General features: G+C 46.0%; 99 protein-coding genes, 2 tRNA genes and 2 pseudogenes (1 of these 103 running past the window's edge). 60 read left to right on the top strand and 43 right to left on the bottom strand.

What is annotated here, in order from left to right; genetic code table 11:
* The 5 genes from QUB30_RS07355 to QUB30_RS07335 form a co-directional block, all read left to right on the top strand.
* Positions 1 to 474 carry the 3' end of a sulfate ABC transporter substrate-binding protein gene (locus tag QUB30_RS07355; protein WP_333331251.1) on the top strand. The gene continues 675 nt to the left of window position 1, outside the view, so the window shows 474 of its 1149 coding nt (coding positions 676-1149); its start codon lies beyond the left edge, outside the window; its stop codon occupies positions 472 to 474.
* 89 nt (positions 475 to 563) lie between these two features.
* Complete coding sequence (cysT, locus tag QUB30_RS07350; protein ID WP_333331248.1) at positions 564 to 1424, top strand: sulfate ABC transporter permease subunit CysT; 861 nt, start codon at positions 564 to 566, stop codon at positions 1422 to 1424.
* The gene (gene cysW, locus QUB30_RS07345; protein ID WP_333331245.1) at positions 1414 to 2289 is read left to right on the top strand and encodes a sulfate ABC transporter permease subunit CysW; all 876 of its coding nucleotides are present in this window, start codon (positions 1414 to 1416) and stop codon (positions 2287 to 2289) included. Before cysT ends, cysW begins: the two co-directional genes overlap by 11 nt.
* Positions 2290 to 2372: 83 nt before the next feature.
* Positions 2373 to 2732, top strand: coding sequence for an NIL domain-containing protein (locus QUB30_RS07340; protein ID WP_333331242.1), 360 nt, complete (start codon positions 2373 to 2375; stop codon positions 2730 to 2732).
* A 772-nt stretch (positions 2733 to 3504) separates the two neighbouring features.
* Positions 3505 to 8919, top strand: a complete 5415-nt coding sequence (locus QUB30_RS07335) for a DUF4347 domain-containing protein (protein WP_333331239.1) — start codon at positions 3505 to 3507, stop codon at positions 8917 to 8919.
* Between the two features lie 145 nt (positions 8920 to 9064).
* Here the strand turns inward: QUB30_RS07335 and QUB30_RS07330 are convergent, their stop codons facing one another.
* Positions 9065 to 9445: a c-type cytochrome gene (locus QUB30_RS07330; protein ID WP_333331236.1), complete on the bottom strand. Its 381-nt coding sequence runs from the start codon at positions 9443 to 9445 to the stop codon at positions 9065 to 9067.
* A gap of 180 nt (positions 9446 to 9625) precedes the next feature.
* Here QUB30_RS07330 and petG point away from each other — a divergent pair, with 180 nt between their 5' ends.
* Positions 9626 to 9745 (top strand): cytochrome b6-f complex subunit V, encoded by a 120-nt coding sequence (petG, locus tag QUB30_RS07325; RefSeq protein ID WP_015174208.1) that lies wholly within the window; start codon positions 9626 to 9628, stop codon positions 9743 to 9745.
* A gap of 144 nt (positions 9746 to 9889) precedes the next feature.
* On the opposite strand, the gene QUB30_RS07320 is transcribed toward petG, so the two are convergent.
* From QUB30_RS07320 to QUB30_RS07280, 9 genes are all read right to left on the bottom strand, one after another.
* On the bottom strand, positions 9890 to 10972 hold the full coding sequence (locus QUB30_RS07320; RefSeq protein WP_333331233.1) for a glycosyltransferase family 1 protein: 1083 nt from the start codon (positions 10970 to 10972) through the stop codon (positions 9890 to 9892).
* Between the two features lie 211 nt (positions 10973 to 11183).
* On the bottom strand, positions 11184 to 12254 hold the full coding sequence (locus tag QUB30_RS07315; protein WP_333331229.1) for a glycosyltransferase family 1 protein: 1071 nt from the start codon (positions 12252 to 12254) through the stop codon (positions 11184 to 11186).
* A 164-nt stretch (positions 12255 to 12418) separates the two neighbouring features.
* Positions 12419 to 14548, bottom strand: coding sequence for a glycosyltransferase (locus QUB30_RS07310; protein ID WP_333331226.1), 2130 nt, complete (start codon positions 14546 to 14548; stop codon positions 12419 to 12421).
* Between the two features lie 251 nt (positions 14549 to 14799).
* A complete protein-coding gene (locus tag QUB30_RS07305) occupies positions 14800 to 15333 on the bottom strand; it encodes a hypothetical protein (RefSeq protein ID WP_333331223.1) in 534 nt (177 codons plus the stop codon).
* A gap of 179 nt (positions 15334 to 15512) precedes the next feature.
* Positions 15513 to 16586 carry a glucose-1-phosphate thymidylyltransferase gene (locus tag QUB30_RS07300; protein WP_333331220.1) on the bottom strand — a complete coding sequence of 358 codons (1074 nt, stop codon included), beginning with the start codon at positions 16584 to 16586 and terminating at the stop codon, positions 15513 to 15515.
* 285 nt (positions 16587 to 16871) lie between these two features.
* On the bottom strand, positions 16872 to 17582 hold the full coding sequence (locus QUB30_RS07295; RefSeq protein ID WP_333331217.1) for a M15 family metallopeptidase: 711 nt from the start codon (positions 17580 to 17582) through the stop codon (positions 16872 to 16874).
* Between the two features lie 190 nt (positions 17583 to 17772).
* Positions 17773 to 17958 (bottom strand): DUF5615 family PIN-like protein, encoded by a 186-nt coding sequence (locus tag QUB30_RS07290; RefSeq protein WP_333331213.1) that lies wholly within the window; start codon positions 17956 to 17958, stop codon positions 17773 to 17775.
* Positions 17958 to 18194, bottom strand: coding sequence for a DUF433 domain-containing protein (locus QUB30_RS07285; protein WP_333331210.1), 237 nt, complete (start codon positions 18192 to 18194; stop codon positions 17958 to 17960). The genes QUB30_RS07290 and QUB30_RS07285 overlap by 1 nt, the downstream gene beginning before the upstream one ends.
* Positions 18195 to 18318: 124 nt before the next feature.
* Positions 18319 to 18981: a class I SAM-dependent methyltransferase gene (locus tag QUB30_RS07280; protein ID WP_333331206.1), complete on the bottom strand. Its 663-nt coding sequence runs from the start codon at positions 18979 to 18981 to the stop codon at positions 18319 to 18321.
* A 304-nt stretch (positions 18982 to 19285) separates the two neighbouring features.
* On the opposite strand from QUB30_RS07280, the gene QUB30_RS07275 reads away from it, so the two are divergent.
* From QUB30_RS07275 to QUB30_RS07220, 12 genes are all read left to right on the top strand, one after another.
* The gene (locus tag QUB30_RS07275; RefSeq protein ID WP_333331203.1) at positions 19286 to 19756 is read left to right on the top strand and encodes a MarR family transcriptional regulator; all 471 of its coding nucleotides are present in this window, start codon (positions 19286 to 19288) and stop codon (positions 19754 to 19756) included.
* Between the two features lie 163 nt (positions 19757 to 19919).
* Positions 19920 to 21596, top strand: a complete 1677-nt coding sequence (locus QUB30_RS07270; protein ID WP_333331200.1) for an HlyD family efflux transporter periplasmic adaptor subunit — start codon at positions 19920 to 19922, stop codon at positions 21594 to 21596.
* A 342-nt stretch (positions 21597 to 21938) separates the two neighbouring features.
* Positions 21939 to 22076: a 50S ribosomal protein L34 gene (rpmH, locus tag QUB30_RS07265; protein ID WP_332943895.1), complete on the top strand. Its 138-nt coding sequence runs from the start codon at positions 21939 to 21941 to the stop codon at positions 22074 to 22076.
* Between the two features lie 42 nt (positions 22077 to 22118).
* The gene (gene rnpA / locus QUB30_RS07260; RefSeq protein WP_333331195.1) at positions 22119 to 22523 is read left to right on the top strand and encodes a ribonuclease P protein component; all 405 of its coding nucleotides are present in this window, start codon (positions 22119 to 22121) and stop codon (positions 22521 to 22523) included.
* The gene (locus tag QUB30_RS07255; RefSeq protein WP_333331192.1) at positions 22495 to 22887 is read left to right on the top strand and encodes a PH domain-containing protein; all 393 of its coding nucleotides are present in this window, start codon (positions 22495 to 22497) and stop codon (positions 22885 to 22887) included. Before rnpA ends, QUB30_RS07255 begins: the two co-directional genes overlap by 29 nt.
* Positions 22888 to 23091: 204 nt before the next feature.
* Entirely contained in the window at positions 23092 to 24240 is a 1149-nt protein-coding gene (yidC, locus tag QUB30_RS07250) for a membrane protein insertase YidC (protein ID WP_333331188.1), read from the top strand.
* A gap of 11 nt (positions 24241 to 24251) precedes the next feature.
* Positions 24252 to 24725: a R3H domain-containing nucleic acid-binding protein gene (locus QUB30_RS07245; protein WP_333331185.1), complete on the top strand. Its 474-nt coding sequence runs from the start codon at positions 24252 to 24254 to the stop codon at positions 24723 to 24725.
* 107 nt (positions 24726 to 24832) lie between these two features.
* Entirely contained in the window at positions 24833 to 25357 is a 525-nt protein-coding gene (locus QUB30_RS07240) for a YceD family protein (protein ID WP_333331182.1), read from the top strand.
* 6 nt (positions 25358 to 25363) lie between these two features.
* Complete coding sequence (locus QUB30_RS07235; protein WP_333331179.1) at positions 25364 to 26872, top strand: AAA family ATPase; 1509 nt, start codon at positions 25364 to 25366, stop codon at positions 26870 to 26872.
* A 197-nt stretch (positions 26873 to 27069) separates the two neighbouring features.
* A complete protein-coding gene (locus tag QUB30_RS07230) occupies positions 27070 to 27531 on the top strand; it encodes an SH3 domain-containing protein (protein WP_333331176.1) in 462 nt (153 codons plus the stop codon).
* A gap of 445 nt (positions 27532 to 27976) precedes the next feature.
* Positions 27977 to 28153, top strand: a complete 177-nt coding sequence (locus tag QUB30_RS07225; protein WP_333331173.1) for a hypothetical protein — start codon at positions 27977 to 27979, stop codon at positions 28151 to 28153.
* A 634-nt stretch (positions 28154 to 28787) separates the two neighbouring features.
* Entirely contained in the window at positions 28788 to 30227 is a 1440-nt protein-coding gene (locus tag QUB30_RS07220) for a peptidoglycan-binding protein (RefSeq protein ID WP_333331170.1), read from the top strand.
* Here the strand turns inward: QUB30_RS07220 and QUB30_RS07215 are convergent.
* The 4 genes from QUB30_RS07215 to lipA form a co-directional block, all read right to left on the bottom strand.
* Positions 30199 to 30561 carry a hypothetical protein gene (locus QUB30_RS07215; protein WP_333331167.1) on the bottom strand — a complete coding sequence of 121 codons (363 nt, stop codon included), beginning with the start codon at positions 30559 to 30561 and terminating at the stop codon, positions 30199 to 30201. The genes QUB30_RS07220 and QUB30_RS07215 overlap by 29 nt on opposite strands.
* Positions 30548 to 31075, bottom strand: a complete 528-nt coding sequence (locus tag QUB30_RS07210; RefSeq protein WP_333331164.1) for a transcriptional repressor — start codon at positions 31073 to 31075, stop codon at positions 30548 to 30550. The genes QUB30_RS07215 and QUB30_RS07210 overlap by 14 nt, the downstream gene beginning before the upstream one ends.
* Before the next feature lie 369 nt (positions 31076 to 31444).
* Positions 31445 to 32710 (bottom strand): RNA polymerase sigma factor SigC, encoded by a 1266-nt coding sequence (gene sigC / locus QUB30_RS07205; protein ID WP_333331160.1) that lies wholly within the window; start codon positions 32708 to 32710, stop codon positions 31445 to 31447.
* 910 nt (positions 32711 to 33620) lie between these two features.
* Complete coding sequence (gene lipA / locus QUB30_RS07200) at positions 33621 to 34496, bottom strand: lipoyl synthase (protein WP_333331399.1); 876 nt, start codon at positions 34494 to 34496, stop codon at positions 33621 to 33623.
* Positions 34497 to 34587: 91 nt separating this feature from the next.
* Here lipA and QUB30_RS07195 point away from each other — a divergent pair.
* Positions 34588 to 34661, top strand: a tRNA-Pro gene (locus QUB30_RS07195).
* A 452-nt stretch (positions 34662 to 35113) separates the two neighbouring features.
* Positions 35114 to 36238 carry an EAL domain-containing protein gene (locus tag QUB30_RS07190; RefSeq protein WP_333331156.1) on the top strand — a complete coding sequence of 375 codons (1125 nt, stop codon included), beginning with the start codon at positions 35114 to 35116 and terminating at the stop codon, positions 36236 to 36238.
* 47 nt (positions 36239 to 36285) lie between these two features.
* On the opposite strand, the gene QUB30_RS07185 is transcribed toward QUB30_RS07190, so the two are convergent.
* The 3 genes from QUB30_RS07185 to QUB30_RS07175 all read right to left on the bottom strand — a co-directional run bounded on the left by QUB30_RS07185 (position 36286) and on the right by QUB30_RS07175 (position 39590).
* A complete protein-coding gene (locus QUB30_RS07185) occupies positions 36286 to 37161 on the bottom strand; it encodes an SDR family oxidoreductase (protein WP_333331153.1) in 876 nt (291 codons plus the stop codon).
* A 171-nt stretch (positions 37162 to 37332) separates the two neighbouring features.
* A complete protein-coding gene (gene xth / locus QUB30_RS07180) occupies positions 37333 to 38118 on the bottom strand; it encodes an exodeoxyribonuclease III (RefSeq protein WP_333331150.1) in 786 nt (261 codons plus the stop codon).
* Entirely contained in the window at positions 38115 to 39590 is a 1476-nt protein-coding gene (locus QUB30_RS07175; protein WP_333331147.1) for an ATP-binding protein, read from the bottom strand. The genes xth and QUB30_RS07175 overlap by 4 nt, the downstream gene beginning before the upstream one ends.
* A gap of 217 nt (positions 39591 to 39807) precedes the next feature.
* On the opposite strand from QUB30_RS07175, the gene QUB30_RS07170 reads away from it, so the two are divergent.
* The 9 genes and pseudogenes from QUB30_RS07170 (at position 39808) to QUB30_RS07135 (ending at position 48539) form a co-directional block, all read left to right on the top strand.
* Positions 39808 to 41259 (top strand): hypothetical protein, encoded by a 1452-nt coding sequence (locus QUB30_RS07170; RefSeq protein WP_333331144.1) that lies wholly within the window; start codon positions 39808 to 39810, stop codon positions 41257 to 41259.
* Between the two features lie 97 nt (positions 41260 to 41356).
* Positions 41357 to 43318, top strand: a complete 1962-nt coding sequence (locus QUB30_RS07165; RefSeq protein WP_333331141.1) for a tetratricopeptide repeat protein — start codon at positions 41357 to 41359, stop codon at positions 43316 to 43318.
* A gap of 258 nt (positions 43319 to 43576) precedes the next feature.
* Entirely contained in the window at positions 43577 to 43789 is a 213-nt protein-coding gene (locus QUB30_RS07160) for a type II toxin-antitoxin system HicB family antitoxin (protein WP_333148509.1), read from the top strand.
* Positions 43782 to 44009, top strand: a complete 228-nt coding sequence (locus QUB30_RS07155; RefSeq protein WP_333331138.1) for a type II toxin-antitoxin system HicA family toxin — start codon at positions 43782 to 43784, stop codon at positions 44007 to 44009. The genes QUB30_RS07160 and QUB30_RS07155 overlap by 8 nt, the downstream gene beginning before the upstream one ends.
* A gap of 997 nt (positions 44010 to 45006) precedes the next feature.
* Positions 45007 to 45354: pseudogene (locus tag QUB30_RS33780) on the top strand (transposase); the annotation flags it as partial.
* Entirely contained in the window at positions 45351 to 45557 is a 207-nt protein-coding gene (locus tag QUB30_RS07150) for a transposase (protein ID WP_333331135.1), read from the top strand. The pseudogene QUB30_RS33780 and the gene QUB30_RS07150, both read left to right, overlap by 4 nt.
* 480 nt (positions 45558 to 46037) lie before the next feature.
* Positions 46038 to 46967 (top strand): energy-coupling factor ABC transporter permease, encoded by a 930-nt coding sequence (locus QUB30_RS07145; protein WP_333236281.1) that lies wholly within the window; start codon positions 46038 to 46040, stop codon positions 46965 to 46967.
* Positions 46960 to 47637, top strand: coding sequence for an energy-coupling factor transporter transmembrane protein EcfT (locus tag QUB30_RS07140; RefSeq protein WP_333331130.1), 678 nt, complete (start codon positions 46960 to 46962; stop codon positions 47635 to 47637). The genes QUB30_RS07145 and QUB30_RS07140 overlap by 8 nt, the downstream gene beginning before the upstream one ends.
* 167 nt (positions 47638 to 47804) lie before the next feature.
* Entirely contained in the window at positions 47805 to 48539 is a 735-nt protein-coding gene (locus QUB30_RS07135) for an ABC transporter ATP-binding protein (RefSeq protein WP_333331127.1), read from the top strand.
* Between the two features lie 97 nt (positions 48540 to 48636).
* Here QUB30_RS07135 and QUB30_RS07130 read toward each other — a convergent pair whose 3' ends face one another.
* Positions 48637 to 49641 carry an ion transporter gene (locus QUB30_RS07130; protein ID WP_333331123.1) on the bottom strand — a complete coding sequence of 335 codons (1005 nt, stop codon included), beginning with the start codon at positions 49639 to 49641 and terminating at the stop codon, positions 48637 to 48639.
* 241 nt (positions 49642 to 49882) lie between these two features.
* Between QUB30_RS07130 and QUB30_RS07125 the strand changes: the two genes are divergently transcribed.
* Entirely contained in the window at positions 49883 to 50890 is a 1008-nt protein-coding gene (locus QUB30_RS07125; RefSeq protein ID WP_333331120.1) for a 2-hydroxyacid dehydrogenase, read from the top strand.
* A gap of 196 nt (positions 50891 to 51086) precedes the next feature.
* Positions 51087 to 51524 carry a CAAD domain-containing protein gene (locus tag QUB30_RS07120; RefSeq protein WP_333331117.1) on the top strand — a complete coding sequence of 146 codons (438 nt, stop codon included), beginning with the start codon at positions 51087 to 51089 and terminating at the stop codon, positions 51522 to 51524.
* A gap of 160 nt (positions 51525 to 51684) precedes the next feature.
* On the opposite strand, the gene aroA is transcribed toward QUB30_RS07120, so the two are convergent.
* A complete protein-coding gene (gene aroA, locus QUB30_RS07115; protein ID WP_333331113.1) occupies positions 51685 to 53040 on the bottom strand; it encodes a 3-phosphoshikimate 1-carboxyvinyltransferase in 1356 nt (451 codons plus the stop codon).
* 427 nt (positions 53041 to 53467) lie between these two features.
* Here aroA and QUB30_RS07110 point away from each other — a divergent pair, with 427 nt between their 5' ends.
* Positions 53468 to 53971 carry a hypothetical protein gene (locus QUB30_RS07110; RefSeq protein ID WP_333034823.1) on the top strand — a complete coding sequence of 168 codons (504 nt, stop codon included), beginning with the start codon at positions 53468 to 53470 and terminating at the stop codon, positions 53969 to 53971.
* 118 nt (positions 53972 to 54089) lie between these two features.
* On the opposite strand, the gene QUB30_RS07105 is transcribed toward QUB30_RS07110, so the two are convergent.
* Complete coding sequence (locus tag QUB30_RS07105; RefSeq protein WP_333331110.1) at positions 54090 to 54569, bottom strand: hypothetical protein; 480 nt, start codon at positions 54567 to 54569, stop codon at positions 54090 to 54092.
* 280 nt (positions 54570 to 54849) lie between these two features.
* Between QUB30_RS07105 and QUB30_RS07100 the strand changes: the two genes are divergently transcribed.
* The 3 genes from QUB30_RS07100 (at position 54850) to QUB30_RS07090 (ending at position 57129) form a co-directional block, all read left to right on the top strand.
* Positions 54850 to 55527 (top strand): hypothetical protein, encoded by a 678-nt coding sequence (locus QUB30_RS07100; RefSeq protein ID WP_333331107.1) that lies wholly within the window; start codon positions 54850 to 54852, stop codon positions 55525 to 55527.
* 380 nt (positions 55528 to 55907) lie between these two features.
* Positions 55908 to 56207 carry a putative quinol monooxygenase gene (locus QUB30_RS07095; RefSeq protein ID WP_190656699.1) on the top strand — a complete coding sequence of 100 codons (300 nt, stop codon included), beginning with the start codon at positions 55908 to 55910 and terminating at the stop codon, positions 56205 to 56207.
* Between the two features lie 115 nt (positions 56208 to 56322).
* Entirely contained in the window at positions 56323 to 57129 is an 807-nt protein-coding gene (locus tag QUB30_RS07090) for an MOSC domain-containing protein (protein WP_333331103.1), read from the top strand.
* A 12-nt stretch (positions 57130 to 57141) separates the two neighbouring features.
* On the opposite strand, the gene QUB30_RS07085 is transcribed toward QUB30_RS07090, so the two are convergent.
* From QUB30_RS07085 to QUB30_RS07075, 3 genes are all read right to left on the bottom strand, one after another.
* A complete protein-coding gene (locus tag QUB30_RS07085) occupies positions 57142 to 57969 on the bottom strand; it encodes a Uma2 family endonuclease (RefSeq protein ID WP_333331100.1) in 828 nt (275 codons plus the stop codon).
* A gap of 40 nt (positions 57970 to 58009) precedes the next feature.
* Entirely contained in the window at positions 58010 to 58879 is an 870-nt protein-coding gene (locus QUB30_RS07080) for a calcium-binding protein (RefSeq protein ID WP_333331097.1), read from the bottom strand.
* A gap of 75 nt (positions 58880 to 58954) precedes the next feature.
* The gene (locus tag QUB30_RS07075; RefSeq protein WP_333331093.1) at positions 58955 to 60628 is read right to left on the bottom strand and encodes a methyltransferase domain-containing protein; all 1674 of its coding nucleotides are present in this window, start codon (positions 60626 to 60628) and stop codon (positions 58955 to 58957) included.
* Between the two features lie 50 nt (positions 60629 to 60678).
* Here QUB30_RS07075 and QUB30_RS07070 point away from each other — a divergent pair, with 50 nt between their 5' ends.
* The 8 genes from QUB30_RS07070 (at position 60679) to QUB30_RS07035 (ending at position 74866) form a co-directional block, all read left to right on the top strand.
* Complete coding sequence (locus tag QUB30_RS07070) at positions 60679 to 60831, top strand: hypothetical protein (protein ID WP_333331090.1); 153 nt, start codon at positions 60679 to 60681, stop codon at positions 60829 to 60831.
* Between the two features lie 165 nt (positions 60832 to 60996).
* Entirely contained in the window at positions 60997 to 64848 is a 3852-nt protein-coding gene (locus tag QUB30_RS07065; RefSeq protein ID WP_333331087.1) for a glycosyltransferase, read from the top strand.
* Between the two features lie 305 nt (positions 64849 to 65153).
* On the top strand, positions 65154 to 65903 hold the full coding sequence (locus QUB30_RS07060; protein ID WP_333331084.1) for a peptidylprolyl isomerase: 750 nt from the start codon (positions 65154 to 65156) through the stop codon (positions 65901 to 65903).
* A complete protein-coding gene (locus tag QUB30_RS07055) occupies positions 65900 to 68908 on the top strand; it encodes a peptidase domain-containing ABC transporter (RefSeq protein WP_333331080.1) in 3009 nt (1002 codons plus the stop codon). Before QUB30_RS07060 ends, QUB30_RS07055 begins: the two co-directional genes overlap by 4 nt.
* A gap of 41 nt (positions 68909 to 68949) precedes the next feature.
* Positions 68950 to 70956, top strand: coding sequence for a chromosome partitioning protein ParA (locus QUB30_RS07050; RefSeq protein ID WP_445300471.1), 2007 nt, complete (start codon positions 68950 to 68952; stop codon positions 70954 to 70956).
* A 222-nt stretch (positions 70957 to 71178) separates the two neighbouring features.
* Complete coding sequence (locus tag QUB30_RS07045; RefSeq protein WP_333331073.1) at positions 71179 to 73044, top strand: hypothetical protein; 1866 nt, start codon at positions 71179 to 71181, stop codon at positions 73042 to 73044.
* Between the two features lie 3 nt (positions 73045 to 73047).
* Positions 73048 to 73809 carry a glycosyltransferase family 2 protein gene (locus tag QUB30_RS07040; RefSeq protein ID WP_333331071.1) on the top strand — a complete coding sequence of 254 codons (762 nt, stop codon included), beginning with the start codon at positions 73048 to 73050 and terminating at the stop codon, positions 73807 to 73809.
* On the top strand, positions 73802 to 74866 hold the full coding sequence (locus tag QUB30_RS07035) for an NAD-dependent epimerase/dehydratase family protein (RefSeq protein WP_333331068.1): 1065 nt from the start codon (positions 73802 to 73804) through the stop codon (positions 74864 to 74866). Before QUB30_RS07040 ends, QUB30_RS07035 begins: the two co-directional genes overlap by 8 nt.
* A gap of 74 nt (positions 74867 to 74940) precedes the next feature.
* Here the strand turns inward: QUB30_RS07035 and QUB30_RS07030 are convergent, their stop codons facing one another.
* Positions 74941 to 75630 (bottom strand): methyltransferase domain-containing protein, encoded by a 690-nt coding sequence (locus QUB30_RS07030; protein ID WP_333331065.1) that lies wholly within the window; start codon positions 75628 to 75630, stop codon positions 74941 to 74943.
* A 49-nt stretch (positions 75631 to 75679) separates the two neighbouring features.
* On the opposite strand from QUB30_RS07030, the gene rfbC reads away from it, so the two are divergent.
* From rfbC to QUB30_RS07010, 4 genes are all read left to right on the top strand, one after another.
* Complete coding sequence (rfbC, locus tag QUB30_RS07025; protein WP_333331396.1) at positions 75680 to 76225, top strand: dTDP-4-dehydrorhamnose 3,5-epimerase; 546 nt, start codon at positions 75680 to 75682, stop codon at positions 76223 to 76225.
* Positions 76226 to 76227: 2 nt separating this feature from the next.
* A complete protein-coding gene (gene rfbD, locus QUB30_RS07020) occupies positions 76228 to 77100 on the top strand; it encodes a dTDP-4-dehydrorhamnose reductase (RefSeq protein ID WP_333331061.1) in 873 nt (290 codons plus the stop codon).
* 193 nt (positions 77101 to 77293) lie between these two features.
* Positions 77294 to 79102: a hypothetical protein gene (locus tag QUB30_RS07015; protein ID WP_333331058.1), complete on the top strand. Its 1809-nt coding sequence runs from the start codon at positions 77294 to 77296 to the stop codon at positions 79100 to 79102.
* 92 nt (positions 79103 to 79194) lie between these two features.
* Positions 79195 to 80169, top strand: coding sequence for a glycosyltransferase family 2 protein (locus tag QUB30_RS07010; RefSeq protein WP_333331055.1), 975 nt, complete (start codon positions 79195 to 79197; stop codon positions 80167 to 80169).
* A 126-nt stretch (positions 80170 to 80295) separates the two neighbouring features.
* On the opposite strand, the gene QUB30_RS07005 is transcribed toward QUB30_RS07010, so the two are convergent.
* The 5 genes from QUB30_RS07005 to smc all read right to left on the bottom strand — a co-directional run bounded on the left by QUB30_RS07005 (position 80296) and on the right by smc (position 90722).
* A complete protein-coding gene (locus QUB30_RS07005) occupies positions 80296 to 82128 on the bottom strand; it encodes a DUF6798 domain-containing protein (RefSeq protein WP_333331052.1) in 1833 nt (610 codons plus the stop codon).
* A gap of 12 nt (positions 82129 to 82140) precedes the next feature.
* Positions 82141 to 84321 carry a hypothetical protein gene (locus QUB30_RS07000; RefSeq protein WP_333331049.1) on the bottom strand — a complete coding sequence of 727 codons (2181 nt, stop codon included), beginning with the start codon at positions 84319 to 84321 and terminating at the stop codon, positions 82141 to 82143.
* A gap of 81 nt (positions 84322 to 84402) precedes the next feature.
* Positions 84403 to 85434, bottom strand: a complete 1032-nt coding sequence (locus QUB30_RS06995; RefSeq protein WP_333331046.1) for an SGNH/GDSL hydrolase family protein — start codon at positions 85432 to 85434, stop codon at positions 84403 to 84405.
* Positions 85435 to 85740: 306 nt separating this feature from the next.
* Entirely contained in the window at positions 85741 to 86763 is a 1023-nt protein-coding gene (locus tag QUB30_RS06990; RefSeq protein WP_333331043.1) for a PRC-barrel domain-containing protein, read from the bottom strand.
* A gap of 68 nt (positions 86764 to 86831) precedes the next feature.
* Positions 86832 to 90722 carry a chromosome segregation protein SMC gene (gene smc / locus QUB30_RS06985; RefSeq protein ID WP_333331040.1) on the bottom strand — a complete coding sequence of 1297 codons (3891 nt, stop codon included), beginning with the start codon at positions 90720 to 90722 and terminating at the stop codon, positions 86832 to 86834.
* Between the two features lie 365 nt (positions 90723 to 91087).
* On the opposite strand from smc, the gene murA reads away from it, so the two are divergent.
* From murA to QUB30_RS06960, 5 genes are all read left to right on the top strand, one after another.
* Positions 91088 to 92506: a UDP-N-acetylglucosamine 1-carboxyvinyltransferase gene (murA, locus tag QUB30_RS06980; protein WP_333331037.1), complete on the top strand. Its 1419-nt coding sequence runs from the start codon at positions 91088 to 91090 to the stop codon at positions 92504 to 92506.
* 136 nt (positions 92507 to 92642) lie between these two features.
* The gene (locus QUB30_RS06975; protein ID WP_333331393.1) at positions 92643 to 93512 is read left to right on the top strand and encodes a M48 family metallopeptidase; all 870 of its coding nucleotides are present in this window, start codon (positions 92643 to 92645) and stop codon (positions 93510 to 93512) included.
* A tRNA-Leu gene (locus QUB30_RS06970) sits at positions 93491 to 93572 on the top strand. Before QUB30_RS06975 ends, QUB30_RS06970 begins: the two co-directional genes overlap by 22 nt.
* A 142-nt stretch (positions 93573 to 93714) precedes the next feature.
* Positions 93715 to 94590 (top strand): DMT family transporter, encoded by an 876-nt coding sequence (locus QUB30_RS06965; protein ID WP_333331390.1) that lies wholly within the window; start codon positions 93715 to 93717, stop codon positions 94588 to 94590.
* 139 nt (positions 94591 to 94729) lie between these two features.
* The gene (locus QUB30_RS06960) at positions 94730 to 95653 is read left to right on the top strand and encodes a fused MFS/spermidine synthase (RefSeq protein ID WP_333331032.1); all 924 of its coding nucleotides are present in this window, start codon (positions 94730 to 94732) and stop codon (positions 95651 to 95653) included.
* 406 nt (positions 95654 to 96059) lie between these two features.
* On the opposite strand, the gene QUB30_RS06955 is transcribed toward QUB30_RS06960, so the two are convergent.
* The 3 genes from QUB30_RS06955 to QUB30_RS06945 form a co-directional block, all read right to left on the bottom strand.
* Positions 96060 to 96488, bottom strand: coding sequence for a heavy metal-responsive transcriptional regulator (locus QUB30_RS06955; protein WP_333331028.1), 429 nt, complete (start codon positions 96486 to 96488; stop codon positions 96060 to 96062).
* A 110-nt stretch (positions 96489 to 96598) separates the two neighbouring features.
* Positions 96599 to 96892 (bottom strand): hypothetical protein, encoded by a 294-nt coding sequence (locus QUB30_RS06950; protein ID WP_333331025.1) that lies wholly within the window; start codon positions 96890 to 96892, stop codon positions 96599 to 96601.
* 351 nt (positions 96893 to 97243) lie between these two features.
* The gene (locus QUB30_RS06945; protein ID WP_333331022.1) at positions 97244 to 97414 is read right to left on the bottom strand and encodes a hypothetical protein; all 171 of its coding nucleotides are present in this window, start codon (positions 97412 to 97414) and stop codon (positions 97244 to 97246) included.
* 165 nt (positions 97415 to 97579) lie between these two features.
* Between QUB30_RS06945 and QUB30_RS06940 the strand changes: the two genes are divergently transcribed.
* The 3 genes from QUB30_RS06940 (at position 97580) to speA (ending at position 102182) form a co-directional block, all read left to right on the top strand.
* Positions 97580 to 98170: a DUF3611 family protein gene (locus QUB30_RS06940; protein ID WP_333331019.1), complete on the top strand. Its 591-nt coding sequence runs from the start codon at positions 97580 to 97582 to the stop codon at positions 98168 to 98170.
* A gap of 179 nt (positions 98171 to 98349) precedes the next feature.
* On the top strand, positions 98350 to 99501 hold the full coding sequence (locus QUB30_RS06935; protein WP_333331015.1) for a helix-turn-helix domain-containing protein: 1152 nt from the start codon (positions 98350 to 98352) through the stop codon (positions 99499 to 99501).
* A gap of 671 nt (positions 99502 to 100172) precedes the next feature.
* On the top strand, positions 100173 to 102182 hold the full coding sequence (gene speA / locus QUB30_RS06930) for a biosynthetic arginine decarboxylase (RefSeq protein WP_333331012.1): 2010 nt from the start codon (positions 100173 to 100175) through the stop codon (positions 102180 to 102182).
* A gap of 44 nt (positions 102183 to 102226) precedes the next feature.
* Here speA and QUB30_RS06925 read toward each other — a convergent pair whose 3' ends face one another.
* From QUB30_RS06925 to QUB30_RS06890, 8 genes are all read right to left on the bottom strand, one after another.
* Positions 102227 to 103390, bottom strand: coding sequence for an NDP-sugar synthase (locus tag QUB30_RS06925; protein ID WP_333331009.1), 1164 nt, complete (start codon positions 103388 to 103390; stop codon positions 102227 to 102229).
* Between the two features lie 313 nt (positions 103391 to 103703).
* Entirely contained in the window at positions 103704 to 104519 is an 816-nt protein-coding gene (locus QUB30_RS06920) for a segregation/condensation protein A (RefSeq protein WP_333331006.1), read from the bottom strand.
* A gap of 73 nt (positions 104520 to 104592) precedes the next feature.
* Positions 104593 to 104982 carry a LapA family protein gene (locus QUB30_RS06915; protein ID WP_333331003.1) on the bottom strand — a complete coding sequence of 130 codons (390 nt, stop codon included), beginning with the start codon at positions 104980 to 104982 and terminating at the stop codon, positions 104593 to 104595.
* Positions 104983 to 105181: 199 nt separating this feature from the next.
* Complete coding sequence (locus tag QUB30_RS06910) at positions 105182 to 106006, bottom strand: DUF3153 domain-containing protein (RefSeq protein ID WP_333331000.1); 825 nt, start codon at positions 106004 to 106006, stop codon at positions 105182 to 105184.
* A 242-nt stretch (positions 106007 to 106248) separates the two neighbouring features.
* Positions 106249 to 107553, bottom strand: coding sequence for a TldD/PmbA family protein (locus QUB30_RS06905; RefSeq protein ID WP_333330996.1), 1305 nt, complete (start codon positions 107551 to 107553; stop codon positions 106249 to 106251).
* Positions 107554 to 107623: 70 nt separating this feature from the next.
* Positions 107624 to 108295: a hypothetical protein gene (locus QUB30_RS06900; protein ID WP_333330993.1), complete on the bottom strand. Its 672-nt coding sequence runs from the start codon at positions 108293 to 108295 to the stop codon at positions 107624 to 107626.
* A 76-nt stretch (positions 108296 to 108371) separates the two neighbouring features.
* A complete protein-coding gene (locus QUB30_RS06895; RefSeq protein WP_333330990.1) occupies positions 108372 to 108893 on the bottom strand; it encodes a tetratricopeptide repeat protein in 522 nt (173 codons plus the stop codon).
* 47 nt (positions 108894 to 108940) lie between these two features.
* Positions 108941 to 109300 (bottom strand): single-stranded DNA-binding protein, encoded by a 360-nt coding sequence (locus tag QUB30_RS06890; protein WP_333330987.1) that lies wholly within the window; start codon positions 109298 to 109300, stop codon positions 108941 to 108943.
* A gap of 331 nt (positions 109301 to 109631) precedes the next feature.
* Between QUB30_RS06890 and QUB30_RS06885 the strand changes: the two genes are divergently transcribed.
* The 3 genes from QUB30_RS06885 (at position 109632) to mreD (ending at position 112096) form a co-directional block, all read left to right on the top strand.
* Positions 109632 to 110639 carry a rod shape-determining protein gene (locus QUB30_RS06885; RefSeq protein ID WP_333331387.1) on the top strand — a complete coding sequence of 336 codons (1008 nt, stop codon included), beginning with the start codon at positions 109632 to 109634 and terminating at the stop codon, positions 110637 to 110639.
* Between the two features lie 87 nt (positions 110640 to 110726).
* Positions 110727 to 111530, top strand: a complete 804-nt coding sequence (mreC, locus tag QUB30_RS06880; protein WP_333330984.1) for a rod shape-determining protein MreC — start codon at positions 110727 to 110729, stop codon at positions 111528 to 111530.
* Entirely contained in the window at positions 111530 to 112096 is a 567-nt protein-coding gene (mreD, locus tag QUB30_RS06875) for a rod shape-determining protein MreD (protein WP_333330981.1), read from the top strand. The genes mreC and mreD overlap by 1 nt, the downstream gene beginning before the upstream one ends.
* A gap of 70 nt (positions 112097 to 112166) precedes the next feature.
* Here mreD and QUB30_RS06870 read toward each other — a convergent pair whose 3' ends face one another.
* Positions 112167 to 112958: an HAD family hydrolase gene (locus QUB30_RS06870; protein WP_333330978.1), complete on the bottom strand. Its 792-nt coding sequence runs from the start codon at positions 112956 to 112958 to the stop codon at positions 112167 to 112169.
* A gap of 246 nt (positions 112959 to 113204) precedes the next feature.
* Here QUB30_RS06870 and argB point away from each other — a divergent pair, with 246 nt between their 5' ends.
* Positions 113205 to 114116, top strand: coding sequence for an acetylglutamate kinase (gene argB / locus QUB30_RS06865; RefSeq protein ID WP_333330975.1), 912 nt, complete (start codon positions 113205 to 113207; stop codon positions 114114 to 114116).
* A 165-nt stretch (positions 114117 to 114281) separates the two neighbouring features.
* Complete coding sequence (locus QUB30_RS06860; protein ID WP_333330972.1) at positions 114282 to 114545, top strand: DUF4926 domain-containing protein; 264 nt, start codon at positions 114282 to 114284, stop codon at positions 114543 to 114545.
* Between the two features lie 118 nt (positions 114546 to 114663).
* On the opposite strand, the gene QUB30_RS06855 is transcribed toward QUB30_RS06860, so the two are convergent.
* Entirely contained in the window at positions 114664 to 114960 is a 297-nt protein-coding gene (locus QUB30_RS06855) for a hypothetical protein (RefSeq protein ID WP_333122947.1), read from the bottom strand.
* Positions 114947 to 115183, bottom strand: a pseudogene (locus QUB30_RS06850) (BrnT family toxin); the annotation flags it as partial. The gene QUB30_RS06855 and the pseudogene QUB30_RS06850, both read right to left, overlap by 14 nt.
* Positions 115184 to 115343 lie beyond the last annotated feature (160 nt).

Below are 115343 nucleotides of genomic sequence, written 5' to 3'. Positions count from 1 at the left end.
GACTTGACTACTAAAGTCTACAAAAACGTCCCGATTCTGACTAAAGATGCCCGCGAAGCCACTGATGTATTTTTCAAACAAGGGCAAGGCGACGCCTTAATTAACTACGAAAACGAGATTCTTCTGGCAGGTGAGAAAGGCGAAAAACCGACTTATAGTATTCCCGAAGTCAATGTTTCGATCGACAATCCGATTGCCATCGTCGATAAAAACGTTGATAAACACGGTACTCGCGAAGTCGCCGAAGCATTTGTCAAGTTTCTCTACACCCCAGAAGCTCAGCGAGAATTTGCCAAAGTAGGCTTCCGCCCAGTAGATGCGACAGTAGCGGCGGAACCAGAATTTGTCAAAAAATATGCCCCCATCAAAACCCTATTTACAGCTCAAGACTTAGGAGGTTGGGGAGATATTCAGCAGAAATTCTTCGATGACGGAGCTGTTTTTGACAAAATCCAAGGTTCAATTAAACAGTAAAAAAACAGAATGCCCAGAGCCCCGACTTCCCGGAAGTTGTCGGGGCTCTAAAAGATTCACTATTCTTGACAACTCAAAACTATTCACTTATGGCTGTATCATCTCCAACCAGCAACCCTGAGTCTCCGATCGCAAATATCAAAAAGGCGATCGGCAAAATCACATTACCTTGGGGCATCACCCTAGGCTACCTCAGCTTAATGCTATTGCTCCCAGTTGCAGCAATGCTGCTGAAAGCCAGCACAGCAAACCCCGCCGAATTTTGGGCAATTGCCACAAGTCCGATCGCCCTTTCCGCCTACGATGTCACCTTCTTTACCGCATTAATGGCGGCATTAATTAACGGAGTATTCGGCACATTAATTGCCTGGGTATTAGTCCGCTACGACTTTCCCTTAAAACGGGTTGTCGATGCAGCAGTCGATTTACCTTTTGCACTGCCCACCTCCGTCGCCGGTTTAACACTCGCCACAGTTTACAGCGATAACGGCTGGATCGGCGGGCTGTTTGCACCCTTGGGAATCAAGATCTCATTTACTCGCTTGGGCGTAGGAATAGCCATGATATTTATTTCCTTGCCCTTTATCGTGCGGACTGTACAGCCAGTTTTAAACGAAATGGAAAAAGACATCGAAGAAGCAGCTTGGTGCTTGGGTGCTTCTCAATTTCAAACTTTCTGGCGAGTAGTTTTACCCCCGTTATTTCCGTCTATTTTAACCGGAGTTGCCCTCGGATTTTCGCGAGCGGTTGGCGAGTATGGCTCTACTGTAATTGTAGCTTCTAACATACCTTTCAAAGATTTAATCGCGCCAGTATTAATTTTTCAAAGATTGGAACAGTACGACTATGCAGGAGCAACAGTTATCGGCACTATCCTGTTAGCTATTTCCCTGGCAATGCTGTTCGCAATTAATCTATTACAAGCATGGAGAAGACGCTATGACGGCTAATATCAATTCACCCGCTGATTACAAATTTCCGCCTGCGGGTTCTAGTCGCAGTCAGGAGAAAGCCTGGGTAAAACCAACTTTAATCGGAATTGCGAGCGGCTATCTTGCTCTCGTCTTATTCATCCCCATGCTCAACGTTTTTTACCAAGCTTTCCGAAAAGGATTTGAGCCATTTATTTCTAACTTAACCTCGCCCGATTTTCTGCATGCAGCCCAACTTACCCTGATAATTTCTCTGATAGTTGTGCCTGTAAATACAGTCTTCGGTTTGTGTGCAGCCTGGGTAATTGGCCGCAATAAATTTCGGGGGCGCACGCTATTAATTAGCATTTTAGACGTGCCGTTTGCCATATCTCCCGTAGTTGCAGGTTTAATGATTGTACTGCTTTACGGTCGGGTGGGATGGTTCGGGCCGTGGCTGGAGGCGGCCAATATCAAGGTTATTTTTGCATTCCCTGGAATGGTACTGGCTACTGCTTTTGTTACCTTGCCTTTTGTGGCCCGCGAAGTGATTCCTGTTTTGGAAGAAGTGGGAACAGATCAAGAAGAAGCGGCGAAAACTTTGGGAGCAAATGACTGGCAAATTTTCTGGAATGTCACGCTTCCCAGTATTCGCTGGGGATTGCTTTACGGGGTAATTTTGACCAATGCTAGAGCAATGGGAGAATTTGGAGCCGTCTCTGTGGTATCGGGAAATATTGCTAAAAAAACGCAAACTTTGCCTTTGTTTGTAGAGGATGCTTACAAGCAGTATGCGACACAAGCCGCATTTTCAGCGGCGGTAATTCTAGGTTTTTTAGGAGTTATTACCCTTGTACTTAAGGAGATTTTAGAACGAAAAACTAGCATTAAAGAAGTTGAATAACAGTCATTTGTCATTTGTCATTAAGGCTGTAATTATGCAGTGTACACCTCTTCCCTGAAACCAGTAAATATTAGGAGGCCCAAATGTTAGCTCACAACACTAGCGAATCTAAATTTGAGGGTATAGGCGATTTTCACAAAACCCAAGAATCAGATATTCCCAAATCTGAGAATGGCGACACCAGACAAACTCAAACCCGAATTCGGATTCGTATTCCTAAAGAATACCATCAGGAACCAGTCATTTCTCACCTGATTTCTGAATACGGTTTGACGGTTAATTTTAATGCAGCGTTTTTGGGTGTCAAAACTTTAGATGACGGTTGGTTTGATTTGGAACTTAACGGTACAAGTAAACAGATTGAAACTGCTCTGATTTATCTCAATGATTTAGATGTGGAAATCTGGAGCAATTCCAATAATCCCGATGAAGAAACTTGGTAATTAGTCACTCTAGGACGCAGAAACCGGGAATAGGAAATAAACTTCTGCGTTTTCCAGAAGTTTATTTCCTATTCCCGGTTTATTGAGTCTAATAGTCTCCAGGAATGTTGCTCATGAGTCAGCATTCCTCCGTCATATCTATTCCTGTCAAATAACCGTTATCACGTTTGTAGTTAGGACTTTAGTCCTCTGAGTTTTATGAGGACTTGCATTCCTCACTACAAACCAATTTGATTGCGGTTGTTCGATCGCACATACATATCATTCAGCAGCTAACCACTACCAAATAATATCAGTTTACAGCTACAGTCAGGGACGCAAAAACCCGGTTTCTTGGCGTAACTTGGTCATATACCCTCGAACGTGACAAGGAGAAACGGGGTTTTTTTGAGAAGCGTGCGTTCAAGACTGAGCTAATACAAGACTGAGCTAATAACGGTGACTGAGGACTATTGACTAATAGAACTTTCGCAAGGAATCATTTTTTACACTATCTGTAGTGGTAAGATGCGCTCTTTGCACCCTACAGGTAGATTCTGTGCGTAAGTCCTGACTAACAAAGATCGATCGCCATCCGTTTATTTGATTGACAATTTTTATAAAATCTGGTATATTTTCCATCTCTGGAATATCAAAAAACAGCGCGCCAGTCTTCTCCAACATTATTTGTAACAGCCGGAACAATACCTCCCTTTAAAACTTCTCAACAATCAAACTAACTCAGTTAGGCGAAGGGAGCATAAAAAAAGATTTTTGTCAATATTCGATTGAGGTGAAAGTTAGGGGCGATCGACTCTCCTCCGCACCGGAAAAAGATCGATCGCTGCTGCGGTTGGTTTGTGCTATGAATTTGATGTGTGTGTACCAGGAGAATTTGATCGTGGAACTTTATAAAGAACCGAAACACCAGATAGTTTTTGCAGATTCACAAGTTACAGATTGCGAAAGTTTAACAGAAACGGCGAATCCCGATACAGAAATTGTTATTCTGAAAGCCGATCGCGACGGCATCGAGCAAATCGCCGAAACACTTAAACAGCGGAAAAACATTGCAGCCGTCCACATTTTATCTCACGGCGCAGCAGCCAGCTTGCAACTGGGGCGCACAGAACTCAATCTCAGCAACATTGAAAGCTACCGCAATTATTTAGAAACATGGTTTGCTTTGCCAGCAGCCGAAGCAAACTCGAACTCTCCAATTACAGCTAAACCCGAAATTCTGCTTTACGGTTGCAACGTCGCCGCCACAGAAGCAGGTGTGGCTTTCGTCCAAAGGCTGAGCCAGCTCACGGGGGCAAATATTGCAGCTTCAGACAACTTGACCGGGAGTGCCGCCTTGGGTGGAGACTGGGAACTCGAAGTAACTACTGGCAACATAGAAACACCATTGGCATTTTCTGCTGAGGCGAGGGAAGCTTATAGCGGCGTGTTAGCAACCTTTAGCGCTACCGACTTTACCAGTCTCAACAACGCCATCCTTTTTGCTAATGTCCTGCCGGATGCTGATGATATCAACATCACTGCTGCTATCACCTTCAGTCCCGGACAAGTTCTGCCTGTAATTACTAACCCTGTTAACTTTGTTGGCAGCGCTACAACTGGGATTACCATCAACGGCGGTGGTAATAGCCGACTATTTTTCGTGGACACCACTGCTACAGTCACCTTATCTAACCTCACACTTCAAAATGGAGTAGCAATTGGCAAACCGGGAACTCTTGGTGGTGGTGGCGGCGCTGGCTTAGGAGGCGCACTTTTTGTCAACAAGGGCACTGTCAAAATTGACAGCGTTACCTTTGCTAGCAATACAGCAACAGGTGGTGCAGGTGCAGCCGGGAACGGTGGTGCAGGTGGCAACAGCGACTTAAGCACCGGTAGCGTAGGCGGTACCCCTGGTGCGGCCGGGGCTGGTGGCGCAGGTGGTACTCCTGATGGCACTGGTGGTATTGGTGGTACTGCTCTTGCTGGTGGTACTGGCTTCCCTGGTGGTACTGGTGGTACTGGTGGCATTGGTGGTACTGGTGGAGCCACCAACGGCGCTGGAGGCAATGGTAGTGCTGGTGGTACTGGCGGTACTGGAGTCTTCGGTGGTGGTGGTGGTGCTGGTGGCACTGGTGGCGCTGGTCAGAATGGGACTGGCACTGGTAACGGTGGTAACGGTGGTGCTGGTGGCACTGGTGGTGCTGGTGGTGTCGGTGGCGGTGGCGGCCCCGGTGGCCTTGGTGGTGCTGGTGGTACTGGTACTGTTGCTGGTACCGCTGGTACTGTTGGTGTTGGTGGTGCTGGTGGCTTTGGTGGTGGCGGCGGTGCTGGAAGCACTGGTGGTGCTAGTGGCGGTGGCGGTGCTGGTGCCGGCGGTACTACTGGCGGTGGCGGTGGATCGGGTCTAGGTGGTGCTATTTTCCTCAATACAGGCAGCATCTTAAATGTGAGCAACAGCACCTTTAGCGCGAATACAGCGACAGGTGGTGCCGCTGGAGGTAACGGTACTGCCGGTCAGGGCTTAGGTGGCGCGATTTTTGTCAACACAGGTGCTACAGCTAACCTAGCTAATACGACCATTACCCTCAACACTGCCAGCACCAATAGCGGCGGTGTTTCCTACGCTGGGACTGTCAACGCCAACAACACAATCATCTCAGGCAATACTGGCGGTGCTAATCCTGACATTACAGGTAACGTCGTATCAACAGGTGCCAACAACTTAATTGGCGGTGCGGCCTTACTTGGCCCCCTGCAAAATAATGGCGGTGTTGTTTCAACCCACGCCTTACTTATTGGCAGCCCCGCGATCAATACTGGCAACGCAGCCACCGCCCTCAACGCAATAACTGGTGCGGCTCTTACTACTGACCAACGCGGCACTCAGTTCGGTCAGCCCTATGCACGCACGGTCAACGGCGCTGCTGACATCGGTGCTTACGAATACGGCCCCACTGTCACGGGTCAGAAATTTAACGACAGCAACGGCAATGGCACTAAAGACGGGACTGATGCCACCGCCACAACTCCAGCGCAAAACTTTGTTATTTATGTAGACAACAACAACAACAACGCGCCGGACGCCACTGAGAAGCAGGCTACCGTCGCCATAGGCGGTACATACACCCTCGTCGACACCAAGACTAACAGCCCGATTAAGGAAGTGGCAGTAACAGGTTGGCAGCAAACTCTCCCCGCTACAGGTGCAACTCCCTACAGCACAGGTGTTGCTGACGCTGCTACGGGCCGAGACTTTGGCAACTTCAAACTGACATCGATCGCAGGCAAAACCTACACCGATATTGCCGGGAACGGCTTCACTCTCGACGACACTACACGAAACGGTGTCACCGTCAACTTATACAAAGACACCAACGGCAATGGCACGCTGGAAGTCGGCACAGATACTGTTGTCGGCACGGCCCAAACGACTGCCGGAGCCGGAGATTACACATTCTCCGATATCGGCCCCGGCAATTACCTGATACAAGCCACTCCTCCAGCCAACTCCAGCATCTCTTTCCCCGCTGCCGCAATTCTCGTTAGCGCCCAAAGCGGTACTGCTGTCACCGCTCAAAACTTCGGCGTTTTCCAAAACATCACTGTCAGCGGCACCAAATTCACCGACCTCACCGGCAACGGCTTCACTGCTGACGACACGCCCCTCAACGGTACTACCGTTCGCTTGTTCAAGGATACTAACAATAGCAGCACTTTAGATACCGGCGACTCCGAAGTCGCCAAAGAAGTTACCGGAACAGCGCCTGCGCCTCCCGGTACTTATACGTTTGCCAACGTCGGTAGCGGTCGTCACTTTGTGAGAGAAGACGTGCCGACAGATTCCTCACAAACCGCCGGTTCGGCTTTTTATACAATTAACCCGGTCAGCGGCACAAATATTACAGCTCAAAACTTCGGCAACTTCCAGCTAGGCAAAATCAGGGGGCTCAAATTTAATGACCTCAACAAAAATGGCATCCAAGATGCGCCAGCAGAACAACCGCTAGGAGGCTGGACAATCTACGTGGATGCCAACAATAACGGCACCTTCGATCCTGATGAAGAAAGCGAAATCACCGATGCTACGGGTCAGTATGAGATCGACGACCTTAAAGCTGGCACTTATACAGTGCGGGAAGTGCCACAAACTGGCTGGACGCAAACTGCGCCTCCCGTCAACCCAGCCACGCCTACTCTTTCAGGCGCGTTTACGATCGCCGTCACCAGCGGCACAGACTCCCAAAACAACAATTTCGGCAACTTCAAGCCCAACTCGATTAGTGGTCTGAAGTTCAATGACATCAACAACAACCGGGTACAAGATACCGGGGAACTAGGGCTTGCCAACTGGCAATTCTTCCTCGATACCAACGATAACGCCACTCTCGACACCGGGGAACCGAACACCCTCACCGATGCCGCAGGCAACTACAAATTCCTCGATTTGTCAGCCGGAACCTATAAGGTGCGGGAAGTCTTGCAGCCTACTTGGACGCAAACTACCCCCAACCCCGCCGACATCACTGTCACCAGCGGTCAAGACATCGTTAACATCAACTTCGGCAACTTCCAGTCGAGCACCATCAGCGGTCAAAAATTCAATGACCTCAACAACAACGGCGTTAAGGATGCCGGAGAAGTGGGGCTAGCTAACTGGCAAATATTCCTCGACAGTATCACTCCGGATGGATTGTTTCAGCAGGGCGAACCCACTACCATCACCGATGCTGCGGGCAACTACACTCTTAAGGACATACCCGCAGGTACTTTCCAGGTAAGGGAAGTTCAGCAAAACGGCTGGACGCAGACGACCCCCAACCCCGCCCCCGTTACGGTTAATCCCCCAAATAACATCACGGGCATTGACTTCGGCAACTTCCTGCCCCAACCGGGGGCGATCCGAGGTCTGAAGTTCCAAGACAGCAACAACAATGGCACTCAGGATGCTGGAGAACCGGGTTTACCCAATTTCCAAATTCAGTTAACCAATGTCGTAGCTGGAACTGCTCCTGCTCCTGTTACTACTACCACAGACAACACCGGCAATTACCTGTTCGCGAACCTAACGCCGGGAACCTACCGCGTCCGGGAAGTCAACCAAACTGGGTTTACCCAAAGCACCGCCGACCCCGCCGACATCCCCCTGGCTTCGGGCGCTATTGTCAGCGGCATCAACTTCGGGAACTTCCCGACGCCTGTACCGACTCCGACGCCGACACCGCCTGAACCGACGCCGACACCGCCTGGAACGACACCGACGCCGACACCGCCTGAACCGACACCGACACCGACGCCTGAACCGACACCGACGCCTGAACCGACACCGACACCGACGCCTGCACCTGTACCGACGCCTGCACCGACGCCTGAACCGACACCGACGCCTGCACCTGTACCGACGCCGACACCTGCACCTGTACCTACAGATTTGGTTTGCCCTCAGGACTTCCCCAGGATTGTCGCTCCCAATCTGCCCCCCGGTCGGACTGGGGGTAATGCGATCGACGGCCCTAACGGCGACGAGACGATCGTTGGTAGTGCCGGCAGTGACTCTATCTTCGGATTGGGCGGCAACGATTTGATCTTTGGCTTACAGGGTGGCGACTATATCAATGGCAATACGGCCAACGATACTATCTACGGAGGCATCGATAACGATACTCTCTTCGGCGGCAAAGGCTTTGACCTGATTTTTGGCGATCTCGCTAACGATACGATTTATGGCAATCTTGGCAACGACTCGATCTCTGGCGACCAAGGCAATGACCTGTTGTACGGTGGCAAAGCCGATGACGTAATGTTGGGAGGCGCTGGGGATGACGTGCTAATTGGCGATCGAGGCAATGACACTCTCTGCGGCAACGACGGTAACAATACCTTAATTGGCGGCAGCGGCGATGATGTGCTCTTTGGTGGCCCCGGCGATGACTTGCTCTTTGGCGGCATTGGCAGCGATACTCTGATCGGCGGCAGCAGCAATGGCTTTGTCTTGGCAGCGGGCGGGGGAATTGACACCATTATCAACTTCACGGAAGGAGTTGATGAGATCGTCTTGGTGGGAGGCTTGGACTTCAATCAACTGTCATTTACCGAAACTAATGGCTCCACGGCGATCGGAATCGCGGGCAGCAACCAGATTTTGGCTGTAGTGACGGGCGTGCTGCCGAGCCAGTTATCGGCTCAGAGTTTTAGCTTGCTGGTTTAGTCGGCAGATAAAACTCGGCAGTTAAAACCGATCCTACAGTTGCCTGTAGTCCCTGCTGAGAGAGACTACCGAGAAGCAGAGCCTCGAAGCACGGGTTTCGAGGCTCTGCCAAAGAAGGGGAACGAATTCCGTTCCCCTTCTTTGGTCAAATTTGTTCGAGATACTTCAGCAAGTCGGCCATTTCTTGCGGACTCGGCTGAAACTGGGGCATTGGTGGGGTTTGCCCGCTGGTGACTTGGCGGATCAGATCGAATTCGGATTTGCGCTCGGACACTCCGTGCAAGTTGGGCCCGACTTGACTGTCTGAAACGGATATGTGACACCCCGCACAGTTCATTTGAAAGATGGCGGAACCCTGAAACGGGTTGCCCGTGAGGGACAGTACGCTTTTGACGTAAGGATCGGCGACTTGAAACTGACGAATTGCGATCGTCGCCAAGATGATGGCAAGCAACACCGCTACCGCAAATATGGCAAGTCGCTCGATCGGGTTTTTAATTTCATTCCTGGCAAATTGGTTATTCAAAGGAGTTCAATTAAAAATAGTATCTACAAGAAAATTTATTTCTCATAACATAGCTTAATCGTTCGCAGCGGGGAGAGCAAGGTCTGATACTTCCGGAAGGGCCTTTTTGGGAAAATTCATCTGTGTAACTGCTGGTAATATTAAAAATAGGTTGTTAAATCTTAACTTTAAGGAGATCTCATGGTAGAACCGCTGCTTTCAGGTATTGTTCTGGGTCTAATCTTTGTTACTCTGTCGGGGCTGTTTTTTGCTGCTTATCAGCAGTACAAGCGTGGCGATCAGTTGGGTATCAATAAGTAAAAGGGGCTACAGTCCCTAACTTAGGCTGGCAGGAGGAGTGGGAATTGGGAATTGGGCAGAGCGAAGCGGAGGGATGGGGCATGGGGCATTAATCTACCTACTGACTTCTTTCTTCTTCCCTCTTCCCTCTTCCTTATTCCTTGGTTAAAGATATCGATCGAGAATAGCAGCAGTTTGCAGCCCTGTTTTTTCCCAGCTAAATTGTTTTGCTCTGGCTAAACCGAGATCCCGCAAGTGCGATCGAACTTTGGCATCCACTGCAAGCTCTTGCATAGCAGAGGCAATTTCCTCGACGCTGTAGGGATTGACTAATACTGCTGCACCCCCCGCGACTTCTGGCATTGAAGACAGGTTAGAGGTGATGACAGGAGTGCCGCAGGCCATTGCTTCGAGCACGGGGAGCCCGAATCCTTCCCAAAGACTGGGGAAAACCAGCGCGATCGCCCGGTTGATGATTTTGGGCAAGTCGGCCGCGGGGAGGTAATCTAGAAATTTTACTCGATCGACCAATCCCAATTCTTGAACCTGCGCCTTCAGCAGCGGCGTATAGCGTTTGTCTTCCGAACCTCCTATCCACAATTCGTATTCGGAATTATGAGGCAAAGCAGCAAACGCTGCTACAACTCGCTGCACGTTTTTATAGGGGTTGTGGCGGCCGATATAAAGAAAATAATTGCTTGTTGGCAAGTCTAAAAAACGGAAAAAACTGGTGTCGTATCCGGGGCAAATTGGCGTAATTAAATTAGTAGGAATCTTGCAAAAATTAGCAATATCTTTGGCAGTTGATTCAGAGTCGCAGATGACGTGTTGAGCCTGCCGCAGCACTTGGGGAATGTAATAGCGGTGGTAAGGTGTCAGAGGATCGAAGCGGCGGGGAAATCGCAGCGCTATCAAGTCATGTACCGTAATTATATAGCGGCAACCTGCAAATAGAGGAGCTTCGGGAATTGGGGAAAATAACAGGTTAGATTTTAGCTGTTTGTAAATTTTTGGGAGTTGGGTTTGTGTCCACAGCAATCGGTTGATGTGTCCTTTGATTCCTTGTTCTGGTGTTAGGTTTCGGGGGATTTGGTAGCAGTTGTTATTGGGGAATTTTTCGGCTGTTAGTAATGTTGGATTGAGGGATTTTAGGTGGGGAAATAAGTTTTTGGCGTAGATGGCTAAGCCGGTTGGTTTGGAAATTAGGAAGGAGAGATTGATGAGCAGGTTAGATTGGGGATTGGGCATGAGATAATATGTAGATTGCGGTTTTTGGGTGGGATTTTTTTTATTTAATCTGAGATATTACACCATTTTCAATTAGGACTTTAGGAACAGGCAAGATGCCTGTTCCACAAGAAAGTTTATCTTTTGTGGAACAGGCATCTTGCCTGTTGCTGACAAGGGTGTAAGATGTGAGTTTAACCGCAGATGGTGCGGAAAGAAAGAGAGGGAAGATTTAAAGATATTGCTGTAAGATGTTGGCGGTTGCTGTTCCGGTTTTGTGCCAGCTAAATTGAGACGATCTGGCTAAACTAGCTTTTTTTAAGTTCGATCGCACTTTTGAATCTGTGGCTACTGTTTGCATGGCTTCGGCTATTTCTCCGACGCTGTAAGGATTGACTAATAATGCGGCATCTCCGGCTACTTCTGGCATCGATGACAGGTTGGATGTGATGACTGGTGTGCCGCAAGCCATTGCTTCTAAAATTGGTAAGCCGAATCCTTCCCAAAGTGTAGGAAAAACTAGGGCGATCGCCTGATTCATCAGTACGGGCAATTGAGAATAGGGAACGTAACCGAGAAACTTTACCAAAGATTGTAAACCTAATTGTTCAACTTGTGCTGTCAACTGTGGCGTGTAGGCATTGGGAGGCCCAGCTAGCCACAATTCGCAATTTGCGCGATCGGGCAAACTCGCAAATGCCGCAATTAATCTTTCTATGTTTTTATAAGGATCGTGTCTGCCAGTATAAAGAAAATAATTTTTGGTTGGCAAGTTGAGATATCTAAAATTAATATTATCGCAAGCTAGGGGAATTGCGGTCATCTTTTTAGGCTGAATTTGGAAAAAGTTAGCAACATCTGCCGCAGTTGCTTGAGAATCGCAAATAATGTGTTCTGCTTGTCGCAAAACCTGCGGTATGTAGTATCGAAAATAAGCTGTTAATCGAGAAAACCGTTGGGGAAACCGCAAAGGAATTAAATCGTGAACAGTGACGATGTAGCGGCAGCCGGAATACAAAGGTGCTTCGGGAAGTGGGGAAAATATCAGGCTTGACTGCAATTTTTTGTAAATTTTTGGCAAGTTGAATTGAGTCCACAGCAGCCTGTTAATTTGTCCTTTCGGCCCTCGATCCGGAGTCAGAGTTTCTGGGATTTGATAGCAAGTATAATTATCAATTTGCTGGGAAGCAAGTAATGTGGGTTCTAGCTGTTGCAGTTGCGGGAAAAGATTAGCTGCATAAGTTCCGATTCCCGTTGGTTCGGGTGTTAAAAAGGACAAATTGATTAACAGTGAATTAGACATGATTTTAGATATCCGGCGACTGAAAGTCGCAACTACACATACAAAGTCCGCCTGCGCGGACTGAAGAAAACGGTAATAAAATCGACTTTGATATTAGTCCTATGCAAGAGGAGTTTAGCTTTTGGTTAGGGGTTTTAAGCCCTGGTGGACTATTTAATTAGCTTTTAAGTTCGATCGAGCATTTGAGCTATATCCGCAGGATTTGGCAGCCGAATTGTAGCATATTCTTGGTGAATAATCTCAAAAAAACTATTGACTTTTTTCTCAAAACGTGCAAGTCTAAAGTTCTGACTGCGCTGCTGTGCACCAGCTTGAAGTTCTGCTAGCAAATCGGGATTAACAATTAGTTGATGTGAATGCTGGCAAAGTTCCTCCACGGAATTGAACAAAAAGCCCGATCGCCCATGTTCGACTATTTCCGGTTGACCGCCGCCGTTGAAAACAATCGGAGCACAACTATTTTGCATTGCTTCGACAGTCGCCATCCCGAAATGTTCAAATCTTTGAGGATTGACTTCACCCAAACCGCAGCCATGCCAAAATATGCTCGCTCTAGCATAAAGCGATTTTACCTCATCGAAGTCAGCATTCACTTTTAACTCGATCGCTCTTGAATCTTGCTTCAATAAATTCTGAACAGTCTTTAAATAAGGATTTTTCGGAATGCTGCTGCCGGCTAAAATTAGCCGCCATCCTTGAAGTTCTTCGGGATAATCTGCTAGCAAACTGCGGAAAGCTTTAATTAGTTCAATTTGCTTTTTTGTTCCCCCAGCTTCAAACTGTCCCACAGCCAAAATTATGTTTTCTTTCGGCACTTTAACTGTTGCCATTTCCACGGGCGGATAAAGCAAAAAAGTTGGCTGTCGGTTCCAGCGTTTCTCCAACCATTTAACAGTAAATTGACTGTTGGCAATAATAAAAGTGTAATCATCGACAGCAAAGTGACGGTTGCGGAAGGTATTGGGAAAGTGGCAGAAAAATACTGATATGGGCGACAGTGGTTTAACTTTTTCCAGTTGGTTTGCGTTGATAAAAATATCGTAGTTTTTGCTTTCTCTGGCAATTTCATCAAAGGGATTTTCCATATCTTCCACGATGATGCTAGAATCGATGCACTGCATTCCGCGTTTCTCGTAAAACGCCAAGGGCATAATTTTAATTTTGCATCCTGAAAGATTGAGTCCGTACCACGATTCTAAGTCGGAAACAGCAACTGGTTTGTTAGCGATAAAAGTAATGTCAAATTCATTTTGTAGAAGCGAGGCGAGAGTAGCGACGTATTTTTGACCGCCACCAATAAAATGCAGTCCGTGATCGTAAATGGCGATCGACATTTTGCGATCGCCCCGAACCACCTGTAACCGAGATAAAATGCGATCGACCTTCATGCGACTGTAAATCACTGCCAACTTTTCCGACAACTGCGGGATTACAGTTTCGATGATTTCTGGTTTCTGATAATCTAGAAGTTTTTTAATCGCTACAAATATACTCTCGAACAGCAACTCGTACTGCTTATGAGTAAAAAAATCCGAAGTATGAATTGAAGATACTAATTGCAACGGTTCATGTTTTGCCAAATACAAAAACCGATTGCGATTGCAGAAATACTCGGTAAGTTTGCTTCCTTTACTCGAACCCCGATATTCGTGATGGGCGATGGCGGCATGAGTATAAAGCATTTTCCAACCGCGTTTGTGACAGCGTTTGGCAAACTCTACATCCTCAAAATACATCACAAAATCTTCATCTATCGGCCCCACATCTTCCAGACATTCTCTCCGAAAAAGCACCGCCGCCCAACAAAGCCCTTCGACTTCCCGTTCTATATCGTACTGTCCAGAATCTTTTTCGCCAAAGCCGACATCTTGCCAATAAAAATTAGGTAATTGCTGAATGCCAGCGCTGTTAATCCGCCCGTCTTTAAACAGCAATTTGCCGCTAGTCCCACCTACTTTCTTATTAGTTTCTAGGATTTGGACAAGTATCTCTAACCAGTGACTGTCAAGGGTAGCATCGTTATTTAGAAAGCCGATATATTGCCCTTTTGCTTCGCTGATGCCGAGGTTGAGGGCTTTGGCAAAGTTGTTGGCGGAGTTGACAAAAATCCGTACTTTCGGAAATAGTTCGTGTAGCGAATTAACGGAATCGTCTTGAGAACAATTATCAATTACAATTAAATCGAGTTGCGATTCGGGATACGCAAGTTTTTGTAGAGATTTTAAGCAATCCTTCGTGTGGCGCAGACCGTTATAGTTGACTATAATTAACGAGCATATGGGCAGTGCAGTCATTCGATTTTAGATTTTAGATTTTAGATTTTAGATTGAGTAATTGAAGGATTGAAGAATTTTAGATTTTCGATTTAGGATTGAAGAATTGAAAATTTTTAGATTGAAAAATTGAAGGATTGAGGATTTTTCGATTTGGAATTTAGGATTTTAGATTGAGGAATTGAATAATTTTAGATTTTTGATTGAAGCATTGCTCTCGCGAATAAATCTGGGGCCTTGTGACAAAATTATTTTGGGTCATCTTGGATGCTTTATTGTTGTCGATCGAGCAATTGAGCGGTAATCTTCTCTAAAATAGCAGTATGTTGCTGCTGCACTGCTTTAATTTGCTCTATTTCCGACTGAAAAGCTGCGATCGCATTTTGTTGAGTCTCAAGCTGTGCTGTAACTTCGGGAGATCCGCTGCTGAATTCGGCTTGTATTTTTTTCTCTAGGCTTTGTTGATTTTCTTGCAATTTTTGCAATTGAATGCTCAATGTTTGAACGACGCGGGTATTAGCGAAATTGTAAATTACTTGTCGTTCGAGTACGGGTCTGAGTAATTTTCGGACTATTTTTCTAACTGCAATTACTGCGGAACCCAGCCGTCTTTGGTAAGAGGTAATGGGGATGTTATAAATGTCGAAACCAGCCTTTAAAAGGGCGATGTCTTCGTCATCTTCATCTCTGGCGAGCGCACTATTTTCAGTTCCCAACAGCGGCAGATCGGCAATACCAATTCGCGGCTCCAAAGTTTGTCGCAATCTATCTATGATTTGTTGAGTTGGTATTTCTTCGTACTGCAAACTTTTCTCTCTTTTAGATAACTTACTATGGAACAGGCATCTTGGCTGCTTGAATAATTGTAACTAATTGTGGAACAGGCATCTTGGCTATTCAAGGGCGGGCAGGATGCCCACCCCACAAGAAAATTCATCTCTTGTTAAATCAGGATTATTGCTTCCGATATTGGCAATATCTCAATTTAAGCTAACTCAATTTGACTGTCATCACCAATCAGAAACCGCAAAGCTTTTGGACGAGCTGGCGCATTTGTTAGTTGAGCTCGCTGCCCGATCACGCTGTCAACAATTCGCTGGTGAATGCCAACTATTTTCGCCCCTTGCAATATTACACTGTGTTCGATATCAGCATCAATCATCGTCACGCGATCGGCAATACTGCTGTAAGGGCCGATAAAGCAATTTTCAATGCGGCAATTTTCCCCAATTACCACTGGCCCCCGAACTGTAGAATTAATTACCTCCGTTCCTTCCCCTATTTGCACTCGCCCAATAATTTGACTTTTTGCGTCTACTTTTAATTCAGTTGAAGCTACGATACGGCTATCTAAAATGATTTGGTTTGCACTCAGCAAATCGTCTTTTTTACCCGTATCCAGCCACCAACCTTCTAAATTGCAGGCTTCTACGTTTTTTTCCTGATTGATGAGCTGTTGGATGGCATCGGTAATTTCGAGTTCGCCCCGGGGCGAAGGTTGAATTTGATCGATCGCCTCGTGGATAGTAGGAGCAAAAAAGTAAATTCCCACCAGTGCTAAATTTGACGGCGGAACTTTGGGTTTTTCTACTAACTGCAAAACTCGCCCGTTATCATCAACTTTTGCAACACCGAAAGCAGAGGGATTGGGAACTGGACGCAGCAAAATCAGGGCGTCTAGTTTTTGCTTGTTAAAAATCTCTAAGAACGGATCTAACTGATTCTGAATTAAGTTATCTCCCAAATACATAATAAACGGAGAATCTCCCAAAAACGGTCTGGCAATTTTCACCGCGTGAGCGAGTCCCGCCGGCTCTGCTTGCAAGATATAAGTAATTTTTGCACCGAAGCGAGATCCATCTCCTGTTTTCGTCTTCACCTCTTCGCCGGTTTCGGGACTAATAATAATCCCAATATCCGTAATCCCAGCCGCCACAATTCCTTCAATTCCGTACCACAGTATCGGCTTATTTGCTACAGGAACCAATTGCTTAGCACCCGTATAGGTGAGGGGACGCAAGCGTGTTCCTTTGCCGCCAGAGAGGATGAGTGCTTTCATGGGGTGAACTCTGAGTTATCCTTTAGGGTTTGCGGTGCTGGCTTGATTTGCCTGCACTTGTTCGCTCTTGTTGATTTTAAAGCACTGCTACCCCGCTGGCAAGAGTTGTCGTGTCTGATGATACAAATTATTTATGGCGATCGAGCTTTTATAGTCCTGGACGCATAGAGTGTCAGAAACCTGGTTTCTTCCCGAAGAAAGCACCTAAAAGCTGAGGTTTTTTGTCAAGAAACCCGGTTTCTCCAGGTTGCGAGTGCGGCAGTACAGATTTAATTGGGTACCCTTTTAATAGCGGCCGTATCGGGCAATCAATTGACTACCACTATTGTTTTGATTTGTCAACCAAGCCCACATCTGATCGCCAAGACAAAAATGCCACCATTCGTTAGGATGCTGCTGAAAACCCGCATTTATCATCACATTTTTTAAAATTTGCCTGAAACGGTGATATTGCTGTTCTTGTGGGTGATTGCTGTTAGCAAAATAATCGGGATAAGAACGTTCTGATATTTCATCAATCGGAGAACCCATATCAATTGGTCGATTATTTTGATCCGCTAAAGTTACATCTAAAGCAGCACCTGTACTGTGAGGGGGAGGCGTCGCGCGATCGAGGCTCGGTACTGCCCAAAATTGATATACGTGTTCTATAATTACTTGGCGTTTGTCTTCGGAAACCGGAAATTCGCAGCCTTGAGCTAAAGCAATTTGATTAAAAGTATAATCCACCATAAATTGCTGGACTTCGACCGGTCGATAAGCGTCAAATATCAGAATTTTCCAATTTTGATAATTTTGCTGTAGCTCAGTTTGAGCTGCGATTAAACTATCTACAACTCCTTGCCGCAAATAGTAAGGTGAATCTGCTTTACTGTTGTCATAGGGTGCACCCAACTTTTGATAGGGGTGCGGAATTTCAAAGGCAAAATGTTCTGGTGGAATCGGGACTAAAGGTTCGCCGCATTCGTCGATCGCTATTTGCTGATATGGTTTCATATCAAGGTTTTACTCTACTTTATTACTGATGAAGTACAATTGTATCGCAATTCATTTATATCAATGAATGTTCCTGAAATAGTTCAGCCAACTGTGGCAAATTCTTCATAAATAAGTCTATAAGTTGGTTATTATTTATGTTGCCTGTCGTCAATATCAACAGCTTGTAAGGTTGCTGCTCGATCATAAATTAGTCGAGAAAATCTCTATCTTTGGTGATAACAATTCTGCTTTCTTGGATTGAAAGCAAGTTAATTTCTGAATCGGGAGTTGCGTTTCGTCGAGGTAAATCCTTAGTATGAATAGTATCGCAACCAGCAGATTGCAGCACACGCGCCAGACGTACTGGTAATTGTGCATCTACCCAAATCTTCATTACACTAATACTCGGTATATGCTTTTCACTTGAGTCAGCCGCGCTGCAAATAGCAAAGCAGCTAGAATATCCTCATGTTCTAAATCGTCATAGTCTTCTATAATTTCTTTAGCATTCATGCCAGAACTGAGTAATTCAAGAATCAACTCTACTGGATATCGGAGACCGCGAATACAGGGTTTTACGTGACAGATATTGGGATCGAGTGTGATGCGCTGCAAAAGTTGGTTTTCCATATTTTAGGAGCAAATATTAAATAGATCCTAACCTAAAAAGCGTAGCTTTCGATCGGTTTGTAGTAAGGACTTTAGTGCTTTCAATCTCCACCTAAAGTCCTAAAGTCCTTACTGCCCAAAAATCCTAACTTTGGCGGTAAGCAACTACCGCATAAAACGGATCGCCGCTTCCTATGCGCAGCATTTGCATAAAACTCGGCAAGTTAGCCTTGCGAACTATTACTTCCGGCTTGCTAAATCCGGGTATGTTCGCTCCTTTGACATAATCAAAGTAACTCTTGACTAATTCTACGCGATCGCCCTCCGAACCTTCCCGCCAAGCCGCGATCGCCTTTTGATAAAACATCCGGTTGGAAAAGCTCACAATTGCTACGCCACCTGGCTTCAAAATTCGGTGAATCTCGGCAAAAATCGCATCCGGGTGTTGCAAATACTGTACAGAAACGCAGTTGACAACCGCGTCAAACTCTGAATCCGGCAGCGGCAATTTGGGATTTGCGTTCAAATTCTGCACAAAATAATGATTCAGTCTGCGATTTTTTGCCAACTCCTCTTCATTCATGCCGTGCCCTTCGACATGGGCAAATTGCATCTCGTCGGGGAAGTGAGAAACCCAACTGCTCATCATATCAAAAATCCGAGTATTCGGCTTCAGCCGTTCCCGATACAAATCGGTTAGTTGCTGAATGAATCCATCGTCTACGTGCGTCACAAACCGGGGATAGGAGTAGAACAAATTGTCGTCGGTATCGTCTAACTTGGTGCGTTTGTCGGCTGGAAGCAACATAAATTCTGATGGGAAAGTAGATTTATCCTTTCTAGTTTAAGAAAAATTAAGAATTGTAAACACACCTCCCAGGGCGGACATCCGGCACTCGGGTGATGCTCGATCGTGCGATCGATAATCCTATGGAAAGCTACATATCCTCCGCACCGCCACAGTCTGCGAGTGTACCTGCGAGTCCGCCTGGGACTTAAGCGGATTCCCGGTTTTAGCATAGCTGTCGGCCTCAAAAAATCTGCTTGCGCCCCCTTGACAAAACCCCAAAAAATATCATACACTAATATTACGAACGCTAACTAATAAACCTATGGTTATTACATCCACTGTCGATCGCACAAATCTAGCTCAGTGGCACGACGTTCTCGCCCCGCAAAGCCTGGGCTACCGGCTCAAACTGCTGGCACAGTTAGGCAGCCGCAGGCTGCAAGAGGTACTTGAACCCTATGGATTGACACCTTTTCACTGGCTGGTACTGTGCTGCTTGTGGCAAGAAGACGGTTTGCCGACTTCCAGCATTGGCGACAAACTGCAACAGGTAGGCGGGACGCTGACAGGCGTGCTCGATCGCATGGAAGAAAGAGGCCTAGTCCGCCGGGAGAGAGACACCCGCGATCGCCGTATATGGCGTATATGGCTGACAGACTCCGGCACGGAACTGCAAGAGATATTGCCCCCGCTAGTAGCTGAAATCCGAGATCGAGCTGTCGAGGGCATTTCAGAGGCCGATCGAGAACTTTTTTCCCAACTGATCGATATCGCGATCGTCAATCTCTCGTAAACCGACAAATCGCTCTTTTGAGTGAAGCCTAGCAGCATCTACCTCCACTAAATTAAAAATAATCGTAAAATACTACGCACTCTTAAAAAAAGCCGTCTTACTAAATAAAAACTACGCACCCTAAACAAACGACATCTTACTAAAGTATCAGGAATCAAATACCATGAAAGGCACAAACGAAACCAACCCAGCAGAATTCAACGGCAACGGCAAAGCAGTCGCCGTATTAGAAAAGCCGATCGACGACACCATCGCTAAAAGCCTACCCGTAACGCCCGCCCCAGAAACAGAAATCAGCGCCCCCGCCGAGGTCAAAACAGGCGCAGAAACAGAACTCCAAGCACCCCTGCCGACGGCTGCAACACCCAAGAAAAAAGCCCCGAAAGCGTTGATATTAGCAGTGCTGGGCATAGGGGCGATCGCCGCAGGCAGCTTCGGCTACCGCTACTGGCAATACGCCTCCATCCACCAAGAAACCGAAAACGCCACAGTAGCCGGACACATCCACCAAATCAGCAGCCGCGTCAACGGTACTGTCAGCGAAGTCTTAGTACAAGACAACCAACAAGTAAAACCCGGACAACTGCTGATCGAACTCGACCCCCGCGACTACCAAGTTAAAGTCCAACAAGCCCAAGCAGCCTTAGAAAACGCCCGCCGCCAAGCCGAAGCAGCCGAAGCCAATATTTCCCTAGCCTCTCAAACCAGCCAAGGCAAAACAGCCCAAGCCCAAGGAGATATCGGCAGCGCCAACGCTGCCATTTCCACCGCCCAAGCAGCAATTAGAGAAGCGCAACAAGGCGTACCCGCAGCCGTTGCCGCAGTCGCTGAAGCCGAAGCCGGCGTACCCGCAGCGCAAGCTAAAGTCGCCCAAGCCGAAGCCGGAATTCCCCAAGCCCAAGCCAAAGTGACGGAAGCCGAAGCCGGCATTGCCGCAGCGCAAGCTCAGCTAGTACAAGCGCAAGCCAATCTCGTCAAGACGCAAGCTGATTATAAACGGTACGAAAGCTTGCAGGAAGAAGGTGCGATCGCCCGCCAGCAGCTAGACTCCGCCAAAGCCGCCTACGAAGTAGCCCAAGGCCAAACCAGCGCAGCCCAACAAGGAATTGCCCAAGCCAGAGCGCGCTTAGCTCAAGCCAAAGAAGGCGTAACCGCAGCCCAAGCAGCAGTAGCCCAAGCTCAAGAAGGGGTAAAACAAGCTCAATCCCAAGTAGCGCGCGCCCAAGTCGGCGTCGCCAGCGCTCAAGCTAAAGTCGCCCTAGCGCAAGAAGGCATCAGCACCGCCGAAGCCAAACTTGCTGCATCAAAGGGCGGATTGCAACAGGCGCAAGCTACGGGAGAACAAACTAAAGTCAGTCGATCGCAGTATGATGCTGCTAAAGCTGCGATCGGGCAGTCGGAAGCGGCGGTTAAAGACGCTCAACTGCAACTTTCCTACACGAATATTACTGCTCCCGCCGCCGGACAAATCGGCCGCAAATCCGTTGAAGTCGGGCAGCGGGTGCAGCCGGGAACTCCGTTAATGGCGATCGTCAGTAACGATTTGTGGGTAGTTGCTAACTTCAAAGAAACGCAACTGGCAAACATGAAACCAGGCCAAAAAGTAGAAATCAAATTAGATGCTTTTGGTGGTCGCAAATTTGAAGGTCATCTCGATAGTTTCTCCCCTGCTTCTGGCGCTCAATTCTCCTTATTGCCTCCCGATAATGCTACGGGAAATTTCACCAAAGTTGTGCAGCGAATTCCGGTAAAAGTTGTGTTTGATGCCGAAAGCATTAAAGGCTACGAATCGCGGATTGCACCGGGGATGTCTGCTACGGTAAATGTGGAACTGAAATAAGGGAAGAACACGGATGAATTTAGAAGTCTGGGATTTGATTTTTGGTGAATAGAAGAGGAAATCCCCGACTTCTGGGAGGTTGAGAAGTTTGAAAAGTCTGGGATTTAATTTTTTTCGGTTAAGGGCGATCGCCCTTGCAATATCATTTTGGAAAGTTAGGGATAGGGTAGTGAAAAGGAAACCGAAATCTGGTTCGCCAGCTCGAACACGGGTTGTTGCTTTGTGATGAGTGGCCATCGATTACAATCGGAAAAATATTATTGCAAATAAAACCACTCTATGGTATACTAGAAGATTGTGAATATTAATCAAAAGTAAAGTAACAAGCCCGGAGAAATCAAAATGACACAGCAAACCCTGCACGGAACCAGCCGCAAAAGAAAAAGAACATCCGGTTTTCGCGCCAGAATGCGCACCGCAACTGGTCGATTGGTAATCAAATCCCGCCGCAGCAAAGGTCGCCACCGCCTCGCAGTCTAGCACTGCATCAAGGTGGAGAGACCTCAAAGATCGCCCTACGCCATGTTGCCCGAGACAAACCGACTCAAGCACCGAAAAGACTTCAGCGCCGTCTACCGCAAGGGAATCCGCCGCAACTCCGCTCATTTCAGCTTAAGAGCTCTGCGCAAACCCAAAAGCGTCGAATTAAGCAAACCGACAGCCGAGAAATCCTTGCAGCCCACTCGCACAGGCATTTCTATCAGCCTGAAAGTCAGCAAGCGCGCTGTAGTCCGCAACCGGATTAAGCGCCAGATTCGGGCAGCTTTGCGACAGCTATTGCCCAGATTAAAATTCGGGTGGGATTTAGTAATTGTCGTGCGTCCGATCGCACAAGAGTGCAATTATGCAGAAATTCTGCAAGAATTAGAGCAGTTGTTGGTAGAAGCCGAGGTACTAGATGGGAATTCGAGAGGAAGTATATTATGAAGGCGGCCCCGCGCCGGGAGACTTGATCATCAACTTACTCCTAGGGCTGACTGTGGTGGGAATCCCCCTCGCAGTAGGAGCAATTGTCCGGGCTCTGTGGCTGCGGTATCGGATCACGAGCCGCCGAGTGTCCGTAACCAGCGGTTGGATGGGGGGCGATCGCACCGACGTTATCTACTCAGATATAGTCAAAATGGTCACAGTACCTCGCGGTTTCGGGAGTTACGGAGACATGGTGCTCACCATGAAAAATGGCAGTCGCTTGGAACTCAGAGCTATTCCGAAATTTCGAGCAATGTATGACTACATTAACGAAAAACTGCCGGCAGCAGCTCAAAAAGCAAACGCGGCCCAAGCTAAATAACCGAACGCCTTCACCCTCAAATCAGGGTAAAGTCAGTGCGAGTATTGGCCAAATCATTACCACAAACCCGCAGACCGGGCGGTCGATCGACGGGCAATGTCCTAAGATAGAGACAAAACCCGAAAAATTGAGGCGGCTCGCGTTCAGCGGGTAAAAATAGTTCTCAACAGTAAACATAGAGCACCTAAATTAACGAACAAGCGAATGGATTTTGGTATCTCGTTTCTCTCCAACAACCTCATGCTCCCGATCCTAGATTTTTTCTACGGGATCGTGCCAAGCTACGGTTTAGCGATCGTAGCACTGACGCTCGTGATTCGCTTTGCTCTTTATCCTCTCAACGCAGGCTCTCTTCGCAATATGCGGCGCATGAAAGTAGCGCAGCCGTTGATGAAAGAGCGAGTAGATCAAATTCAAAAACTCTATAAAGAAAATCCTGCAAAACAGCAGGAGGAAATGAGCAAAGTATACAAAGAATTTGGCAATCCTCTAGCAGGATGCTTCCCGTTGGTGCTGCAAATGCCAGTGCTGTTTGCACTGTTTGCAACGCTCCGGGGTTCGCCGTTTTCTGACATAAATTACAGCGTTAACGTTCAAGTTTTGCCCAAAGAACAAATCGAAACTGTTCAACCGCAAGCTTTTGCTACACCGCCCCAAAATATTTACGTCACAGGTACTTTTCATGCTCCAGTTGTAGGCGTAATTCCAGGCGGCGACAAACTCGCAGTCGGCGACACAACCAAGATTAATTTTCAAACCCCAGAGGGCAAACCTCTCAAAGTTTTAGCTGCAGAAAATAAGAGCGAAATCGACTTTGAACCAGGCTGGAAAGTCATTAAAGGCGAAGATCTGATCAAGGTAGACGAACAGGGAAACATCACGGCCTTAGCGCCCGGTGAAGCCACAGTTCAAGGCACAATCCCCGGATTGGCTAGTAACAAAGGATTCCTGTTTATTGAAGCTCTAGGCCGCGTTGGCGCGATCGACTCAGACGGTACAATCCACTGGGATATTTTGGTGATGATTTTGGGCTTCGGCATAAGTTTATATATCAACCAAACCCTTTCGGGACAAGCACAAGGGCCAAACGACAACCCCCAACAGGCTACAGTAAACAAACTGACGCCAGTCATATTTTCAGGGATGTTTTTGTTCTTCCCACTGCCCGCCGGCGTGTTGATGTATATGCTGATTGCTAACATCTTCCAGACTGTTCAGTCGTTTATTTTGTCGCGAGAACCGCTGCCCGAAAACCTCCAAAAAATAGTGGACGAAGCAGAGGCGAAAACCCAAAAAGAACAAGGATTAGATGCACTTCCCTTTGAGCCCAAGCGTTCTAAGAAAAAGGCTTGATTTTAACAACAATGAAAGATTCTCAAATGCAGCGCGGACAGCAATGGTTAGAAGAATTGCTAAAACTGTCCGCAATTCCTTCAAAAGTGGTATGCGAACAACAAGAAGATTGCTACTGGATGACAATAGATGAAAGCAATCTGACTCGAGAACAAGTTGCAATCTTAGTCGGGACAAACGGTAATGTAATAGATGCCATTCAGTACCTCTGCAACACGGTTCAGAATATAGGTCAGGAAGTAGAGGAGTCAATTCCTTATACAGTTGAACTCAATGGCTATCGCATCCGCCGTCAAGAGGAATTGCGCTCGATGGCAGAGTACGCAGCAGATCAAGCGAGATCGACGGGAGTCGAATTTGAACTAAAATCGCTGTCTTCGGCAGAACGCCGTCAAGTCCACAGCTTTTTGAGCGAATGTGAGGATATAGAAACTTACAGTCAAGGACAAGAACCCGACCGGCGTTTGGTAGTGCGGCTGCGCTGACAATAAAAAGAGAAAAAAGGAAAAAGGAAAAAGCGAAAAATTAGCTATTCCTTTTGACTTTTGACTTGTGCGTTGAGACAAACATAATAAAACGGCGAGAGATTATTATGGAGACAATTTATATCCCTCATCTCCTCACAAAAACTGAGCGAAAAGAGGTCATAGATTTTGAAGAATTTATCCCTGATTTAGAAACTCTTACTCCGGTGCGGGGGCGACTGCAAGTGACTCACCAAGGGAATTATCTTGAGGTGAAGGCGAAAGCAGAAACAATTGTTACTCTCACCTGCCACAGATGCTTGAAACAATACAATCACCGTTTGGCACTCAACTCATCTGAACTAATCTGGCTCGAAGAAACAGCAAATCAGACAGATTCAAGTTCAGCAGAAATAGAAGTGGCTTTAGAAGATTTGGTGGAAAATTTGTCGCCTGGCGGCTATTTCTCTCCGGGCGATTGGGTGTACGAGCAAATGTGTTTGGAACTGCCGCACAAACAGCTATGCGATGCTCAATGTCCGGGAATAAGTTTAAATGATGCAGAAGAGGCAGAAAGCTCAGAAGCTTCATCGGACATTCGCTGGGCCTCTCTGGCAGCACTTAAACGGCAATTGCCTTCGTCGGTTGACTAATAACTAATGAGTATTTTTAGCGACGAGTTTGAACTGCTGCTGCGATCGCGCTACCCCCTAATTTACATTCCCACACGGGAAGAAGAGCGCGTAGAAGTGGCGATCGCCCAATGCGCGAAAAAACAGGGTTCTCGCGCTGTCTACATCTGGGATTTTGTTGACGGCTACCAAGGCAATCCCAACGATGCCGGTTTTGGCAAGCGCAACCCCCTGCAAGCTTTGGAATTTCTCGAAAAATTGCCCGCCTCCGCACCCGCAATTTTTATTCTGCGCGACTTTCAGCGGTTTTTAGAAGATGTCTCGATTTCCCGCAAGCTGCGCAATTTGGCAAGAGTCCTAAAATCTGTGCCCAAAAATATTGTCATCGTATCTCCGATAATTTCGATCCCGGAAGACCTCAGCGAAGTGATGACTGTTTTGGAGTTTCCCCTGCCTGCGGCGGCGGAAATCAAAATTGAGGTGGAAAGGCTGTTAGGGGCTACCGGACAAGCCATTGAAGGGCGTTTGCTGGACGAAATGGTGCGCTGCTGTCAAGGGTTGTCGATCGAACGAATTCGCCGAGTTTTGGCAAAGGCGATCGCCACCAGAGGCGAACTCCATCCCGACGACGCGGAATTGATTTTAGAAGAAAAGCGCCAAACAATTCGCCAAACTCAAATTCTGGATTTTTACCCAGCCCGCGAAAATATCTCCGATATCGGCGGTTTGGACAATCTCAAAGAATGGCTGCTGCGGCGCGGCGGTGCTTTTTCCGATCGAGCGCGCCAATACGGTTTGCCACATCCCAGAGGTTTGTTGTTAGTCGGAATTCAAGGAACCGGAAAATCCTTAACTGCAAAGGCGATCGCCCACCACTGGCATTTGCCTTTGCTGCGGTTGGATGTCGGGCGCTTGTTTGCCGGATTAGTCGGAGAATCGGAATCGCGCACCAGGCAAATGATTCAGCTAGCGGAAGCTTTGGCCCCCTGCGTGCTGTGGATTGACGAGATTGACAAAGCTTTTGCGGGATTGGACGGTAAAGGCGATTCCGGGACAACCAGCCGGGTGTTCGGGACTTTTATTACTTGGTTGGCCGAAAAAACTTCGCCGGTGTTTGTGGTAGCAACAGCCAACAACATCCAGTCTTTGCCGCCAGAAATGCTGAGAAAAGGCAGGTTTGACGAAATATTTTTTGTGGGTTTGCCGAGCCAGGAGGAACGGCGGGCGATTTTTGAGGTACATTTATTGCGGTTGCGATCGCACAGCATCAAAAATTACGATGTAGAGCGCTTGGCTTACGAAACTCCCGATTTTTCAGGGGCAGAAATCGAGCAAACTTTGATTGAAGCCATGCACATTGGATTTAGCCAAAATCGAGACTTTACCACAGATGATATTTTAGAATCAGCTAGTCAGATGGTGCCCTTAGCCAGAACGGCTCAAGAACAAATCCAGTTTCTCCAAGATTGGGCCGCTGCGGGGAAAGCTCGCCTTGCTTCTAGATACGGCAGTTTGAGCCGCCGGATTCAGGGGTAAGCTTTTGAAGTCAGTAGTCAGTAGTTAGTAGCCAGTTGTCAGTTGGCAGTTACCAGATTTTACTCAACATTCAGCAGTCAACACTCAACACTCAACACTCAACCTTCTGCCTTCTGCCTCCTGCCTTCTGCCTTCTATCCGTTACATCCGTTACAGAATCCGTTGCCGAACTTCCTTCTTCCTTCATTTGCGGTTTTATGAACAGTGTATATAGCGTTTTCAAATTTTTAGTGGGTTTTCTGCTAGCGATCGTCCTGATGGCAGGTGCTAGCGTGGCCGCTGCACTTTACTTTGCCGCTAAGCTAACTACTGCGCCCGAAAAACCTGTTTTTTCTAACGACAAAACACCAGCTCAGGTTGCAGGCACTGCGCCGAAGTCAACAGTCCAGGCTAGCGCTGTTTCTACATCTAGCGATGCCCCGTCTCCGAAACCGCTGGAACCGGGAGCTTACCGAGCGATGGTGACTCAGCCGATCGGCTTAATTCTCCGGGATACTGGTAGCCGAGACTCGAACCGCATTGGCGGTGTTGGTTACAAAGAAAAAGTTGTGGTTTTGGAAGAGTCGCCCGACAAAGAGTGGCAGCGAATTCGAGTTGAAGATGGCAATCGCGAAGGTTGGGTTAAAGGTGGCAATACTGAAAAAGTTGAGGACGAATAAAAGTTAGACAAAAATATACTCATCTGATTGTGAGGGTAGGGAAACAATCGCAGTCTGCGGTTGTTCACCAAGCTCGGGTTTTTTTCTATCTCTTGTTTCAAATGGTAAAATACACATTTACCGAAAAAAGTCAAGTTAAATTTATTTGCGCTATTTAGGATTGCTGTGTGAGGCGCATAGACTGCGGGTGCGATCGCCCCTGCAAAATCTTGAATTTGACATAAAAGCTCAGCGGAAAAAAGGTTTCAAGAGCTAAAACTCCACAGAAAAACTCGAAAATACATCATATTAACTTATATTATTAATGAGAGTATGTTAAGAAAATTAGCAAAATTTTAAGGTTAGTTGCAAAACGCAGGCTGTTGTCACCTCAGCAGAGGCAAGAGTGGTAGCTTGGATGACAAGATGTAAGTTTTCAGCTCTTCAGCTAGCAACAATAAAAAATATGTACGACAAACGTCCCGATCGAGATTTGGCGACTGCTGCTGTTACTGCGGCTTTGGGAGCTGGGGTCGTTACCTCTTTTGCGGTGAGCAGAGGGCAAAACCCGCTGGTAGCCATCGGAATTACTATTTTTGCAGCGGGAGTAGCTGTAATTTGCGATCGGTTCGGCTTAATTTAAGCGATCGTCGATTTTTTAGTCCTGGACGCACGGGTGGTCAGAAACCGGGTTTTTATTGCGAAAATACTGCATCCCGACCTTGAAAACTGGTAAAAACCCGGTTTGTTTGGTATTTATGCGTCCAGGACTATTTTTAATACAAAGTCAAATTATCACAAAATCCCCACCTTGTTTGCAACTCGCAAGGGTGGGGATTCTTATTTGCTGGTTTTTAGATCGGTGTTACTTTCCTAGACGCACTCGCAACATTAAGAAACCGCGTTTCTTAACACAAAAGCTCTGACTTCAGACTCTTTCCCAGACAACAAATTAAAGTGATGACAGCCTGGGCGCAAGTCTTGTGGTAATTTCAGAGGCAGCCAGATAAAATATTAGCCAGCACTACCCCAGAACTTATCGTCTTTTGACCTCAAAGGCTAAGACTATGCCTGCAAACTTTTTTCCTAACACTCGCGTCTCTGTAAACTGCGATGCTATCTTAGTTGTTACCTGTAATTATTGTTGAAGGTAAATTTTTTCAAAAACGGGTGCTTCGCGCAAACAGGTAAAACTTAGCCTTAATAAATCCTTAGCAACCCAAAGCTCAGCTTGAGTTTGCTCTTACACCCCACCCACAATTTCACAGTAAAAAGTTATGGAATCCCTCGCCTACCTAGAACTGGCTCTTGTTTGCGAAGCACCCGCAGAGTCGAAAATTTTTGATGAGTCCAAGTGGCAAAACCTATCCAGTCAGACTTATCTCCGTTTGCTGTCTCTGGCTTTGATGCTGTCGGTTTTGAGTGCAGCCGGTGCGGCTTTTGCTCAAATAGATCCGGTTTATCCCAATGTGCGAGCGGTTCAAGACAGGTTGCGGGATCTCGGCTATTTTCCCAGATATTCCACCGGTCAACTCGGGCCGGTTACTAAACAAGCTCTGACTAACTTTCAGCGAGACTATCAACTGTCCCTGACTGGCAGGCCCGATCGAGCTACTGTGATCGCACTCAACAGTTTTGCCGGGGATGACGATCGACCTTTTAAAACTATTTATACCAATTATCGGGAATTGGGTTTTGGAGACGCGGGTGCAGATGTTTCGGCTCTCCAGCGCAGGTTGAAGCAGCTAGGCTACTTCAGCGCGCATCCCACAGGGAGTTTTCGCGAACTTACTCAAAATGCGGTTAGATACTTCCAGCGAATTAATCGACTGCGGGTCACTGGAGTTGCCGACAGGCAAACTTTAGCTTTGCTGTTTGGTTCCACCCGGCCGGTTCCCCCCGTTACCCTTCCGGGGGATATTTCGGGAAATGGCGGTTGCAAGGGGCTGCGGTTCGGGGACAGAGGGGCGACTGTAGACTTGATCCAGCGGCAGTTAAAAGCTTTGGGCTATTTTGAAGGCAACATTGACGGCAAGTTTCGCGAACGCACTCTCTACGCTGTGACTCGTTTTCAGCAAGATTACAATTTGGTTTCTGACGGCTGCGCTGACACGGCTACTTTGACTGCTATCGATTTCCAGATGAGGCAAGCTGAAATTACCTCCTGGACTGAGGAAGATGACCCACAAAGTAATGCCGAAGATTTTCTGGAGTTGGGCGATAGAGGCCGACAAGTAGAATTTGTGCAGCGGCGGCTGCAAGAATTGGGTTATTACAGGAGCCAGATTCACGGTTGGTTCGATCGACCAACTCAGGCAGCTTTGATCCGCTTTCAGAGGGATAGCGGGCTGTTCGGGACTGGAAGGGTCGATCGCAGCACTCGATCGGCTTTGCGGCAAGGCAACAGGCAGGCCGCAGCGCCTGTGCCGCAAATCGCCGCTGGTCTGCGACGGGGCGATACTGGGCCTGCTGTCCGACAGCTTCAGTCTGCGCTCAGAAGTGTGGGCAAAAATCCCGGCCCGGTGAACGGAGTATTTGGAGCCGAGACCGAGTTTGCGGTTCTGTCGTTTCAGCAGGAACGCAATTTGTCACCGGCGACGGGTATTGCCACTCCGGCGACTTTGGCTGCGATCCAAAACCGATTAGCTGGGCGGGTAGCTGTTCGTGCTGTTCCAATTAGCAGCACTTTCAACTCTCGATCGAGCATTCAGCAATGACAAAGGCGACTGCAAGACCTGGGCTTTTACAAAGACCCCATCGGCTGAGTTTTTGATGCTTAGACCAGAGACGCCCTCGATCGAGCGAGGGCGCAGTTACGGGGTCAGCAGCGACGATTTGTTGAACCAAACTTTTTAGCAGCGGACTTGCGGACGCTGCTGCATCAAAGAAATCGGGTTTCTGGTTTCCGACTGATTCTTGAAATGATGTATGTTCCTGAAGAAACCCGGTTTCGGCGTAACGGCGAATCGCACTTGCGCCTAAGAGTTTTGTTAAAAATGGTAACAACCTGTACTTGAAATCCGAAAATAGTGTATATTCACTCGATTGCATCCTGGGCGCTGCTGCCGTGCTGGGCGATCGACCTCGGACAAGACCAATTGCTGGAAACCAAAGACGGCCATCCCATCCGCAAAGCTTCGTGGCACACCGTATGAATGGTTAGCTGGCAGTCTAGCAGGTGCAACCCAGACTTTTCAGCTTGCTTCAGGCCAATTTTTAAAATCGAATCGTTGTTAAATTCGATCGTTCTGTTGCACTGAACGCAGACTAGGTGGTGGTGGTGATGCGGGTAAGGCTGGTTTATTTCATAGTGTTTGTGACCTTCTGCTAGTTCGAGTTCGCGTAGCAGGCTCATCCTTGCCATTAACTTTAAAGTTCGGTAAATGGTGGACAAGCTAATGTTTTCTCCGCGATTTTTTAACAAAGTGTACAAATCCTCGGCACTCAGGTGATTGCCTTTGGGGAGGTTCTGAAAAACGTGCAAGATGGTTTCCCGTTGGGGAGTCATCCGCCAGCCTTTGTCATTGAGTTCGGATTTGAATGAGGACGCGGTGTAAAGTGCCATAGTGACCCTCTCAAGAAAGTCTGCCTATTGACAATCATACACAACGATCGAGATATTTTGCAAATATCGGAGCTTATTGAAAAAAGGTTGAAGAAAAAATTTGGTTTTTGATATTTTTTGACCCCGCCCAAAAACCCATACTTGCTTTCCGACGGCAGTGGCGAGCAGACCAAAATTCAAGCTCCCAGATTCATCTGTGGAGTAAATCTAAAATCTAAAATTGACTAACTTTTAAGCAGTTTTATGCCTTGTGGCAGAGGACAGAGAAGTTATGTAGAAGTAAATAGTGTTACTTCTGCCGTATGCCTCCTGCCTTCTGCACAAGTGCCGAATGCCTCGCTGTGCGATCGATCCGGCCCGCGGGCCAATTTAAGTCAGAGACTCCAAATAGTCGCGCACGCGGTTGCGGCGCTTGGGTTGGCGGAGTTTTTGCAAGGCTTTGGCTTCTATTTGGCGGACTCGCTCGCGGGACAAGTCGAGAGCGCGACCAATTTCGGCCAGCGAGTAGGGGTGCCCGTCGCCCAAACCAAAGCGCATCAAAATTACATCTCGCTCGCGGCTGGTCAAATCTGCCAGCAGTTGCTGCAAGTCGCGGTGCAGAGCTTCTCGCATCAGCATTTCTTCTGGGGAGATGCTGTCGGTTTCGAGCAAGTCGCCCAACTCTGTATCTTTTTCGTTGCCTACTTTAGTTTCCAGAGAAACAGAGCGGGGGACTCGCAGCAAAACTTCTCGGACTTGGGGTGCGGTCATGTCCAACTCGACAGCGATATCTTCGATCGTAGCTGTCCGACCTTTTTCTTGAGAAATTTTGCGCTGGGCTTTTTTGATTTTGTTAAGTTTTTCGGTGATGTGGACGGGGAGGCGAATGGTGCGGCTTTGAGTGGCGATAGCCCGCGTAATTCCCTGCCGAATCCACCAGTAGGCATAGGTGCTAAACCGATAGCCCCGCGTCGGGTCAAACTTTTCTACAGCTCGCTCCAGTCCGAGAGTACCTTCTTGTATTAAGTCGAGCAATTCTAAACCGCGATTTTGATATTTTTTCGCCACCGAAACCACCAGGCGCAGGTTCGCCTTAATCATGTGGTCTTTCGCTTCGACGCCTTCAGCTTGAATTCTTTCGATCGTCTCGACCGTCATCTCGGCTAACTCTGCCCACTGGCGCTTGCCTTCGGACATAATTCGCTTGAGTTCTGGCACGTCGCCGACGCCGGCGGTTAATGCCCAGCGTTCCAGGGAAGGTTTGTGTCCCAACTGTGCTGCCAAGTGATCGCGCACCTCAATTAAATGCACGAAGCGCTGTATCAGCCCTTCTTCCTGGGAAGCGGTGGTTTTGCGCAATTCGAGCAATTTGATATAGCGCTGAACTTTTTGAGCTTCGGAGACTTCTTCGTCTCGACCTAACAGACGAACCCGACCTATTTCTTGGAGGTACAGGCGCACTAAATCTGTAGTGCGGCGGCTGGCATTTTTTTGCAATTTTGCTGCTGGGTCTGCATCCTCTGTCTCTGCTGGGTCTTGGTCGAGCAGTTCGTCTCCAACTTCTTCAGCATCTTCATCCAACACATCATCTTGCAAGGGATTGACTCGCAGTTGTTCGTCGAATTCAGCTTCAGCGTAAAAAGAGGTGGCTGGCATAGTGATTTTCTCAGTTGCTCCGGGTGAAAAGATGCTACGCTTAGCGGTTATTTATAATTATGATGCCCAGTTTGTTAAGACGAAGCATCACCGCTTTGTGTTTCTTTACTAACTTTCCTGACTTTTCTGCTGTTGTTCGATCGAACTTTTGCTGCCCCACTTGTTTTACCAAGATTCTGGAAAATGCTAAGAACTTTCTGATGTAACAGGTTGAGGGCCCGGAAAGTGTGTTGTACTTCTTTGTTTATGTAGCTAGTATAGATAGTGACTCGCTAGAAACAAGTGACGTTCGTCAGAAGTTAAGTTAATCTTCATCACCGATAAGCTGGTTCCCGATCACTTTTGAAAATTAGCGATTTTTTTAATAAAACTTTATATAACTTGGCGCTCTTGATTAAAGATATCGCAGTGAGTGCGGATGTTTAATCCCTGAAAAAATATGATATTCAGAGTTTGTGGCGATTTTTGTAATAAAACGTTATATAAATCGGCGCTCTTGATTAAAGATAACGCAGTGAGCGCGGAAGTTCAATCCCTTACAAAATATGACATTCAGAGTTTGTACAGTCGGCAGTACCGAGTTAGCAACTTACGCAAAAACCGGGTTGCTCGACAAAACTTCTGGATTCAAACCTAGAAGTTTGAGGAAGAAACCCGGTTTCTGGATGTCTTTTGCGTAAGTCGCGACTTTGATGGGGCGATCGACCGATAATTGTTTTGCTGTTGGCTGCTGCTTCCCGGCGAGATCCTCCTAGATCACCAAGATCGGAAACCGGGTTTTTGCACTGGGCCTCCATAGAAACCGCAGGTTTTTCCTCACTGTTACCGGGTTGAGCGGGTTTTAGTGAGAATGGTGCGATCCTCTTCGAGGGCTTCGCTAACGGGCGCGAGTCAACTCAAATTAAAATTGCTAGCGCGGGTAAAGTTTCATCAGTTCCCTCACCTGTTCGGCGTGATAGGAACTGCGAGTTAAGGGAGAAGCGACAACTTGCAAGAATCCTAAAGATTCGCCAAACTTTCTCCAAGCATCAAACTGTTCTGGAGGCACAAAGTTTTCTACGTTCAAGTGCTTTTGAGTCGGTTGTAGGTACTGTCCAACTGTTAAAATATCGCAGCCGACAGCCCGCAAGTCCTGCATCGCCTCCCGAATTTCGGCGTCTGTTTCCCCCAGTCCCACCATGATGCCGGATTTGGTGTAAACCCCAGGTGCGAGGAAGCGGCTTCGCTGCAACAGTTCGAGGGTGCGATCGTACTTTCCTTGCGGCCGCACCTTGCGGTAAAGTCGCTTTACTGTTTCGGTATTGTGGTTGAGTACCTCTGGGCGCGCTGCGAGAATGATTTCTAAAGCTTGCCAGTTGCCGCACAAGTCGGGAATCAAAACTTCTATAGTTGTATCGGGCATCGACGATCGCACCGCTTGAATGCACTCGACAAACTGAGACGCGCCTCCATCCGGCAAATCGTCCCGGTTGACAGAGGTAATCACGACGTGGTTGAGTTTGAGCCGCTGCACCGCTTGCGCCAATCTTTTGGGTTCCGTCGGATCTAAAGGTTGGGGCTTTTTCTCAAAATCGATGTCGCAGTAAGGACAGGCGCGGGTACAAGCCGGGCCCATAATCAAAAATGTCGCAGTACCTGCGTTGAAGCATTCGCCGATGTTCGGACACGACGCCTCCTCGCAAACCGTATTGAGGGCTAAATCCCGCAAAATTTCTTTGACGTTGCCGACGCGCTCCCACTGGGGGGCTTTAACTCGCAACCACTGGGGCTTAACTGTCACGCCTATCTCCGCCTGAGTAGTGTTTTACAAATTATAATATACGAGCTTGCTCAATTTTGATTTGAATGTGATATCCTAAGGAGATATTGACTAAATTCGGGATGTAGCGCAGCTTGGTAGCGCACCTCGTTCGGGACGAGGGGGTCGCAGGTTCAAATCCTGTCATCCCGATTTTCAAATTAAATTGGATATTCTGCAGGAACTGAGTTTGTTTGGGGCGATCTGCTGTGTATATTTGTAGTGCGGCTGACATTTGTCGAGGCCGTCGTCCTGTTAATTCCTCTGTAAATAAAAATAAACTGTAGCTGCTATTTTTGAAACAGCAATTAGAGAATAAAACCTAAAAAATCAACGCAGCAGTAGATAGTATAGAACAAGTCTTTGCCTTCTCCCTCTGTAAGGATTTGGGATGGTATTTAATGACACCTACTTGGTCAATGCGGCTCAATTTTGCCACGTTTGAAACCAGAGGGACGTATAAATACTCCAATAATAATTCTTAAATACAAGTTCCTTAAGATTTACATCTTGAGATATATGTATTAATAGCTGAATGAGCTTATAATACAAAATATTTCCTAGTAGTTCTAAACTTATTAACTCACAAACCGGAGGATATTCAAATGCAAAGAAGTGGCAAAGCCTTCGGCTCCTGCTCTGGCTGCGAAACAGTACCCCAAAAAATAGAGGGCAGAGGAGGTCTATACCTGTGGTTTCCAGTATCGCACACGCTGAACAAGGTTATTTCTGCACTGACGAAGGCTAAACTTGAATTCCGGCTTTTAGAAGAGAGCAAGTGTTTGTACGTTGTCCTTGAGGGAATAGCGAAAGAAAATTTTAGCGCCCTAGCATCATCGGTGCTGACAACTCAAGAGTTGAAAGAGACAAAAGTATTGTGGATGCGCGAAGTTGAACAGCCTAAATTTAGCGATTTTTATCGCAGCACTTCCTTAGACAGTTTTATTAATTTCAGCAAGTCTGATTGGCTGTTAGATTTATTGTACGAAGAACGCATTACTACGCATTTTCAGCCTATTGTTTACACCTCAGATACTTCTAAAATTTTTGCCCACGAAGCGCTGCTCCGAGGAATTGACGAGCAGGGCAACTTAATTTATCCGGGTCGGATTTTTGCCCAAGCAGAATCAGCAGGCATAATTTTTCAACTAGATGCTCTGGCCCGGACTCGGGCTATCCGCGAAGCCCATGTTTACGATATCAAAGAACTACTTTTTATTAACTTTTCTCCTACTTCAGTTTACGATCCCGCTACGTGCCTGCGAATGACGGTGCGGGCGATTGATGAAGCTGGAATTCCCCACAGCAATATTGTTTTTGAGGTAGCCGAATCTCAGCACCCTCCAGATCTCGATCACTTGATTAAGATTCTGAGGTTTTACCGAGAAGCGGGATTTTTAATTGCCCTAGACGATTTTGGCAGCGGTTCTTCTAATTTAAATTTGATGCACCAACTGCGTCCAGATTTTATTAAGTTAGATATGCAATTGATTCGCAATGTCCATCAAGATTATTATAAGGCACTAATTACGGAAAAGATGTTAGAAATTGCCGCTCAATTAGAAATTAAAACTGTTGCTGAAGGTGTGGAAACTTTGGAAGAGTTTGAGTGGGTGCGGGAACGGGGAGCAACTTTTGTTCAAGGTTATTTGATTGCTAAGCCGAATTCTCCGCCGATCGCAGTTACGAGCTATATTGGTGGTGTTGAAGCAGTGCCCATGTCTGCTTAAAATGTTTGCAGTTGCGTTGCGATAAATCGCAACTGCAAACGAGTCTTTTAAACGCTTAAGTTGCGCCGCAAAAAGCTTTCTAAGGATTCCATTCTCATGCCGTAGATTGATTCCAAGTTTTGCACTTCTTCGGGAGTGCAGAAAAACTCGTTACCCAGCAATACCCGCAAAGTTCCCAAGCTTTTTTGAGCTTGAGGATTCAACAAACCCACGGCATTTCGCAAGCCGTCAAACAAAAGCAGTGGCGGGTTAATTACCACAGGTTCGCGATTGAACAAGCGTCCGAAAATGCGGGCTATGTCGTCTCTGGTCAGAACATCGGGGCCGCCGACTGGTAAAATTTGGTTGCGCGCGCCTGCAACAGTTGGCGAGTCTACGGCAATCTTTGCTAAGTCGTCGGTACTGACAACGGAGGTGCGGTTTTTGCCGTCGCCAATTAGCAAGTAAAGTCCGGTTTCTCGAAATCTTTCTGCTAGCGGTAACAAGCTGGAAGCAAAACCGGCAGGCCGCAAGATTGTATAATTCAATCCGCTGTTTTGCAGGTATTTTTCAACTTCTCGCTTGGCTTTGAATACTGCGGAATCTTCGTATCCCCGATCGACTCCGAGTACCGAAACAAAGACAAAGTGCTGCACTCCGGCTTCTTTGGCGCAGTCGATCAATTCTATGTTAGCGCGGTAGTGTACTGCTTGAACGTCGCCGCCGGTGCCGTGGGTGCTGATGATGTATTGCACTCCTTGGCAGGCTTTTTTAATATCTTTGTCTTGTTTTAAGTCGCCGATAAAAATCTCGGCGCCTCGGTTTTCTAGTTCTGAGTAGCGAGATGCGAGGCGAACGAATGCCCGGACAGGCTTCTCTTGCTGTCTGATTTCTCGTACAATTCGGCGGCCTAGTGCGCCTGTTGCTCCGGTTACTAAGAACATGATTTTTAGTTGTTGGTTGTTACTTACATATGGCACCTTTCTCAAGAACAGGCAAGATGCCTGTACCACAAAGAGTGAATTTTATTGTGGGGTGAGCATCCTGCCCGCCAATAAAAGAATTGTTGAGAATGGTGCAAGATATCAATTGTTATTAACCTTATAACTTATAAATCAAATTTCGACAATTACGGGGGCGTGGTCGCTGGGTTTAATTAATTTTCTGGGAGCAATGTCTATTGTACAGTTTTTTGCTTGTTCGTACAGGGGAGGGCTGAGATAATGGTGGTCGATTCTCCAGCCGTTGTTGCGGGGAAATGCGGCGGCGCGGTAGTCCCACCAGCTATAATGGCCGCCTTCTGAGGTGAATTTGCGAAAGGGGTCGTTTAATCCTAATTCTATGATTTCTGTGAGTGCGAGCCGCTCGGCGACAGACAAGCCGACGGAGTTAGCATTGGCTTTGGGATTGTGGATATCTCGATCGTCCGGGACGATGTTAAAGTCGCCGCAAATGCACAAGTTGGGGAATTTATCTAGTGCTATTTTGAGGTATTCTTGCAGCAGTTTGAGCCACTTTAGTTTGTACTCATATTTCTCGCTGCCAACTTCGGAACCGTTGGGAACGTATACGCAAATAATGCAAATATTGTCGCTAATTCCGGCTATGAGGCGTTTTTGTTCGTCAAAAATACCTGTGGTTTCGTCGCCGAGAAGGGGGGCAAATCCGCTGCTGATTTCCGACATGGGCGATCGACTAAAGATGGCAACGCCGTTGTAGGATTTTTGACCGGAAATGTAGCAGTTGTAGCCGAGGTTGGTGAAGGGTTCTAGGGGAAAGTCTTTGTCTGTAACTTTGGTTTCTTGCAGGCAAAGAACGTCTGGGGAGTTTGTTTGCAGCCAGCTAGTAACGTGTTCTAGGCGGGTGCGGATTGAGTTGACGTTCCAGGTGGCGATTTTCATTTTTTGTTGGTTATATACTCTCTGATTACTGGCACGATCGTAAAGTGCGATCGCCCATTTTGTTGTACTGTTTCAACTAATGACCGTCGTCCTAAAGATTGCATGACATTTAATAGTTCTGCCCGTGATAATTGCAGGTTTTCTGGTATTTTTGAGATGTCTGCTGGTTCGGGGGTACTTGCTAGCCAAGAGATAACTTGTTGTTCGGATGCGGTTAGGCGATCGCACTGCTGGTGCAGGAGAGATTCTAAGTCACCTAAGAATAGGGTATCATAGGATAGAAATTCGGAAACGCTACCGCCGAATAAATCTTGAATCAAAGTTGCAATTATATTTAACCACAGGGGATTGCCTCGGTAAAGGTCGATTAGTTCTGACCATTTCTCTGGTTCTGCTAAACCTTTTTCTCTAAATATTTCTTGTGCTTCGGGGCCTAAACCGTTGAGTTGCAGAGATTTGCAGGGGCGGTTTTCCCCTTCTAAAGCGGCGATTTCTCTGGGTTTTTCCCAACTCAGGAGGATTAAGCAACTGTTGTGGGATGATTCTGCTATTTGTTTAAAGAATGTGCCGTAATTTTCATAGCCTGGTTGGTAATTTCCTGCGAGTTGTCCGCTGCTGAAGATGGTTTGGAGATCATCGAGGATGATGAGACAGCGGTGCGATCGTAAATAGTTGATTACCCCCCCCAACCCCCCCTTGCTAAGGGGGGGAGAAAGAGGTTGAATCTCTTCGCCGCGCCTGGGAGAAAGAGGTTGAATCTCTTCGCCCCCCCTTGATAAGGGGGGGTTGGGGGGGTTAGTTTCTTGCTGCTGGGAGAGGAATTTAATTAAGTCGGTTTGGAGTGATGCCAGCGGTGGAGAGTTGCGGAGACTTCGCCAGATGATGTAGTCGAATTCGTGTTGAATTTGTGAGATTAGTTGGAGTGTAAGGGCGGTTTTGCCAATACCGGATAAGCCTAGGATGGTGATGAGGCGGGTGCGGCCCAAAATCCAGTTTTCGAGGGTGGTGAGTTCGGATGTGCGGTTATAGAATAGGTTGGGTTCTGGTGCATCAGCTAAATCTAAATGTACTTTCGGTTCGGAATTGCTTGTTTTTTCGTTAAATTTCTTCTTTTCTTGCGGTTCAGATTGTAATTTTTTTGAGGATTGGGAACTATCCGCAGAGATGTTACCAATATGGATGCAGCCATTGCCAAAAAGAGAGATATTGCCAACTCGTAAATTTTCCAGCTTTGCTCTAAAATTTGCTTTAGATACTTGTTCCTCGCCTAATGCAATTGATAAAAGTTTCCATAATTTAAAGCCAACCTCTTTAACGTATTTCTCTGAACGGTTGTGATGCTGTGCAATTTCTTTATATTTCTGATTGTCCCAAGCGCCACGTAATATAGCTTTTTGCAGACTATCTAAATGTTTTCCCGTAGTAGTCAAAGCTAGATGGTCAACAAATTCTAAGGCTTCTTCAACGTCCATCAGTCAGGCAGATGCAAGGGGTTGACCTGATTGTAACCCAACTAAATATGACTTTATTCAATAGCAACCAACTAAATGTGACTTTTTATGACCTAGTTGGGATGAAAACAACTACTAAATATGACTTTATATGGCTTGACAAGCTTTGGTATTTAGGAAAGAATTTATACTTAAGACAACAAAAGGTTATCCTCAGCGCTAGTTGTATCTACCTGTTATGACACAACCGAATATTTTGGAACTCGCGAAACAGGGAGATGCAAAGGCGATCGCGCTTCTGCTGAACCGCCAGCTACAAGCCAAGGGCATCACCGCCGCAGCTTCCCTTAAGGATGGTTGTTTACAGGTGATGCTGGAATCGGCAGAAGCGCCTAGTCAGCAAGTATTGGCCGCGTGGGTGAGTAAGTCGATCGCTGGCTTGGGGGCTGCATCGATTGAGAAAATCAAGGTTTACGGGCGACAGACGGGCGCGAAGGTGCCGGCGTGGAGTCAAGAGTTTGAAGTGGCGGGATCAAATTTGCCTGTTGCAAATGTTACAGACGGGGGGACAACTTCTAGTGATAATACGGAGTCTAATCAACTTAGCTTGAAGGAACGGGCTAAGCTTGGGGATGTGGAGGCGATCGCATCTTTGTTAAATCTTCCGTTGCAAAATAAGGGAATTACGGCGACTGCGAGTTTGCAAGACGGTTGTTTGCAAGTGATGCTGGAGTCGGATGTGGTTCCTGATGAGGAGGTTTCTATCAGGATTGTCCGCAGGGAGTTGACGAATTTGAAGGCGGGCGCGATCGCTTCTGTGAAGGTTTACGGGCAGCAGGCGGGTGAGGATTTTCCGGCTTGGAATCGAGAGTTTGAGTTGGTGGCACGAGCAAGTCAATCCTCCCATAATCTAGGAGTGAATACTACAAATCCGCTTTCTGCTAATAATTCGTATGCAGAAACAAGCCAGGAGCAATCCTCAATACAAATTCTTAATGAAACCTCAACAGAACTATTATCAGACAATCAATGGAATGTTGCATTTATAATCCTGAGTGTAATAGCATTCTTCATGCTTTTTGTGAATCCCACCTTGGCAGTTATTATAGCTATTGCAGCAAGTATTGCTTATGTAAAATATCAAAATACTCCCAGTGGGAAAGCTGCTGCTGCTAAGCGAGAGCTAGAAGCTTTACAAAGGGCTGAAGAAGCTGAACAGGAAAGGTTAAAGCAGGAAGAACAAAAAAGAATATTGATAGAGGAGGCTGAATCCCAAGCTAAATTATTAACAACTAATCTGGCTCATACAGTCTTAGATGAATTCAGAAAAGTTGATGCTAGAGTAAGCGTAGGTGTCAACTATATGGATTTATCAGGTGTAATAGCTCCCGCTAAATTAGCAACTCAAAAGTTTGAAAAATCTAAGGATTATAATGTTTGCCCATACCTAAGCCAGCTTATAAGTAAAAATATGTTATATTATGAACTATCTCATGAGTGCTTTCAACGGAGAGTAAATCAGAAGGTTTTTAATCAAGACTTAGAGCAAATTATAAAAACTGAATTTACTGAGCTAAAAGGTAGGAGTGTTTATGGAAATTTTGATATAGTGGTCAGTACAATTTGGGCGAAAGCCTCTAGCTATTCTGATCAAATAGAAAATATTTTAATGCCATCAGACATGGAGTGATTAACCATTATGAACTTGGAAAAATTGGAAATTTCACCTTCATCCGAAAAAATAAAAAAATATTGATGTTCAAACCAATTAGAAGGAAGAGTGCCAAATGAACCCGGAAGAAATTGTTATTGAAGTTGCTGGCGAGTGTTTGTTCAATGACTTTACTGGAAAAAATAAAGTTGGAGCTGTTGTAGGAGCAGTTGCAACAGTAGGGTTTGTTGGAGCGACTGGGCCGATAGCAATTCCTCTAGCTTTAGCTGCTGGAGCACTTGCGGGTGCTGGAGGGGAGGCAGCAGTCAAAGGTGCAGCAAAAGGTGCTTTATCTGTAGCTGTAATCGCAGCCACAGGTACGGGTTATATAGTTGGTAATGTAGCCCAAGGAATTACAGGTGGCATTAAAGGAGTTATTAACTTTTTCAAGAATGCGGAAGAAATCTTGAACCAAGGGGTTGAGAAACTACAAAAGGGAGATTATCAGGAAGCTATTGCAGATTTTACAGAAGCCATTGAAATTAATCCTCAATATGCTAATGCCTACTACTTGCGAGCTCTTACCTATGTGGAGACAAGAAACTATCACAGAGCGATCGCAGATTTTACCCAAACTATCCAGCTCGTTCCTGACAATGCAGATATCTACTTTGAGCGGAGTCAAGCTTATATTGAAGTAAAAAACTCTCAGAAAGCTATTACAGATTTGACCCAGGTTATAAAAATTAATCCTCAATATGTCGATGCCTACTTTTTGCGCGGTTGTCTCCACTCAGATACAGACGAGCGTCTACAAGCAATCGCAGACTATACCCAAACCATTCTGCTCGATCCTAACTATATTAATGCTTACCAGAACCGAGGTCATATTTTAGCAGATCAGGGCAATTATGATGGCGCAATTGCAGACTATACTCAAGTCCTCACAAGTGCTCCCAATAATGCAGATATCTATTTGAGGCGAGGCAATGTACACTTTGCACGAGCTAGTTACAATGAAGCAGCAGCAGACTATTCCAAAGTCATAAAAATCGATCCCAATTGTGCTTATGCCTACGTGAGTCGGGGCAATGCCTACAAAAAAAATGGATACAAGCAGGAAGCTATTGCGGATTTTCAAAAATCTATAAGCCTTTTTAGACAGCAATTGCTGCTAGAAGGAGTCCAAGCTCTTGAAAAAGAAATCCGAACCCTTGAAAATGAACTAAAAGAAGAACGTCGTCGCCGAGAGGCAGAAGAGAAACGTCGCCAAAAAGAGGCAGAATATCGGCGCAAACAGGAAAATAAACAAAAAAGAAAGGAGGTAGAGCAAAGGCGTCGGAACCAAACAGAACTAAGTAGACAGAATCAACAAAATTTAAGGCACAATCAACAGGGGCAAAGAACAGAAAGGAATAAAGAGCAAAGCAGCAGCCCTACTAGATGGATACTGATACTATCCACACTGACTCTAGGAGTTCTGGGTTTTGTAGGCTGGAAAACGGACTTTCAAATTTCACAGGTTCAGCAGACAATAGCAAATTCTGGAATTCCTCTAAGTATTGGGGAGCAAAAACCAAATTCTGAAGATTCACCCACCTTAACACCGGCTCCTCAGCCAGACCCAACAGCAACAAATTTAGCAGCAGCTCAAAAACTAGCAATGGAAGCTGCCGTTATGACTCAAAATCCACCTCATCCACTAGAAAATTGGCAGCAAGTACAAGGGAAGTGGCAGGAATCAATCAAATTGTTAGAGGCAATTCCAGACAGTTCGCCTGTTGCAACTCAAGCTCAAGAAAAGCTAACTGTTTATCGAACTAACTATCAGGCGATTACTAATAGAATTGTCACTGAACAGAAAGCAGCTACTAATTTAGAATCCGCGCAAAAACTAGCATGGGAAGCTGCCGTCCTGGTGAATAATCCACCTCATCCTAAAGAAGTCTGGCAGAATGCTCAATCAAAATTGCAGCAGGCGATAAACTTATTAAATGCTATTCCTAAAGGTACATTTGTGGAAGCTCAAGCTAAACAAAAGCTTGCCGATTATCAGAACAACTACACGCTAATAAGCAACAGAATTAAAACTGAATAGCCCTGATTTTATCCATATTACCAATTAAGTTTTAAATCCCCAGAGATTAAGCCCAAAGCCTAGCTGCTGATATCCTAGTTACTACAAAATTGCGATCGCCCTTACATCCCAAATTGTCAAAAAGCGCGATCGCCCTTAAATCCCAACTTGTCCCAAAGCGCGATCGCGCCTCTTCCCCTGTACTTGCAAAAAAATTACATCCAAGATAAACTAGGAAATAGAAACTAAGCAACCTCTGATGCTGAAAGCAAAAATATAATGAAAACTAAAAGCTTCACAGTCATCATTTACAAAGAAGAAGATATGTACATTGCCGAATGTCCAGAAGTCGGCACAATTGACCAAGGCGAAACCATAGAACAAGCGATCGCCAATCTCAAAGAAGCTACAAGGCTCTATCTCGAAGAGTGTCCTTTACCCGACGAAATCACTCCCAGGTTTGTAACTAGCATAGAGGTTAGCTATGCCTAGCTTGCCCAGAATATCAAGCCTAGAAGTAATTCGCGTATTAGAGCGTTTAGACTTTTATCAAGCCAGACAAACGGGTAGCCACGTTGTCCTTAAAAAGCCTCTTCCCGACGGAGAAATTGTTTGCGTTGTGCCACTCCACCGCGAGTTAAAAATTGGTACTCTCAGCGGTGTTCTAAAGCAAGCAAAGGTCACTCCTGATGAGTTTATAGCTAATTTATAAGTGAGAATAACCGGGTTTCGTAGATGAGTTTTTGTAGCTTGTAGGGGTCGATCGCGATCGTAATGAAATAGCGATCGCCCTTACGTCCCCAATTGTCAAAAAGCGCGTGAAGCGCAGCTATCCCGTAGGGAATCGCCCCTACATGAATTATTCAAACTAACTCCGACACTCTCAGCCGCCCTTCTACGGGTTCATACTCATCCTCTAAAAGCCAATACTGCGCCTCATCATAACTCTGACTAGAAAACACAACTTTATAACCCTCAGCCGGAGCGTATATAGCAATCCTAAATTATTTTCAAGATCGCGAGTATGATACAATTATATACAAGAATCGAACGTGACAATAAAAAAATGAATAACTTAGAACGTGAATTCAAAAATTGGTCAAACGAAATAGCTAAATTATAGTCTTTAATTAAGAGCGTTCGAGATGCAATAGAGCTCAAACGATCGATAGCGGTCAGGATGGCACTTGAAGGTAAACCATACCACAAAATTAGCAAAATCTTAGGTGTACTTAATTTTTTGTAGATAAATGAAAAAGTATTTAAAAGCCAAGGAATCTCAGGAATCAAATTGGGTTATCAAGGGTCGCGCGGGTATTTAACAGAGCTACAAAAGGCTGTAATAATCGAGTGGCTCAAGAATCAAAATTCTTGGGATTTAGATGAGTTAGTAGCTTATGTATAGCGAGATTTTGGTGTGGTATATCAATCGAAAGAAAGCTATTATGAACTTTTCAGTAGAGCGAATATCAATCTAAAAATAACTCAAAAAAAACATCCAAAGTTTGATAAATAGATGGTAAAAAAAAGAGATAAAAAATCAAGCATATTTTGTTCAAACACAGGCTTAGTATAGAATTCAGGGAAATAATAGTATTTTTTTTAGATGAATATCATCTGCTTCATGGCGATATAAATGGCTGCGTTTGCGGGAGATCCGATCGAAGGATTGAGGTTCCGATTGCTAATGAAAAAGGGAGACAAACTTATTTAGGGCATTGAATTATCAAAGCCAAGAATTCTACATTCAAAGTTATCCATCTGGCAATGGAGAATCAACAGTAAAATTTATCAAATACTTACAAGATAAATATAAAAATCGGAAAATAATGTTGATTTGGGATGGAGCTAGTTCTCGTAGATTTGGAGCATTTAAAGACTTTTTGTCGGAAGCAAATCGCGATCGACAACCAGATGATTGGTCAATTACTTGTGTATTATTTGCTCCCAATGCTCCCCAACAGAATCCCGTTGAATATATTTGGGTGCCCGCTAAAAACTTTTTGATAAAATACTGGTATTTATGTAATCCTTTTAAGATTTCCAATTTTTATTGATTGTTTTACTAACAATTTTACTAACAAACACAAATTTAATTTTTCCAAAAATTATCAGTACACTTATACATATAAACTTATTTAAAATTGCTATATTTGAGGGAATTAATAACAAATTAAAACTTTTAAGATGTAGTGGACTTGGTTTTAGGAATTTTAACAATTTTGAACGCGAGCTTTACTTTTTTGACATTTTCCTATAAATTTAGCTTACTAAGTAAGGAAGAGCCAGAACACGCAATACTTTGGCTTTGACTAGCTATCTGCTAATTTCACTGCTGTGCTTGTCAAAAACTTAATGCTATTTATTCTCAAGAGCTGAAAATAAAACCAATGATGGATTTTCAGATTATTCTTTATATTGTTTTAATATTCTTGTTTTAGCTTGACGGTGAATACAATTTTGCAGTTGAATCTGTAAAGAAATATTGATAATTTTTATCAAAAAGCTTCTATGTGGAGGTGGTCGGTAAAATATCAAAATAATTCTTCAGGATTATTTAATGTAAAATTTCTCCTCCCCAAAATTCTCCCCCTGAGGCGCTAATCTATATCGAATAAGCGATCGCCCGCCGCCAATCCCCCGATCGCTAGCCGACACCAATACCCCCAGAGGGGATGGTAAATTTTTGTAAAAAATAGTTGACTAAAAGGTTGGAAGTTTTCTCGTTTGGGATAGATCGATGCACATACCTGATGGTTTTCTTTCACCGCCAGTAGCAGTTGCCACCGGCATAGCAAGTGCAGCAGCAATCGCAGTTGCCCTAAATCGAACCCGCGCCAGTCTTGGACTGCGGCAAGCCCCAATCATGGGTTTAACCACAGCTTTCGTGTTTGCTGCCCAGATGATCAACTTTCCCGTAGCCGGCGGCACCAGCGGACACTTGTTGGGAGGGGCGCTGGCATCTGTAGTTTTGGGGAGTCCTTGGGCAGCCACTTTGGCAATGAGCACCGTTTTTATAATTCAGAGCGTCTTGTTTGCCGACGGAGGCATCACCGCCCTGGGAGCCAATATTTTTAACATGGGGCTAGTTGGCATTTGGGTGGGCTGGTGGCTGTTGCAGCCGTTGCAGCAACTCTTGGGAGGTTCCAGAAATCGTTTGCCCCTAGCCGCGGGTATCGCCGCCGGTCTGAGCGTCGTGGCTGCTTCGATTTGTGTGGCGATCCAATTGGCAATTTCTGGAACAGTAGGGCTCAATATCGCATTGCCAGCAATGGTAGGCGTACATATTTTAATTGGGATTGGCGAAGGGGTAATTACAGGTGGTGTTTTAACTTATCTCGTCAAAGTGCGGCCGGATTTACTGCCGGGACAACAGCCACAATTGCAGAAATGGGTAGTGCCAGTAATCGGAGTTTTATTAATTTCCGGGGTGCTTTCACTGTTTGCTTCAAGTTGGCCTGACGGGTTAGAAGCGGTAGCCGAAAAATACGGCTTTAAAGATAAAGAAGCTGTGGCGATCGAAAATCCCACTCCTTTAGCAGATTACACAGTTAAAGGATTAGAAGAACAGCCTATTGGTACTAGCATTGCTGGACTTTTAGGGTCTGCCTTCAGCTTCGGCGCGGCTTTTGGGATTGCTCAGTTGGTGGTAAAACCTAAAGATGTCTAAACTCTCCATACCTTTTCGATTGCGAGTGTCTCTCACAATTGTGATTGGCATGGGTTTTCTGAAGACAGGCGCTTGGCTGTGGCTGGGAGTTTATGGGGCGATCGCACTTTTTTGGTCGTTTTGGCTCAGGGCTCCGGTGCGAACCCTAGCGCAACTGTTGGGAGCAGAATTGCTTTTTCTCTCCTTATTAGTGCTGCCCCAAGGTTGGGAACGCGCCAGTTTTCTGTTGTTACGTTCCCTAATTTGCCTGCTGATCATGAACAGTTTTCTGCTAACTTTGCCGCCCCACAGTTTCGGAATCGCCCTCAAAGGATTGCCCCTACCAGCAGGTTTGCAAGAGATTGTACTTTTAACAGGACAATACTTAGAAATCCTGCTGGCCGAAGTCAACCGCATGAAAATATCTGCCCAACTGCGGGGCTTGTCCGGTACGGGAGGATGGCTGCGTTACGCCAGTGCTTCCATGATCGGAGCGCTTTATTTGCGAAGTCTCGATCGGGCAGAAAGAGTACACGCAGCCATGCTAATTCGCGGCTATCAAGGAAGTTTGCCCGCCGACTCAAAATCCACACCAAAAGAGCGACTCTGGCTGACAATAACAATTTTAATAGTAGTCGGATTAACAACAGCTTCTTACGGTAATTGGGAATGGGTAATGGGGAATGGGTAATTAACTGGTTCCCATGAACAGCCTGGGAACCGATGTCCAGAGGCTCTGCCTCGCTGCTTGCGGAGGAAAATTGGAGGCAGAGCCTCCCAATCTGCGTTACCAGGGTCTGCCTGGGAACGAGTAGAAATTATTCAATCTAAAATCTAAAATCTAAAATCTAAAATCGGATGACTAATCTCAAATCCGCGCCAACAATTGAAGTGCAAGACTTAGTATTTGGCTATCCCGAGCAAAAGCCAGTATTGCGGGGAATTTCTTTTTCTTTGCACCCGGGAGAAAGAGTTGCTCTACTCGGTCTGACAGGTGCTGGTAAAAGCACTTTGCTAGAAAACTTGATCGGATTAAAAATGCCTCTATCAGGCGAGATTAGAGTGCAGGGAAAAAAGTTGGAAGAGGCGACTTTATCGCAGGCGCGCAAGCAGATTGGATTTTGCTTTCAAGACGCTAACGACCAGCTATTTATGCCGACTATTTTAGAGGATGTAATGTTCGGGCCTCGGAATTACGGAGTGCCGCCGGGAGTTGCGCGCGATCGAGCTTTAGCCCTATTAGACGAATTCGGTTTAGTAGAATTTGCCAACCGTTCGGCCCACGAACTTTCGGGAGGTCAAAGAAGGTTAGCAGCCTTGGCCGCAATTTTAGCATTACAGCCGGCAATTTTAATTTTAGATGAGCCGACTAACGGACTCGATCCGTCGTGGCGGCGTCACTTGGCTAAGGTTTTGTCCCAATTGCCGATCGAGGTAATTTTGATCGCGTCCCACAATTTGAATTGGATCGGGAAAACAACTCAAAGGGCTTTAGTTTTGGCGGATGGTGAGATTAAAATTGACAGAAAAACCAAAGATTTGCTGGCAGATAAATCAACTCTCGAATATTACAATTTGCCACCAGATTGGTAATTAACTATTGACCCTTACTCATTACATAAAGCAATCATTACTAATTACAAGCGATGGTAACGATGGGGTGGCAACCACAGGCAAGGTATATCTGTAATTAAAGCTCGAATTTACGGACTGCTTCATTGTACAAATGAATAGCTAAATCGCGCAAAATTTGCTCATTTTGGAAATCACTTCCTAACTTCTGTTTTGCCATTTGAACACACATTTTCATCAATTCTGACGAACTTTCGATGTGAAGCGCGATCGCACTTTGGTTTTGTTGAAACCCGACCTCGATTTCCGCCAGCATTTTGACCGATTGATAATTAGCAGATTGCTGTAAATTTGCCGCCATTTTTTCCTGCTTTTTCCTTTGGACTTCCTCGGAAAAACCCGCAGCAATGAGCCCCGCAGGTAACGCAAAAATTCCGATTCCCAAAAATGCTAATATTGCGCCTAAAAATTTCCCTAAAGGAGTGATTGGATAAATATCACCGTAACCGACAGTAGTTAATGTCACCACTCCCCACCACATTGCATCGAGGATGCTCGCAAAAGTTTCTGGATGCGCCTCGTTTTCAACAAAATACATGACGCTAGAGGCAAATATTAACAGAATAAAAACTGCAAAAGCAGTGGCAATTAACTCCTCTTTTTTAGCGTACAATACTGCTCCCAGAGTTCTGAGCGATTCTGAATAACGGCTCATTTTTAGCAACCGCAATAAGCGCAGTAGGCGAATCAAATTAACGAAGCTTAAATTAGGAAATAACAGCAATGAGTAAAAGGGTAGGATTGAAATTAAATCGATCAGACTTAGCGGTGTAAGACCGTATCTCAATCTTCCCCAAAGCGCGTGGCTGTATCTGCTATCGACTGTACAAACCCACAGCCTCAAAAGATATTCTATTGTAAATACTAAGGATGAAACAATTTCGATATTTTCCAAAATTAACTTTTGTTCTTGCGACAAGGTGGGCGAAGTAGAAGCAATAAAAGCTGCGACGTTGATCACAATTAAACAAGTTATAAAAATATCGTCTGCTAAACTGTATAAATTGCCTATTTCGGATTTTTCTAAAATTTCATAGATTTGAGTTTTGATTTGTTTGCGCATCTAGTTTTTCCTAAAAATTAGCAATTAACGCTCTATCGTTACTACAGTATAAGCAATTATATTCTAAACAATAAGCAAGACTTGCCTTACGGCTAAAAATCTGGTTTTTTGAGAGAGGCATCGTTGCGAAACTCAATATTGATCGTGGAAACTGGGTTGTTTGGGGCAACGGCGTTCTACTAAAATTTAAAGTTAATCTGAAAAGAATTTCCACCTATTACTGGGTTTGCAGGTAAAAAGCATGAAGGTAGCCGTATTTAATACCAAATCCTACGATCGCACATTTCTGACAGCAGCCAATGTCGGCGGTCAACACGACTTGGTTTTTTTTGAACCGCATCTGACCCTGGAAACCAGCGTTTTGGCCGCTGAATTTCCGGCCGTCTGCGCGTTCGTTAACGACTGCTTGGACGCGAAAACGCTGCGGGCGATCGCCGAAAAAGGCGTCCGCTTACTGGCGCTGAGATCGGCTGGATTCAACCACGTCGATTTAGCAGCAGCCAGGGATTTAGACATAACTATCCTCCGAGTTCCCGCTTATTCTCCCTACGCCGTCGCCGAACACGCAGTCGCTCTGATTTTGTCCCTCAACCGCAAAATCCACCGGGCCTACAACCGCGTCCGCGAAGGCAATTTCGCCCTAGACGGCCTGTTGGGTTTTGACCTCCACGGCAAAACGGTGGGAATCGTCGGAACTGGCAGAATTGGCGAAATTACTGCCAAAATTTTGCACGGATTCGGGTGCCGACTCCTGGGATACGATGTTTTCCAAAGCCCCGATTGCCTCGCCCTAGGGATGGAATACGTCCCACTCCCGGAACTGTTCGCCGCCTCTGATATTGTCAGCCTGCACTGTCCGCTGATACCGGAAACTTACCATTTGATCGGTGCAGAGGCGATCGGGCAACTGAAACCGGGGATGATGCTGATCAATACCAGCCGCGGTCAGTTGATTGACACTAAAGCTGTTACCAAAGCACTGAAATCTGGTATAATTGGCTACCTCGGTTTAGATGTTTACGAACAAGAGACGGATCTGTTTTTTGAGGATTTGTCAAATCACGTCATCCAAGACGACGTTTTTCAACGTTTGCTGACTTTTCCCAACGTCCTGATTACCGGACACCAAGCTTTTTTCACCGAGGAAGCTTTGAAAAATATCGCCGAAACCACGATCGCCAATATCACCGACTTTGAACAAGGACGCCCATGCCCTAATCAAATCAACCTCGATCGAGTGAAAAAATGAGTCAAAAGACCGATTTGGCAGCGAAGGCAATTGTTTAAAATCAAGTCATATCGTTATTTTTGCTTGCAATTTGTGAAACTCTGCCTTAGTCTCATCAATTAGTCCCGGCAGCGCGGATGCTGTGCTAATTGCCGGAGAATTATACTGGCAGCAATTCACAGCCTGCAATTTTACCTGACAACGGAGGAAGTATCCAATGACACAAGCTAACTTTTCGGACGAGACACAAACAATCACTGAAGTCGTCACAGTAGACCTGGTGGAAGACAAACCGGGGGTCATGACTACAGTGACAACCACAGAAACACCGACCAGCCAGTTGCAAGATATTAAAGACCAAGTTATTACAATTTTGTCGGAACTTCCAGCCTATCTCTCTAATTTTTTTGCTGACTACCAAAAGCCCCTCATAACTGTTGGTTTAATCCTGGCAGGCGGTATTAGTATTAAGGTAATGCTGGGAGTTTTAGATGCTCTTAATGATGTCCCTTTGGTGGCTCCAATTTTTGAGTTGATTGGTATGGGATATACGGGTTGGTTTGTTTACCGCTATCTGCTCAAGGCTTCCGATCGCCAAGAGTTGTTAACGGAAATTGATTCTTTAAAAGAACAAGTTGTAGGTAAAGATTCTTAAACGGATGTTGAGGGAAGAGGGAAGTTCGGCAACGGATTCGCTCGACGGATGTAACGGATGTCAGGAAAAAGGAAGAAAGAGGGTTTTTCCCACTCTCTCATCTCCTTCCTAATCTCCACTCCTCGCTCTCCCCCTCTCCCACCCTCCCACTCTCCCCCTCTCAATTTGGATGGCAAACTTGTTGTAAAGTGGCGGTAAAGTCGGGGTAGGAAATGGCAGCAGCTTCGGCCCGGTGAATGTTAGTAATACCTGTGGCGTTGAGGGCTGCGATCGCCAAACTCATCGCTATTCTGTGGTCGGTGTAGCTGTCAACATCCGCGCCGGTCAAAGGAGTTCCCCCGGTAATTTCTAAACCGTCGGGTAACTCGGAAATTTGGGCTCCCATGCGGTTGAGTTCGGCAGCAGTCACGGCCAGCCGATCGCTCTCTTTGACTCGCAACTCGGCCGCATCTCGAATTATTGTAGTACCCGACGCAAAGATCGCCGCTACTGCCAAAATCGGGATTTCGTCAATCAGTCGGGGAATTAAGTCGCCAGCAATGGTGCATCCCCGCAATTGGCCGGAACTGCGAACCAAAATATCCGCTACAGGTTCTCCGGCGGCTTCTCGCTGATTTTGCAGTTCAATATCGGCCCCCATCATTTCCAAAGCTTCCAAAATGCCTGTACGGGTTGGGTTGACGCCGACATTTTCCACTACGAGTTCCGAACCCGGGACGATCGCCCCAGCAACTAGCCAAAATGCCGCCGAACTAATATCTCCCGGTACAATCACATTCTGCCCTTGCAGTTGTGTCGGCCCAGTGACTGTCACGCTGCAAGTTTCTGGATCGACACTCAATTGGGCTCCAAACGCTCGCAGCATCCGCTCGCTGTGATCCCGCGACAGAGCGGGTTCTGTGACTGTAGTTTCTCCACTTGCCATCAAACCGGCGAGCAAAATGCAAGATTTAACTTGAGCCGAGGCGATCGGAGAATGGTAGTGAATCGGTTTTAACTGCTGTCCCAGTATCGCTAAAGGAGCTAAAGAATTGCTTTTTCGGCCCCAAATTTGCGCTCCCATTTGTTGCAGCGGTTTAATGACGCGCGACATCGGGCGCGATCGCAGAGAACTGTCACCCGTAACCGCATAAAAACGCCCCGGATGAGACGCTAAAATTCCCAACATCAGCCGCATCGTCGTGCCGGAATTGCCAGCGTCCAAGACTTCCACAGGCTCCTCTAACTCGCCAATTCCGACGCCCGTGACTGTCACCCGTTCCGCGTTGAGTTCAGAAACTTTGGCTCCCAGGAGCGAGAAACATTTAGCCGTGCTGCGGGGGTCTTCCCCTAGGAGTAGTCCCTCAATAGTAGTTTCACCTTGGGCGATCGCACCCAACATCAAAGCTCGGTGAGAAATCGACTTATCGCCCGGAACTCGAATCCTCCCCACCAGTGATAAGCCCGAAGCAGGTTTTTGAATGCTTAAAGTTTGGCTTTTGTCAAGAAGCGTAGTAGTTATAATGTCAGCTTGCATTGAGATAAACTAGGATTGGATGGCGTTAGCTATCCTACCTTTTTCCCAGCCCTAAGTCAGTCGTCTTTTGTACGGCCTGCGGGTTTTTTCCCAATGTGTCCGGTTAACTTAAAAGCTGATAAAACTCGCCCGGAGACTCCGCTGTCAGTTCTCGATGACACGGGAGTACGGACGCAACGGCACGGATTTTACATTAATTTCACCAATATTATCCGTGTATCTGCTTAGATTTCATCTCCAGCTCTGAGTTATCGACCAGATGATTGAATTGTGACTAAACAATTTTAGATTTTCGATTGCGAGTTGTAGATTTTTCATTTTGTTAAGCAAAAGCTCCGGAATTTGGAACCCAGCCAATCTAAAGTCTAAAGTCTAAAATCTCAAATCTCAAACTGCCCGATCCACAACAACTCCTAAACTTTTATTTATGCTGACCCATCACCGCAAGCCTGTAAGTTTATCCCTGGTATCCACAGATTTACCTTTGTGGTCAGTTGTTGAAACCGCTGCTACGCTTTATCAAAAAGACCGGGAGCGTTTTCACTTGTTGTTGCACGAACCAGCCATAATCGATCGCGAATTTTCCGACGGTTCCGACAAATCTGCCGAGCAAGTGACAATCTTACCCCCAACTACAAAACCCCGGTTGCTCTGGCTAGAAGTTTCGCCCTATCGAGTCATTATGACGATGCAAGGAAACGGCAAATACAGTTACCGCCACTGCTGGGAACGAGGAATGTACGGGCTGAGCCGTTATTGGCTTCAGGGCGAATCGCTGGCGACTCCCGAACAGTTGCGACTCCGTAACTTCACTCGCAACTTGACGCTGACAGGAAAGCCGGAACCGGATCACCTGCGGTTAGAATACGAGTTGTGGTCGGAGAAAGTACAACTCGGTCGCTATATTTTGAATCTAGAAATTCATCACTAAATTAGGTAATTGCAAAGGGGTAAATAGTAGGTGAAGGCGACGCATTCCTCCAATTCATTCACCCCCCGTGGGTTGTTGGGGTTCGCGTGGCCGTCTCATAACTCAAAATTATTAGCCTTTAGCGATCGCCCTTACAATAATTAATCAGTTTGCTAGTCAAAGCGTCTTGATTTGCGGCTGCTTGATTCGCCTGTTGGCCGGCTCTAATAATATCTGCTTGAGCTGTTTGGATTTGCTCTCGACCTTCTATACTTGTAGAAGCGAGATTGCCAGCCTGAACACTTTTGCTTATGTCGCCGAGTGCTTGACTAATTTCCTGGAAGGATTTAACAGATGGCTCCTGAATTTCTTTGAGAGTTGGATCTGTGATTCGCAGATCTTCAAGTTCATTCGCTATCAGGTTCAAATTTTTAGCTAAGTTGTCGGTCGTTGCAGCATCGTTGCTGTCTTTATCAACATCAATGAGAGCGTTGCCTTTGTTGACAATTTCAGTAAATTTAGTACACTGGACAGCTCGGCTATCGCTGCAACTAATCGTCAGCGTACAGCAAGCAACAACTATCAGCAGGATGGCAATCTGTTTGCGAAAAAAGTACATGAACCCTCGCTTGCAAAAAAAGTAGATTCTGGGATTTTGTCGTAGAGTGCGTCACTCGATTTTCGATTTTCGATTTTCGATTTTCGATTTACTTGCGACATTGAATCAAAGGAGCTGGAACTTTGGTCTAAAATTAGGGATTGTCCACAAGGCGAGTGTACGCGGCACAGTATCCGTTTTTGGGTGTGTCAGCGGGCCGATCGATATATCGACTGTCGAAAAACTTTTGCGGCATTCAGACACGCTCTACTAAGCTAAACTACGTACCTGTTTAGGAACTATGGTCAAAAACAGCAATAACCTAAAGAAGGGAAGCATTTGGGGATATCTTACCCTGCTTTTGCCTATTTCCTTGACGGCGGTTGCCAGTTTCGAGTCGGGAACGATGTTTTGGGCGATCGCCACCACAGCGGGCATTGCTTGGGCTTGCAGGCTCTACCAGCAGCAGCAAAAACATAAACTCGCTCATTTAGACTCGGTTTTCTATAAGTTGATCAAGGAAAATCAAGGGCGAGTTACGGCTTTGGATTTGGCGATGAATGCGAAACTCCCGGGAGAAAAGGTTCAAGAGTATCTCGACGAACGAGCTTCTGAGTTTGCCGCCGATTTTGAAGTGACGGAACAAGGCGGAATTTTGTATTATTTTCAAATAGCTCCACCTGTCACTCCAAGCCAAACACCTAATGCGGCAATAGCTGTTCAAGAGCCTCCCACAAATCGGGAAAAAGCACAAGATAAAAAACCAAATTTGTTCCCCATTGCTCAAACCAAGACTCCTGGAAAACCAAAAATCTCTTTTACCCAGACGGAACTCTCCCGCAGATTCAAAGTTCACGCAACTACGATCGGCAAGTGGAAACTTAAGCCGGAGTTTGCTCAGTGGAGCCGCGAAAAAGACCCGGAGGATCTCGCCTGGGAATATTCTACAGAAAACAAGCGATTTTATCCCAAAGATTGAGTGCCTCCGGTATAGGCCAAAATATACCAAGAAACCCGGTCTATACGACGCTCTGCAGTTGGTAGCGAAGAATTTGGGAAGAAACCGGGTTTCTGAGATATGAGCGCGTCCTGGACTAATTTTACTGCCGTTGACCGAAAGCATCCAGGATACAAGCCCCCGGATTCATCCGTCCAGAAATAAAAAACCTGTATCCGATGAAACTTGCCCCCCGAATTTATCCGTGGGGTCAATTCTAAAATCTAAAATCTAAAATCTAAAATCTAAAATCGATTGACCGATCGACCTCTTTAGGTTATTTTAAGTAAAATCCTCTATTGTTGAGTTTGCCAAATAAAAATCGGTAAATTCGATCGTCCTATCTGTGACTTTTTTCTCCTATGTCCAAAACAACCTTGCGAGTAGTCGCCCGCCTCGCTGCCTTTCCCGACAAAGTAGCAGAACTTAAATCTCTGCTGCTGAGCATTATGGAACCCACTCGCAAAGAAAAAGGCTGCATCAAATACGAACTCCTGCAAAATCAAGCCGATCCCACAGATTTTACGTTTGTTGAAGAGTGGGAAAGTGCAGATTTGCTCGAACTACATCTCGGTTCAACTCACATTCAAGACGCCGTGCAGAAATTAGACGGTTTGGCCGTTGGGCCTCCAGATATCCGCCGCTATGAATTGCTAGCTTAATCGGGTTTTTAGAGCAATTTTTTTAAGGTTTTTGAATTAGCTTCGACCCCCCTAGCCCCCCTTAGTAAGGGGGGGACAAGAGTTCAGTTTAAATTGAAGCAGAGCTAAAAAAATTATGACAGTAGCAACAATAAAACAGTTATTTATTTATCCAATTAAGGGACTGACACCCCAAGAAATGTCGGAGTTTGCTTTAACAGCAGGACATGGAATTAAGGGCGATCGAGCTTTTGCCCTCATGTTTGCAGATAATCTTGAAGCTGCAAAGATACCCGCAGACAATGTGCCTTGGATGAGCAAAAAAAATTTTGCTGTCCAAAATGATTGGCCTTTGTTAGCAGCTTTAGAATGTGATTATCAACCGGAAACGACGGTTTTAACAGTCAAGCGTCAAGGAGTTGAAGTGTTATCCGCAGAAACGAACACAGCAGCGGGGCGCGATCGCATCGGCAGTTTTTTTACAGAATATTTGGCGGCAATTGAACCGACAAAAGAAGCGAGACACCCGCAGTTTGCACCTTTGCAATTAGTCGGCGACACCAGCGGCGAAACTCGTTATCCCGATCGAGAACCCGTACACATTTCTTTACTCAGCCAAGCCACATTAGACCAATTAACAGAAATCGCTCTTCAAAACATTGACGTGCGCCGATTTCGCCCGAACATTGTGCTAGAAGGTATGACAGCTTGGTCAGAATTTGAGTTGATCGGAAAACAGTTTCAATTAGGCACGGCGCGCATAGAAGTTACAGCACGAATCGGTCGCTGTGTCAACATAGAAGTGAATCCAGAAACAGGCGATCGGGATATTTCCCTACTCAGTTTACTCCAAAAAGAATTCGGTCACGCACAAACAGGAGTTTTAGCCAAAATTATCAACAGCGGCAAAGTTAAAATCGGCGATGTTTTGACTTCTTATTAATCAAAAGCGACATTAAGATTGTGAATGCTGCCTAACTTCCTCTACTGATAAACTCAGTGCTTCTGCCACTTGCTGTGTATTCAATCCCATGGCTAACAACCGAGGGATAGCATCCCGCCGTGCTTGGGCTTCTGCACTCAAAGCCTGCTCTGCTAAGGAAGCTCGTTCTGTACCTGTCAGAAGCAAATTGCCCTCGCTGTCCCACCACCGCAGCCACAGCATTGTCTGGTTTTGATAACTGCCTTGCCACAATCCTAATTCTACGCCCATTGGCGCGATCGGATAATGAGCGCGCGAGTTCGGAAGCAACTGCTGGTAAAACCCATTGTTCAGGTTGTAAACCTCCAGCCTGCCACTATTGATCTCATAGATGCCATAAAACGGAATCCGCATGATCCGCTCATATACCCAAAACTTCCCAGGTCTTTGCGCCGATCCAACTTCCGAGTACGATAGTGGGGTTGTGTCCCGCTCTTCTGAACCATCTCCTGATGCGAACTCCAAAGCAATCATCGGAGCCATGAATTCCCGCCACAGCACGTAAGAGCGACGAATCTGATTTCCTAATGTTGCTGGCACATTCGGCACGTAGAACCAGTCTGGAGCTTCTGCTCCCTTTTCAAGCGGGTCAGTTTCTCGCCAGTAGATACCGCAGTCTTGCCCTATAGCATATTGCCCATCGGGATGAAGCTCTTGCAATACCGACCCGATAGAATCAGTCAAAATCATGCTCTGAGGATGCTCCTGAAAATTCTTCACAAAAGTGCCATCTTCCTCTGGCAGTTGAGTGTGGTCGGGGAAGGGAGAGGGAAGGACAATCTTTTCGGTTGCCGGGGTCATGCTACCTCTCAAGTATTGCAGCTTACCTGAATATCTTAACTCATCCTGCTTCCGGCACCCTCACCTTATTACCAATTAAGTTCAGAAAATTCACTCCAAAATGTTGAACCTCCAAAAAATTAGCATAAGCAGGAGTTGACTTGTAAACTCTAAAAGTCCGCATAATTCCTAAAGTCGCGGCACTTTCCAGCGGGCCGATAAAGCTAGTATCCCTATCCAAAAAATGAGACTGCTTAGCCCAGTGTGCCATCTGAGCCGCATTCAAAAAATAGCAGCCGGAATGAGGATTCAAAGCCCGCTCAAAAGCGATTGTTTGTTCCATTATTTTTCCCTTTAACTGCCGCTGATCCTCCACATTTTGAAACTTAGCAGTAGCTGTTGCCGCTAAATCACCATCAATATATGCTTTAAAAACCGGGCCTTGAGGCGCTATTTCATAGCGATTAGGTTGCAGCAAATTTCCATTTCCCCCGTGATGTGTGAACCACTTTAATTTACTAAAAAACCACGGATCGTGCAGAATTAAATCATCTTCCAAATAACAAAAATAATCGTATTTTTCAAGACACGCTCGCAATACTGCTTGACACTCAAACCCCAACAGCAGCGGTTCGCATTTTGTAGCGTGGTGCATAAAACATCTGGGCTGCACTGGCAATTGAGGTAACAGATGATAACCTTGAGTAGTACAAACAACAATGTCAATTTCGTGCTGTTGAGATTGATTTGCTGGGATAGTTGCACATTCGCTAATGTCAATCATGGACTGAGATTTGCCGTACAAAGCTTGCAGCGATGTCACGCAAGCGGTTAAAGCATTTAGTCGCGGTTGCGGATCATTTCGCTGGGAAGCGTGTTTCCCGTCGCCGCTGGGATTGTAAAAGTGAGCAATAGTGAATAGAATTCGCATTGGTGTGGAGTAACAATTAGAAATTAAACAATAAAACAGAACGATCGCACAATAACCCTCTAAATCTTACCGCATTTAGTCACCAAACAACTCTGGCAGGCGATCGCGCAACTCAGCATTTAAACGCGGCAACTCATCCCGCATCTGTAAATACCAATCTCGGCGCTGCCGGTAGTGCCCGCACAGCAAGCGGTTGTCACGCACCCATTCGTAAGCATTCGCGGCTATTTCCCGGCGCATAGAAGTGTCTGAAATCAGCGAATTTAGTTTGGTTTCAAACTCTTTTTCATATCTATAAATAAATCCGGTTTCACCTTCGACAATCGAATGTTCGTACACGGTGGGACTTGCCAGCACCGCTACTCCCCGCCCTGCACATTCAATAAATTTTAAGTCGGATTTCGTTTCGTTAACCGGGTTGGGAACGAGCGGCAGCAAAGCTATATCGCAACTGTACATAATTTCTTGATACCGTTCGTAACTGCAAAATGGTTCAAATTCTTTTTGCTGTATTTCCAAGGATTCAAAAAACCTGCGGTCGTGGATTACTTTAACTCGAATTCGGTGCTTGTGTGCGATTAAAACTCGATTGAGTGCTGCCATAATCTGCTGCCAATCTTTTTCGCGGTTGAGCGCACCAAAAAAAATTGTGACTGTATCTTCTGCGGGATAAATTCGCGGCGGAGGTAGATAGGCTAATTGATTGGGAAATACGGCAACATTGGGATTGTAGTGCCGCAATATTTTTGCTAGCGGTTCTGTAGAAGTTTGAACGCAGTGACAGCCGCGATAGCTGAGGTAATTATTGTCGGCGTATTCGCGGCGGCGAATGGGATTGTCGTCAATTTCAGCTACTATTAAATAGCCTTGTTGCAGCAGTTCTTTGAGTTGGGGAATATAGCCGGGATATTGCATGATTGTCCGCTGCCAGATGAAGACTTTTTCTTCTCCCAGCAGCGGGGGAATTAACTCTGCTGTTTTCACGCCGGATACGGTGCGGACACCGGGAATGGTAGCGCTAAATTTGTCCGGTTCCAAAACTCGCACGCGATCGCACCCTGTAGGAGCCATAATGATAGTCTGAATCAGCAGTCTGCGCGCAGTTACGGTCGATTTGGTCGATCGCACGATATAATGTTCAGCACCTGTTTCCGTAGCAAAGCTGCTCGATGTTAGCTCTAAAGCCTTTACCATTGGATGCAGTAATTCCTGAAAGCGGACAAAATTTTCGGTTTTGTGTCCCTTCCCTTGAAATTCATAAACCTGCAATCCGGCTTGAGCAAATAGTGATTTAATACTTTCTAGGGTAAACCAGTGCTGCATCTTGCTGTCGGGATTCTCCCACTGTCCCCGCAACAGATTGACAATTCGCCGCCAGTATTGAACATTAGGGATTCTGGCGAGAATTTGCCCCTCTGGATTCAGCAAACCACTGTACTGCTTGAGGACTTCCCAAGGGTTTTTGAGATAGGGTAGCAAGTCACCAAAAATTAAGCAATCGATGGTTCCTGGAGCGATGTCGAGACTTTCGATGGCAATTTCTTCAATATCGGCTACCGTCACCCAGTTTAGCCGATCGACAGCAATTTTAGCTTTTTCTCGATCGCATTCAATGCCAATATACTGACAATAGGGATTGATCAGCTTGTACTGTTCGCCCGTCGAGCCCGTACCGCAGCCAATTTCAACAATGACTTTAGCATCCGGCGGTAGCAGCTTCAAGAAGTCGTGGTTGGCGCGATCGATCACTTTGTCTAAAATTCCTGATTAGTTTATCGTAAAATAAAACAGAGCAACCCATGCCGACAGACAACCAGCCGAAGGTTAGCATTGCGATGCCAGTATACAATGGCGATCGCTACATTTGTCAAGCACCAAATTTTCTGTTGCCAACTCTTTCTCTTCCCTCTTCTCTTGCTTTGCCTCAAAAGCGTCAAGAGCGTTTCATGTAAATCTTGTTCACCAATCCTGCAAGGATTGCGATATGTTAGCAAATATTGGGCATAATTATAATTTATTCTCAACACCTACCCTCCTTTAGTGCAATTGAGACGATCAATTAATTATGTTTTTTCCCAAAGAACAAACACAATACTTTGCTGAATACATTAAAAAACATGAACCAAAATCTAGGAATTAACATCGCCGGTTACATCAACGGCGAATTTGGCATAGGAGAAGGTGTCAGAGCAAATATCAGAGCCGTAGAAGCGGTCAACATTCCCTTCAATATTAACAATTTTACCCTTAGTCCCCACCGCAAGCAAGACACCACCTACCAAAATTTTAGCCAAGACAATCCCCATCCCGTAAACTTAATTCAAGTCAACGCCGATGAAGTTGCAACATTTATCAAACATACAGGTTCCAGCTATTTTGAAAACAAATACAATATCGGCTTTTGGGCCTGGGAACTTCCCGCATTTCCCCCAGAATTGCAGCCCGCATTTAATCACTTTCACGAAATATGGACTTACAGCAACTATTGCGCCGAGGCAATTTCTGCATTAGCGCCAATTCCCGTCATCAAAATCCTGCCCAGTATTGCTCTACCCTCACCTTCCCCGAACAGAGAAGCACTGGATTTACCTAAAGATAAATTTATTTTTCTGTTTGTATTCGACTTTTCCAGCCGCATCGAACGCAAAAATCCTTTAGCGGTAATTCAAGCGTTTAAACACGCTTTCGGTGAAGATGACAGCGTATTGTTGATTGTCAAATCTTCTAATTCAAACAAATTTACCGCAGCTCAAGCATCCTTAAACTCAGCCATAGCACATAATTCAAATATCAAACATCTAGACGGGTATTTGTCCAAAGATGAAATTAACGGTTTGCTCTACAATTGCGACTGTTACGTATCGCTGCACCGCTGCGAAGGATTCGGCTTAACAATGGCTGAAGCCATGTTTTACGGCAAACCCGTAATTGCCACCGGCTATTCATCAAATACAGAATTTATGAATGTCGGCAATAGCTATTTAGTCAAGTATAAGTTAATCCCAATTGAGAAAGATTGCGGGCCTTACAAAAAAGGCAATTTTTGGGCAGAAGCGGATGTCGAACACGCTGCCGATTCAATGCGGTACGTCTTCAACAATTACCGGGAAGCTCAACAAATTGGAGCGATAGCTGCTGAGGAAATTAAGAATTTACTCAACCCCCAAGCTACAGGTAATAAAATTAGAAAACGTCTCGAATATATTGCCGAGATTACCGATAACTTTCAAAGCATACCTCAGTCAAGAAAATCCCAAGCGAAATCTGCCAAAATTAGGACTAACTTGTCGCCATCTCAGCCAAAAAATCAATCAAAAGCAGAACTGCAAAACGGGCAGCCGAAGGTTAGTATTTGCATTCCGACATACAACGGAGAAGCATTTATTGCGGAAACAATTAAAAGTGCTTTGGCTCAAACCTACCCCAACATAGAACTGATTGTATCCGATGACGGCTCCACAGACCGCACAATTGCGATCGCCCAATCATTCCAATCAAAAACCTCAGTCGATTTCCGCATCATACTGCACCGCAACTACGGCTTATCACAAAACTGGAATTTTTGCATATCCCAAGCAAAAGGTCAATACATTAAATTTCTCTTTCAAGACGACTTGCTCGCACCCGAATGTATTGAAAAAATGGTCGCACTCGCCCAAAAATACCCAGAAATAGGTATGGTTTTCTCCCCGCGCGGCATCACCATAGCTGAAGAGGAATCTAGCCCCATTTTGCGGAGAGCTTCCAAATCAATTAAAGATTTGCATAAAAGTTGGTCGAAGTTAAAAACAATTCAACCGGGAAAAGCAATGCTAGCAGATACTAACTGCTTGAACAACCCCATCAATAAAATTGGCGAACCGAGTACCGTCTTAATTGCCGCCCGAGTCTTTGAAGAAATAGGATTGTTTGATTCGGGATTGTCTCAGTATGTAGACTTAGATATGTGGTGGAGAATCATGGGCAATTATCACATTGGATTCATAGACGAAAAACTCTCTTCGCTCAGGATTCATCCCGAACAACAAACTTGGAAAAACTTCGCTGCTGGCGAAAATCATAAAGATGTAGTCAGATTTTACAAAAAACTACTAAATAGTCCTGATTACAATTTCCTGAATCAATCAATAAAAGAGAAAATTCGCCAAAAATTGGCATTGAGAACCCAGCCAAATTTATCTGAATTGTCAGCACTGCTTGAGCAGTACAAAAAATTGCCATTAAACCAGTCTATTCTCGCGCAACTCCGCCAATACCGCCAACAGCTAGCTGAATATTGGCTGAATTTGCCAGAGAAAAAATTAGAAAACGCTTACTCGCAAGAAGCGGGAAAAGCTCATAAATTGCTACTAGATAGCAGGCTCAAAAATGAAAGTTTAACCGAGTCAGAACAACGTTTTGTCCAGCAGTTATCCTCGAAACTTGCTGAAAAAGGGGAAATTGCCGATAAAATTCAATATCCCCTCGCAGCGATGCTGTACCGCGACGCTTATCAGTTGCCGCTAGAGTATAGAAATGCAGCGATTCCCCAGTGGTTTTTTGACGATTTTTTGAAATTCTTATTTCAGTCTCCCAGTTATTTTCAACAAAAGTCGGAAGTTGAAAGGTACTCTGAATATTTTCAGCAGCTTATCAAGTATGTCGCTGCTAATATCGTCAGTTTTCCCGATTCAGAAGTTTGGCGTTATTTGGCGGCTTTTATTGCGAAAAGTGTTAGTTTCAAAGCTTTGTATTTGAGCGAGGCAAATCTGGTCACTATATTCAGTCAGCGAGCGGATATTCTGGAATTTTATTTAAAAAATATCGGCTGTCAAGTAGACTGGAATTTTCCTCAAAGAGAACCTGAAAGAAATAAAATTCGAGCGGGTTTTTTGCTTGATAAAATTAGCGATAAATTCGAGAGTCGTGCAGCAATTTCGACTTTTGAATATTTAGACAGAAACAAATTTGAAATTATCGTGTACCATTTCCAGGTACAAGACGAGCGACTGGGGAAGTATTGCGAAAGTTGCGCCGACAAACTGGTGCCACTGTCAGAAGATTTGCCCCAGCAAGTCCGAGAAATTCGATCGCACGATTTAGATATTCTGCTAATCTGCACCAATACCGCCGACACTTCCCAACCAAGCGCCCTGCTGTGCGTGCACCGACTAGCGCGGGTGCAAATAGCTACCAATGCGTCAACACCCGCAACCACCGGAACCGGAAATATCGATTATTTCATTGCCGGAGATTTGACATTGCCCGCAGGTGCGGCAGCAGAGTATCGCGAAAAATTAATTACCTTAGAAGGCTCGGGATTTTGTTTCAACTATCCTGTAGAATCAACACCTGCCAGAGTTGAACCGACTCGCAGCAGTTGGGGAGCCACTGAGGAATCTGTAGTTTTCATGTCCGGCGCTCAAGCTTTTACAATTATCCCAGAATTGAGAGAAACTTGGGCAAAAATTATTGCCGCCGTACCGAATTCTATTTTAGTTTTGTATCCCTTTGGTTCTCGCAATGAAAACTATCCGACCGTGCCTTTTTACAAACAAATTCGATCGCTCTTTGCCGAATTTGGGATTGACAAAAATCGCTTAGTTGTGATTAAAGCGCTGCCATCTCGCGCAGATTGCATAAAATGTCTGGAATTGGCTGATATATATTTAGACTCCTATCCATACAGCAGTGTCTGCTCCTTAGCAGAAGCGCTGTTGGCCGGGTTGCCTGTAGTGGTAAGCAAAGGGCAAACAACTCGCTCGCGACAATCAGCCGCCGTGCTAGAAGAACTGTTACTTCCGGAACTGGTAGCAAACAGCGAGAACTCTTATTTAGAGCTGAGTAAAGCACTGGGAACCAACCCAGAACTGCGCCGGCACTACCGCGCTCAAATCCAGCAAAAAATGGCGGCAAACCCCAAATATCTCGACAGTCGCGCTGGCTCGACCCAACTCGGAACACTCTTTGAAAGACTGTTCCGAGAGTGAAGGAAGAAGGCAGTTCGGCAACGAAGCAGTTTACGGGATGTAACGGATGGATGTTGAGCGAACAAGGAAGATGGCAGAAGAAATATTTTCCCACTCTCCCACTCTCCCTCTCTCGCCTTATCCACCTACTATTCTGAGACCCGCGGGGAACCCCTCGCTAGGTAGAGCGTCAAGAAATAGACAGCAATAGCGCTAGCCCGCTGACGGTCTGCTATCATCGGGGAATCGAGGGGTTAGTGGTTGTCGCTCTTTTCCTGCCACAGCTAAATTAAAAGGGGAAGCGCAAGTCAGTTGGAGATAAAAAAATGACAGGACTTTTTCAAATAGGCGATAAATTACTGCAAGCTCAGGATATGCCATCGCTCCTGAAGCGGTACCAGTTGATGCCGCAATTCTTGCGGGGTGTAATAGTAGACCAAGCGATCGCATCCTTTAGTTGCAGCGATGAAGAACGCCAATCCGCCGTCGAGAACTTTCTGGTACAACACCAACTGACAGCCCCCGAAGCCAAAGAAGCTTGGCTGCGCAGCCAAAACATGACGGAAGAAGAACTTCAAGAGATGGCCGTCAGGCCCTTGCTGATCGAAAAATTTAAGCAAGCCACTTGGAGACCTAAAGTAGATAATTATTTTTTAACCCGCAAAGCCAGCCTAGACCACGTAGTCTATTCCCTGGTACGCACCAAAAATCCAGCACTGGCAAACGAACTTTACTTTCGCATCCTCGAAGGGGAACAAACCTTTGCTGAAGTGGCCCGCGACTATTCCGAAGGGCCCGAGTCTAAGTCAGGCGGCTTGTTGGGCCCAGTACCCCTCAGCCAGCCCCACCCGGCAATCAGCAAACTTTTGTCCGTCAGCCAGCCAAATCAACTCTGGACGCCGCGTCCTCTGGCAGAATGGATGGTAATTATTCGACTAGAAAAGTTCATGCCGGCCCAGCTCGATGAATCGATGCGGCTGCACTTGATTAACGAACTCTTTGAAAGCTGGCTCGCCGAACAGATATCGCAAATAGGCCCGCTACAGCCCCTCTCCTCCGTGTCTTCAATATCATGACTTCTTCCGCTGTTTCCCTCTCGCAGATTCAGGATTTCCTAGCTCAAACACCTCCCTTTGACCGGCTCTCAGAGACGGCTCTGTCAGCCTTGGTGGCTAAATGCCAACTCCTCGGCTACCGGACGGGGCAACCGCTGTTTGAACGGGAAAAAATGCCGACTCAGGTGGCAATTATCTATCAAGGTCAGGCCCGGCTGCTGGGCTTTGACCAGCGCTCGCAGCGCCACGTAAGTTTGCGCTTGGTGCAGTCGAAGGAAATTCTCGGCTGGGCTGGCTTGCTCAGGGGAGTTCCCTGCGAGACGGCGATCGCCTCTACAGATGTGATCGCGATCGTCCTACCTGCCGAAGATTTCCTGAACGTACTGGAAAAACAGCCGACCTTTGGAGAAGCGTTTCGCGAACACTGTTCCTTGAGCGAAGTATTTGAACTGTTGAGCCTGGAGTTGCAGCGCCAAGCCGACGGCACTTCCAATCTCAAGGAACTCACGCTGCAAGCTTGGCAAGATGCGAAAGTTGTCAACGTGCCAAACGGCAACAAAAAAACTCAAGACCTCGCCAAAGAGCTAGATGGCGATCGAGTTTGGCTCGTCAGCAGCGGCGTCTTGGGCGACTTTCCCACCGGCAGCCGCTTCTCTGTGGAAAACGCAGCCAAATCCTTAAAAGTAGAAGGCCGCCTCGGAGCCCGCTTGGTCGGCTTCCGGGAACCCCCCGAACCCCAACCCGAAACAGACTCATTAAATGGCACGACAGAGATAGTAGGCCCTGGGCAGAATCCGCCCGGCGGAAGATTAATCGAGGTTATACCCGGCCCAGAGCGTCCCCCAGAACCCGTAAGCGGTCAACAAAAGGATGCGGCAAGATACCCAGTTTTCCGCGCCAAAGGGCAGATTGACAGTCCGCTAGCTTGCTTCCAAATGTTGAGCAAGTATTTCGGTCTCAAGTTTCGTCGAGATATCATCCGCAAAGTTCTAGAAAATCAGTTAAAAACGGCTGGTTCTATCAGTATGCAAGCCTGCGGGGCGATCGCCCAAAGCATCGGCCTCACGCCTCAATTGGCGCAAGTGCCAGCAGAAGCCATCAACCGCATCAAAGCTCCCGTAATGATTAAATGGCAAGATAGCTTTGCCATTATTTACAGCATCACCGAGCAAGAATTGGTGATGGCAACCCCGGAACAGGGGCTGATGCGGAAGCGGATACCTCAGTTTAAAGAAATCTGGGGAGAATCAGGAGAAGTCCTGCTGCTGCAAGCTCCGCAAGTCGAACAAAAAGAGCAGTTCAGCTTCTGGTGGTTTGTGCCGGCTCTCATGGAACACAAGACAGTGTTTTTTGAGGTGTTGCTCGCTTCGTTTTTTGTACAGTTATTTGGTCTTGCCAACCCATTAATCAGCCAAGTAATTATTGATAAAGTATTAGGTCAGCGCAGCATTGACACCTTGGATATTTTGGGAGCATTTCTGTTAGGTGTTGCCCTGTTTGAAGGACTGCTCAACGGTTTGCGTACCTTTTTGTTTATAGATACCTCAAACCGCATTGATGTCAAATTGAGTGCGGAGGTAATCGACCACTTGCTCCGGCTGCCCCAAAATTACTTTGACAATCGGCGCGTGGGAGATTTGGTCTACAAATTCAGCATGATGGGCCAGATTCGGGAATTCATGACGAGTACAGCTCTGACAGTGGTTCTCGATGCGGTATTTTCGGTGGTTTATGTCGCCGTTATGCTCTCTTACAGCGTGCAGCTAACGTTTGTATCTTTGGCAGTCGTACCGATACTGGGGCTGATGATTGTTCTAATCAATCCGCTGGTGCTGCGCCTGATCAAACAGAGAAATATGCGTTTTGCTGACTCTCAATCTTATCTAGTGGAAGTAGTCAGCGGGATTCAAACTGTTAAGGCTCAAAATATTGAATTGAAATCCCGCTGGGAGTGGTCGAGCCGCTACGCCAAATACATTACAGCCAGTTTTAAAACAATTATCACGGGAACTACCGCAGGTACGATTAGCAGCTTTTTAAACCAGGTGGGTAACTTGGCTCAGTTGTGGGTGGGAGCTTATTTGGTACTGGGAAATGAGATTACTTTGGGTCAGTTGATTGCTTTCCGAATTATTTCCGGGAACGTGACGGGTTCGCTGCTGCGTTTTGTGAGCGTGTGGCAGAGTTTCCAAGAAGTCTCGATGTCGATCGATATGCTCAAGGATGTGGTCGATACGCCGACGGAAACCAGCGATGAAGACCGCAGCAATATCCCGCTGCCGGCAATTCAAGGGCAGGTTACCTATGAGGAGGTTTCCTTCCGATTCCTGGAAAGCGGCGCACTGCAATTGGCGAATGTGAATTTGGAATTTCCCGCTGGCAGTTTTGTGGGAATTGTGGGGGGAAGCGGTTCCGGTAAAAGTACGGCGATGAAGCTGTTGCAGCGTCTTTATCCGCCGCTGTCGGGCCGGATTTTTATTGACGGCTATGACATTTCTAAGGTGGAACTTTACTCGCTCCGCAGCCAACTAGGGGTGGTATTGCAAGATACTTTGCTGTTTAACTGTACTGTGCAGGAAAATATTGCTCTGAGCAATCCCGATGCGAGTACGGATGAGATTGTGCGAGCTGCGAAATTAGCGGTAGCTCACGATTTTATTATGGGCTTGCCTGCTGGCTACAATACGATAGTCGGAGAGCGGGGTGCGTCGCTTTCTGGGGGTCAAAGGCAGCGTTTGGCGATCGCCCGCACGATTTTGCAAAACCCGAAACTGCTGATTTTGGACGAAGCTACAAGCGCCCTCGACTACCATTCCGAACGCCAAGTTTGCAATAACTTAGCAGAAGCTTTCGCCGGTCGCACGGTGTTTTTCATTACTCACCGCCTGACTACAATCCAAAACGCCGACATAATTATTATGATGGATCAAGGTTCTGTAGTCGAACGGGGAACTCATAAAGAATTAATGGCTCTTAAAGGGCGTTACTACTGCCTATTCCAACAACAAGAGTCATCGAATACCTGATATCTAACAAGTCACAACAGATAACAACAGATAACTAACAAATGGCCATGAAATCGGTAATACTTTCTGAGCAACCAGTCATTCTAGAAAAACCAGCGATTTGGTCGCACTTGTTTTTGTGGATGATCATGCTGATGACCACTTCTGGTGTAATTTGGGCTTATTTTGCTAGCGTAGAGCAAGCTGTCCCCGCTGTCGGCCAATTAGAACTCAAAGATGGTGCTAGAGACATCCAAGCACCTGCTACGGGCGCTGTGGTGAGACTTCACGTTGAAAATGGCGATCGGGTGGAAAAAAACCAACCTCTGCTCACATTCAACCCCCTTGCACCCAGTGCAGATTTAACATCGATCCAGAAAACTAAAGAAGCTCTGGAAAAGGAAAATAAATTTTACGAAGATGTTGTCAACGGCAAAATTCAAGGCGCTGTTCCTTCTAACCTAGAATCAACAATTAAGGACAGACAGAGCCTCACGGCACAAAATCAAGTGCTGCAAGCTTTGATTGACGAACTGTATCTCAATCGGGGAGCTAGCGGAAGTTTTGATGCAGCCCAGCAAGGACTTTATGTTAATTATCGATCGGAATTTCTGTCTCGCGTCGCCGCAGCTCAAGGCCAAGTTCAGGAGTTGGAAAAACAACTGAAGCAAGCTCAGGATGCTGAGAAAGCCGCCGGCGATCAAATGACAGTGGCACAGCAACAATTGGGTTTTGCCCAGAACCAATTAAATTATGCTCAGCAGCAGTTAAGTTCTTCGCAAGAGCAAGTAAAATCAGCCTTGGCTCAGAAAGACTTGGCCGAAGAACAGTTGACGAAATCCCAACAAGTATTGAAGTCGAATCAAGGCATTTTGGGGAGACTAGGCCCGCTGGTGGAGGAAGGAGCCATCGCTGAACTGCAAAGAGAACGTCAAGAACAAGATGTTTTCAAAGGTCAAAGCGACGTTCTCAAACAGCAAGATCAAATCAAGCAGCGCGAAGGTGAAATCAACGCCCGCAAAGGCGAAATTAACACGCGCCGAGGTGAGATAAATACGCGCCGCGGTGAAATTAACGCGCGTCAAGGTGATATCCAAAAAATTAGTGCTGACATACAGCGCCAGCAAGGAGAGCAAGCGCGCATTCAGGAGTCCATCGCCCGCGCCGAAGAACAGTTGAAAAACACCAAGGATTCCTGGGCCAAAGAACTTTATACCAAAATTGCTGAAAACCAGAAACAAATTGCCAGCAGCGATTCTCAGCTAAGTCGCTTCAAAGTGGAAAACCTGAAAAAGCTGTCCGAGGTGAACGCTCAGCTAGAAAAGGCTCAACAAAACCGCGACACTCAAGTGATGAAGTCTCCGGTATCTGGCGTTATCTTCGATTTGAAACCTTCTACGAAGGAGAAAGCTAAGTTGGATATGGCGAAAGATCCGATATGCCAATCCATTATTAATACGGTCGTGAAACCGGGCGAACCGCGCCCAAAACGCTGCGAAGAAGCTTATTACGAAGCGCAGCAAACTGAAAAGCTACTCAAGGTTTTGGATGACGAAAACGGTCTGGAAGCAGTTGTTTACCTGGAAAACAGCAACGTGGCTCTCGTATTGGATGCTTTGAGGCAGAAACGAGATAAGTTGGAACCCTATCACGGCAAACAATTGGATGGAGAAAAGATTGACTGCGAAAAAGGTAAAAGTTGTGTGTGTCCTGAGAAGGAAGTTAACAGAGAGAAACTGGGTTTGACGAAATACCAATGCGTGCCTGTGGAAGTGAATGTTGAAGCTTTCCCGGCGATGGAGTTTGGTACTGCTGAGGGTGAAGTGAAAGAGATTAGCAGCGATGCTGAGCCTCCTACTGAACTGCGGAAATACTACGCTTTCAAAACTAAAATTAAGCTCAAGAATCAGAAATTTGTTTTGAACAAGGGTAAGGCAAATCAAGTTGAGGTGAATTTGCAGTCGGGAATGTCCGTGAGTTCTAATATCAACATCGGCAAGCGGACTGTTTTGCAGATGTTTATCAACCGATTTACTGGCAAATTGGATACGTTCAAGACTGTTAAGTAATTCGGTTAACCGCTATAAATAAGTAGGGTGCGCAGGGCGCACCTTACCGATGCAAGTAAATACAATCTCCTCGGTCGAATTAGGTGGTTAGAACCCCTCAAAAGTCAAACTTTCGGCGGCTCGACTAAGCTTCACCGAACTTCCTTCGCTGACTAAAAAATAAAGAGTATTTAAGCCGGGTTGATATAAAATGGTGATGGCAATCGGTGCGATCGCACATTCATGAAAAAATTTATTTTATTTACTATATATCTGATTCCTGTCCTCTTATTAATCGGATTTGTAGCGAATTTTAGCGTTAACGTTCCCGTTGATGACGAGTGGAGGTTAGCTAGCCTTTTTGAAAAAATAGCTCAGGGAAATGTAACTTTTAACGATTTTTGGGCTTTGCACAGCAATCACCGGATACTTTTCCCGAAAATAATTATTGCAGTGCTGGCTTTTGCTTCCAGATGGAATATTAATTATCCGCTGTGTCTCAGCATAGGTTTGGCTGGGATAACTTTTATCGCTATGTACAAGTTGTCCTCGATGCAAGTTAAGAATGTTGGGGATGATTTGTGGCATTTAGCTAATATTTTAACTTGTATTTTGCTTTGCTCTCTAGTTCAGCACGAAAACTGGCTTTGGGGATTTCAATTAGCGTGGTTTTTCGTAAATTTGTGTTTTGTCGCTGCGGTTTATGCACTGGTTTCAAATCACAAATTATTGCCGAATATAGCCGTTTTCAATCGGATGAAATACAGTAAGGACACGGCAGTGCCGTGTCCCTACCCGCTATCTGTACTTCACTATATTAGAATCTCTATTGCTGCTGTCTTCTGCTTTATTGCTAGTTTTTCCCTAGCCCAAGGTTTGCTTTCTTGGTTGGCAGCAATTCCGGTTGTAGCGGCTTTAGTAGGAAATGCCGCGCAGAAAAGAAAAATAATTATTGTATGGATGCTGCTGTTTGCGGCAACTTGTGCTGTTTACTCAATTGATTATCATCCCAGCCGGAAAGCAAGTATTATTTCATTGTTGAGCAAGCCACTTGTGGTGATTGATTATTTTTTGAGTTTGTTGGGTTCACCACTGGTGCGTTTTCCCGGTATTTCTGCACTGGTTGGCTTGCTAATATTTGCAATTTTCTTATTTTTGGGATTTTATTTCTTCGTCATTGCGAGCCCTGCGAAGCAATCTCCAGCCCCAGCGATTGCTTCGTACCTCGCAATGACAAATAGGAATGATATTAGTAGTGAAAATTACGAGGCTTTACCTTGGCTGTCAATAGGTTTGTTTTCGGTTTTGTCGGCTCTGTTTATTACGGCTGGCAGAGCGGAATTTGGGGCGATTCAGGCGCTCGAATCGTCGAGATATACGACGAATTCGATTTTGCTGTTAATTGCTGTGGTTCAGCTAGGGCAATTGTTTGTTCGAGCTAAATATCAAGAAACAAAAGCAACGTTAAAGCGTAATTATAAATTTATTTATCGGGTAGTGGCTGGGCTGTTAATTGGTATAATTATTGTTAACTCTCAACAGGCGATCGCCCAAACTAGATTAGCACTTCCTTACAAACAAGGCGCTCAAGATTGTTTGCAGTTAATCAACTATCTGGAACCGTCGGATTTTTTTGATAATTCGCCGGAAAGCTGTTTGAGGGTGCTGAGCAAAAAAACTTGGCTGGTGAGAGAAGGCGCTGCAATTATCGACAAAATAGGTTGGAGAAAGTTCGCAAAAAATGTAGAGTTTATTTCTAATACCGAGAAAGTTTACGGTTATTTAGACAAACCTCAAACCAGCGAGAAATCGGTGACTGTCAAGAAAAATGCTGCTGTCAAGGCTGCCGGTTGGGCGGTTTTGCCAGGAAATTTGAAACAACCAAATATTGTACTGCTATCTGTCGGCGATAAACAATCTTTTTTTGCTAACGCTTATATAAATTTGGACAGTCCCGACATCGCTAAGAGTTTAAAATCTGATTTGTACAACAATGCAAGGTGGGCTGTTGATTTGTCGGATAATAATTTGCCGATCGCCCAAACCGAAATTAAAGCTTGGGTGTATAATCCTGTTGACAACCAGTTTGTCCAGTTGCGCGGAGGATGAGGAGTGAAAATTTCTGTGATTATACCAGCCCACAATGAGGAGGGCTGTTTGTACGGTACTGTGCGGGCGCTCGCCCAGACGCTCGATTTAGAAGGCATTCCGCACGAAATTTTGATTGTGAATGACAATAGTGTCGATCGAACTATTGATATTTGCCAGGAGTTGTCAGAGACTTTTCCCACAGTTAGATACATCAACAATCAACCTCCGAATGGTTTCGGATTTGCCGTGCGTCGGGGTTTGGCGGAATTTGACGGAGATGCTGCAGCAATTGTGATGGCGGATGCTTCCGACGATCCGATGGATTTGGTAGCAGGATACCGCAAGCTGCAAGAAGGATATGATTGCGTTTTTGGTTCCCGCTTTATCAAAGGTGGCTTTGTGGTTGATTATCCAATTCACAAGTTAGCAATTAACCGCTTAGCAAACTGGTTTGTCAAAAGTATTTTCGGCTTGCGGTACAGCGATGTCACCAATGCTTTTAAAATTTACCGCAGAGAAGTGATTGAAGGCGTGCAACCGATTTTGAGCCATCATTTTAATTTGACAGTGGAACTGCCTTTAAAAGCAATTGTTCGGGGTTTTTCCTATACGGTGATTCCTCTGAGGTGGTACAATCGGACTGCTGGTATTTCTAAGCTGAAAATCAAAGAGATGGGTAGTCGGTATTTGTTTATTGTATTGTATGTCTGGCTCGAAAAACATCTCTCTCGCGGCGACTACCACCGGACTAGAAAGATAGCAAAATTAAAAGTGAATGCCTGAGAGAATTTTAATTGTTGGTGGTGCCGGTTTCATCGGCAGTTGTTTGGCAATTGGCCTGAAGAAACTGCACCCGGAATGGCAAATAATTTGTTTAGATAACCTGCGTCGCCGGGGTTCGGAATTGAATCTGCCTCGGCTTAAAAGTTGCGGTATTCAGTTTGTTTACGGGGATATTCGCACAGCGGCAGATTTAGATCCAGTTGCACTGAATACTGACTGCATTATAGATTGCGCTGCGGAGCCTTCTGTGCTGGCTGGTTTTAGTTCGCCACAGTACGTTTTGCAGACGAATTTACTGGGCACTGTAAATGTTTTGGAGTTGGCGAGACAAACGGGTGCGAGTTTGTTGTTTTTGTCTACGAGTCGGGTTTATCCGATCGCCAGTGTCAAATCTGTTAAGCTGTTAGAGTTGCCGAATAGATTTGCGATCGCCCCCGAGCAAACTTTACCCGGTATATCCGAGTTGGGCATATCAGAAGACTTCCCTTTAAAAGGACACCGTTCGCTTTACGGAGCAACTAAATTAGCTTCGGAATTGCTGATTGAGGAATACAGGGAAGCATACAATTTGCCGGCAATTATTAACCGCTGCGGGTTAATTACGGGTGCTTGGCAAATGGGTAAAGTAGATCAGGGAGTTTGCGGTTTGTGGGTGGCGGCTCACTATTTTCAAAAGTCGCTGAGTTATCTCGGTTTTGGCGGCAGCGGGAAGCAAGTTAGAGATTTGCTGCACGTTGAAGATTTGTTGAGGTTAGTTAATTATCAGTTAGAAAATTTTGCTGAATTTGATGGCGAAGTTTTTAATGTTGGTGGCGGTTTGAGCAACAGTCTTTCTTTGCTTGAGACAACTGATTTGTGCAAAAAGATTACCGGGAAATCGATTTCAATTAATCCTGTTTTGGAGGAACGCGCGGGGGATATTCCGATTTTTATTACTGATTCTTCTAGGGTGATGGAGAAAACAGGATGGCGGCCTGTGATTGGGCCGGAAGCGGCTTTGCAGGATATTTATGATTGGATTGCTGCTAATGAGGTGGTTTTAAGTTCGATTTTGTAGGGATTTTTTAACTGCAGATGCAGGCGGATAAACGCAGATGTATCGCTCTGCCTGGATCTGACGGGAAATGCGTGTCATGAGTCTCTACCTCTCTGGTTTTGTTTCGATGCTTTAACAAACATTTGGCCTCCTAAAAACTGCCACAAAAAAGGCAATTTTAAGTAAACTTTTAAAAGCCAGGGCGAGCCAGGTCTGCCTTTTGTCGAAAATGGTAAAAATCTGGGTATAATTAGGTCGATTTCAAAGCCGACGGTTTGTAACAGTTCTTGCAGCGATAAGTGGGTAATTGGTAATTGATGATCGATAAAGTCGTAATACTCTTTGAAAGAATATTTAAAATTGGGTTGGACAACTAAGAGAGAACCCCCTGGCTTAAGCGCTTCAAAGCAAAATGCAATAATTTGGATTAGTTCTTCTTTGTTGCGGAGATGTTCAAAAAAATTAGAGATAAATATCCGGTCAAATTGTTCGCAAAAAGCTGGGTTTTTGCCAATATTTAAAATATCAATATTCAGCACTTTTACATCAGGGTTTGCCAATAACTTTGAATCGGGATTGAGGTCAATTAAACATTTTTTTGCAGCCTTAATTTGATTGATAAACTCGCAGTAACCGCCGCCAATATCTAAAACCGCTGATTCTGGAGGAACATAATCTTGTAAAAACTCGTCAATTAAAACTTTCCAGAGGGCCACCTTTGCTTGCATTTGTCGGGAATCAAATCGATTGGCGTACAATTTTTTGAGATATGCGTCGGCTTTCATAGTAAAATAGCAGAGACTGAGTATGAGTTTATCACTTTCACTGCTAACTATGAATGTTATATCTACCGAAATACCGGACGTTCTGATAATTGAGCCGAAAATTTTCGGAGACGAGCGCGGTTTCTTTTTTGAGAGTTTCAATCACAAAGCTTTTGTCGAAAAAACAGGCGTGACGGCAGAATTTGTGCAAGACAATCATTCCAAATCATCTAAAAATGTGCTGCGCGGTTTGCACTACCAAATGCAGCAGCCTCAAGGCAAATTGCTGCGGGTAGTTGCTGGCGAAATCTTTGATGTAGCGGTGGATATTAGAAAAAATTCTCCGACTTTTGGGCAGTGGGTGGGCTGTTTGCTGAGTTCAGAAAATAAGCAGCAACTTTGGGTTCCGGCGGGATTTGCACACGGTTTTTTAGTAGTATCAGAAATTGCTGAAGTTTTGTACAAAACTACAGACTACTATGCACCGGGACACGAGCGGTGTATCCTGTGGAATGACCCCGATTTGGCGATCGACTGGCCGCTAGATGGTGCCAAACCAATCTTATCAGCTAAAGACCAAGCTGGACAAACGTTGAAAAGAGCTCAAGTGTTTTGATCATGAAAATTTTACTCGCAGGCGGCAGCGGACAGCTAGCTCAAGAATTGCAGCCGATTTTATTATCTTCGGGAGAGGTAATTGCGCTCGATCGCACTCGCCTCGATTTATCACAACCCGAAAGCATCCGTCAAGCAATGGCTGAAATTCAACCGGATTTAGTCGTCAATTCGGGTGCTTACACTGCGGTAGACAAAGCGGAAAGTGAACCAGAATTAGCACACGCAGTCAACGGTATTGCCCCGGGAATTTTTGCAGAAGAATGCGAAAAACTGGGAGCAAGTTTGATTCACTTTTCTACTGATTATGTATTTGACGGCAGCCACGGTTCTGCTTATCTGGAAACAGATTCTACAAACCCGCTGGGAAGTTACGGGAAGTCCAAATTAGCAGGCGAGGAAGCAATTCGGAAAGCGGGAAACCGACATATTATTATTAGAACAGCCTGGGTTTACGGCAATGGTGGCAAAGGTAATTTTGTCAAAACTATGCTGAGGTTGGGAAAGGAAAGGGAAGAAATTCGAGTAGTAGCAGATCAGATCGGAAGTCCTACTTGGACGGGGGATTTAGCGGAGGCAATTTCGCAAATTATTCCTCTGCTTGGGTCAGAAAGTTTTGGGACTTACCAGTACACTAACAGCGGAGTTTGTAGTTGGTACGATTTTGCGATAGCCATTTTTGAGGAAGCAGCACAACTCGGCTTTCCCTTAAAAATTCAGCGCGTAATTCCCATCACCACCGCCGAATATCCGACACCCGCAAAACGCCCCGCTTTTTCGGTTCTCTCTACGGTAAAAATATCAGCACTTCTGGGTACGCATCCTCCCCACTGGCGGCAAGGACTCAGAAAAATGCTGACAAGAGAAGTGAAATGAAATAAGATTTACCCACAGAAAGAAATCCGGTTTCAGCCCGCCATCTTTTGTTTGACGACTAGACAGACAGGAAGAAACCGGGTTTCTGGTTCAAGAGGAAAAATCAAAACGCGAGGGGGGTTTTGTTCAGGAGTTACCTGTTATATTCTAAGTTGCTCGCCTAAACCCGCCCTTACCAATTAAAAACTTCCCAATGTCCGAATCCATGAAAGTCAAGCCACCATATATTTTAATGGCCGCATCAGTTCTCGGCATTTTAATACCAGCCGCATATATTTTGTACTTGATATCGCAAGCGGGAGACTTGTCTAATTTTGATTATTGGTGGATGACGTGGAATTTTTATTCAGTAGACGGTTTCTCTACCAATCCTTTTAATTGGATATTTCGGGCGAACGAGCATTTTGTCTTGATTCCGGCAATTATTTATGGCTTGAATATAGCTGTCACCCAAGGTTCAAATATTGGTTTATGTTTAGTTGCCTGGTTCTTGGCTTGGATTCAGTGCCACGTATTAATTGCTCTGCTGCCGTTAAAATTGAGGCGTTTTCCGCTACAATTTATCTCGCTACTCATTTGCATTTCTATTTTTAATTTTACTCCGGCTGCGGCTCACAACTGGATGCGGGGATTCAGCGGCGTTCACTGGATAATTGCTAATTTATTTGTGATTTGTTCGATATTTTGTTTGCAATCCTATGTGACAGTTTTGTTAAATAAAAGGGAGGCAGAGCCTCCTGATATTCATTCCCAGGCAGAGCCTGGTAACGAGTTTGTAGGGGCTGCGCCCCCCCATTTACAAAATAAGTGGGTAATTGGCAGCATTGTTTTTGGCGTTTTAGGCTGTATTAGTTACAGCACTCCTTTAGCTTTGTGGCCGATATTGTGTGCTGCTGCTGTTGTGCTGCGGTTTCCTCAGCGAATAACTTATTTGTATTTCATTGCTTCGATTGGAGTGATTGGCCTTTATTTTTTAACTTATAAAACTCCATCTCATCACCCTTCTTTAACTAAAATTAACCCCCTCAAAACTCTCGAATATATTCCCACTTATCTCGGCGGAATTTTTAGCGAAAATATTATTGTTGCTTCAATTATTGGTATAATTGGTTTGATTGCAGTGACAGGTTTTGTGGGTTATTGGCTATTTGTAAAAAAGGGGGATCGCCCGGATTGGCTGCCTTGGCTATCAATCCAATTTTACACGCTGCAAACGGCGTTAATGGCTGCGGTTAGTCGATCGGGATTTGGCGTCGAACAGGCCACCGCTTCCCGCTACGCCACACTTCCAGCCTTGTTTTGGATGAGCACAATTGTGCTGACAGTATTGTGGGTGCGCGAGTTGCAGCCAATACCAAGAATTCAAGGGCGTTGGCTGACACCGCTGTTTGCAGTCGTCACAGTCGCGATTATTTTAATGTACGGGGTGGGAGGCGAAACTGCAATGGCGATCGCCCGCAGAGCCACCTATCAACCGTTAGTAGCATTATCACTGCAATTAGGCATCACCGACGTAACGCTAATTAAAGACCGCGTAGGCAACAAACCCGCCGCTTTTATCGGCTTAATCGACGCATTAAAAACTAACAACTTAGTGCCATTTAACCGAGACATCAAAAAACACAATTTCTGTGCAGCATTAGACACAAAAATCGACCCAAATTTACTGTCAGCGCCCAAAGACGGAGTACCAGGATTTTTTGATACAGTAACTAAACTCGCGCCCGCCGCCTCCAGAGTAATTGGCTGGGTAGGAGACCCCGAAAACAATGTAAAATGTATTGCCATTCTCAACCAAGAAAATGTCGTTCGAGGTTTCGCCATGTCAGGATTTCCGCGCCCAGATTTAGTTAAATTGTTTGGCCCTTCCTACGAATTCGCCGCTTGGAGAGGATACATTCACACATCACCAACAGATAAATTATTGACAGCCTATGCCTCCTTTAAAAACCGCGAAGGTTGGGTAGCTTTGCGGAATTCCCAAGTTATCAATAAAAACTAAAAAACCTCTCTTTCTCCTCCTCTGCGCCCTCTGCGCCCTCTGGGGTTAATAAAAAAATCTCATTGACAACACAAATGAAATAGAATAGCCCTATGCCAAAACATCTCAGCTTCGTAATCCCCGTTCACAACGAAGAAGCCACCCTCAAATTGCTGTTTGAAAAAATCCAACTTGTCATGTTCCAAACAGAAATTGACAGTTACGAAGTCATTTTCATAGATGACGGTAGCCGCGATTATTCCTGGCAAGAAATCACAGATTTAGCCCGCCAACATCCCCAACTCATTAAAGCGATTAAAATGCGCCGCAACTTTGGCAAATCCGCCGCACTTTCAGCAGGATTTCGCAATGCAGCAGGGATAATTATCTTTACTCTCGATGCTGACCTTCAGGATGACCCCGCTGAAATTCCCAAATTTTTACATCATTTAGAATCGGGATTTGATTTAGTTTCCGGTTGGCGAAAACAGCGGAACGACCCGCTTTCTAAAACTTTACCTTCCAAGCTGTTTAATGCTGTTGCGTGTTTGCTGACTGGGGTGCAAATGCACGATATGAATTGCGGTTTTAAAGCTTACCGTAGGGAAGTTTTGCAGTCGATTAAATTGTACGGGGAATTGCACCGCTACATTCCGGCTTTAGCCAACAATTTAGGGTTTAGAATTGGGGAAGTAGTTGTGGAACATCATCCGCGAAAGCACGGAAAATCTAATTACGGCTGGGAACGTTATGCGCGGGGTTTTATTGATTTGTTGACGGTGTTAGCCACGACGCAGTATTTGCACAAACCGGGCCATTTGTTTGGGGGGTTGGGATTATGTTTTGGCTTGGTTGGAACTGTTTCGCTGAGTTATTTGATAGTTATTTGGTTTCTGAATTTGGCGGGGATGAATTTTGGGCCGATCGGGAATCGACCTTTGTTATTTTTTGGAATTTTGTGTACAATTCTGTCGGTGCAGTTGATTTCGTTGGGGATTTTAGCTGAGTTGATGGCGCGAAATGTGGATGCTGATTATGTGGACAAGCAAATTAGCGAAATTATTGATGATTCAGGTTTTGATATTTAACCGCCGATTAACGCTGATTAACGCTGATTAATCGTATCTTGAAATTGCTTCTAGACAAGCAAAGTCTGCCGCAGCAGACTAAGAGAAAATTTAGATTGCGATTTAAAAAGTTTTACCAATTACCTATTACCTAATTTTATACAGTATCCATTGGCCTTGTTGGTCGGCGATTTCCCCTTGAATATTTGGATGCCAGTCAGTACGAGTCAGGATATAATCGGCATGATAGTTTCTGGCTACTTTGACTAAATCTGCACTGCTGCGGCGGATGAAAAAGTCATTTCCTCCCCAAATCATTTGCGGGTTTAAGGGGACTCCTAAAACGGTTTCCATGCGAGTTTGCCATTCTTTGATGCCTTTTTCGGTAAAGGGAAAGTTCTTGAAGTTGACGACAATCGCCCTTTCGGAGAAAAACTGGAAGCTGGTAACTGAGGGTGGAATTAATACGAGTGAATCGCGGCTGCTACTTTGCGAAAATCGCACAGCTAATTTGCTTAAGTCGTCCCTGGGAACGGCATTGATATTAACTCTTGTTTGAAATACATTTAATATAGGTTTGGGCAGAATTCCTGCTACTCCAAAAACTAAGGTGGCGGTAGTTATTAAGGCTAATGTGTGAGTTAGAGTCTGTTTTATAGGTGTAGCAAGGGTTGTTTCTTCTAAAATGAATGGGAAGGCGAGGATTGAGAAAAAGATTGGGATGCTAATTATTCGATCGCCCATTATTTCCCATGAATCAGTCACCGGATATATCAAGCTGAAAATTACCGTTCCTGCTGCTAAAATCCACAACAATATATTATATCGTTGCGGCCATACGTAATTTTTTGTTTGCCAAACTGATAATCCTAAGAAAATGATGCCCCTAAAAGGCAAAGTTAGTACAGCTAACAGCAACAAGCTAATAGCTATTTGTTTTTCTCGGTCAAGTTGCTCGGCCGTCAAAGCTACAGCAATAAATATAAGTAATTGAGCAAAAGGTACGGTTCTAGCTAACTGTAGTTTGGCGATAAAAGCCAGCGGGTAAACTTCGACAAATATGTAATTTAGAAACAGTGCAAAAATTGATGTTCCAACAAATACAGAAAAATTAATCTTGTCTTCTTTTGGCAATAAATCGGAATTTTTGATGCACAGCAAGCCACCAATTATGAAACATATAAAGTTGAACCAATTCCCAACATCCCAATTTGAGGGGAGGATGTGGTGGGGATTGCGGACTTTCGCGTGAATGTAGACAAACTCGGCGTTGTCGATAGTGTGAGTGCTGGTAGTACCTGTTAATAACATCGGTACGTAAACGATACTTGCCATTGCTGCTAAAAGTGCGATCGCCAAAATCAATGTTTTAAACTTCCGCTGTTTTACAGATTGAATTACCAAAACGGGAACCATCATCAATCCCGGTAACAAACCCACTAAGAATTGCAGCAGGCAAGCCAGTCCAAAAAAGAAATATCCTGTCAGCCATTTCTGGCGCAAACTAAAGTAAATTCCCCAGATTGCCAAACCCATTGCGAAGGTACTTGGTACTGATTTGGTGGAAAAGATCAGCGTGTTGCCAAGATCTGTAAATGAAGCGGCTATACATAAAAAAGCCATCGCTGCTGCAGGCAGTTGGGAATTAGTATAAATATTGATAATTGCGTAGCAAGCTAGGATAAATGAACCGAAGGATAGGAATTGATAAATAAAATGCGCTAGGGGAATGCTTGTTCCTAAGTTTGCGAGCCCATAGATAATATAATAATAGTAATATCTCGGATTAAACTTAACCATTTCCTGAACGTAATAATCATTTTTGTATAGTTCAGGATTTAACATAAATTGAATGGGTGGCACTTCGGGGAAATTGCCTCCAATGGGGAAAATATAGCCAGTGGCCATCAGGGAGCCGATGATGACAAAAGTATAGAGAGATAGATTAAAATACCAGTGGGATTTTTGATGTTTCTGCATTGACGGTTCAATTTACCTACTGACAGCTAAATTGTTAATCTCAAGTTGGCATTGGTTTGTTAAATCCTGTTTGCTGCTACTCAATACCTCAAGCAGCAGATAAGTGGGATTTTTGACCTCAACTAATAGATTTAAGCCGATCGCACTTTTTTGACTATAAGCCATCTCTGCTGAGTCTACTAATTTACCTTGCTTGTCCCACAAAGTCAAGCGCAGGGCAACTCCCGGACATTTTTTGTTAGGTAAATTGAGTTTGCCGGTAACTTTTGCTTGGTCTGAAATGGAACCTAAATACAGGAAAGATGTATCGAGTTTCTTGCTGTTTTTAATTGTATGAGTTACAATCTTATATAGGTTATCGGATTCTTGACTGACTGAATAATTGGCACTTGTGTAGATTGATTGATGCAAACTAATCCAATCTAACTGCGTGCCTGGTTGATCGACTATTTGCCGCTGCATCGCATCCATAGTTCTAACTGCCGTTGCTGTATCAGTCGGCCGCATCCTCCGGTAAACGCTGACAGTCACGCCGTTTTCTAGCTTAAACTGTTCCGGTAGCAATTGGAAATCGCGGGCAATTTCCCAGTTTTGAGTAAAGGCATCGTACACAACTTTAACAACATCTTGTTCGTGCGATCGCAAAACTTGTTCGTCAGTCGGTAACACCTGCTGAAAAGGTACAGCAACCACCGCATATTGTGACTGCAACAACTCCGGTAGCGGGTAAGTATCGCGCGAGTCAATTTGCGGCCTCCCGATTGTATTTAATTTCCACCAACCCTCGGGCGGGTTTAATTTGCGGTTGGCTTGTCGCAGGATATTAGCATTAAAACTGTTAGAAGCACCTGCAATATAAATCGGTTCTTCATTCGGTGCTAATTTTCGCAGAAACTCTACTAATTTTACAACTTCGTCGTAGTCCGATCGCACTAACGGCGGAAAATTAGCGATAAACAGTCTTGACAAATCAATTTTGAGAGGAATTAACCCGACTGTGGCATTCAAAACCAGGTACAAACCCGCCGCGCCCAGCATAAAATACCGCACTTTTCCCTTGAGTGTCAGCCAAGTTGTCCAGAAAAATGTGGATAGTCCTAAAAGTGCGATCGGTGTAATATGAATTGTATAGTGCAAGTAGCCGTAACGCAAAACTAACAGCCATTCAACCAGCGACAAAACCCCAAACAACGAAACAAAAATAGCCGCCGCTGGAACCAGCTTTCGGGTGAGAATTCCCGCCGAAAAACCAATCAGTACCAGCAGCCAAGTTCCCAAACCGTAAAAATCCGCATAACGAGTTAAAATATCATTTACAGGCAAACTCCAAGCGACATACAAATTGCGGTAGTCAACCGTCAGAGCACTGCGAGTAAAATCTCCCGCTACCAACATTAAAATAGTCAAGCTAGTTACAGCTATTAAACCCAATTTTACAGCGGATTCAAACAAGCATCTGTAGGCAAACGGCACTGTTGCGTCCTTGTCTTTTGGAGACGACAACGACGTTTTTTTACGGTATATTAGTACAATAAACTCGATGAAAGCCTGTAAAGTCGCTGCACCCAAAAAGGCGATCGCACTATAAGCAAAATGACGCCGCAACAGAATAGCCGCCGCCAGCAAAAACCCAATTAACGGGATTTTCCACCAAGATTTCAGCTTAACATCCTGCAAATAAACCAAAATTGCCAAGGCTACAAACACACAGCCGCCAGTATCCAGATATCCCCGCAGAGTCGGTATCCAACTCATCGGAATTAATAAACTCAGCAGCACAGTTGACCAAAACACCCGGCGGGAATAAACTGGAATTAGCTGTGCCGAAATTGCCCCCAGCAACAGGCGAAACGGCAGCACATAAATCAGGGATACACTTAGAATGTAACTTAGCCGAGACTCGCCAAATAAGAGAATAAACGGCACTAACGGCAGAGAAATTAATAGGTTTTTTTCCTTAGATAGCGATTCTATAACTCCGCGCCATGCTTTATCTGGCGAGTCTCGAAATAAATTTGCCGTATTGAGTGTAGCAGTGTTGTAGCCCGCGTAATCCCACCAATAAAAAGTATGTTCGCTGGATACATAGATTGATGTTACTGCAACTGTTACGAGAACAAGTAAAAACAGGAAAAACCCATCAATTAGAAAATTTCGAGGCAATTTCAAAGAAACAAAATCAAATACTCCCATCACTCTCGCAACCCTAAATAACTTCTAAACTTCCTCTTTCTCTCTTCCTTCGCGCCCTTTGCGGCTTCGCGGTTCGTTAACTTACCTTAAAACAGTATCTTGCAAAAAACCCTCCAACTTTTCTGCATATTGCCGATTGGCGATCGCACTTGGATGAAGGTCATGAGGTAAATTATTATTGGCAGGTATTTTCAAATCAACCGAAATATCCGCCGTAGCAATTCCCTCCTGACTTAACTCCTCCAACATCTTAGCAGAACCGGCATTAATTCCGGCCACAACTAACTTAACACCATTAGCCTCAGCCACACGGTTAAACTCTTCAATAATTGCCTTAGAAACCTCGTGACTTTTGTACAATCCCTCTTCAAATTGATTGTAATTAACCTCCAAAAAATGGCTTAATGCAGAAACCCGCATCAGCGGTAACTCGTGATATTCAAGTTTTGCCATTTTGTAGGTAAAATTATCTTCTCCATTCAGCCTAGCATCGGGCTGGAATAAAATACCCAGTTTATTCCAAGCAGCCATTTGCTTTCTTCTCGCCCTTAACAAAGTATTGCGGCGGTCGTGAAATCCCGCATAAGCAATCACCGCAATTTTGGGTTTATTTCCTTGTTTTAGTGCTGCTTTGAATTGAATCAACGAGTGCAGCGTGCCGTAGCCGTTAACGCCAAAATTTAATATTTCATATTTGGGTAATTTCTCTTGCAGCAACCAAGGATAAGTTTCGCTATCATTCAATGACCAACCGTAGGTAAAAGAACAGCCAAATATCCAAACTTCTGGCTTTTTTGACGATAAATTGTAAGTATTGAGGGGATGTGTTATTCTTAAACTATTAGTGAGATGAGTTGCATTAAATGAGTAATTGCCGTTAAGTGTCAGCTTGAATTTACCCGGCAAATGCTTGTAGCCGAGTGCCGAGTCTTTGGTAAAAAAGTTACCTTTTGGTTCGACCGCAACATCAACATTTTCTATTTGCCAGGGTTTGTATCCCGCAACTCGCAAGACAATTTCAGCCGTGGTGGTGGATAAAAAAATTGGAAAAATTAGATATGTTATTAATCTGAAAGCAACATTTTTAGCAAAATCTTTTTCGATCATTAACATAATATGAAATGTCAGCAAAAGTATAGTAAACGACCATGCGAGTATTATCTAGTTCATGGATCTAATTTAATCAGATTGAGCGCCTTCACTGCATCCCCCAACCTACCCCACTAGATTGTTGGCGAGAATTAAATATTATTCGTAAAACCGGTGCCTACAAAACATTGGTTTAAACTCACATCTTGCACCAATATAAGCAACGGGCTAGAAGCCCGTTCCACAAAAAATAAACTTGATTGTGGAACGGGCATCTTGCCCGTTCTTAAGAAAAGTGCAAAATATTGGTTTCAGCTAATTGATTAATTCCTAATAGTTCGCTTCCTCCTCGTACTCGGGAGTCTTATTTTTCTCAGGGATATTCACCCGAGGAGCCTTGTAAGGCTTCGGTGCCTCATCGTCAGCCCAAGCATCAGCCTCCACATCATCCTCGTACTCGTACTCCACCACCGGCTGCTTCGGGCGAGAATTCTCAGGACGAGTGTACTGCGGCTTCTCCTCGTACTCCTCCTCGTAATCGTCCTCCTCGCCACCCCAATTATCCTCTTCGTAATCCTCATAATCGTCGATGAGCGGCTCAGGCTGCACCGCGCGCATCTGCTGCGGTTGTCGCACCTGCGGTCGGTTCCACTGCGAATCCTCATCCCAAGGAACTTCCTCCACCGCAGGCGCAGCTACGCGGCTGCGCATTTCCGGTGCAGGTATCCGCACGCCCGGGCCCAATTGATTTCCCGTAGCCACGGGTTTCGGATAATAACCTGCCTCGTCCTCTTCTCGTTCCCAAGGTGCTTGGCCCAAACCAACGCGCTCCAGCAAACCCACACTAAGCTGCCTGAGCCTTTCCTCGGAACCTTCAAACACAATCAAGCGATTCGGGCCACTGCTAACAATTTCCTCAATCCCCAACTCGTAAGTGCTGAGAACTTGGTCGGGGATTTGGGGGATGCCCAGGGAAGCGATAATTATAGAAACTAACTTACCGTCTTCGGGGTCGAACCTAAAGCCTCGCACCCTACCTAAAAGTTCGCCGGTTTCGGTAATAACTTCGCTGTTAATCAAAATGCTGTAGACTTCAACATCAACATCATCTTCGATCGCGCTCTCATCTTCCACCAACAGCACGTCGCCGATTTCACTAACATTGCTGAGGAACATAAACCTCGGCATTCCAGCGACCGCAAATATATTATCACGCAGACCGATCGCCACAACTTCCCGCCGGTCAATGTCCACCCACAATTGACTAACCACCCCCAAGCGTTTACCTCTGTCGCGGGTGATGACCTGAGTGCCTAGAATGTCTGAGCGTTGGCAGATTTGTTCGGATGTCATTCTAACTTTAATCCTGATTTATTAAGTACATATATCACTCAACACGAGCGTTAACATCAACTCCGGGACTACAACTTCAGTCCTATGACTTGAGTATAAGCTCCCCGTGCTTGAGTAACGCCAATTGTACGCTCAGCCGATTGAATCATAGGTCGCCGCAAACTCACAACAATAAACTGGGCTTGTTCCGACTGTCGTTTTATCATTCTAGCCAATCGCTCCACATTTGCCCCATCCAGAAACATATCCACTTCATCAAAAGCGTAAAACGTAGACGGGCGGTAGCGTTGCAGCGCAAAAATAAAACTCAGCGCCGTCAATGACTTTTCGCCTCCCGACATGGAAGCCAGCCGCTGTACGGGTTTGCCCTTCGGGTGGGCCACCAAATTCAAGCCGCTGCTGAAGGGGTCTTCCTGGTCATCTAGCTGGAGATAGCCATCGCCTTCGGAAAGTTCCGCAAAGATAGTCTGGAAGTTCTCGTTAACCGCGTCGAAAGCTTCTTTAAAAGCGCGCCGCCTGAGTGTGGTAAAATTTTCGATTCTCAACAGCAGTTCAGTGCGTTCTCCTTCTAATGTTGTCAATTTTTGACTCAATTCTTGAAGGCGTTCTTGAGTGCGGTTGTACTCTTCCAAGGCTAGCATATTGACAGGTTCTAAAGCTTGAATGCGTTTGGCGATCGCCTTTACTTCCTGCTGCAATTCCGTTAAATTGGCTTTCTCGACATTTTCAGGAATCGACGGCACGGGGTCTGGCATTTCCGCCCGCTGCGCTTCCAATAGAGTGCGGATTGCGCTCAATTGTTCCCGGCGTTCTTGCTGGGTTTCGTGGAGTTTTTGCAACTGCCATTGTAACTGCTGTTTGGCTAAATGCTGTTCTCGCAGTTGAGATTCCGCCCGATCGCGCTCTCCCTTCTGCACGCCCAATTTTTCCTCAATTTCCCCCAAAGCCGCCTTAGCTGCGGCAATGTGTCCATCGAGTTCTAACTGCTGCGAAACAATGCGATCGAGTGCATCCGCCCCCGCATTTTGCTGCACTTGCCATTCCTGCAATTTCTCGCTGCCTTCCTTAATTTTGTCTTCCAAACGCCCGAATTGATTTTCCAAGTCTACAAGGCGCTGCTGGACGTTTCTCAGAGCCAATTCTCGCTCTTGCAGTTGCGCTTCTAGAGCGCGCAAACTCGATTGCATTTGCTGCCATTCGCTGTGACTGTTGGACTCTTCCAACTGCGCCAAAGTTTGCCGGTACTGCTGCAATTGAGTTTCCTGTGCGGGCAATTCTCCCTCCAGCAACTGCAATCTCGATCGCGAATTAGTTAACTCCTGTGTGTTTTTCGCAATTTGCGATCGCACTTGTGCCTGTTGCGCTTGCAAATTCTTAATTTCTGAATCCAACTGTTCCAAGCGCAACTGATTTTCGCGTAAATTCTGTTTCGCTTCCATCAATTCTTGGCTGCGAGTTTTGACCGAAATAGACGCGCGGTCGATCGCAATTTTGCACCTTTCCAAAATCCGCTCAATTTCCTCCAACCTTTCTTGTAAAGAGGCGATCGTCCGCGCTTCACTAGCAGCCTCGCTAACATCAACCGTGCCAAAATGTAAGGTAGATCTATTAGTAGAACTTCCCCCAGTCATCGCCCCGCTAGTTTCCAAAATTTCCCCGTCCAAAGTGACAATCCGGTACTGTCCCAAATAGCGGCGGGCATCACTGAGGTTGCTAAACACAACCGTACTGCCAAAAACGTAAGCAAAAATTTCCTGATACCGCGAATCGCAGTCAATCAAATTAACAGCCGCATCCACAAACCCAGCCGCGCGCCGCAAATTTTCATTCACCGAATACCTGCCGCCTCTAATCTTATTCAAAGGCAAAAACGTCATCCTTCCCGCCCGTTTTTGTTTCAACAATTCGATTGCAGCCGCAGCCACGCTGTCATCTTCCACCACCATATTTCCCATGCGCCCGCCCGCCGCAATTTCCAACGCCAACTGATAGCGCGGTTCCACCCTGCCCAGTTGAGCCACCAAGCCGCAAACTCCGCCAATTCCGCTTTGCGCGACAATTTTTGCCGTAAACGTTCCCGTCGCTTCTTGCAGTGCTTGAAACTGCACTTCTAGCTTGTCTAATTTGCGCTGTCTTTCGCGCTGTTCTTCCAACAAACGAGTTTGAGTTTCCTGTTGCAGTTGCAATTCTTGTTCGGCTTCGACTAAAATTTGATTCAGCGATTCTACTTGCAAAGATGCCACGCCTTTGGTTTCCACTAGGCGAGATTGCTGCTCTTTTTTCGAGGCAATTTCCTGTTCCAATACTTGCAGCGATTGGTTTTGTTCTTGAATTTGACTTTGCAGGCGATCGGCTCTTTCGCCAATGGTAGCTTGTTCTGTACGCTGCGGTTCCAAAGTTTGTTGAATTGTTTCGATTTGGCGGTGCAATTCCGTTTGCTGCTGTACCCAAACTTCGGCCGTGGAGGCGATCGCATTTGCAACTTCCCGACTTTCATCTAAACTTTGCTGAGCTGCATCTCGCTGTTCCTGCAAACTTCCTGTTTGAGACTTAACATAAGATATTTCTATCTCAATTTGCTCCAAACTTTGGCGGAACTGGCGAACTTCCTCCTCGGTTTGTGCTATATTAGCCGCCATTTGCCCAGCAGTTTTTTCCAAATCCTGTTTGCGGTTTTGCAGTTGCCGCCGTTCCGCTTCCTGAGTCGCAATCGTCGCTTGCAAAGCCAACAATTCCGACTCTCCCAAAGCTTTAACGCGGGCATTCAGCGCTTCAAGTTCGGCGGTTGCTTCTTGAATTTGGGTACTAATTGCTTGCAGTTGTTCCGTGAGAGATGCAGAAGTGCGATCGCCAGTTTCGATTTGTTCTCGCAGCTTCCATTCTTGTTGCTGCAATTTGCGGAATTTCAGCACTATTTCCCACTGCGACTTTTCTTGAAATTCCGCCCGCAATTTTTGATATTTTTCCGCTTTTGTGCGATCCGAAGCAAGTCTATCGCGCTGAGAAATCAGCTCTTTTTCCACAATCCTGCTGCGTTCTTCCACCTCCTTAACTTCATCCAACTTCTGCCTAGCTAAAGAGATTTTGCGATCGAACTGAGCCACGCCAGCTAATTCGTCAATGATTTCTCTGCGTTCCTTAGAATTCATCGAAATAATGCTGGTAACGTCTCCTTGGAGCACGACGTTATAGCCTTCGGGATAAATTCGCAAGCGGTTGAGTTGTTCGTGAAGTTGAGTCAGGGTGCAAGGTTGGCCGTTAATGTAATAAGTTGAAGTGTAAGTACCTTGGCGAGTTACCCGAAGTTTCCGCGTCACACTCCACTCATCCGATTTTGGATTTTGGATTTTGGATTTTCGATTGGTAGCGAGTAGTTGTCCGTTGTTGTCTTGAGTTGCTGCGATTTCAATCTCTTCTACGTCTTCAACAGATAACTCATCCGATTTGGGATTTGGGATTTGGGATTTTCGATTGACTGCAGATGATTGTCCGTTGTTGTCTTGAGTTTCGGCAGTTTCTATCCCTTCGACTTCTTCAACAGATAGAGGCGATTTTTGATTGACAGGAGATGATTGGCCGTTGTTGTCTTGAGTTTCGGCAATTTCTATCCCTTCCACTTCCTCTGCTTCAACAGATAACTCATCTGCTGCATTTTCCTCCTCATCTTCATCCTGGGCGAACCATTCCTCCCCCACATCTTCCAGCGCAAAAGTCGCAGTCACGCTAGCTTCGATCGTACCGCGTTTGTTTTGGGCGCTGTTGACCAAATCCGGCAAACGTTCAGCCCGCATTCCCTTAGAACTCGAAAGTCCGAGACAAAACAGCAAAGCGTCGAGGATGTTGGACTTCCCAGAACCGTTGGGCCCGGAAACCACAGTAAAACCGGGCAGCACGGGAATGGCCGTCGTGCCGCCAAAAGATTTAAAGTTAGTCAGTTCGATCCGTTTAATGTGAACCATATGCTAGGAGTAGCTTTGGCTCTAGGTTGTTGTCACAGGGTAGCACAGGCAATGGGGCGATCGACAATGTGTGAACTTTCCGGCATTGTCGATCGAACCGATATCTTACACCTTTGTCAACAACCGAGTCGGCTTTTACTTCAAAAGCTCGTTGACAAAGGTACAATATCTGTGATCGAAGCGACCGCTACAAATGAACGTAAATTTTGATACAGATAACTTCATGAGACTCGATCGACATTATTTATGCCATTAAACATGAAAGCCTTGTCCCTAGTGAATTCCAGCAAAAATAATTCCCGGAATTCCTCATGTTACCCCTAGACATATAAAAACTTTCCGGTAAAATCGAACCAAAATTAATAATGTATAAAGTAACGAAGCGCATTATGGAGGGCAAACCCATTACACCAGCTCAGAACACGTCTAACCTGCCAGCTTCACCTGAAAGCGACGAACAACAAGTATTACAAATTTGGGGTCGGGAGCCCCTTAAAGGACACGTCAAAATCAGCGGCGCCAAAAACTCGGCTTTAGTAGTCATGGCAGGAGCCCTGCTATGCCCAGAAGATTGCCGTCTCCGCAACGTTCCCGGTCTGGTCGATGTCGCCCGCATGGGGCAAATTCTCTCCGCTGTAGGAGTCAAATTACAGCAGAACGGGGACGTTTTAGACATCAACGCCAGCAACCTCATAGACGCTCAAGCCCCCTACGAATTAGTCAGTCAACTGCGGGCGAGCTTCTTCATCATCGGGCCACTGCTAGCGCGTTTGGGATTTGCCAAAGTACCCTTGCCCGGTGGGTGCGCCATCGGGGCCCGACCCGTTGAACTCCACGTTCGCGGTCTGCAAGCCCTCGGCGCCGAAGTCCACATCGACCACGGCACGGTTCACGCTTACGTCAAAGGGCCGAACCGCCGCCTGAAAGGAGCCAAAATTTATTTGGACTACCCCAGCGTTGGCGCAACTGAAACTTTGATGATGGCGGCGACTCTGGCCGAAGGAGAAACCGTGATAGAAAATGCGGCTCAAGAGCCGGAAGTCGCAGATTTGGCGAATTTCTGCCGCGCTATGGGAGCAAAAATTCAAGGCGCCGGCACCAATACGATCGTCATTTCGGGAGTTCCCAAGCTGCACGCAGTAGACTATTCAATTATTCCCGATCGCATTGAAGCCGGAACATTTTTAGTAGCAGGAGCCATCACTCACTCCGAAATCACTTTGTCGCCGGTAATTCCCGACCACCTGACCGCAGTCATTGCCAAATTGAAAACAATTGGGGCGAAAATTATTGCAGAATCCCCCGACATTTTGCGGATAGTTCCCGGCCAAACTCACTCCGCCACAGACATCGAAACTCTGCCTTACCCGGGTTTCCCCACAGATATGCAAGCTCAGTTTATGGCTTTGCTGACCCTGAGCCAAGGAGACAGCTTGATCAAAGAAACCGTGTTTGAGAATCGCTTGCGCCACGTAGCAGAGCTCAACCGCATGGGCGCCGACATTCGCCTTAAAGGCAATGTAGCGATTGTGCGCGGAGTATCCATGCTGTCGGGTGCGCCAGTAGTGGCAACAGATTTGCGGGCTTCGGCGGCGTTAGTGCTAGCGGGACTGGCAGCCGATGGTGTCACCACCATCAGCAGCTTGCAGCACTTAGACCGCGGCTATGAGCAGTTAGAGGTGAAACTCCAAAAATTGGGAGCTAAGTTGCGGCGCGTCAAAGAGGGCACAGACCCGGCGACTGCTGAGGCTCCTGTCAATCCCGTGCGATCGGGTTTAAAGTAGTCAGAAGGAAGAAGGAAGAAGGAAGAAGGAAGAAGGAAGAGGAAAAAAGGAAGAAGCAAAAGAATTCCCCATGCCCAATTCCCCATGCCCCATGCCCAATTCCCAATTCCCCATTCCCCATTCCCAACTGACTAAAATGTCGAACATACCCCTCATAGGTTTAAAAGCAGACCAGTTTCGCCACCCGCTAGACTTGGAAGCCACCAGCACTCTCAAACAACTGCCCGGCCTGGATTTGATCGTGCGGCAGTTGCTGGGACAACTTGGCGAACAGTTTTTCATGCTCGAAAATCTAGCCTCCAGCGTCCAAGTCGGCGAAAATCAATTGCCCCACCTGCATCAATTGCTGTTGTCAGCCTGCAAAACTCTGGATTTGGAAGTGCCGCAGCTTTATGTCCGCCAGCATCCGATGCCGAATGCTTACACCTTTGCGATGCGGGGAAAACAGCCTTTTGTGGTGATGCACACTTCTCTGATTGATTTGCTCACAGACGAGGAAGTTAAGGCAGTAATTGCTCACGAGTTGGGGCATTTGAAGTGCGAACACGGAGTTTACCTGACTCTGGCTAATTTAATTGTGTTGGCCGCCGGTCAAATTTCGCCTGTGGGAACCGTGCTGGTGCAGGGTTTGCAGGCGCAAATGTTGGAATGGTTGCGGTGTGCCGAATTTACGTGCGATCGCGCCGCCTTGCTCGCCACCCAAGACCCAAAAGTGGTAGCATCGGTGCTGATGAAACTGGCTGGAGGTTCGCCGACTTTAGCCCCGAAACTGAATGTAGATGCGTTTTTGGCGCAGGCCCGGGCCTACGACGACCTCAGCACCACTCAACTCGGAGAACTGCTCAAACAAGCTCAGACGGCTCAGTTGTCCCATCCTGTACCAGTATTGCGCGCCAGAGAGATCGATCGCTGGGCAAGTTCAAAAGATTATGAATCTTTGCTTGCAGGAAATCGATCGGTGTGTTATGATGGTGAAACGAAAAAGGGCGGGTGGCGAAATTGGTAGACGCATCAGACTCAAAATCTGACACCGAAAGGTATGAGAGTTCGATTCTCTCCCCGCCCACTGCTAAAAAAGCTTAATAAATCTAGGGTTCCAGATGATAAGTCTGGAACCCTAATTTATATTGGGCATCGGGAATTGGGAATTGGTAACAACAGTCAACAGTCAACAGTCAACAGTCAACAGTCAACAGTCAACAAATTTTATGGGTGAAATCGCCGCTTTAGGTGCTGCATTTGTCTGGGCTCTATCTTCCACCATCTGGCAGCGAGTAGGACAGCAACTCCCCGCAGTAGTGCTAAACTTGCTCAAAGGTGCGATCGCCCTTTTCATGCTCCTTGCCACTGTACTAATTTTAGGTAAACCCTTACCCGCAATCAACCCTAATATTTTAGCAATGCTGCTCATCAGCGGCGGTCTAGGAATTGGCATCGGAGACACCGCTTTCTTTATCGTATTAAAATATTTAGGCGCGAGGCGAACGCTGCTTTTAGAAACCCTATCTCCCCCTTTAACAGCTTTATTGGGCTTAATATTTTTGCAAGAAAAGTTATCGGCCATTGCTTGTACTGGCATTCTTTTAACAATCTGCGGCGTAGCTTGGGTAATTGCAGAACGAACAGCCGAAACAACCTTATCATCAAAACATCTTTGGCAAGGATTAGCCATTAGTTTATTAGGACAAACATCCCACGCCATCGGAGCTATTTTATCCCGCGCTGCCTTCACTCAAATAGATATCGATCCCCTGTGGACTGCGGCCTTGCGTTTGAGCGGCGGCATGGCAGTCATGGTATGCTTTTTGAACCCAAAAAACCTTGACAGTTTCAAACAATTAAAAGCGCCAAAACTATTAGGTGCAATAATTCTAGCAGCTTTTTTAGGAACCTATCTCGGGATTTTCCTGCAACAGACTTCGCTGAAATATGCACCCGCAGGAATAGCTCAAGCACTCACTTCTACCAGTCCCCTATTTATCCTGCCTTTAGCGGTGATGGCGGGCGAAAAAGTCAGCCTCCGCGCTGTTTTGGGCGTAGTTAGCGCGATCGGCGGAATCGCCCTATTATTGGGCTTGAAGTAATTAGATGTGAGACTTGAGATTTAAAATTTTAGATTTGATACCAGTTCCCAAAAAGAATGAAACTGTAGGTCTGCTCCCAACCATGATAGTCATCAGTGATTCCCCAATCTAAAATCTAAAATCTAAAATCTAAAATAGTATGACTGATTATAAAGGCGATCGACAAACTAGCAATTTAGCAGCTATTAAAAAAAACATTAATTGGCTTCACCAACAGCCAGACGGCATCATATTTCAAGAAAATTCCGGCGACAACTGCATAGCCGTCAAAAAAATAAACTCTGTGCTATTACTGCTTTTAGCAGACCGAGAAACTTTAATCACAAATGTAGCTCAATCACTCCTCGACCTCAACAATCCACTAAATTTTATTTTTCCCTATTGCCGAGCAATGATGCTAGCATTAGTATGGAAAAATCAACCCAAAAAAATCTATATAATCGGATTTGGTGGCGGCAGCCTCCCCAGATTTTTTCACCACTATTTTGCTGAGTCGATAATCGAATGTACAGATATTGACCCCACAGTAGTCGAAGTTGCTCGCAAATTTTTTGGCATTCAATTCGACGATAGACTAAAAGTAGCGATTCAAGACGGGCGCGAGTATCTTGCCCAACAAAATCCAACAGTAAAAAATGATATAATTATCGTGGATGCTGGCTTTGGCAGCGGCTATATGCCCTATAGATTGGTGACACAAGAATTTTACCAACTGTGCAAAACTCATTTGTCAAGGGCAGGTGCTTTAGTTGTCAACCTGTTCCACAAACAAGAGTTTAACGCAGCCGCGGTGAAAACCATTCAAACTGTATTCGCACAAGTTTATATATGCAATTTAGACACAGGTAACAGCATTGTGATTGCGACTAATGCTCCAGATTTAGCTGAAAATGAAATATTCTTGAAAGCAGAACTTATTCAAGATTTCCACGATTTAGGATTTTCCTTAATAGAAATGTCGCTTCAGCTAAAAAAATTAGCCCAATTGCCGGAATGGGTAAAAAATTGGGAAACCCAGCCAATTTTTACAGATGCTGAAATACCCGCAGGTTATTTGGACTGATAAACATACACAATTAGGGCGGTTGACGCCATCACACAAAAAACTCTAACTGTATGGTGCTTATGGGCGCACCATCGCTATCCCTGTAGCACATCCAAATCTGTCAACAGTTTATAGTAGGAAACATCTTTCTCAAAAATACTTGACAGTGAAATTGCCTCGGTGTAGTATAGAGGTAGTGCAAACACTTAAAAACATGAGACTAAAAAGTTGGGAGTCTCCCCGCAGTGAGGGCAGAAACTCCAAAGGCAAAGGCGGATCGGCAAGAGCGAGACAGCTCAAAAAGCAACAGCAAACTCTGCGAAAACAGTTAAAAGCTCAACACGATAGACCAAACCACCAACAAAACCATCAAGGGAAGGAAACCGATAATTCCTTCCCTTATTTTCTATCTTTCGGCTGCTGCTCAATCCCGCTGAATGTTAGGACAAATTGTGCGAGTAATCGACTCCGGCGAGGGTTGTTCTTGCCAGCGGTTGAGAATATATTGCAACTCCCCCTTCAAAGTTTCTAACGCTGCAATTTGCCCGGAAATTGCCTCTACCTTCGCCTTTAGATGCTCCTTCGCTTCAGAGCAAGGCAACTCTCCCCGATCGCGAACTTGTAAAATATCCTTAATCTCCTGAAGGCTCAAACCGAGACTCTGACAGCGTTTAATAAATGCCAACCTGTTAAAGACCCCAGCCTCAAACAAGCGATAACCAGCGGGCGAGCGCTCCACCGCAGGAGACAGCAAGCCCATCTCCTCATAGTAGCGAACAGTTTTCACCGATAAACCGCTACAGGCAGCTACGGAGCCAATTTTGTACAGTTTCTCGGCAACAGAAATATTCATAAACAAAGCATTAAAGAGCGACGATCGAAAGACTTTCTTGCCATATCTTTTGGTGTCTCATATCCAGGGAGTCGATCGTCACCTCGCCCAGTCGCCATTGCCGCGTAACCTTAATAAGGAGGATTTTTTTTAGACACGTTAAGCACGGGCAACTGCGGCCGAGAAGACTGAGGAGGAAGATAGTATTCGGGAGCAGGTGCGGATTGTTCGGCTCCAGAGCGGTAAATTTGCCACCAGCGGAGAGCCATCGCCACCCCAGCGGTACCCAGCCCAAAAGCCAATAAAGAGCCGCTCGCACCGATGCTGCCGATCGCTGCATCCACAAGGCCCACTGTCACAACAAAGCTGGTAATTGGCTCTCTACGGTAAGCTGACCTCAAAAGTCGCGTCCACGAAGCATTCATTTGGTTTTACTCTGTTCTATATTTATTTACAATCTCTAAAACTTAGAGTTGGCGGAACGATCGGGATTTCTAGCTCAGATACTAGCTTCACCTAAATTAATCTTCTCGCCTCTGGGGAATTGTACGGGAGCGAGGCCAAATTGCCAAGCTTGTCAAATCAAAGTTTCACCCGAGATAAACATCTGCCAGCTCTTGCGGTCGGTGAACCGATTTCTCTCGACAGAGAAGTCGCTGGGCTTGTTTCTCATTAATATTCTAATCAATTCCTGCATTTGTCGCGGTCAGCAGAGGTGACACCCGCTGCGGGAAGAGTCCAGACAAAGTGTGATGCTGACCGCGCCATTGCTAAAATTAGTTGAGACCTAACCAGGACAGCAACCCCTGCCCTGTGACATACTCGATAATTAAAGTTAGGGAAAAACCAATCATCGCGGCTCGACCGTTAAGGCGTTCCGCGTAGCTGTTGAAGCCAAATTTTGGCTGTTCCAGTTTGGGAGTGATGGTAGGTTGTAGTTGTGTCATTGCTTTGGGTACCTTGCGATCGACGCTATTCAAATGTGAAATCGAATGTTAGTTACAATTCTTAAACATTTCTGCTTCCATTATAAAGAGGGTTAACCGCCGTCAACCGTCCTCGCTTAAAAAACTGCTGCCAACTAAAGCCACTAAATTATACCCGCTCAAAATATGACTAATCAGTTAGATACCGATAAGCTTCCTGCAGCAGCACAGCGAGTGGCCTTTGCCCTTCGTACAGCAGGCTGGGTTTGCTTCTGGGTGCAGTTAGTGCTAGGGGTGGTAGCGGCGATCATTTTGCTCTTTGCCATCCCCTTCGCCATCCCCAGGGCTACCGCCGCTGGGGGTTCAAACAGTGCCGGCACCGGCGGCGGCGTATTTTTTGCCATTTGCGGGCTGGCCGTACTCGCTTACAGCGTATATCGCTCTTTCCGCTTCACCCGCTTGTCGAGACAACTGCGATCGCCCGCTAACGCTGTCCGCCCCAAAAAAGCAGACACCATCAAAGAGGTGCGGCTGTCACTTTGGAGCAACTTGTCAGGAATGCTGCTGACGCTGATCGGCGCAGAAGCCATCAGCGGCACGCTTTTAGCCAAATCTCTAGCTCAGCCGCAAGCCTTGTTCGGTGCCGCAGTTGATTTGGGCAGATTTATTCAGCCCCTAGACATATTTGTCGTACTCGCCAATACTCACGCCACTGTTGCCCATTTTGTCGGGATTTTCGGGGCTCTTTTTTTGCTCGATCGCATCCACAAACAATAGACAATCTGTAAGTGGGAATCGGTAAGCGAGAATCGCGAATCAGCAGTTGCGACTCTCCCACTCTCCCACTCTCCCCCATCTCCCTCACTCTGCCACTCTCTGCCAACCGATATCCGGAATCACTGCCAAGCTGTCGAAGAACCTACTCAGATACCTTCTAGCAAGACAACTTAAATATCATGGCACTGAAACCCGAGGCTTATTTTGGGGTGACAGATCACGCAACTATTGAAATTTCTCAAGACAGTTTTCGTTCTGTCCTCGGTCAAATAGAAGCTGAACTACTCTGTAGCGACACCTACAGCCACGCTCTAGCTAGCTTGCAAACAATGTTGGGCGAAGCAGCCTCCGCTGCCGAAATTTTAATTAGAGCAGTTAGCAGAGAAGCCGTCAAGCTCGCATTTGACCGATTTCCCAAACCAAACAAAATTGAACCGCAAGTAGCCGAACAGAGTTTTGCTGCTGTAAGTCCCGCCATTGAGACGGTGACAGAATTTAGAGAATTGGAACCACCAGTAGCTGTTCCTGTCTTCTATTGGCGCAGCGCTACTTTGGAAGCGCCGCCCCAAACCGAGTCCGACACTGAAATTGTCGATCGAGACACTAACACTTCTGAAGACAGCAAACAAGCGCCGCCAGACGAAATTAAAGTCGAGTCGGCTGCACCTGCAACTGTCACCGTCCCCGGAAAATCCTTCCTAGGGTTCGGTTTTCCCAAGAAGCCGAAAAAACTCACCAAGGAAGAAGCAGCAGCAATAGCTGTTCAACAGCGAGAAGAGTGCCTGCAGGAGTTGGGTAGAGAATTGCGCAAGGGACGGCAAATTCGGTCCCTATCCCTGCAGCAACTCCACAGTCAAACTCTCGTGCCGCTGCACCACATCGAATCGATCGAAAATGGGGAAATCGAGAAACTGCCCCAAGATATTTACGTTAGAGGTTTTATCCGCAGGCTGGGCGACACCTTGGGACTAGACGGCACCGCGATGGCGAATGCTTTGCCCAAACCCGCTCCTAGCCTAATTCCCAGCACGTATTTATCTGTTTCAGACTCCGAGTCGGCGGAAGGCTTTCAAATGCGTCCGGTGCATTTGTACATCGGCTACACCGCTTTGATGGCTGGGGCTGTAGGGGGTTTGGGTTGGCTGTCGCAGCAACCCGTGGTGCCCGGAGCCCAGGCAGTACCTCCAACGCAGGTGACACCGCCAGCCTCAGTTGCACCGGCTCAAACAAGCCCCGCCCCGACGCCTAAACCCGGTCTGAAGAAGTCTGCCAGTCACGGGGGAATGATTGTGGGGGCTGACATGGCCCCGCCGGAGGTGATTTTTGGTTAGAGTCTGTCACGGTGAATTAACGGCGGATTCCTCTGGGTACTTGACGCAGAAACCGGGTTTGATGGGCGAAAATACTTCCTTAAGTCCTCGCTCAAAGTTAAAAAACCCGGTTTCTTTAAGTAAGGAGTGCGTGCTGGACTGCCTCTGTAATTCAACAGCTAATTTGAAAGGCGATCGAAGTTGGGATTCCTGGCGCAGCAACCCGGTTTCTTCAGGTAATTAATTCAGAGAAGCTTCTTGGTGTCGGTCGATTAACAATTAAAGATTAAAGAATTGACTCCACAGCACAAAGCGAGTTAAAAACCCGGTTTCTTCGTATATTTCTCGTTACTAAATCCGAGATTTTGATCGTAAACTGGGTTGAGCAAGGCAAATCTGCGCCCAAGACTATAGATTTTAGATTAAAGAAGTGACTCCACAGATGGATGAAGGTGGGGGCTTGAACTAAAATCTAAACCAGGATTGGTCTCCACGACTCCTGTGTTCAAGCAAGTATCCGTATGCAGGTGAGATCGGAAATGGGGTTTCTGAGACTGGGCCTGCGCCAAGACTGCTTCCGGGCGAGCAATCGCCGGGCCGTGTACCGAAAGTGAATTTTCAACTGCATCAGGAAACCCGATATGTGCGATAAACTATCTATTTGACCAGTCCTAAAAGAGGTTTCCGATAAGATGAGTTCCCCAGCCACCGCTGCTTTCTCCGATATCGATCCGCTATCGACTCAGCCGCCGACAGTCACGAGTTTGGCGGTACCAGACAGTGCTTTGGTAACGGCGGCTCAACTGCCACAAAAATCTTGGACAATAGAAGATAGCGAGAAACTGTACCGAATTCAAGGTTGGGGCGAACCCTATTTTTCGATCAATGCTGCCGGTCACGTTACAGTATCTCCCAAGGGCGATCGCGGCGGTTCCCTCGATTTGTGCGAACTGGTAGAATCTCTGAAACAGCGAAATTTGGCTTTGCCCCTGCTGATTCGATTTTCTGATATTTTGGAAGACCGGATCGAGCGCTTAAATTCGTGTTTTGCCAGAGCGATCGCTCGGTACAATTACAAAAATGTTTATCGCGGTGTCTTTCCAGTAAAATGCAACCAGCACCGACAATTAATTGAAGATTTGGTGCGTTTCGGTCAACCCCATCACTTCGGGCTCGAAGCCGGCTCGAAACCGGAATTAATGATAGCTTTGGCGACCTTAAAAAACCCAGGCGCTTTATTAATTTGTAACGGTTACAAAGACCGCGAATACATCGAAACTGCTATTTTGGCGCAGCGGCTAGGGCAAACTTCCGTAATTGTGCTGGAGCAAATAGAGGAAGTAGAACTCGCAATCGCCGCGAGCAAAGCATTAGGAATTAAACCGATTTTGGGAGTGCGAGCAAAACTCACTACCAAAGGGGTTGGCCGCTGGGGAGGTTCCACAGGCGATCGCGCAAAATTTGGCTTGACAATTCCTGAAATTATCCGTGCAGTCGGCGAACTAGAAAAAGCTGGAATGCTCGATTGTTTGCAGTTACTGCACTTCCATATCGGCTCTCAAATTTCCTCCATTAGTGTCATCAAAGACGCCATTCGAGAAGCCAGCCACATTTATGTAGAATTAGCTAAATTGGGAGCTAAGATGAACTACTTGGACGTAGGCGGCGGACTCGGCGTTGACTACGACGGGTCTAAAACAAACTTCCACGCTTCCAAAAACTACAATATGCAAAACTACGCTAACGACGTAGTAGCGGGAGTGAAAGATGCCTGCGACGAGCGCAAAATCCCGGTTCCAATTATCATTAGCGAAAGCGGGCGGGCGATCGCTTCTCACCAATCAGTGTTAGTTTTTGACGTACTCGGTACTAGCGATGTCCCCAGAGAAGTACCAGAACCAGTAGATGAAAACGCGCACCAAATTCCGCGAAATCTCTACGAAATTTACCAATCTATCACTCCCGAAAATTACCAAGAAGTTTATCACGATGCTATCCAATTCAAGGAAGAAGCAGTCAGTTTATTTAACTTAGGCTATTTGGGAATTGCGGAACGGGCTAAAACCGAACAGTTGTACTGGGCTTGCTGCGATAAAATACAGGCGATCGCGCGGCAGAAAGAATATGTATCGGAGGATTTGGAAGACTTAGAAAAGGTGATGGCGTCCATTTATTACATCAACTTATCTGTTTTCCAGTCTGTACCCGACAGTTGGGCAATTAACCAATTGTTCCCAATTATGCCAATTAACCGACTCGACGAAGAACCGACTCAGCGCGGTATTTTAGCCGATCTCACTTGCGACAGCGACGGCAAAATCGACCAATTTATCGATTTGCGAGATGTGAAGTCGGTTTTGGAACTGCATACTCTCAAACCTGGAGAACCTTACTATTTGGCACTATTTTTGGGAGGTGCTTATCAAGAAATTATGGGCAACCTTCACAACTTATTCGGCGATGCAAATGCAGTTCACATCCAGCTAACGCCTTCTGGCTATCATATCGAACACGTTGTGAAAGGAGACACTATGAAAGAAGTCCTCAGCTACGTACAGTACGATTCAGAAAATTTGGTTGAAAGCATCCGCCGTCAGACAGAAGCAGCTTTGCAGCAAAATAAAATTACTCTTTCCGAGGCCCAACTTTTGCTGCAAAATTACGAGCGGAGTCTCAGCCAGTATACTTATCTTCAGTCTTAAAAAGTAAGGTGCGCACTGCGCACCTTACTTTGAGCAATTACCCATTATTCAGCATTACCGAGAATTTCTGCGATCGCCCGCCGCTCTTCTCCCTGCTGAGTCGGTAAAACTTGGCGAGCGTCAGTAATCAGCCAATCGAGAGCCGCCGCTTGCAAATCGATCGCAGCCCCGGTTTTATCAACGCAGTAGCGCCCGAACACCAGTTTGTCAACCAACCGCACCTCCGGGCCCAAACGGGAATACTCAAAAATCACGCTGTTTTCCACAGTCGCCCCGCTGCACACCCAACAATTCGGGCCGATCATTGTCGGGCCGATAATTTTTGCTCCATCCTCAATGATCGTCATCCCGCCAATGTAAACAGGCCCAGTAATATCAACCTTATCCCAGTTGACAGCTACATTCAAACCAGCGTAAATGCCCGGGCGCACTTCAATTCCCGGAATCGAAACATTTTTAACTTGTCCCAGGAGTACGCTCTGAATGGCCCGCCAATAGTCGGGAACTTTGCCGATATCCACCCACTCAAAGTCCATGCTAATCCCGTAAAAAGGCGCGCCTATTTTTACAAGGTGGGGAAATAATTGCGAACCGATATCGTACTCTGTATCAGAGGGAATATAATTGAATATTTCTGGTTCAAAAATGTAAATGCCAGTGTTGATATCGGTACTCAGAGCTTCCTCTACAGAAGGTTTTTCTTGGAAATCTTTAATTTTACCAGACTCGTCTGTTACCACAACTCCATAACTGGGAACTTCCTCGCGGGGAACCGATTTCATAACAATAGTAGCGATTGCCCCTTTTTCCCGGTGCCACTTCACAGCAGCAGTCAAGTCCAAGTCAATCAAAGCATCACCGCACAGCACCACAAAAGTATCGTCAAAAAACGGCGAGAAGTCCTGAATTCGTTTCATGCCACCAGCCGAACCGAGGGCCTCTCCGATCAGTTCTCCCTCCTCAATTCGCCCTTCAAAAGAATAGGCAATTTGTACCCCAAACTTTTGACCGTCGCGGAAGTAGTTTTCAATCACGTCTGCCAGGTGGGAAACATTGACCATAATCTGGTCAAATCCGTGCTGGCGGAGCAATTCAACCAAAAACTCCATCACTGGCTTTTGCAGGATGGGAATCATCGGTTTGGGTATTGTCTGAGTAATGGGACGGACGCGAGTGCCTTTACCGGCCGCCAGAATCATCGCTTTCATTATTAACTTCCTCAACCCTCTGTTAATTGATATCAACTGAACAATTAGATGCTAGCGGTTGCGCTCGAATCGATCGATCACAGCAAAATCATGACCTGTTTATAGGCGACATCGTACCAGGCTATCAATCATTTATTCCCAATTTACCTGGATTTAAGAAACCAGGAATCGGGAATCAGGAAGAACTTTGCACTCCCGCTCTCCGGATTCGGGACTGTGCCGCACAATGTCGGCGAGCTAGGTTCTGCCTGGAATCTTAACCGACGCAGCGTCACAGTTATTAGTTTCGCCGGAGAACCTATACCCTGCAAGCTCAAAGCGCCCGGATTTTGAGGTCTTGATAAAATTCCTCTTGAAGCAACTCTACTTTAGACTGAGCCGACAGCAGCAACAAAGCCCAAAAAATACCCACGCGGTCATGATTTGGTAAGTCAACTTCCCCAGTCGATACCGGGAGTTCTGGGTTGAGAGGGGAGTGCAAATCGTTATGATGCCAGAGTTCCAGCAATTTGTCCAAGTCGAGCCAACCCTCGTCAATTTCCTGGCCCCGTTCTGCCAGAAACCGCTCCAGTTGACTAGCAGTTTCCACCAAGTTTTCTTGGTGAGCTAGCTCAAAGATAGCCTGGGCGGCTTGCGATCGCATTTTTGAGGTAGGGCGACGGCGGGGGGCAACTGTCTGCTCCATTGCAGCCTTCATTAGCTGCAACTGCTCGATCAGTTCTGGGAGAGTCACCGGGCGTTTTTGCGGTAATTGAGCTACACCGCGACGGCGCAATTGCCGCTCCAAATGCTGCGGTAATTGTCGCCCGCCTGAGTGCTCTGCGTCTTCGAGTGCCTCCTCGTCGGCAGAGTCGGGATTCGCGGGGGATTCTGAGAGGACGATACTTTCTGCTTTGAGCAAAACCAGCATAGAAGCGTACAAAAACGCTTGGCCGGAGTGGGACAAATCGGAGAAATCCTTACTCGCATCGGTATCGCAGGCGTTCGTAAGCTTGCTCAAACATCGATCGAACACTTCAATTACCTTAACGTCCCAAGGATCGATTTCTCCCCGTTCCGCTAGGTCAATTAAAATTGCGATCCCCTCGGAAATCGTTTCTAAGCCATTTTGGTCTCGGGAAACGGCCATTCGATTTTAGATTTTAGATTTTAGATTTTAGATTTTAGATTTTCCCTCTCCGAAAACGAGAGAGCATATCAAGTTAATTGGGGGTTATTTCAGCAGTTGTGGCCTCAATGGCTGCTATTTCTAAACTTATCGGTTCTGCACTTTCTAACAAAGGTTGTTTGCCTTCTACTTCGGCTTTATAGCGTTCAAGATTTTGTTCTAAGTCCTGAATCCGCTGCTCTTTTTCGCGAACTTGGCGAATCTCTTGGCGCAACGCGAGGGTTCGCTGCATTCTCGACCACAGACTGAACAGCCACGCTAGTGTTGCCCCTAATCCGGTCGCTACAATTAGTTCTACGCACAGCGGAGCTTTAACTTGGACGCCTTCGATAACTTGAATCGCGACTGGCTGTGTATTTTCGATGCTGAACAATACTAGAGCCAAGCAAATCAGAAAGATGAAGAAGAAATTTAGCGATCGCATTTTATTTGTTCCTAATTCTCTATTCCTCTTAAGCAAATTGTTTACTTTTTGTCAACTGTTTTTTGGCAGACTATCGAGTTTTTTTGATAATATCCAATCTGCTCTATTAACCATAATATCCGGGGATGGGCGGGTTGATGGGAGATCTGAGAGTTGATTGAAGAGATTGGTTAACCCGCCCCGGCAGGACATATTCTCTTTAGGTTTGACCGATGTTTTGCGGTTTGTTGCCGCTTAAGAGTGCCGGCAATATTTGATATTTCAAAGCAATGCCCGCAGCCACAAATAAGGCAATAATCAGCGCCCCAATTCCTACGGGACTGGGAATCCAGAATATCGCCTCCAAATAGTTAACTTCCCCGGGTTTTAGCTTCCAAACTAACTGCTTTCCCTGCTGAGAGCTTTCGGGAACCAGCGCACCGGCGACTGTTTCAATACTTTCGGCACCCCAAGGCGTGTTCAAGCTAAAGTCTAGCTCCAAAAGTCCCCCCGGACTCAGCAGCAGACTGCCGTTAGAAGAAAGCAGAGAAAGAGAGCGCAAATCCAATTCCAAACTCAACCGATTTCGCAGCACCAATAACAAATTATTCTGCTTGACATTCAGGTGAGATTCAAACTTCGGCAAATCGGTTTCTAGGGGACTTGCAACCCGAGATTTTGCGGTTTGTGCGATCGGATTGTAAAATTGGTTAAATTTGTCTTCCAACTCGGCTCCATTATTGAAAGGAATCCTCACTAGAACTTCTGTGGGCGAAAGCCGTTTAGTTTTTCCGTCCAGCAACCTCACGCGGCGTTCTACGCTTTTCAACCATTCTGCAACAGTTTCGCTGCTGAAGCTCGTCAACCTTTCCCCCAGTTTAATGTGCTGCACGATTTCGCCGCGAGTTTGACTTTCAAAGTTAACCCCGACATCGTACTGAACGCATCCAGTCACTAGAGTTAAAAGGCAAAAAACCAAAGGTAAAAAAAAGAAAAAGTGCTTTTTCTTTTTTTGAGTTCCATCCTTGACATTTTGCTCTTTCATTGTACCTTTTTCCCTGTTTTTTCCTATTTGGATGAATTAGCAAAGTGTTGAATTGCCTGCACTGTTTCTGTGTTTTTATTTCTATGTCTGGACTTGCCAACCGCTTACCAAAAACCCGGTTTCTGGGCTGCAGAAGGGCGATTTCACAGATGCTTTGTGGCAGAAACCGGATTTTTTTGACGTGAGCGCTAACATTTTTATAGCAACAGTATCAGTGTCACCTGGAATTAACCGCACTGAACTTATTGCCTCGAAGCTACACCCAACTGTTGAAACAGTATACTCGGCAAATAGGCCGCACCGCCTACCCATTCGGCTTCGCTGCTCAAATCTGCCAAATTTTTAAAGGCTTCAAAAATGCTGCCTGCCACCATTGTATTCTTGACGCGCCCGACAATTTTGCCTTTTTCTACTTTATAGCCTAAGTCCAAATTGACAGAAAATTCTCCAGCTAACTGATTGGACTGACCGGCACCTAAAACCTGCTCTACTATTAGACCTTCGTCCATGCTAGCAATCAAGTCTTGAGTGGCGGTATTTCCTGGGGAAATGCAAAAGTTAGTCAAATCAGGGCCTGGGCGAGACAATCCGCCGCGAAAACCGTTGCCGGTTGATTGTACACCAGCGCGAGCGGCCCATCTGCGATCCCAATAAAATCCGGTGACAGTACCTTTGTCTATCAAGACTTTGCGGGTGGTGGGGGTACCTTCGTCGTCAAAGGGACAAGCAGAAGGGCCTAAAGTGGGGTCTTCAAAAAAGGTAAAGCGTTCGTCAAATAAGGTTTCGCCGATTTTGTCGGCTAGGGGAGAGGCTTTTTGAACTACTGTTTGACCTGAAAGGATGGTATCAAACAAGCCGCCGAGGGTGCTGGCGGCGGCTCTGGGGGTAAATAATACTGGGTAGGAACCGCTGGTGATGGTGGCTGGATGTTCGGCGAGGCGGTATTTTTCGAGGAGTGATTGGAGGATGCTGTCGGTGTCCAGGGGACGATCGCGCGCTACGTCGTAACTGTATGCTTGCATAAAATCTTCTCCCTTTACCAAATTTCCCGCGATCGAGCCGCTGACTATTTGGCTGCTTCTTTCGGCATACAGGTCTTGCGTCGTGGCAATTTTCACTCTGCCGCTGCGGACGTGAAAGCCCACATCTACCATAATATCGGGATTGTAGGCGTGAACTTGCTCGATCAGGTTTTTGCCGTTTTCGACTAATTCTTGAGTTGTGGGCGGAGTGTAGGTGGTTTCCGGGCCTTTTAGGTGGAAGCTGGAGGCGAGTTCAAATTCTGCGGGGTCGCCGATTTCGGCTGTTTGAATCGCTGCATCTACTAAATCGTCTATCCGCGTTAAATCTGTGGAACTAGCAAAACCGATTTTGCCTTTGTAAATCAGCCGGAGTGCTACGCCTTGCAGTGCTTTGGTTTGCAGGGACTTGAGGCGATTGTTTTCAAATTCGATGGGCGTGTCTTGGCTAGACAGGTAGTATACTTCAGCGGCCGAGGCTCGCTGACTTGCCAATTTCAAAATCTGTTCTATGGTAGAATCGCTCACAATAATAGCCTTTTAGGTTGGTCTTTTTTTTATTTTAGCAATTATCGCTATTCAACTTCTGACTCCTGCCTCATGCTCGATAATTAATCCGTGTATCCGTCTCAAAATCAGTGTCGTTCCTTACTTCTTCATTCTCGTATAATTGTAATTCACACTGTTTAAAAACATAGTTAACGGCTGCAAACAGTCGCTCTAAGTCCTGAATTGTATAGAAAAATTTATTTTGAGTAAACATTTCTAATTTCAGCTTGCCAAACTGCCACATTGCCCCATTAGAAACAATACCAAAGATAGTTTGTTCGGGTTCATTGTTAAGTCGTTGCACGGCGATCATTTCTGCCAAACACTGCCCCCATCCTTCATCAAAGGCGCTCTCTTTCTTGGCTTCAACTAATATGAAATAGGGCTTGTCAAAAACTACAGTGCCAAGGGGGGAGCGCTTCGCCAATATATAATCGGGAATTCCTGACAGATTCTCGTTATAGACTAAGGTTTGGTGACTCCAGAGGAGAAAATTACTTCGATAATTTTTCCAAACTTCTTTTAATACAGGATAAATGATATTTTCACAAATGGCGATTTCCGAGTTGTCAAATACTCCGTCATTGAAAATCAATTCTAATTCATTCCGAAAAACTTCGCTGACTGCAAATTCAGTTTCGACAATGAAATTATCCCGCAGGTAATTAATTTGGAATTCTTTGGCGACCGCGCTGATACTTTTATAATTGCTAAAAGGCATTGCTTAATTTCTCTCAGTAGGGTAAGGTGCGCCGAGGCGCAGCCTAGAGATAGATTTTGTGCGAAGTGAAAAATGATTAATAACTAATAAATAAGCAGCCTAAAATTATGCCCATCGCAATTAACGCCACCCAAATAAACCTATTATCTTTCGTATTAACTTGACTCAAATCTACAGGTTCTTGTACGGCGGGCTTGGGTTTAGCGTACTTGATATCAGCCTTCGGATTGGCTTGAAAACTGATTGATTGATTTTCATCTAAAGCTGCCAAATCAGGGATTTTTACCATCCATTCAGGAGGGATAGTGAGTTTGGGAGCTTCGAGAATGAACAGCAAGCGCTTTGCTTGCTGGCGGGTTTCTTGGCGGGGATGGCGGGTGAGCGCACGGCAAAGCTCGATCGCCCTTTCTGTATTGCCAGAGGCTTCGTAGGCTGTCACCAGCCACATCTGCACCTCACCGCCCAACCGGGAATTTCGATCGACTAAACCGGTAGCTGTTTCTAAACTCTGCACAGCTTGAGCATACCGGCCACTCTCAAAAGCTACTTGCCCAGCTTGGTACTCAGTTTGAACAATTTCTAACTTTTCTGAAGTCACGAGCACCCACCCAATTCACAAATATTAGTTACCAAATTCCCCAAACACTAGAATTCGCTGTTGTGTTGGGACATACCGGACTCATTATCGCGTTTGGAACTCAGCAAGTCTAACTGGTCTACTTTAATTACTGGCATTGAGCGATTAGCTCCTGTATTGCGGTCTTGCCAGCGATCGAACTTCAAAGAGCCTGTCACCCCAATTTGAGCACCTTTGCGAACGTAGTCAGCAGCGATTTGCGCTGTTTTGCCCCATATTTCCAGAGTAAACCAGTCTGGTTCGTCGTTATTGCGCGATCGCTTTCTCACTGCCAGCGTCAACTTGCACTTAACTGTACCCGACTCAAAATACTTTACGTCGGGGTCGCCGCCGACGCGGCCTACTAAAGTTACAACATTAAGACTCATAAACTTTTTCCGGAATGTGGTCGACCCGTGATGTAGTTAAACCTTGCCACACGCGGGCTAGCATCCAAACTGAACTTGGAACAGCGCCAATGAGGGCTTCATCCTGATTTTACACCCACTTACCAGAACATATTGATTGTGGATGATTGGCGAGTCGGCGCTCAACCTGTGATCGACAATGTAGATTTCTGACTAGACTCAGGATGAAAAACGTAATAGAATCCACCTCGGTTACACTTTTGTAACAACATTATTGCACACAATAGTATTTTAGTTTGGGGGGGGGTACAAATCAGTGGGTCTTCTCAATCGATTTTCCTTATCTAGAGATATGGGTATCGACCTCGGTACTGCTAACACGCTCGTTTATGTATCCGGCAAAGGTATTGTTCTGCAAGAACCTTCTGTAGTGGCGATCGACCAAGACTTAAAAATACCGCTGGCTGTTGGAGAAGATGCTAAAAAAATGCTCGGGCGGACGCCCGGGAATGTGATAGCACTGCGCCCGCTTCGCGACGGGGTAATCGCAGACTTCGACACAGCCGAACTGATGCTCAAGACTTTTATCCGCAGAGTTCACGAAGGCCGAACCTTAGTTTCGCCGCGGATCATTATTGGCATCCCCAGCGGTGTCACCGGAGTAGAGAGGCGTGCTGTCATTGAGGCGGCTACTCAGGCCGGTGCTAGAGAAGTGCGGTTAATTGATGAACCCATCGCTGCGGCGATCGGGGCTGGACTGCCTGTGGCTGAGGCGACTGGCAATATGATTATAGATATCGGCGGGGGTACGACGGAAGTTGCAGTTTTGAGTTTGCAAGGTACGGTAATCAGCGAGTCTGTGCGGGTAGCCGGCGACGAGCTCAACGAGGCGATCGTCCAATACATGAAAAAAGTTCACAATTTGGTCATCGGCGAACGCACTGCTGAAGAAATTAAGATTCAGCTGGGTTCTGCATATCCAACTCCAGAGGATGACGACGCGATCATGGAAGTGCGGGGGTTGCACTTGCTCTCGGGTCTGCCGCGAACTGTTACAATCAAAGGCCCAGAAATTCGCGAAAGTATGTCGGAACCGCTTTCAGTAATTGTGGAAGCTGTCAAGCGTACTTTGGAACGCACCCCCCCGGAATTAGCAGCAGATATTATTGACAGGGGAATTATGCTCGCCGGCGGCGGAGCCCTGATGAAAGGTTTAGATACTCTGATCAGTCACGAAACAGGAATTGTCACTCACGTGGCAGCCGATCCGCTGTGTTGCGTGGTTTTGGGAACTGGTAGGGTATTGGAAAACAAACAGTTGGAACGGGTTTTCAGCGGGCAGTCGTCGCGCAATATGTAGTTAACTAATTTGGGATTTTGGATTTAGAAATAGGGCTGCCATCTCAAATCTAAAATCCTGACATAACAATTTTAGATTACTGAAATTATGCTAAAACACACACTCCGCAGGTGGTGGGATCTGCGACTACCAATTGCCCTTTTAGGTTTAGCTGTAACTGCCGCTTGGGGAGTTCGACAAACACAAGGTGCTCCACTGTTTGAAGTTTACAATTGGGTAACTCGTCCGTTTCAAGCCAACGGCTCGGGGCAAGAGCAGCTCATCTCGGCGCGTACTCAAGAATTGCAAGCGCAGCTATTAGAATTAGAAACTCAAAATCAGAAGCTAAAAGAGCTTTTAGGTTACGTTTCGGCTAAGAAACCGAAAGGGATTGTAGCTCCTATTGTTGGGCGCAGCGCCGACCACTGGTGGCAGCAAGTAACCTTGGGGCGCGGCAGTAACGATGGCATCAAAACAGATTTTACTGTCATGGGTCCCGGCGGTTTGGTAGGTCGGGTTGTCAGCGTTACTCCTAATACTAGCTTGGTGCTGTTAGTCAGCGACCCTACGAGTCAATTAGGTGTGGGAATTACCCGCACTCGTAACATGGGTTTTATGCGCGGTAAAGGCCCAAATCAGGCTGTGATGGAGTTTTTTGATAATGTTCCTAATGTCAAGCCTGGGGATGTGGTTTCAACTTCTTCTTTTAGTCAGTTGTTCCCTCCTGGTTTGCCGGTGGGAAAAGTGATTTCGGTGGATCTGAATAAAACTCCGGCTCCCGAAGCTGTTGTTGAGTTCTCTGCACCGATGAATTCTCTGGAGTGGGCGGTGGTTTACCCCCACTCTAAGCAAATCGAACAAAAGGCTTCGCAGGGTCAATCTTCTGAACTGTCGGAAGGAGCAAAGCAGTAATGAAGGCTTTATCTCGGATGTCTTCGCGATCGCGCCAATTTCTCAACTTCGGCGTTACATTTGTTTCTGTGATGCTCTGCATACTGATATTGCCCACTCGGATGCCGGGAATGGAATTGCTGGGAATTAGCCCGAACTGGCTGTTAATTTGGTTGGTAGCTTGGAGTATTAAGCGCAAACGTACAGTTTGGGGAGCTGCTAGCATGGGCCTGGTTTTGGGGTTTCTTCAAGATGCGATGACGGCTCCTCATCCCACCCACGCTGTGAGTCTAGTTATTGTCGGAGTCTTAACAGTGGTGTTGCTGAAAAGCTGGTCGATTCCGGCAGATATTGTTGAGAGAGATCCGATTCCGATCGCGTTAATTGTGTTTGGGATGGCAGTGGTAGCGGAAACGGTGATGGGGATTCAATTTTTGGCTATGGGCGATCGGGCTTTACTGGAAATTTGGAGCGAGCACCAGAGAGTGGCTTTGTGTTCTGCTATTCTCAGCAGTCTTTGGGCTCCGGTGATTTATTTTCCCCTGCATCGCTTGTGGGAAATGACGAGGAATCTAGAACAATCTTAGTTATTCATTAGTCATCAGTCATCAGTCATTAGTCAACAGTTAACTGTTAACTAATGACTTTTAAGTGTAATCAGTCAACTATTACTTGTGGTGCCGAACCTAATAAGTGATTAACCGCAATAATTAAATCGCTGAGAATGAAATTAGGCTGGTGCTTTTGCAGTTGATAGCGACTGCGAATGCCACAGGTAACGGCAATTGTGGGTATTCCCAATGCTTGTCCTGCGAGGATATCTGCTTCGGTATCTCCAATCATCCACGCGGAACCCAGGGATGACTCAAATTCTTCTGCAACTTCAGCCAACAATTCCGTTTTTAAAGCTGTATAGTTGTGATAGGCGGCATCCGGCATCTGAGTTCCCCGAATGCAGGTAAACAGTCTCGCTAAACCGTAATTTTGCAACAGTTGAACGGCTTGATTTCTCGGCCGCAGGGTGACTAAAATCAGCCGCACGCCGCGGGAATGAAGAAGTGCGATCGCCCATTGCACTCCCGGCTGGATGCGATCTAAGTGCAACAAGTCTGGCTGATTGACAATCCGACTCACGCATCCGAGAAAAACGTGAATTTCTTCTCGCGACAAGCCGGAAATTTTGGCTATTTCAGCATCGGGCACTCGGTTTTGTTTCATTTGCCAAAACTGCTGTTTGCTGAGGATTTGGAGGTTGAGGTTGATTCCCCTAGCAAGATAAGCTGCTTGAGTGTCGGCTAATCCCTGTTGATAGGTGGCGTAGTAGCGATCGGACACATCCACGATCGGCCCGTCTAAATCGCAAAATACCGTCATCCGGGGGGACGAGTCAGCCTCTGATGCTAGCTTGTACTGAAGGTTTTCGGAGTCCGGGGCTACAACAGTTAACATAAAACGTTAAGTAAATCAAGGGAGCTATACATTTCTTGACTTTAGCAAAAAATGTATAAGTTATAATACATAATTTTTAATTATTTTATTAAAAAAACCTATGAAAATTTAGAGGATAGGGCTCAATAAGGGCGATCGAGCCTGTGCGTCGATAACTTGAAGGGAAAAAGTGATTTTTGTGGCTGTTAATATGTGCTTTAGCCATTAAAGTTTAGAATTAAGTTTTTAGTCTTCTGTAATTTACCCATGCTCAAACAAAGCGATTTTGTTAGGAATTCGGACACTAATCGAGTAGAGGTGCTGTCCGAAGCACTGCCTTACATTCAACACTTTGCCGGTCGCACCATAGTGGTCAAATATGGCGGTGCGGCGATGAAAGATAGCAATCTCAAAGACAAGGTGGTTCGGGATATTGTGCTGCTAGCTTGCGTGGGGATGCGTCCGGTTGTGGTTCACGGCGGCGGCCCGGAAATTAATATTTGGCTGGAAAAACTGGGAATTGAGCCGCAATTCAAGGATGGTTTGAGAGTGACTGATGCGGCGACAATGGAAGTTGTAGAAATGGTTTTGGTGGGGAAGGTAAATAAGGAAATTGTTTCCTTAATCAACCAAGCTGGCGGCAAAGCAGTGGGATTGTGTGGCAAGGATGCCAATCTGATTCAAGCTCGTCCTGACGGCCGCGAAGGAATCGGGTTTGTTGGGGAAGTCAGCAGCGTGAAAATAAATATTTTGGAGTCTTTGGTAAACAGCGGTTATATTCCCGTGGTGTCGAGCGTGGCGGCGGATGAAAACGGTCAATCTTACAACATTAATGCTGACACAGTGGCTGGGGAAATTGCGGCTGGTTTGGGAGCCGAAAAGTTGATTTTGATGACTGATACTGCGGGAATTTTAGAGGATTATCACAAGCCGGAGAGTCTGATTGCTAAGTTAGATATTCAGGAAGCGAGAGAGTTGGTTGAGTCGGGAGTCGTGTCTGGGGGAATGATTCCGAAGGTTAATTGTTGTGTGCGGAGTTTGGCTCAAGGTGTGAAGGGTGCTCACATTATTGACGGTCGAATTCCTCATGCTTTGCTGCAAGAAATATTTACGGATGCGGGGATTGGGTCGATGATTGTTGCTTCTGAGTTTAGCAGCGCGAACTTAAGGCCAAAGTAAGGGGTAAATCCTAGCGTGGGGAGGGCGGGTGCGTGAAAGGGGTAAATTCGCTGCGATTGCGTATATATCCTAACTAAACCTGCCCCTAAAAACCTTGAGAAGGTACTTCTGGGAAATTACTTCACCTAATTCTAACCGTTGTTGGATTTCAGCTTTTATTAAACTATGATCGAACACTTTAGAGTTTTGGATTCTATTGCGATTCTCAAGCCGATTTCAAATACGCGCTTAGCGCTAGTGGAACCAGAATACGCATCTATTTCTAGTTTGCCAGTTGGACTTGTGGGAACTATTGTTGAAGTGTATGATACGGGAAAGGAATGTCAGTATTTAGTGGAGTTTGCTGATAGTAAAGGGAGTGAATATGCTATGGCTATGTTGAAAGCTGATGAAATTTTAGTTCTGCAATATGAACTTGCAGTTGCTTAGTAATGTGAGGAGAAGAGAGGTTCGATAAGGGCGATTCCCTACGGAATAGCTGCGCTTCACGCACTTTCGGAAGAAAGGGCGATCGCCTTTTAGTTTGGTACTTAAATCGCCCCATCATTTAACGTGCAGTTTCAGCTTGAATTTCTCGAATAATAGTTGATATTTCTTCGGCTGACTCCAGGTGTCTAGCCAAAACTTGAGCAGTTTTGTCCAGCAAGCGTTCTGAAAATACTTTAGCTAAGTCTTCCCGTAAACCTTGCCCTATATAAAACTTAAGCAATGCTTCTACAGACATATCTCGATTTGCCGCTATTTTCTCAAGTGATGCTAAAGTATCTATTGGAATGTTTAGCGAGACTATTTCCGCTGTACGAGGTCGCAATTGCAATTTTATTTCTTCTTCAGAATTGTTCATATAATTTCCTTTCAGTACGGGTAGCAGGAGGGGCTGAAATGATGCGTATTCGCAAGCTGCGTTCTACATAAACAACCAGTAATAGGCGTTGAGTGCGGGAGTAACCCAGGATAAAGTTACGCTGTTCGTCATTAGCCGTTGCATCTCCCTCCTGATAGAATGGATCGAAGAAAACTTCTGCGGCTTCTTCAAAGCTAATGCCATGCTTTTCTAGGTTAATCTGAAATTTGTTGGTGTGCTATTCAAACTCAACGCCTTGCAGTCTGTACACACTATCCATGCTTCGATATTAACATTATTTAAATAAGGAGCGCGAATTAAATAACTTACAATTTTAATTGTTATTGTGGGATGGGCGTCCCGCCCGTCTTTTTTGGACGGGC

The organism is Microcoleus sp. BROC3 (assembly GCF_036702515.1).
GTDB lineage: Bacteria > Cyanobacteriota > Cyanobacteriia > Cyanobacteriales > Microcoleaceae > Microcoleus.
This window is presented reverse-complemented; position numbering and strand designations above follow the sequence as displayed.

Excerpts from the sequence above, each read along its gene's own strand:
- QUB30_RS06940 (WP_333331019.1), top strand. The coding sequence starts at position 97,580 with ATGACTAATCAGTTAGATACCGATAAGCTTCCTGCAGCAGCACAGCGA.
- QUB30_RS07090 (WP_333331103.1), top strand. The coding sequence starts at position 56,323 with ATGACAGTAGCAACAATAAAACAGTTATTTATTTATCCAATTAAGGGA.
- QUB30_RS07230 (WP_333331176.1), top strand. The coding sequence starts at position 27,070 with ATGAACAGTGTATATAGCGTTTTCAAATTTTTAGTGGGTTTTCTGCTA.
- QUB30_RS07055 (WP_333331080.1), top strand. The coding sequence starts at position 65,900 with ATGACTTCTTCCGCTGTTTCCCTCTCGCAGATTCAGGATTTCCTAGCT.
- QUB30_RS07275 (WP_333331203.1), top strand. The coding sequence starts at position 19,286 with ATGGTTATTACATCCACTGTCGATCGCACAAATCTAGCTCAGTGGCAC.
- cysW (WP_333331245.1), top strand. The coding sequence starts at position 1,414 with ATGACGGCTAATATCAATTCACCCGCTGATTACAAATTTCCGCCTGCG.
- QUB30_RS07130 (WP_333331123.1), bottom strand. The coding sequence starts at position 49,641 with ATGCGCAAACAAATCAAAACTCAAATCTATGAAATTTTAGAAAAATCC.
- QUB30_RS07155 (WP_333331138.1), top strand. The coding sequence starts at position 43,782 with ATGCCTAGCTTGCCCAGAATATCAAGCCTAGAAGTAATTCGCGTATTA.
- mreC (WP_333330984.1), top strand. The coding sequence starts at position 110,727 with ATGCTAAAACACACACTCCGCAGGTGGTGGGATCTGCGACTACCAATT.
- QUB30_RS07125 (WP_333331120.1), top strand. The coding sequence starts at position 49,883 with ATGAAGGTAGCCGTATTTAATACCAAATCCTACGATCGCACATTTCTG.
- petG (WP_015174208.1), top strand. The coding sequence starts at position 9,626 with ATGGTAGAACCGCTGCTTTCAGGTATTGTTCTGGGTCTAATCTTTGTT.
- QUB30_RS07170 (WP_333331144.1), top strand. The coding sequence starts at position 39,808 with ATGACACAACCGAATATTTTGGAACTCGCGAAACAGGGAGATGCAAAG.
- QUB30_RS07120 (WP_333331117.1), top strand. The coding sequence starts at position 51,087 with ATGACACAAGCTAACTTTTCGGACGAGACACAAACAATCACTGAAGTC.
- argB (WP_333330975.1), top strand. The coding sequence starts at position 113,205 with ATGCTCAAACAAAGCGATTTTGTTAGGAATTCGGACACTAATCGAGTA.
- QUB30_RS06910 (WP_333331000.1), bottom strand. The coding sequence starts at position 106,006 with ATGAAAGAGCAAAATGTCAAGGATGGAACTCAAAAAAAGAAAAAGCAC.
- QUB30_RS06960 (WP_333331032.1), top strand. The coding sequence starts at position 94,730 with ATGACTGATTATAAAGGCGATCGACAAACTAGCAATTTAGCAGCTATT.
- speA (WP_333331012.1), top strand. The coding sequence starts at position 100,173 with ATGAGTTCCCCAGCCACCGCTGCTTTCTCCGATATCGATCCGCTATCG.
- QUB30_RS06855 (WP_333122947.1), bottom strand. The coding sequence starts at position 114,960 with ATGAACAATTCTGAAGAAGAAATAAAATTGCAATTGCGACCTCGTACA.
- QUB30_RS07160 (WP_333148509.1), top strand. The coding sequence starts at position 43,577 with ATGAAAACTAAAAGCTTCACAGTCATCATTTACAAAGAAGAAGATATG.
- QUB30_RS06885 (WP_333331387.1), top strand. The coding sequence starts at position 109,632 with ATGGGTATCGACCTCGGTACTGCTAACACGCTCGTTTATGTATCCGGC.
- QUB30_RS06990 (WP_333331043.1), bottom strand. The coding sequence starts at position 86,763 with ATGACATCCGAACAAATCTGCCAACGCTCAGACATTCTAGGCACTCAG.
- QUB30_RS07235 (WP_333331179.1), top strand. The coding sequence starts at position 25,364 with ATGAGTATTTTTAGCGACGAGTTTGAACTGCTGCTGCGATCGCGCTAC.
- QUB30_RS07100 (WP_333331107.1), top strand. The coding sequence starts at position 54,850 with ATGGTCAAAAACAGCAATAACCTAAAGAAGGGAAGCATTTGGGGATAT.
- xth (WP_333331150.1), bottom strand. The coding sequence starts at position 38,118 with ATGAAAATCGCCACCTGGAACGTCAACTCAATCCGCACCCGCCTAGAA.
- QUB30_RS07280 (WP_333331206.1), bottom strand. The coding sequence starts at position 18,981 with ATGTTGCTTCCAGCCGACAAACGCACCAAGTTAGACGATACCGACGAC.
- QUB30_RS07220 (WP_333331170.1), top strand. The coding sequence starts at position 28,788 with ATGGAATCCCTCGCCTACCTAGAACTGGCTCTTGTTTGCGAAGCACCC.
- QUB30_RS07070 (WP_333331090.1), top strand. The coding sequence starts at position 60,679 with ATGCCGACAGACAACCAGCCGAAGGTTAGCATTGCGATGCCAGTATAC.
- QUB30_RS07005 (WP_333331052.1), bottom strand. The coding sequence starts at position 82,128 with ATGCAGAAACATCAAAAATCCCACTGGTATTTTAATCTATCTCTCTAT.
- QUB30_RS07240 (WP_333331182.1), top strand. The coding sequence starts at position 24,833 with ATGGAGACAATTTATATCCCTCATCTCCTCACAAAAACTGAGCGAAAA.
- QUB30_RS07245 (WP_333331185.1), top strand. The coding sequence starts at position 24,252 with ATGAAAGATTCTCAAATGCAGCGCGGACAGCAATGGTTAGAAGAATTG.
- QUB30_RS07190 (WP_333331156.1), top strand. The coding sequence starts at position 35,114 with ATGCAAAGAAGTGGCAAAGCCTTCGGCTCCTGCTCTGGCTGCGAAACA.
- cysT (WP_333331248.1), top strand. The coding sequence starts at position 564 with ATGGCTGTATCATCTCCAACCAGCAACCCTGAGTCTCCGATCGCAAAT.
- QUB30_RS06975 (WP_333331393.1), top strand. The coding sequence starts at position 92,643 with ATGTCGAACATACCCCTCATAGGTTTAAAAGCAGACCAGTTTCGCCAC.
- aroA (WP_333331113.1), bottom strand. The coding sequence starts at position 53,040 with ATGCAAGCTGACATTATAACTACTACGCTTCTTGACAAAAGCCAAACT.
- QUB30_RS07135 (WP_333331127.1), top strand. The coding sequence starts at position 47,805 with ATGACTAATCTCAAATCCGCGCCAACAATTGAAGTGCAAGACTTAGTA.
- QUB30_RS07315 (WP_333331229.1), bottom strand. The coding sequence starts at position 12,254 with ATGTCTAATTCACTGTTAATCAATTTGTCCTTTTTAACACCCGAACCA.
- mreD (WP_333330981.1), top strand. The coding sequence starts at position 111,530 with ATGAAGGCTTTATCTCGGATGTCTTCGCGATCGCGCCAATTTCTCAAC.
- QUB30_RS07300 (WP_333331220.1), bottom strand. The coding sequence starts at position 16,586 with ATGAAAGCACTCATCCTCTCTGGCGGCAAAGGAACACGCTTGCGTCCC.
- QUB30_RS07145 (WP_333236281.1), top strand. The coding sequence starts at position 46,038 with ATGCACATACCTGATGGTTTTCTTTCACCGCCAGTAGCAGTTGCCACC.
- QUB30_RS07310 (WP_333331226.1), bottom strand. The coding sequence starts at position 14,548 with ATGACTGCACTGCCCATATGCTCGTTAATTATAGTCAACTATAACGGT.
- rfbD (WP_333331061.1), top strand. The coding sequence starts at position 76,228 with ATGAAAATTTTACTCGCAGGCGGCAGCGGACAGCTAGCTCAAGAATTG.
- QUB30_RS07065 (WP_333331087.1), top strand. The coding sequence starts at position 60,997 with ATGAACCAAAATCTAGGAATTAACATCGCCGGTTACATCAACGGCGAA.
- QUB30_RS07320 (WP_333331233.1), bottom strand. The coding sequence starts at position 10,972 with ATGCCCAATCCCCAATCTAACCTGCTCATCAATCTCTCCTTCCTAATT.
- QUB30_RS07105 (WP_333331110.1), bottom strand. The coding sequence starts at position 54,569 with ATGTACTTTTTTCGCAAACAGATTGCCATCCTGCTGATAGTTGTTGCT.
- QUB30_RS07165 (WP_333331141.1), top strand. The coding sequence starts at position 41,357 with ATGAACCCGGAAGAAATTGTTATTGAAGTTGCTGGCGAGTGTTTGTTC.
- QUB30_RS06945 (WP_333331022.1), bottom strand. The coding sequence starts at position 97,414 with ATGACACAACTACAACCTACCATCACTCCCAAACTGGAACAGCCAAAA.
- QUB30_RS07285 (WP_333331210.1), bottom strand. The coding sequence starts at position 18,194 with ATGGAAAACCAACTTTTGCAGCGCATCACACTCGATCCCAATATCTGT.
- QUB30_RS06920 (WP_333331006.1), bottom strand. The coding sequence starts at position 104,519 with ATGGCCGTTTCCCGAGACCAAAATGGCTTAGAAACGATTTCCGAGGGG.
- QUB30_RS07290 (WP_333331213.1), bottom strand. The coding sequence starts at position 17,958 with ATGAAGATTTGGGTAGATGCACAATTACCAGTACGTCTGGCGCGTGTG.
- QUB30_RS07080 (WP_333331097.1), bottom strand. The coding sequence starts at position 58,879 with ATGCGAATTCTATTCACTATTGCTCACTTTTACAATCCCAGCGGCGAC.
- QUB30_RS06915 (WP_333331003.1), bottom strand. The coding sequence starts at position 104,982 with ATGCGATCGCTAAATTTCTTCTTCATCTTTCTGATTTGCTTGGCTCTA.
- QUB30_RS07060 (WP_333331084.1), top strand. The coding sequence starts at position 65,154 with ATGACAGGACTTTTTCAAATAGGCGATAAATTACTGCAAGCTCAGGAT.
- rpmH (WP_332943895.1), top strand. The coding sequence starts at position 21,939 with ATGACACAGCAAACCCTGCACGGAACCAGCCGCAAAAGAAAAAGAACA.
- QUB30_RS07050 (WP_445300471.1), top strand. The coding sequence starts at position 68,950 with ATGGCCATGAAATCGGTAATACTTTCTGAGCAACCAGTCATTCTAGAA.
- rnpA (WP_333331195.1), top strand. The coding sequence starts at position 22,119 with ATGTTGCCCGAGACAAACCGACTCAAGCACCGAAAAGACTTCAGCGCC.
- sigC (WP_333331160.1), bottom strand. The coding sequence starts at position 32,710 with ATGCCAGCCACCTCTTTTTACGCTGAAGCTGAATTCGACGAACAACTG.
- QUB30_RS06955 (WP_333331028.1), bottom strand. The coding sequence starts at position 96,488 with ATGAATATTTCTGTTGCCGAGAAACTGTACAAAATTGGCTCCGTAGCT.
- QUB30_RS06935 (WP_333331015.1), top strand. The coding sequence starts at position 98,350 with ATGGCACTGAAACCCGAGGCTTATTTTGGGGTGACAGATCACGCAACT.
- QUB30_RS06890 (WP_333330987.1), bottom strand. The coding sequence starts at position 109,300 with ATGAGTCTTAATGTTGTAACTTTAGTAGGCCGCGTCGGCGGCGACCCC.
- QUB30_RS07000 (WP_333331049.1), bottom strand. The coding sequence starts at position 84,321 with ATGGGAGTATTTGATTTTGTTTCTTTGAAATTGCCTCGAAATTTTCTA.
- QUB30_RS06870 (WP_333330978.1), bottom strand. The coding sequence starts at position 112,958 with ATGTTAACTGTTGTAGCCCCGGACTCCGAAAACCTTCAGTACAAGCTA.
- QUB30_RS07045 (WP_333331073.1), top strand. The coding sequence starts at position 71,179 with ATGAAAAAATTTATTTTATTTACTATATATCTGATTCCTGTCCTCTTA.
- QUB30_RS07295 (WP_333331217.1), bottom strand. The coding sequence starts at position 17,582 with ATGAAACCATATCAGCAAATAGCGATCGACGAATGCGGCGAACCTTTA.
- QUB30_RS07095 (WP_190656699.1), top strand. The coding sequence starts at position 55,908 with ATGTCCAAAACAACCTTGCGAGTAGTCGCCCGCCTCGCTGCCTTTCCC.
- QUB30_RS06965 (WP_333331390.1), top strand. The coding sequence starts at position 93,715 with ATGGGTGAAATCGCCGCTTTAGGTGCTGCATTTGTCTGGGCTCTATCT.
- QUB30_RS06925 (WP_333331009.1), bottom strand. The coding sequence starts at position 103,390 with ATGAAAGCGATGATTCTGGCGGCCGGTAAAGGCACTCGCGTCCGTCCC.
- QUB30_RS06860 (WP_333330972.1), top strand. The coding sequence starts at position 114,282 with ATGATCGAACACTTTAGAGTTTTGGATTCTATTGCGATTCTCAAGCCG.
- QUB30_RS07175 (WP_333331147.1), bottom strand. The coding sequence starts at position 39,590 with ATGGACGTTGAAGAAGCCTTAGAATTTGTTGACCATCTAGCTTTGACT.
- QUB30_RS07140 (WP_333331130.1), top strand. The coding sequence starts at position 46,960 with ATGTCTAAACTCTCCATACCTTTTCGATTGCGAGTGTCTCTCACAATT.
- rfbC (WP_333331396.1), top strand. The coding sequence starts at position 75,680 with ATGAATGTTATATCTACCGAAATACCGGACGTTCTGATAATTGAGCCG.
- QUB30_RS07255 (WP_333331192.1), top strand. The coding sequence starts at position 22,495 with ATGGGAATTCGAGAGGAAGTATATTATGAAGGCGGCCCCGCGCCGGGA.
- QUB30_RS07185 (WP_333331153.1), bottom strand. The coding sequence starts at position 37,161 with ATGTTCTTAGTAACCGGAGCAACAGGCGCACTAGGCCGCCGAATTGTA.
- QUB30_RS06950 (WP_333331025.1), bottom strand. The coding sequence starts at position 96,892 with ATGAATGCTTCGTGGACGCGACTTTTGAGGTCAGCTTACCGTAGAGAG.
- QUB30_RS07110 (WP_333034823.1), top strand. The coding sequence starts at position 53,468 with ATGCTGACCCATCACCGCAAGCCTGTAAGTTTATCCCTGGTATCCACA.
- yidC (WP_333331188.1), top strand. The coding sequence starts at position 23,092 with ATGGATTTTGGTATCTCGTTTCTCTCCAACAACCTCATGCTCCCGATC.
- QUB30_RS07035 (WP_333331068.1), top strand. The coding sequence starts at position 73,802 with ATGCCTGAGAGAATTTTAATTGTTGGTGGTGCCGGTTTCATCGGCAGT.
- QUB30_RS07270 (WP_333331200.1), top strand. The coding sequence starts at position 19,920 with ATGAAAGGCACAAACGAAACCAACCCAGCAGAATTCAACGGCAACGGC.
- murA (WP_333331037.1), top strand. The coding sequence starts at position 91,088 with ATGTATAAAGTAACGAAGCGCATTATGGAGGGCAAACCCATTACACCA.
- QUB30_RS07030 (WP_333331065.1), bottom strand. The coding sequence starts at position 75,630 with ATGAAAGCCGACGCATATCTCAAAAAATTGTACGCCAATCGATTTGAT.
- QUB30_RS07215 (WP_333331167.1), bottom strand. The coding sequence starts at position 30,561 with ATGCAATCGAGTGAATATACACTATTTTCGGATTTCAAGTACAGGTTG.
- QUB30_RS07085 (WP_333331100.1), bottom strand. The coding sequence starts at position 57,969 with ATGACCCCGGCAACCGAAAAGATTGTCCTTCCCTCTCCCTTCCCCGAC.
- QUB30_RS06900 (WP_333330993.1), bottom strand. The coding sequence starts at position 108,295 with ATGCCTTTTAGCAATTATAAAAGTATCAGCGCGGTCGCCAAAGAATTC.
- QUB30_RS07010 (WP_333331055.1), top strand. The coding sequence starts at position 79,195 with ATGCCAAAACATCTCAGCTTCGTAATCCCCGTTCACAACGAAGAAGCC.
- QUB30_RS07340 (WP_333331242.1), top strand. The coding sequence starts at position 2,373 with ATGTTAGCTCACAACACTAGCGAATCTAAATTTGAGGGTATAGGCGAT.
- QUB30_RS07015 (WP_333331058.1), top strand. The coding sequence starts at position 77,294 with ATGTCCGAATCCATGAAAGTCAAGCCACCATATATTTTAATGGCCGCA.
- smc (WP_333331040.1), bottom strand. The coding sequence starts at position 90,722 with ATGGTTCACATTAAACGGATCGAACTGACTAACTTTAAATCTTTTGGC.
- QUB30_RS07225 (WP_333331173.1), top strand. The coding sequence starts at position 27,977 with ATGTACGACAAACGTCCCGATCGAGATTTGGCGACTGCTGCTGTTACT.
- QUB30_RS07210 (WP_333331164.1), bottom strand. The coding sequence starts at position 31,075 with ATGGCACTTTACACCGCGTCCTCATTCAAATCCGAACTCAATGACAAA.
- QUB30_RS06995 (WP_333331046.1), bottom strand. The coding sequence starts at position 85,434 with ATGTTAATGATCGAAAAAGATTTTGCTAAAAATGTTGCTTTCAGATTA.